Source organism: Halorussus salinisoli (assembly GCA_005239435.1).
In the GTDB taxonomy this organism is placed as follows: domain Archaea; phylum Halobacteriota; class Halobacteria; order Halobacteriales; family Haladaptataceae; genus Halorussus; species Halorussus salinisoli.
The window spans coordinates 57,234-166,309 of record SZNP01000008.1 but is presented as its reverse complement, the minus strand read 5'-3'; the positions used below and the strand labels follow the sequence as shown (position 1 = coordinate 166,309).

The following is a 109,076-nucleotide window of genomic DNA, read 5'->3' as shown; positions in this document are numbered from 1 at the left end:
GGCGACGCCCGAGTCTGAGACCGACGCCGACTCGGACCTCGACGCGCCCTTCGGCGGCGACATGCTCGACTCCGAACCGTCCGAGGGCGGGCAGTTCGAGGACACCGAGTCCGTCGGTCCGGAGGACAGCGTCCGGAACGTCAACGACGCCGGGGAACTGGGAAGCTTCCCCGAGGTCTACGACGAAGACGACCCGGAAGACGGCGACGAGGAAGACAGTTCCTTCGGCGACTTCGAGGCCGCCTTCGACGACACCGACGAGGAGGACGAGACATGAGCCACGGGAGCGCCACCTCCCCAGAGCGCTCGGCCGACTCGCTGGCCGACGCGTTCTACCCCCTATTCGACTACCTGTTCGACGAGGACGGCGACTTCGTAGACGACGTAGAGACCAAACTCGCCGAGGCGAGGATGCCCGACACGGTGGAACTCTACCTCTCGCGGGGGTTGGCGGTCGGCGTCCTCTCGGGGGTGGTCCTCTGGTTGCTCGGTCTGCTCGTCGGCTACGTCCTGTTCGTGACCGGTCTCGTGGAGGTCGGCGTCCTCATCGGACTGCCGGTACCGAACGAACAGACCGCCCAGTTGATCAACGCGCTCAAGATTCCGGCGCTCGTCGTGGTCAGCGGCTTCGTCTTCGGGGCAATCGGGTTCGGAATCGGATTCGGCGTCATCGTCGGGATACCCTACATGCGGGCCAGCGAGCGCGAGCGAGAGATAAACATGCTCCTGCCCGACGCCATCTCGTTCATGTACGCCCTCTCCATCGGGGGGCTGAACCAACTCGAAATTCTGGAAGCGATGGCGAAGGCCGACGACACCTACGGCGAGGTGTCCCGGGAGTTCCAGTCCATCGTCCAGGAGACCGAGTACTTCGACACCGACTACCGGACTGCCATCCGGAAGCGGTCGCTGGAGACGCCGAGCGACGAGTTGGGTCAGTTTCTGACCGACATGCTCTCTATCGTCAACTCCGGCGGAGACATGAGCGACTTCCTGGACGACAAGAAGGACAAGCACATGCGGACCGCCAAGCAGCAACAGGAGATGACGCTCGAAACTCTCGAACTGTTCGGCGAGATGTACATGACCCTCTCGCTGTTTCCCCTCCTGCTCATCATCATCCTCGTCATCATGTCGATGCTCGGAGAGGCCAACGAATCGATGCTGTACGCGACGGTCTACGGCCTGATTCCGCTGACGGGCGTCGGCTTCCTCGTGCTGGTCTCGACCGTCAAGCAGGACGACCCCGGCGACGGCTACCTCAACCCCTCGGACGGCGGCGACCGCCTCGAAGCGACGACCGGCGCGGGCCTGCTCCACCTCGGTCTCGTCGAGAAGTACGTCGGCGAGTTCTCCGTCTTCGACCGCATCAAGAGTCGAGAAGGCACCTACGAGACGGTGGCCTTGCTGAAGCAACCTCACGTCTTCTTCCGGGAACACCCCCTGTTCATCCTCGGACTGACGTTCCCGGCGTCGCTGGTGCTGGTCGGTAACGCGGTCTGGAGTGGTGCGGCCCCACGGAGCTTTCAGGAGATGGTCGCCCGACCGATTTGGGGGACGTTCCTCTACGTCTACGTCCCGGTGTACGTCAACTTCCTGCCGCTGGCCATCTTCCACACGTGGAACGTCCGGTCGCGGCAGGCGGTCATCAGCAAACTCTCGGACAACCTGCGAAAGCTCTCGTCGGCGAACGACACCGGCCTGACTCTGCTCGAATCCGTCCGGACCGTCGCCGACACCTCCACCGGAAAGCTAGCCGACGAGTTCGACGTGATTCACGCCAAGGTCGAGTACGGCATGAGCCTGAAGGCCGCGCTCATCGAGTTCAACAACCGGTACCACATCCCGCGACTCGCCCGGACCGTCAAACTGGTCTCGAAGGCCCAGGAGGCCTCCAGCCAGATTACGGCGGTCCTCTCGACGGCGGCGCAGGCCAGCGAGAACCAGGACGACATCGCCCGCGAGCGCAAGTCCCGGTCGCGGATGCAGGTCGTCATCATCATCATGACCTACCTCACCCTGCTCGCGGTGATGGCCATCCTGAAGGTGAAGTTCCTCGACGTGATGGCCGGACTCGCCGGGCAGGCCTCCTCGGGCGGCGGGGCCGGGTCGGCGCAGTTCGGCGGCGGTGTCGACACCAATCTCCTGTCGATGCTGTTCTTCCACGCCGTGACCCTGCAAGCCATCCTCTCGGGCTTCATCGCGGGCTACATCCGCGACGCCTCGCTGCTGTCGGGCGTGAAGTTCGCCGTGATACTGCCGACCGTCGCACTCCTGACCTTCGCGTTCATCTAACCATGTCGGAACGAATCGACTCCACGGACGCGCGAGCCCAGACCAGCATCGACTTCGTGGTCGGGATGAGCGTCTTCCTGCTGACGGTGGCGTTCGTCGTCGCGTTCCTCCCCGGCGTGTTCGAGCCGTTCACCGACGGCGGCGAGGGCGAGGTGCTGGCGAGCGACCGGACGGCGACCCTGCTCTCCGAGCAGTTGCTCGCCGAACCGGCGAAGCCGGGCGCGTTGAACGCCACCTGTACCGCCGAGTTCTTCTCGGAGACCGACGACGGAACGATAGACGCCTGTCGGTTCGACGCCGACGCGTCGAACCTCGAATCCGCGCTCGGAGTCGGCCCGACGACGGCGGTCAACGTCACCATCGAGGAGAACGGAACCGTTCGCTCTACCCGCGGCGTCACCCTCGAAGCGGGGCCGACGCCGCCGGAGTCCGAGAGCGTGGTCGTCTCCCGCCGAGTCGTCCTCCTCGGCGGTGAAGAGAGCGACCTCTACGTGAGGGTGTGGTAGCGTGAGCGACGACAGTTCTCGCGGACAGGTTCACACGCTGGAGGCGTTCACGGCCGCCCTGCTGGTGGTCTCGGGCGTTCTGTTCGCGCTTCAGACCACCGCGGTGACGCCGCTGACCGCCAGTACGTCGAACCAGCACATCGAGAACCAACACCGGACCGCGGCCGCCGACCTGCTGGCGACCGCGGCCGAGAACCGAACGCTCCGGCCAGCAGTTACGTTCTGGGACCCCGCGGAGGGTTCGTTCGACGACGCGACGGGACGGGGGTTCTACGCGAACGGCGGGCCGCCCAACGCCTTCGGGAGCGCGCTGAACCAGACGTTCGGGAACCTCTCGTCTACCGGGCGGCGCATCGCGTACAACGTCTACGTCCGGTATCGAACGCCCGGGAACTCGACCCGGCGACAGACCATGGTGTACATGGGGTCGCCGAGCGACAACGCCGCGGCGGCGACCCGAACCGTCGCGCTGTACGACGACACGCCACTGTCGGCCGGGGATGGAAACGTCTCGTCGGCGAACTTCTACGCGCCCGACGCCGCGCAGAACGCGTCGCTGTACAACGTCATGGAGGTGCGAATCGTCGTATGGCAGATGTGAGACCCGACCGCGGACGACCCGCAGGAGACGACCGCGGGCGGTCCGCAGACGACGGACGACGCGACCGCGGCCAGCTCATCCTCGTGACTGGGCTCGCCATCGCGGTGATGCTGGTCGCACTGGTACTGCTGTTGAACACGGTCATCTACACCCAGAACCTCGCTACTCGGGGTGCGGAAGTCGACGACACCGCGGCCATCACGTACCAACAGGAGGTCGTCGATAGCGTCGGCGGTGTCGTGGACGCCGAGAACCGGGAGGGGTACGACGACCGCTCGAAGGTCGAAGAGAACGTCACCGCGGCCATCGACCGACTCGACGGCCTGAGCGCGCGCTATCACGCCGAAGAGGGTACCGTCGCGCGGGTCGAGACCGACACGCTCGCGCTGACCGAGGGGACCCTCCTCTACCAGACCAACGCCTCGCGCAACTTCACGAGCGACGGGGAGTCGGACGACTGGGAACTCGCCGAAGACGTGACGAACGCGCGGCACGTCCGGTTCACCGTCTCGGGCGAGAACCTCTCGGACGGCAGGCCCGGGTCGTTCCACGTTCGACTAGTCGGCGACGACGGGACGAACTGGCGGGTCTACCTCTACAACGACACCGACGACGACGTCGCCGTCGCGGTCCAGAACGGAACCGACACCCCCGAACTCGCGTGTACGACCAGCGGACCTGAGGCGACCGTGGATCTCACGCGAGGAACGCTGAACGGGTCGGCGTGTCCGAAACTCGTCTGGGCGACCGACCTCGACTCACCCTACCGAGTCGAGTTCCAGAACGCCGACGAGGCCATCGGCACCTACGAACTGACCGCCGACGAGTCGGGTGGCGCGACCGACGTGGAGACCGGGAACTTCGCCGGAGCGAACGCCGAGGAGTCACCGCGAGCTGTCCCGGCCGTCTACGCCGCCGAGTTCGACCTTCACTTCGAGACGCCGGACCTCACGTTCCACACGACGGTTCGAGTCGCGCGAGGTGAGCCAGAATGACGCGAAGACGATTCGGAAGCGACGAGCGCGGCGTCTCGGTCACGGTCAACTACGCGCTCAACCTCGTCGTGGCGACCCTGCTCATCGGCGGCGTGCTGACCGCGACCGGTGGGATGGTTGACGACCGCCGGGAGTCGGCGGTCCGGACCGAACTGTCGGTCGTCGGCGAGCGAATCGCCACCGACCTGATGGCCGCCGATAGACTGGCCGACGCCGGGCAGGGCGACGAGACGGTAGTCGTCTCGGTGGCGGCCCCGGAGCGAGTCGGAGGTACGCGCTACGACGTGCGGATAGACGCCACGGACTCGGACTCGACCGTCGTCCTCCAATCGAACACGCCCGAGGTGACGGTCCGTGTCGGGTTCCACAACATCACCGCGGTCGAATCGGCCACGGTCCGTGGCGGCGACCTCCGAATCGAGTTGAACACCGCGCCGACGCCCGACCGACTGGAGGTGACGAGCGCGTGACGGGTGACGAACGCGTGACGGGCGGCCAGCGCACGGCGGGGAGCAAACGCCTGCTGGACCGTCGCGGAGTCAGCGAGACTATCGGTTTCGTGTTCGTGTTCGCGCTCGTGACGGCCTCGGTCGGCGTGGTCTACACCACCGGCATCGGCGGACTGGACGACGCTCGCGAGGACGAGCAACTCACCAACGCGGTCCGGGCGTTCGACGTGCTGGCCGACAACGTTGAGGACGTGACCAGCGAGGGCGCGCCGAGCAGAGCGACCGAACTCAAACTCTCGGGCGCGTCTCTCGGGTTCGCCGACCCGGTGGAAATCGTGGTGCAGGTCAACGACACCGACAGCGACGCTAACCTGACCTACGCGCGGACCACCCGGCCGCTGGTCTACGACGCTCCGTCCGGACAGGTGGTGTACTCGGTAGGTGCGACGTTCCGAGTGGACGACGGGAACGCCGCGATGCGTAACGAACCCGGACTAATCGTGGACGACCGCCAGTCGGTCGTCCCGCTGGTCGTCACCTACCCCAGGACCGATTCGGGCGGCGTCGGCGGGAGTTCCACGGTGCTGGTGGTCGCCTACCGCCAGTCCGTGGGTCTCGGCGGCCAGTTCGATACTGGCCCCGACGCCGCAGACGAGGCCCGAGTCAACGTCACGGTGAACTCGCCGCGCGCGGCGGCGTGGGGCCGCTACTTCGAGTCGAAGGGGTTGACGCCTCCGGACTCGGACCCGTCGGCGGCCGACCCGAGCGACGGCACAGTGACCTACCAGTTCTACACCGACAGATTGCTCCTGCCGGAGTCGCTCGTGGAGTTCCAGTTCTCGGGTTGAGTCGCTTTCCGTTCTGGTACTCTCGCTATCGGTCGTCTTTATGTCGGAAGGCGCTAACGGTCGTTTTCCACTTCGGCGCGCGCTGGCGTCATCGCACCGTCGGCGAAGTTGCTCGGACGACGCGGGTTGTCTTCCGGTGGCTGGGGGTTGCAGTGAGGTGAGGACCGCAAACGGTTGGGGAGGCGTGAGGCGCACAGTCGCGGTGCGGTTGCTGTGCGATTGGCTCGAGCCTGTAGCTAGCTACCTCGGGGGTTCCTACCGTCTGCGATGCGATATTGACGGTTGTGCGTGGAAGCGACGGAAATAGAGCGTAGCTAGCTACTCCTTGAACCAAGAGTACCGCACCACGACAGCCACCTCCCTCACTTCGTTCGGTCGTCCTTCTCACAGTTGGCGGACCCTCGTGGTCCGCCAACCCGGGCCGAATTGGAACGGTGACTTCGGCTTTCGCCGACCGCCCCCACAATTACATCTACACGGGAAACATTCCCATATATTTTTTAGAACCTCACGTATAATTTCTTAACAACCAGACGGTTGTGTGAGAGGACTTCAGACGCTCGTGATGTTCACGCGGGCGACGCTGACGTGGAGGTACGTGAGGCGCGGGACGTTGTTCGCCGCGCCGACGACGGGGTCTACCGATTTGAGGGCTTGGTCGAAGTGAATCGACCCGCCCGATTGCAGGAGCGTGTTGCCGCCGCCGACGACGCCGCCGTAGAGTTCCGACTGGGAGTGGATCGTAATCGATCCCGAATTGGTGTCGGTGCCCGGTGCGTAGATAAGGCCGACGAACTCGGCGTGATTGTCGAGTTCCACGTCGAGACCCGGCCCGGCGTAGACCCGTAGTGATGGCGAGACGTGGGTGCTCGTGTCCCCGACGGACGAGTCCGAGAGGTGGAACTTCGACCCGCTGGTGTAGATTTTCACCATCCCGGCCTCGGGGTCGGCCAGTTCGACGTTCACGCTATCCCAGACGATGTCGTCGTCCACGACGAGCGTGACGTCCCCGCCGGTGTTGTCGAATCGCAGCGTCTGCGACGAGTCGAGGTCGTCGTTCGAGACGTAGTAAGCGCCCGTGGGGAGCGTGAGCGTCGATTCCGAGTCGTTCCACGTGTCCGTACTCTCGTTGATGGCCGTCACCCCGCCGTTCTGGTTGTTCGAGGGGTCGCTGTACGTCGCCACTTTCCCCGTCACCATGTCGCCGATAGGACTGATGTCCGGGGCCGTGCCGTTGTTGGCTTGCCATCCGTCGACCGCGCTACAGTCGCTTCCCGGCGCGCCACCGTTGCAGTTGACCGTCCCACCGTAGGAGAGGTTACCGTGGATGGTGACGCCGCCGCCGAAGTTCACGGTGCCGCCGCCGGTCTGGAGGTCGCCGTAGATTTCGGCACCGCCGGACAGTTCCACGCTCCCCTTCGTAACGATGGTCCCCTCGTCGGAGGCCCCTCTCCCGCCGTATCCACCGTCGGAGGAATTGTAGCTGTCAGTGAACGACGACCCGCCAGCGCCCTTGATGGTCATCTGGTCGGGCGTGGTTCCGGCCAGCGCGTTGGTGACGTTTCTTGTCCGAGTGGGGACGACCAGCGTGATGGTGACGCGGTCGCGGGAGTGGTCGTACGTGACCGACCCGCCGGTTCGTTGCTCGAAGAACCGACCCCACGCCTCGTAGTAGTCGCTCCGGACAGTGACGTTCACCTCGCCGTTCGTGAGCGGGTTCCGGAAGTCGGGGTTGCTCTTCTTGGGGAACTTCGCTTCGGTCCCGCCGTCGCCGGTCACTCGGACCCGGCCATCGAGCGACTTGCTCCCATTGACCGTGACGAGCGGTAGCGTGAGCGTCGTCCCTCGGTAGTGGACCTCCGGCGGCGACACCATCGTACTCCCGTTGGCGGTTCGCTTCCAGACGCCGCCGCCCTGATACGCGATTCTGGTGTCTTCGTTCTGGTACGAAATTTCGCCGAGGGTCTGGTTCATCACGACGTGTTCGGTCGTGCCGTCGGTCCGATTGACGACCCGGACTCGCATCCACCCGGTCCGATTCTCGGCGGTGGCGCTATCGACGCCGAGCGAGACGCTCTGGGTGGGCGACGACCCGATACCGACCAGACTCGCCTTCGAGTCGAGTTGGGTCATAGCGTGTTCGGCGCTGTCGATTTCGGACGACTGCTTCGAGTCGTTCAACGCCGACGATCCGAACGCCACGATGAGCCCGGTTCCCGTAATGGTGATAGCGAGCAGGAGAACGACGCCCAACACTTCCGACTGACCACGTGCGCGATTCGACTGGTGGCACCAGCCCCCACTTTGCCCCGAGCTCGGACTCCGCCAACCGGTCATATCTGCCTCATCGAACTATGGGGTTATAAACCAAGCCGCCACTTATCAGGAAAAATTCACTGGTGCTCTGACGGGTAGTTAGGAGTCGAGTCCCAATAGGCCCCGTCGTCTCGAATTCTTTACCATCGGAAAACCTATGTGCGACCCTCCCCGATAGGACATAGCAACTAAATGAGCATGTCGAGATACAACATCGACCCTGTGGAGATCGAATCTGAGTCGGAAAACGGTGACACCATCTCTACCTACATCTTCGACGTCAGTGACCACATGCTCGCCGGGGAGGTCTGTACCGGCCTCGCGCTCGCGCTCGCTGAAGTACTCGAACGAGACCCCGCACGGATAACGCCGCTAAGTTCAGTGGTAGACTGCGACGCGCTCCAACTCCTGTTCCACACGCGACGGTACGGCGACTTGCGCGACGAGGTGTCGGTGTCGTTCCCCTACGACGTGTACGAGGTCACGGTGCATTCGAGCGGCCGAGTCGTCGTTCAGGGGTAGCGAAGCGTCGGGAACCTCAGGGTGGGATTCCTGACGGTTCGGGGGGATTTCCTCGGGTTCTGCGACCGGCCGCGACGATAGGGTCACGTGGCCAGTCCACGCCGGAGCGAACGAGAGCGCGACCGCCAACAGTGATGTGTTCGGACCGCGTACCTCCGACAGATGCGGGAGCTTTTGGGTCCGACGTACCGTAATCTCGCCGCGCTCGCCGTCGTCGTGGCGCTACTCGGTGGCGCGTACTTCCTCGTCCCGCACCCGCTGGTGCAGTACGGCGCGTGGCTAGTCGCGTTCGCGGTGTGGATGGCGTGGTTCGTCGCCGTCGCGCGCGAGTGGATCTCGAAGGCCGACTTCTGACTCGAAGACCGACTGCTGACTGCGAGACGCTGTGAACCGGAGGGTTACCGAGAGAGGAGTTGACACTCACGATGAAATCCTTTAAAAGGGTGCGACACGTATTTAGGTTGTGAGTGAAGATTCTGGGCGACGGAACCTCCGCATGCCCGACGACACGGAACAGTTCGCTATCGTGACCGAGATGCTCGGCAAGAACCGCGTGCGCCTCCGCTGTAACGACGGCGAAGAGCGCATGGGTCGAATTCCGGGCCGAATGCGAAAGCGAATCTGGATTCGACGCGACGACATCGTGCTGTGCGAACCGTGGGACTGGCAGGACGAGAAGGCCGACATCGAGTGGCGCTACGACGGGTCCGCGCAGGACCAGCTTCGACGCGAAGGTCACATCAACGTCTAACGCGATTTCTGCGGCTTCGCATTTTCAGTAATCGAGCCGAGCGTCCGTCGGGAAAAGCACGTATCGTCAAAATGTCCTTCGTCGCGGTTACCACACGCGCTTTGAGGCTCAGTTACGAAGAACCTGAACGCCGGGCTGCCAGAGGAGATGGCAAGCGATAGGCTGGACATGAGTTCCGAGGTGCTTCGAGAACACTATAACGCGCAGATTGAGGAAAACAAGAGTTACAGCGTAGGTTCCTCAGCAACCTCTGAGACTTCAGTACAAACCTTCCGAAGGTTCTCTAGTTTTTCAGTACGGGGGTTATCTGCTTTGTCCACTAGATCGTCTACACTCATATCTCTCGGATTCTTTAATCCGGGCGGTGTTTGCCTGCCTGAAGTGGACTCGAAAGTATAGTAGAGTTCTACTCGGGCCGCGTCGTCTTTCTCATACAAGTCAGAGTTCTCATCGCGAAGTACGGCCAATTCGTCTTGTATTAGTGACAGAAATTCTCCCTCCTCTAAGTGGAGAGGAGGGTCTGACTCGGGAATCGTCAGACTTGGTCCATCAGGTTCAACTGTCGCATGAACTCTAAGGTACAGTGCCGGTCCGGGGCCGAAATTCCTCAGGCCGAAATCATAGCTATCGGAATCTGTAGAACTTTGAAAATCACGTCTGACCACGGGCGAATTCGTCCATACACCCTCTGAATCTCGCATACGATTGAACGCAATAAAGGCGTAGACAGCGGTGAAAATCGCTACTGCCGCAGAGAGTGGTGCTTGAAGGTAGACAAGCAGTCCTACTACCAAGACAGAACCAACTACGAAAATTTTGTTATAGATGTCGAAGAAAGCACGGACTTCCTCTACAATTTCTTCATACGATGGCATCTTCTATAGAGCAAGTGGTATGGGATTCAAATTAAACCTCCCCTTGGAAAGAAGTGTTTGTGTCCGATGAGATCGCGGGTCATTGAGAGGAATGATTAGTGTTACACCAACAAACTCTATTCACGGGACCGATGATCGGCGCGGGTACGACCGTCTCAAAGGATGCAAATGCCCTCGGACGCGCTTACCGCTTTCAGGTAGCAACTGGACTTGGCAAGGCCGAGGCTCGAAGAGTTAAGACTTCGCCGTGTGCCCATCTGGACTCACTGGATTTCTGAAAGAACAGCCATGGACTCGTCGGGATTTGAACCCGAGGCCTTCCCCGTGCCAGGGGGATGATCTACCGCTGATCTACGAGCCCTCGAACGCATTTCTTCGTTGGCCGGGGGTACTGATAAACCTCTCGGAATCCGACTACCATCGGGTCGGAGTGGCGTACCATCGGTCGATTGGGTGACCGTCTCGGAGTCCGACTATTGCAGAGGTAGCTCCAGAGTACAATGCTTAAATACCTACGCCCGATTTATATCGAGTACGGGAACAGCACAGCCGCAAATCTGACTCGCCACTCCGAGACGCTCTGCGTCTCGCTATTTCAGTGGCTCGGGATTGCGGACGTGCGCCGCGTCAGACCGACGCATTTGCACGCGACGCCTCTCTGCGTCAGCGACAAGCGGCCTGTGCAGTTCCAATCCGATAACAATGGCACGAATGCACACCCGCCGCCGCGGCTCGTCCGACTCGGACAAGCCCGTGGCAGACGAACCGCCGGAGTGGAGCGACGTAGACGAAGACGCTATCGAAGAGCGCGTGGTCGAACTGGCCGACCAGGGTCACACCCCGAGCCAGATCGGCCTGAAGCTGCGCGACGAGGGCGTGAAGGGCACGCCGGTTCCCGACGTGAAGCTGGCGACCGGCAAGAAGGTCACCGAGATTCTCGAAGAGAACGACGCCGACGGCGACCTGCCGGAAGACCTTCGCAACCTGCTGAAGCGGGCCGTCCGCCTGCGCGAGCACATGGACCAGAACCCGCAGGACGCCCAGAACAAGCGCGCCCTCCAGAACACCCAGTCGAAGGTTCGCCGCCTCGTGGACTACTACCGTGGCGACGAACTCGACGAAGACTTCAAGTACTCCTACGAAAACGCCAAGGAACTCCTCGAAGAGTAAATGTCCACCTCGGGTCGAACTGACGACGGGCCAGCCGATTCCGCCAGCGACGTGGCCGCCAGCCTCCGCGAGGCCGACTTCGTTCGAGTCCTCGCGCGGGCCGACGGCGACTGCCTCGCTGGCGCTGGCTTGCTCGCACGCGCGCTCGCCGACTCCGGCGTCCCCTATCAGATTCGAATCGGACGCTTCGGCGAGACGCTGGCTCCGCCGGAGAGCGACGAGTCGGCCGACGAGGACGGCGACCGCGACACCACGGTCGGCGTCGGCCTCGATTCCACGGCGGACGCCTCCGTCACGGGCGAGGCGACTCCCGCGAGCGTGACCGCGTTCGACGCGGCACAGGAACTCGGAGCGTCGCCCGACCCCGTGCTGGCGCTCGCGGGCGTCGTCGCCGCTGGCCGTCCGGCGGGCGCGGGCGAGAGCGCCCACGTCCTCGAACAGGCCCGCGACGCGGGTCTCGGCCGCCGAAACGGCGTCGGCGTTCCGACCGACGACCTCGCGGACGGTCTCGCGCACTCGACGCTCGCGCACGCGGAGTACTCCGGAGACACCGAAGCCGTGCAGGCCACGCTGGCCGAGCTCGGTCTCCCCGCCGAACTCGGCGGGGAGGACCACCGCACGGTGGCCTCCGAGTTCGCGCTGGCGGTCACCGGCGCGGACGCCGCGACCGACCGCGCCGCCGAAACCGTCGAGCGCGCGCTCCGACCCCACGCGATTCCGGGCGACGGAGCCGACGCGAATGCGCCCTTCGCCACAGTCGAGGGGTACGCCGACGTGCTGGAAGCCGTCGCGCGCGAGCGACCGGGCACGGGCGTCGCGCTGGCGCTCGGCCACGACGCGCGCGCCGACGCGCTCGACGCGTGGCGCGACCACGCCGCGCGTGCACACGAGGTCCTCCGCGAGGGGACGACGGGCCGGTACGACGGCCTGTTCGCGCTTCGGACCGACGAAGCCCCCGTCGAGACGGTTGCCCGTCTCCTGCGTGACTTCCGGTCGCCCGAACCCGTCGCGGTCGTCGTCTCCGAGGAGGAGGCGGCCGCGGCCGCAGTCGAGGCGTCGGGCGTCGGCGCGACGATGGACGAGGCCGCGCAGGCAGTCGGCGGGTCGGGCGGCGGCACGCCCGGCCGAGGCTACGCGAAGTTCGACCCCGAGACGGACGCCAAGGAGTTTCTCGCCGCGTTCAGGGAGGCCCGACCGTGACCGGTCGCCAGTCGCTCCCCGACGAGTCGGCCAGTCGCTCGGCGACGATTCGGACGCAGGTCGAAGACGCCGCGATTCTGGCGGCGTCGGTTCGACCCGACAACACGCCCGAAATCGACACGCGAGTCGAGCGCGATGCCCACGGCAACGAGAGGGTCGTCACGACCGTCGAACGCGAGACGACCGGCGGTCTCCGGACCACGATGGACGACTACGTCGTGAATCTCGCGGTGGCGCAGGACGTCGTACAGGCAGGCAAACGACACGCGAACGCAGACGACACAACCCAATCATGAGCGAACGATCAGTATCCAAGCAGAAGCAGGAAAAACGGTGGTACACCATCCACGCTCCCCAGCAGTTCGACCGTCAGGAGCTCGGTGGCACCCCCGCAGACGAACCGGACAAGGTCCTCGGCCGCAACGTCGAGACCACGCTAGGCGAACTGAAAGGCGACGCCAGCGAGAACAACACCAAGCTCACGTTCAAGATCAACGACGTGGGTAGCGACTCGGCCTACACCGAGTTCATCAAGCACGAACTCACCCGCGACTACCTGCGGAGCCTCGTGCGCCGCGGTGCCTCGAAGATCCAGGCGTACATCACGGTCCTGACGACCGACGACTACCGCGTCCAGATTCAGCCCGTCGCGTTCACGACCAAGGACGCCGACGCGAGCCAGGAGCAGGCCATCCGCCGGACGATGATCGACCTCGTCGAGGAAGCCGCCGAGGACCGGACCTTCGAGGACCTCATCGACAGCGTGGTCGAAGGTCGACTCTCCTCTGCTATCTACGGCGAGGCCAAGACCATCTACCCGCTCCGCCGCGTCGAGATTCAGAAGGCGACGCTGGAAGCCCGTCCCGAAGAGGTCGCTGCCGAGGAGGAGACCTCCGTGGACGTGGACGAAGAAGAAGTCGAAGTCTAATCGCGGACTTCCGAGTTCGACTCGATTTTTCTATTTCCCTCGCTCTCGGAGTCCTTACTCCGTCACGACGATTTTCCCGACCATCCCGCTCGGTTCGTGGGGGATGCAGAAGTAGTGGTACTCGCCCGGAATCTCGAAGGTTCGCTCGTAGTTTTCGCCCGCGTTGATTCGCCCCTCGAAGTCGCCCATCCAGCCGTCGCGGGCGGCCTGCTCGGATTCGAAGCCGCCCGAGGCGAAAAAGTCGGCCTCGTCGGGAATCTGGTCCTCGTATGCCGTGACGGTGTGGCGGCGGTTGCCGGTGTTCCGCCAGACGACCGTCTCGCCCGCTTGGACTTCGAACTCGGCGGGGCGGAAGAACGCCGACCCCATGCCGATGTCGTAGTCGGTTTCGTCGGCGCTCGCGCTTCCCCCGCGGAGGGCGCTACAGCCGGCGAGGCTCAGCGACGCGACGCCCGCGGCCCCGGCGAGGAACGTTCGGCGGTCCATGGCCGATTCTCGGGACCCGAGCGATTTAGGTCATGCGGAAGCCGACTCCCGGGGAGATCATCTGTCTATCGAGCGAGAGTCGGCTGGATATAAAGACGTATCAACGGCCGTCGCACACCCGACACGTATGGAACCGCGGTTCGTCGATCGGTTGGGCGTCGCCGACGCGGTGACGGTCGCCAACGCCGCAGTCGGCTTTCTCGCGGCCGCAGTCGCCACCATCGACACGGGACTGGCCGCCCAGTTGGTGTTGCTCGCGTCGGTCGCCGACGGACTCGACGGCGTGGTCGCCCGGAAACTGGGGAGCACCTCGGCGGGCGAGTATCTGGACTCGCTGGCCGACGTGGCCTCGTTCGGGGTCGCGCCAGCCATGCTGGTGTTCGTCGTCGCGCGCCAGCGGTGGGGCCTCGCCGACCCCTCGATGATGGCAGTCGCCGCCTTCTGCGTGCCAGCGATTTTCGTGGCGATGGCGGTCGTCAGACTCGGACTCTACACCGCCTACGACGTGGGGAACGGACACACCGAGGGCGTGCCGAGTACGCTCGCGGCGACGATTCTCGCGGCCGCCGTGCTCGCGGGCGTCGAAGACGCCGCGGTCCTGCTCGCGGCCGCGGCCGTCTTCGCCTACTTGATGGTGACTCGCGTGACCTACCCCGACCTCTTCGCACGGGACGCGCTGGCGATGGGCGGCGTGCAGGCGCTTGCTATTCTCGCGCCCGCGGCGTTCGGGCGGGTCTTCCCCCTCCTTCTGCTCGTGGCCGCGCTGGCGTACCTCCTGCTCGGCCCGCGATACTACTGGCGCGACGCCGAGTGCGACCTCGACGGACGAGAGGTGGGCGCGCGCGAGGTGGAAGGGAAACGCTCTTGAGGTGTACGCACCGACTTTTGACCATATGAGTCCGGTAAGCCTTGCGGGGTGGGACGAATGAGCGACGAAGGCGACGAGACGGAAACCGAGACCGAGGAGGCCGAAGCCGAGGAGGCCGAAACCGAGGAAACGGCGGTCGAGGAGACGCTCTCCGAGGAAGAGATAGAGGCGGAACTGGACGCGGCCGAGGAGGAACTCGACGACGCCGAGACCGAAGCTGACCTCGACGAGGTGGAGGCTCACCTCGACGAAATCGAGGGTCACGTCGAAGCCGCCGACCTCCCCGAGCCCGAAGACGACGACGAGGAGAGTCCCCGCGAGCAGTTCGAGGACCGCCTCTCGGACCTCCGGAGCGACCTCGAAGCGGCCCGCGGCCCCTACGCAGAGGACGTCGTGGAGGACGTGACCGACGCCGGGACCACCGTCGAAGAGACCGAGTGGACCGACACCGGCCGAGAGGAACTGGCCGACGTGGTCGACGCGTTCGTGACCGACGTCGAGGAGATTCTCGACACCAGCGTCGGGGTGACGGTCTCGCCCGAAATCGACGACCTCACGTCCGCGCTCGAAGAGACCGCGGTCGTCATCGGCGAGGCAGGACTCGACCCCGACGACGACGCCGAGACCATCGCCGAACTGGAGGACGCGGCCGCAGAGCTACAGACGGGCGTCGAAGACGCCGAAGAGTGGGACGACCTCGAAACCCGCGAGCAGTTGCAGGTACAGGGCTTCTACGACGTGCTCGACCACCGCAAGGACTACCCGCCCGAGTGGCACGCGCTGAAGGTCTGGGAGAAGCGCGGCCGCGCCGACATGGTATTGCTCGGACTGGACAACTTCCAGTCGAACTTCATGGAGGAACACTGCCTGGAGGCGCTCGAACGCATGGGCCACCCCGACTCGCTCGACGCGATGAAAGAGCGCGCCCAGCGTCGGGACAAGCCAGCCATCCGCACTATCGGGAAAATCGGCGACGAGGACGGACTCGACGCAGTTCTCGACTACGTGGATTCGGACCCCGGTCTCGCCAAGCCCGCGCTGAAGGCCGTCGGCGAAATCGGTAGCGAAGAGGCGACCCAGGACGTGGCCGACCAACTCGCGGCCGACGACGCTTCGGTCCGGAGTCAGGCCGCCCGGGCGCTCGGTCTCATCGGCGACACGCGAGCCATCGACCCGCTCACGGACCTGCTCGAAGACGACGAAGCCGACGAGGTCCGGGCCAGCGCGGCGTGGGCGCTCAACCAAATCGGCACCGAGCGCGCGCTCGAAGCGGTCCGGCCCCACGCCGACGACCGGGCGTATCTCGTTCAGGCCGAAGCCGAAAAAGCCGTCGAGAGCGGTCCCGAAACCCCGGCGTAAGCGGCGATTACTCCGTTTCCAGTATTACGACGACCAAGAAGCGGTCGTTTCAGTACGACATTACCGATTCGATTCCCGAATTACCCACACCATAACAAAGCCACAGCTTTTCCTCGTAATACGTACGCGAAATATGGCGTACGAAACGCAAACGGTCGGGCTCTGTCCGAACTGCGGCGAATCGATCACTCGCGACTACCTCCTCATCGAGTACGAGTCCGACGGCCGCCCCGCTCGCTTCGCGGAGTGTCCCGACTGTCGGGACGTGGTTCACCCGTCAGCCGAGTAACACGGCGAGGAACTGTACCGCGAACGATACGATGAGGAGAAACGCTCCGATGCGGCCGATCCACGTGTGTTCGGTCACTTCCATCGGGGAGATATCTACGCTGTAGTCGTTGTACTCCTCGCTGTACTCGACGTAACTCGGCAGTTGGAAGAACTCGAAGAAGACCAACGCAGCGCCGAGCGCGCCGACCGCGTTTCCCGAGAGTTCCAGTGCCAGCACCAGGTCCACCATAGTCACACCGCCGAACCTATCGAGCAAAAAGCCACCGGTCCCCGAGGGTTTAAGTCCGAAAGCGGGACCAACCCTGCTCGTGTCGCACTCGACGACTACCCCCGGACTCTCCGCGTCCGCCGTCGCGCCGGTACTCGTCGCCGCCGTTCTACTCGCGGTCGTCGCGCCAGCGACCGTTCCGGCGGCGGTCGCAGCGAACGCGACGGCCAACGACGCCGCGTCTACGTCGGACGCGCCCGAAATCGTCGCCCTCTACCCGAACCCCGTGGTCGACGGCGACGCCGGGGAGTTCGTCGTCCTCCGGGTTCCCACACCGACGAACCTCTCGAACTGGTCGCTCGCCGACGGTGAATCGACGGTGTCGCTACCGAACGCGACCGTCTCGGGCCGAGTCGCGCTCTCGACCGACCCCCGAGTCGCCCGGAATCTGACCGACGTTCGCGTCCTCGCGCTCTCGGGCGACCTCTCACTGGCGAACGCCGGCGAGACGGTTCGCTTGGTCGGGAGCAACGCTACCGCGAGTACGGTCGAGACCGGTGTAAACGCCACCGTCACCGCGAGCGTGACCTACGAGAACGCTCCGGAAGGCGAACGCTTGCATCGCGTCCAGGCGACCGGTCGGCGGCCCGGACGCGATGCAAACGGCTCCGGGAGCGATGTAAACGGTCCCGGGCGCGAGTCAGACTGGCGGTGGACCCCGCTCGGTGCGACCGACTTCGAAGTCGCCCGGACCGGTCCTACCGAGGTCCGCGCGTTCGTCCTTCCGGACGCGCACGCGGTCCCTCTCGAAACCCTCCGGCGGGCCGAGAGTCGCGTTCTGCTCGCGGGTTACACGTTCGCCTCGGTGCGAGTCGCCGACGCGCTCGCGGCCGCGGCCCGCCGCGGCGTCGAAGTCCGAGTTCTCGTCGACGGCGCGCCGGTCGGTGGGCTTCCCCGCCGGGAAGCCAAACTCCTCGACTCGCTGGTCGCCCGCGGTGTCGAGGTCCGGGTCCTCGGCGGGGAGCGCGCCCGGTACGACTTCCACCACGCGAAGTACGCCGTCGCCGACGACCGGGCGCTCGTGCTGACCGAGAACTGGAAGCCGTCGGGAACGGGCGGCCACTCGAACCGCGGATGGGGCGCAGTCGTCCGGAACGAGACGGCCGTGAATCGCCTCGCCGAACTCTTCGAAGCCGACGCCGGGTGGCGCGGCGCGACGGCGTGGTCCGAGTTTCGGCACGGCCGGAGTTTCGACCCCGCGGACGATGCGCCGGCGAACGACTCGTACCCCTCCGAGGTCGCGTCGAGAAATGTAAACGTTTCTTCGAGCAGTCTTCTGATTGCCCCCGACAACGCAGAGGATGCTCTACTATCGGTGCTCGACTCCGCCGACGAGTCGATTCGAGTCCAGCAGGTCGCCATCGGCGGACGGCGGACCGGTCTCCTGCGCGCGACCCTCCGGGCCGCGCGCCGCGGCGTCGAGGTCGAAATTCTGCTGAGCAGCGCGTGGTACGTCGAGGAGGACAACCGGAAACTGGTCGAGTGGTTGAACGACCGGGCGGAGTCGGAAGGACTCGCGCTCGAAGCCCGAATGGCGAACCCCCGCGGACGCTACGAGAAGATTCACGCGAAGGGCGTGGTCGTGGACGACGAGACCGCGGTGGTCGGGAGCCTCAACTGGAACAACCACTCTGCACGCGAGAATCGGGAGGTCGTAGTCGTATTACGCGGCGAGGAGGTGGGCGGGTATTACGCCGAGGCGTTCGATAGCGATTGGGACGCGAGCGCGGGCGGTCCGGGCGGCGGTCGGGTTCCGGTCGGTCTACTCGTGGCCGTCGCCGTCGGGGCAGTCGTCGCAATCCTGTACGCAAAACGGGAGGTGGCGTTCGAGAACTGAACGAACTGGCTCAGTCGTTCTGTTCGTGACCGACGGTCGTACTCTGCAACGCCTCGTCTATCTCGGCGTCGGCCATCTTCTCGACCAGCGCGTCCAGCACTTCCTCGCGCATGCCGGGGACGAACTTGATGGACCCGACGACGAGGTGGCCGCCGCCCGAGACGCCGCCGCCGACGACCTCCTCGTTGAGTTCCGATACCATCTCGGGGATGTCGAGACGCACGCCATCGCTTCGGAGGACCGCGAAGTCCGGGCCGTAGCCGATGGTGATTACGGGTTCGCCGGTCTGCTGGACCTTCCGGTCGTGGATTTCGCCCGTGGTCTTGCCCGGTGCGGGGTACGTGAACCGATGGGCGTGGTTCTCTACGTCGATGCGGTAGAGGTTGGCGTCGCTGTCGAGGCGCTCGTGTTCGACGTGGGGCATGGCCGCGTCGAGTTGGTCCTCGACCTCCGACTCGGCGGTCTCGGCGAGGAAGTTCACGAGTTCGCGGTGGCGCTCGTCGCCGTCCTGGTTGCCCACGTTCAGCACGTCGTTGATGAGGTTGCGTCCCGCGTCGTACTTCAGCCAGTGGGCCTCGTAGTCGAGGGCCTCGCCGATGGACCGGAGGAACGACTCCTCGTATCCCTCGGACTCGGCGAGTTCGACGTAGTCGGTCATGGCGTCGGCCTTCGACCGGTCACAGAGACCCGCGACCGCGGGGACGTGGCGGAGTTCCTCGGTGATGTCGGGCCATATCATCCGCGCCAACTCGACGCACATCATCCCGGTCGTGATGCGGTAGTCCTCGTCGTAGAGGTACGGATTGACGTGAGCGTCGACGTAGGGTTCGACCGCCTCCGGGTCGGGATGGTGGTGGTCCACGACCACGACGGGGATGTCGTAGTGCGCGAGGTTCTTGTACGCGGGCACGTCCTCGGCGGTACTCCCGTTGTCGAGCATCAGCAGTAGCGGGAGTTTCTGGCCGTGGCGGGCCTGGTCCTCGAGCGCGAAGTTGAGGTCGCGGGTCACGTCCTCCATCTCGTAGAACGGGGCCTTGCTCGGCAGGCGCTTGAACAGGTGGCGCTTGGCCTCGGGGTCCTGGTGAGTCTCCTGGATGAACCGCTCCAGCGCGTACTGGACCGGAATCGAGGCGCACATCCCGTCGCCGTCGGCGTGGTGGCGCACGCGAATCGGCCGACTTTCGAGGACGGTCCGACGGAGTTGCTTGGCGACCTCCTGCAGGTCGGGGAACATCTGCGTCAGGGCGGGCCACTCCACGAGCGGTTCGACCTCGTGGGGTTCGGCGCGCTCCTCGAGTGCCGTGGCGAGGCGTTCGCGCACGTTCTCGGCGTCGCCGTCGGTCAGCACGTCGAGCGAATCGACTTCGACTTGCAGGGCGTTGTCGCGCTCGTCGACCTGCCCGGTGACGCGAATCACGTCGTCGATTTCGACCTCGGGGTAGGCGCGGACGCCCGCCTCCTCGAAGGCCGCGCAGGGGATGACGCCCGTCTCGTCGCTCACGTGGAAGATGGTCGGGCCGCCGGTCTGCTTGATCTGGACGACTTCGCCTTCGAGGTGGACGGTCTCGCCCACCGCGTCCGAGAGTTCGCCAGCGTCGGCGATGTCGTAGTCGTGACCGACCTCGACGGTCTCGTAGTCCTCGATTTCGGCCGGTTCGAAACTCAGGTCGCCGTTCTCCCGAATCTCGGTCAGTTTTACCACGAGGTCGTCGTCGACTTCGTAGCTTCCGTCGTAGTTCGACTCGTGAGCGAGTCCGGAGACCGAGTCCGAGAGATCCACGAACACCCCGTAGTCGACCACGCCGTTGACCGTGGCGTGGTAGTAGTTGCCCTCTTCGACGTCTTCGAGGGTACAGTCCGGGTCGAGGTCGTAGACTACGGCCTCGCCGGAGTCATCAGTAGATGTCATTCTTGTCCGTGGATTCGGTTCGGCCGCTTTTAACTCATGCGATGCCGATTCTTCGTCTTCGAAGAATCGTTCGAGAGAGCGGTTCTCTCCCGTAACTGCGCGAATCGAGGATTCACGAGGTCGGCGGGAGAGAAACTCCCGCTCGATATCGAAAGTCGACTATTTTCGGACCACAACGCAGGGAGTGAAGCGATTCGTAGACGTCAACGAACCACAGAAAGTGGGATACTCGCGAGTCGACTGGGAAGCCCCTGCCGCAACGAAGCGAGCCGTTAGGCGAGCACAGTAGGCCGGGGTAGTTCACGGGTTTGCAACTGGTTCGTATCGGCGGGGCCGCCACAGACCGTCACCCGAGTTACTGCTCTGCTCGCCAGTCCGCACGCAGTAGTCCGTAGCAGTGCATGTCGTGATACTCCCCACGGAACCAGGATGCCTCTCGGAGCGTCCCCTCGCGTTCGAATCCGAGCGATTCCAGCAGACCTATCGAGGCGTCGTTGAAACTGCCGACCTGCACGCTCAACCGCCTGATATTTCGGTCCTCGAAGGCGTACTCGACCATCGTTTCCGCGGCGTCGGACCCGTACCCCTGCCCGTGACGTTCGGGCGCGAACCAGTAGGCGAGTTCTGCGTCCCGCGAGCGGGACGTTTCGTTCGGCCCGTACTGAGACCCGGTCAGCGTGACGACGCCCAATGGCTCGCCGTCGTCGCACGCCAGACAGTGTACGCCGTCCTCACCCGAGAGGACGCTCTCGAAGAACTCCTCGCACTGCCCGTAGTTGGTCGGGTCGATGTCGAGTGCGGGCCGCCACACGCGAGCGTCGTTCATGCACCGCTGGATGAACTCGATGTCCTCGGTTTCCGGCGGTCGAAGCGTCACCTCGTCGCCCTCCAGAAAGACGGGTCCTGGCATACCGACCGATACAGAAGTAGACAACTTATGTATTCTTGAAACACGGGAACGAGTCGCATCTGAACTCCGCCCGACCGCGCAGGCCCGTTCCGACGAGGCGACGAGCTCCGGTGAGAGCCTCTCGGAAACTGCCGATTTCCGTAGCCGTCGCCGCGGGCGCCGAACGAGACTCCGCTGAGCGGTTCGCAACCTTTAGAACGCGCCCGCCCGGAGATTTCACCATGCGGTTGTTCCGGTCGAGCGAAATTCTCGGTATCGCCGAGGACGCCCTCCAGTTCGCACTCGCGGCCTCGGAGGACGCCCACCCGCACGAGTACATGGGCTTCCTCCGCGGCGAGGACGCCCGCTCTCTGGGACTCGAACGCGACGGAACGGTCATCACCGACGTGTTGGTCATCCCCGGCACCGAGTCGAACAGCGTGAGCGCCACGGTCAAGACCAGCCAGATTCCCAACGACTTCAACTCGGTCGGGTCGGTCCACTCCCACCCGAACGGTGTTCTGAAGCCGAGCAAGGAGGACCTGGCCACCTTCGGCAGGGGGAAGGTCCACGTCATCATCGGCTACCCATACGACGACGAGGACTGGCAGGCGTTCGACCGGGAGGGAGTGCCTCGGGAGTTGGACGTCCTCGACGTGTCGCTCCCGGAGGGTGAATCGTTCTTCGACTTCACGCAGGCAGACATCGACGCCGAATTAGACTACGACTTCGACGAGGACACAGAATGACGCACGTCATCGCACAGGGAACCTTCGACCTTCTCCACCCCGGACACGTCCACTACCTCCGAGACGCGAAAGCGATGGGCGACCGACTCACGGTCATCGTCGCTCGGAGGGAGAACGTCACGCACAAGGAACCGCCGATTCTGCCGAACCGCCAGCGCCGGGACGTGGTCGCCGCCGTCGACGCGGTGGACGACGCCCGGGTGGGCCACCCCGAGGACATCTTCGCGCCCATCGAGGAACTGGAACCGGACGTCATCGCGCTCGGTCACGACCAGCATCACGACGAGGCCGCCATCGAGGACGAACTCGCCCGGCGCGCCATCGACTGCGAGGTCCGGCGAGCGAGTCCACGCGAACCCGAATACGCCGGCGAACTGCTCTCTACGGGTCGGATTATCGACCGGATTCTGGAAGAACGCAGGTAGAAGAACGGCTTCAGTTCTACGGATTTACAGCGAGTCCCAGGCCTTCAGCGCCCTCGGCAGCGAACTCACGTCGGCAATCCAGCGCGCGGCGGTGGCCTTCTTGAGGAACCTCGCGGGGTAGGAGTTGAACGTCCGAATCGGAATCATGTCGACGTCGTGGGCGACTGCGGTCTCGCCGACCGAGACCAGCGTCCCCTTGTCGTCGTAGGTCCACGTCTTCAGCGGTTGGTCGTTGATGGCGCGAGCGATGTTCTGACCGGCGACCTCTGCGGCCTGCCACGCGGCCTGTGCGGTCGGCGGCGCGGGGTCGTCGCCCTGGTCGACGATGGCCGAGTCGCCGATTGCGAAGACGTGTTCGTCGCTGGTCTGGAAGTCCGACTCGCAGGTGACGCGGTTGTGTTCGTTGTCGAGGTTACAGTCGTCGAGTGCGTCCTGCCCGGTGATGCCGCCGGTCCAGACGAACACGTCGTAGTCGAGGGGGTCGCCCTCGTCGAACTCGATGGCGTCCTCGGTGGCCTCGGTGATCGGGTCGTCGGTTAGGATTTCCACGTCGGCCTCTTCGAGGTGCCGTCGGACCGTCCCCTGAAGTTCGGAGTCCTGTCCGGGCATGATCTCTTCGAGGGCCTCCACGAGGTAGATGTCGATGGGCGCGCGGTGTTCGTCGCGGAACTCCGCGACCTCGCCCGCGCTCTGGATTCCCGACAGGCCGGCACCGCCGATGACGACCTGTGCCGGGTCGTTGCGCGAGGCCTGGGAGGCGGCCTGCTTGACCTGCTCGTGAATCTCGCGGGCGTCGTCGAGTCCCTTGAGCGTCAGCGCGTTCTCCTCCATGCCGGGGATGCCGTAGTAGGCGGTCTGGCTCCCGAGCGCGACCAGCAGGTAGTCGTAGTCGACCGGTTCGTCACCGTCGAGTTCGACGGTCTGGTCGTCGGTATCGACGGCCTCGACTCGCGCCTGCACGAAGTCGGTGCTCGGCGAGGCGATGTCGCCGACCGGAATCGTGATGTCGTCCTCGACGCTCGGGTCGCGGATGACTCGGTGGGCCTCGTGAAGAACGAGGTGGTAGTTGTGCTCCGAAATCCACGTCAACTCGGCGTCCGCGTGCTCTAACTCGTCTTCCAGTCGCTGAACCGCGCCTGCACCGGCGTAACCCGCGCCGAGCACGACGACCTTCTCAGTCATATCGGAACCTCCGGAGTCCTTGGATACAAAGGCTTTGAAAGCGACGGACGGGCGAGTGAGACTCTCTATCACGGTTCGTGACGGAGGTCGAACACTATCGAGCCGAGCGAAGGAATCTCGATTTCGGGACGTACCGGGACTACGGACGGGTCCCGAGACAGCGCCGGCAGAAAGAGCGAGAGCTAGTGTTCGGGGTCCTCGGCGGGGGCTTCCATCGACTCGAGTTTCAGGATGAGGATGTTGTTGGTGTCGTCTTTCCCGTCTACCGTCCCTTCGACGACGAGTTTCGATAGCGGCGTGGGTCCGACGCGAATCGCGTCGCCCTCGTGGAAGTCGCGGACCGACCCGCGGACGTGAATCTCGGCGCGGCAGAGTTCGGGATGGTGAACGCTGGCGAGATCGATCTCCTCGACGTTCGCTTCCTCGACTTCTTCCCCCTCGTGAAACAGCGGGACGTGGGCCTCCTGGTCCATGTCCTGCACGCCGAGGGCGTCGAAGGCGTTGGCGGTCGGCTTGTACCCACCTTTCGGGCCGGGGACGCCTTCGACCAGTTGCAGGGCCTTCAGGCTCTGCATCTGGTTCCGAATCGTTCCGGGGTTGCGGTCGACTTCCTCGGCGATGTCCTCCCCCTTGACTGCGTCTTCGGTCTCCCGATGGAGGTCTACGAGCGCGCGAAGAATCTTTTCCTGACTGGCGGTCAGTTCGATTGTAGACATTGCTCAATCTTTGGCAATAGATTGCCTTAAATGCGACGAACCGGACGGAAGCGCGAATTGAATCCACGGTTCGGTCCGGGCACAGTTAACGGTCTCGCATCCGAGCGATGGAACGACAGCGATTTGACGGTGGCGGGGATGGTTTCGACCATGCAAGGAAAGCGCGTGCTGGTAACCGGTGGTGCAGGCTTCATCGGGTCGAATCTGGCGAACCACCTCGCCGAAGACAACGACGTCGTCGCGGTGGACGACCTGTATCTCGGCACGCCCGAGAACTTGGACGATTCGGTCGAGTTCCACGACGTGAGCGTCGTCGAAGACGACCTGCCGACCGAAGACGTGGACGTACTCTTCCACCTCGCGGCGCTGTCCTCGTACCCGATGCACGAGGAGGACCCGGCCAAGGGCGCACGAGTCAACGTCGAGGGCTTCGTCAACACGGTCGAGCAGGTCCGCGAAGACGGGTGTGACACCGTGGTCTACGCCTCCACTTCCTCGATTTACGGCGACCGAACCGAACCCTCGCCCGAGGACATGGACGTGACGGCTCGAACCGGCTACGAGGCCTCGAAGCTGGCCCGCGAACGCTACGGCGAGTACTTCGCGTACCACTACGACATGAATATGGCCGGGATGCGATTCTTCAGCGTCTACGAGGGCTTCGGCGGAGCGGAGGAGCACAAAGACGAGTACGCCAACCTCATCGCCCAGTTCGCCGACGACCTCGCCAACGGAGACGCGCCGGTCATCTACGGCGACGGCACCCAGACGCGCGACTTCACCCACGTCTCGGACGTCGCCCGCGGACTCGAACTCGCGGCCGACCACGAACTCACCGGCATCTACAACCTCGGAACGGGCGAATCCTACAGCCTCAACACGCTGGTCGAGCGCCTGAACGACGAACTCGGCACCGACATCGAACCCGAGTACGTCGAGAACCCCATCCCGGAGAAGGTCTACGTCCACGACACGATGGCCGACTCCACGAAGATGCGCGAGGAAACCGGCTGGGAACCCCAGATCAGCTTCGAGGAAGGACTGAAGCGGGTCTGCTCGCACTACGAGTAGCCTCGCGTCCGGTCTCGAACTCGCGACTCTCGCGCCGTCCGAAAATCAGGCCTTCTTTACACCGGGCTTTCGAAGCGTCTCTCATGACCCGACAGGTGCGAATAATCGGCGTCCCGATGGACCTCGGCGCGGACCGACGCGGCGTGGACATGGGGTCGTCTACCATCCGATACGCCGGTCTGGCGGACGAACTCGAAGCCCTCGGCGTCGAAACGACCGACGCGGGCGACTTGCCGGTCCCGCGGGCCGAGGAGCGAGACCCGGAGACCGAGCAGCCCACTCAGGGGTCGGCCAAGTTCCTGCGCGAGACCTCGGAAGTGTGTACGAACCTCGCCGACGAAGTGGCCGACACGCTCGACGCGGGCCAGTTCCCGCTGGTGCTCGGCGGCGACCACTCCATCGCCATCGGAACCGTGACGGGCGCGGCCCGCGACGCCGACCTCGGCGTCATCTGGTTCGACGCGCACGGCGACTTCAACACGCCGACGACCTCGCCGTCGGGCAACGTCCACGGGATGCCGCTGGCGGCGCTCCTCGGCATCGGCGACTTCGCCGACACCGAGTGGGCCAACGCTCCGAACCTCCGCGAGGAGAACGTCGCAATCGTCGGTCTTCGGAGTCTGGACGACGCCGAGCGCGAGGCGATTCGAGAGAGCGACGTGACCGCCTACACCATGTCCGACATCGACGAGCGCGGCGTCAAGCCCGTCGTGGAGGACGCGCTGGACGTGGCGACCGACGGCACCGACGGCATCCACGTCAGCCTCGACATGGACTGGCTCGACCCCAAGGTCGCGCCGGGCGTCGGGACGCCGGTCCGGGGCGGCGTCAACTACCGGGAGGCCCACTCCGCGCTGGAGACGGTCGCCGAACGCGACGAGGCCGAGGGAATCCTGCGGACGCTCGAAGTCGTGGAAGTCAACGCGATTCTGGACGAACACAACGAGACCGCGGAGTTGGCGACCGAACTGGCCGCGAGTGGACTCGGAAAGCGCATCCTCTAACCGGACACTCGGTTGCTCGCCTTCGACGACGCTGCGTAGTCCTGTATTGCTTAAAGACAGTAAATTATTTCCTTTAGAAGTTCCTTCACTTGTTTAAGAACCATATATTTGGTTATCCCGGTAACTCACGTCGGGAACAGGCCCCGTGAAAATCGTGCTCGGTGTTCGCGAAACTCCGTTTCGGTGTACTACGCCGACCGACTCGCAGTTTGCATGCTGCGGTACGCCAGCACCGCGCCGACCACGAACACGATAACTGCGACGTAGATAGGACCGAGATGCGTCACCCAGTCGTGGGCGAAGAAGTCGAAGTAGTGCATCGGGAGCGCGATGGCGAGCGACACGACGGGAACGGCGACTGCAGTCGCCCACGCCCACAGTTGGCCACTCCGAACGCCGTACCAGGCGAGTGCCACGACGCCGATGCCAGCCCCGATGAGCAGTCCGGAGACGGCGACGTGGAGATGGCTGATGTAGTGTAGCATCTCCGGATTGCTCGCGGCGAGGTCGGCTCGGGTGACGCCACCGATGGTACTGACGCCCAACTCGAAGCCCGACCCGAAGAACGTCCGATAGAGGAACACTACCCCGTAGCCGACGAACCCCAATCCGGCGACGGCCATCAGGACCGCGCCGTTGCGGAGACCGGTACTCGCCTCGAACGTTTCGCGTTGGCCGACCACGGCTTTCGCCACCATAGTTAATCAACTATGATGAAGGTCACCGGTCAGCATAACGGTTCTGGATACCGTCCGTACGGGGTCGTTCAACGGTAAACGCCAGTCTCGGCGAGAGTAAGCGAATCGACACACCCAAGTCACCTCCCCGAGCCATCACGTCACGTGACCTACTACGACGCCATCCTCTTCGACAACGACGGCGTGCTGGTCGAACCCCCGGCCGACGAGACCCTGCGTCGGGCGGCCGAATCGGCCTTCCGAGCTGTGGGGGTCGATTCGCCCGACGACGAACACGTCGCCGACGTGTTGCGCGGCGTCACGCCCGAGAGTCTGGAGGCAGTCTGTCGGCCCTACGGTCTCGACCCGGAGACGTTCTGGCTCGCGCGTGACCGCCACGCCTCGGAGGCCCAACTCGCCGAGTTCCGCGAGGGCAAACGCGGGCGCTACGACGACGTGTCCGCCATCGAGAGCCTCGCCCACGACTTCGGTATCGTGAGTTCCAACCAGCACGCGACCATCGAGTTCGTCCTCGACTTCTGTGAGTTCGCCGACTGGGTCGACACCTACTACGGCCGCGAACTGGGCGTCGAGAGCTTGGACCGCAAGAAGCCCGATCCGCACTTCCTCGAACGCGCAATGGCCGACCTCGGTGCCGACTCGGCGCTCTACGTCGGCGACAGCGAGAGCGACGTGGAGGCGGCCCGGCGCGCGGGACTCGACTCGGCGTTCGTCCGGCGCGACCACTGTGCGGGCGTCGAGCTATCGGTCGAACCGGACTACGAAGTCACTGACCTGCACGAAGTCGCGAAAATAGCGAACGGCGGGTAGTTACTCGGCGCTCTCGGCGGGTTCGGCTCCCTCGTCGGGTTCCGCGCTTTCCGCGGACTCGTCGGGGGTTTCGGCGGACAGCACGTCCACGCTCGCCACGCTGTCGTCGGCTTCGAGTTCCATCACTTTCACGCCCATGGTGTTTCGGCCGACCTCGGAGATGTCGGCCGCCCGGATGCGCATAATCTGACCGTCCTCGCTCATGATAACGAGGTCGTCGTCCGGGTCGACGGCCTTGACCGACGTGACGCCTCCGTTCCGGTCGCCGGTCTTGATGTCGACCAGACCGTAGCCGTACCGCGACTGCTTTCGGTACTCGGGAAGCAGCGTCCGTTTGCCGTACCCTCGTTCGGTGACGGTCAACAGCGCTCGGTCGTCGTCGTTCGTCGCCGTGACCATCCCCGCGACCGCGTCGTCGTCGCGCAACTTGACCCCGTTGACTCCTTTGGTTCGCCGACCGGTCGCGGTGACCTCCGACTCGTCGAACCGAATCGCCATCCCGTTCCGAGTGGCGATGAGCAGGTCGGTCGTCCCGTCCGTCACCTTCACGTCCACGAGCTCGTCACCCTCCTCCAGTTTGGCGGCGATGATGCCGGTCGAGAGGATGTTGTCGAAGTCGCTAGCGACCGTCCGGTTGACCATCCCTCGGCGCGTGACCATCGCCAGATACTCGTCGTCCTCGAAGTCGTCGGTGTTGACGACCGCGGTAATCTCCTCGCCGTCGTCAAGGTCGAGCAGGTTGATGGCCGACTTGCCCCGGGCGGTCCGGGACATCTCGGGGATCTCGTAGGTCTTCAGGCGATAGACCTGCCCCTGGTTCGTGAAACAGAGCAGGTAGTCGTGGGTGTTGGCCCGGAACACCTTCGACACCCGGTCGCCCTCCTTGATGTCGCCGCCGATGATGCCCTTGCCGCCGCGGTTCTGAGCGTCGAACTGGGAGACGGGCATCCGCTTGACGTAGTCCTGTTCGGTGACGACCACGACCACGTCCTCCTCGGCGATGAGGTCTTCGCGGGTCACTTCGTCGGTGTTCTCGATGAAACTCGTCCGGCGGTCGTCGCCGTACTCGTCTTTGACCTCCAGTAGCTCCTCCTTGATGACCGAGAGGAGTTCGGATTCGTCGCCGAGGATGGTCTCGAGGCGTTCGATGCGGGTCTCGACCTCCTCGTATTCGGCTTCGATTTCGGCGGTCTCCATCGAAGTGAGACTCCCCAACTGCATCCGGACGATGTGGTCGACCTGCTCGTCCGAGAAGTCGTAGGCGTCCTGCAGATCGGCCTTGGCCTCGTCGCGGTCCTGGGCCTCCTGGATGATGTCCACCACGTCGTCGGCGTTTTCGAGCGCCGTGAGTCGGCCTTCGAGGATGTGAGCGCGGTCTTCGGCCTCGTCGAGTTCGTGCTGACTCCGGCGCCGGACGACCTCCTTCCGGTGGTCGAGATAGTGTTCGAGCGTCTCCTTTAGCGACAGCACCTTGGGTTCGCCGTCCACCAGTGCGAGGTTGATGACGCCGAAGGTCTTCTCGAGGTAGCCTTCGAGGAGTTGGTTCTTGACGACCTCGGTCATCGCGTTCTGCTTGAGTTCGACAACGACTCGGATGCCGTCGCGGTCGGACTCGTCGCGGAGGTCGCGGATTCCTTCGAGCGACCCGTCGTTGACCGCGTCGGCTATCTTCTCTATCATCCGGGCCTTGTTGGTCTGGAACGGGAGTTCAGTGATGACGATGCGGTCGCTCCCCGTCTCGCGCTCCTCGACCTCGAACTCCGCTCGCATCCGGATTCGGCCCCGCCCCGTCTTGTACGCGGCGTGGACCGCGTTCCGACCGACGATGTTCGCGCCGGTCGGGAAGTCCGGTCCCTTGACGTGTTCCATCAGGTCCTCGACGGTCGCGTCGGGGTTCTCGATGAGTTCGACGGTCGCGTCGACGACCTCGCCGAGGTTGTGCGGCGGGATGTTCGTGGACATGCCGACCGCGATGCCCGACGAACCGTTCACCAGCAGGTTCGGGAAGGCCGACGGCAGCACCTCCGGTTCCTGTAAGCGGTCGTCGTAGTTCGACTGCCAGTCGACGGTGTCCATGTCGATGTCGGACAGCAACTCCTCGGCGATGGGAGCCATTCGGGCCTCCGTGTACCGCATTGCGGCGGCGGGGTCACCGTCGATGGACCCGAAGTTCCCCTGTCCGTCCACGAGGGGGTACCGCATCGAGAAGTCCTGTGCCATCCGGACCAGCGCGTCGTAGATGGACTTGTCGCCGTGCGGGTGGAAGTCACCCATGGTGTCGCCGACGATGTTCGAGGACTTGCGGTGGCTCGCACCGCTGGTGATGCCCGACCGGTGCATCGCGTAGAGGATGCGCCGGTGGACGGGTTTCAACCCGTCGCGCACGTCCGGCAGCGCACGTCCCGCGATGACCGACATCGCGTAGTCGATGTAGCTCTGTTCCATCTCGTCCTCGACGCGGACGTTCCGTACTCGCTCTGCGACCTCGTCGGGGAGGTCGGGTGTGTCCGTACTCATATCAGATGTCAACCCAGTCAGCTTCGCTGGCGTGTTCTTTGATGAACTGTTTTCGCGGTTCGACGGCATCGCCCATCAGCACGGAGAACATCTTGTCCGCCGCGGCGGCGTCCTCGATGGTGACCTGCTTCAGGATGCGGTTCTCGGGATTCATCGTGGTCTCCCACAGCTGTTCGGGGTTCATCTCTCCGAGACCCTTGAACCGCTGGACCTGCGTGGGGTTGCCGTCACACTCCTCTTCGATGATGCGTTCGCGCTCCTCCTCGGTCATGGCGTCGTAGGTCTCGCCGCGGTAGCGAATCCGGTACAGCGGCGGTTGGGCCGCGTAGACGTAGCCCGCTTCCAGCAGGGGCTTCATGTACCGGTACAGGAGCGTCAGATAGAGCGTCCGGATGTGGGCTCCGTCCACGTCCGCGTCCGTCATGATGATTATCTTGTGGTAACGGGCGTCCTCTATCTCGAACTCGTCGCCGATGCCCGTGCCGAGTGCGGTGATGAAGTGACGAATCTTGTCGTTCTCCAGCACGCGGTCGAGTCGGTGCTTTTCGACGTTCAGCACCTTGCCGAACAGCGGAAGGATGGCCTGAAACTCGCGGTCGCGGGCTTGCTTCGCGCTTCCACCCGCCGAGTCGCCCTCGACCACGAACAGTTCCGACTTGGTCGGGTCGCGCGACTGGCAGTCCGCGAGTTTGCCGGGGAGCGCAGTCGATTCCAGCGCGTTCTTCCGGCGGGTCAGTTCCTCGGCCTTCTTCGCGGCCTTCCGGGCCTTCGCGGCCTCGGCGGCCTTCGAGACGATGGCCTCGGCGGTCTGGGGGTTCTCCTCGAAGTAGGTCGAGAGCCCCTCGTGAATCGCCGACTCCACGATGCCTCTGACCTCGCTGTTGCCGAGCTTGGTCTTGGTCTGGCCCTCGAACTGCGGGTCGGGGTGTTTGACCGAGATGACTGCGGTCAGACCTTCGCGCACGTCTTCGCCCTTGAGGTTCTCGTCCAAGTCGCCCAAGAGGTTGTTCTCGTTGGCGTAGTCGTTGACGAACCTGGTGAGGGCGGTCTTGAACCCGGTGAGGTGGGTGCCGCCTTCGCGGGTGTTGATGTTGTTGGCGAAGGCGTGAATCGACCCCTGGAGTTCGTCGGTGGCCTGCATCGCCACCTCGACCTGGATGTTCTGGTCTTCGTCCTCGAAGTAGATGACCTCCTGATGGAGCGGCGTCTTGGTCTCGTTGAGATACTCGACGAACTCCCGAATGCCACCCTCGTACTCGAACGTGTCGGACTTTCCGTCCTCGCCGCGCAGGTCCGACAGCGAGATACCTACGCCGGAGTTGAGGAAGGCCAGTTCGCGCAGGCGACTCTCGAGCGTCGAGTAGGCGAACTCGGTGGTCTCGAAGATGTCGCTGTCGGGCCAGAACCGAATCTCGCTGCCCGTCCCTTCGTCGGGTTCGAGGTCTCGAACCCGCTCCAACGAGGTGGCGGGTTCGCCCTGCTCGAACTCCTGATGCCAGAGTGCGCCGTCGCGCTTGACCTCGACTTCGAGGCGTTCCGAGAGGGCGTTGACGACGCTGACGCCGACGCCGTGGAGGCCGCCGGAGACCTGATACGACTTGTTGTCGAACTTCCCGCCAGCGTGGAGGACGGTCAGAATGACTTCGACTGCGGGCTTGTCGTACTCCTCGTGGGTGTCCACGGGGATGCCACGCCCGTCGTCCGAGATGGCGACCGACCCGTCGTCGTGAATACTCACATCAATCGAGTCACAGTAACCGGCGAGGGCCTCGTCGATAGAATTGTCAACGACTTCGAACACGAGGTGGTGTAACCCTCGTGCGTCGGTAGAACCGATATACATCGCCGGGCGTTTCCGAACTGCCTGTAAGCCTTCGAGAACCTGGATTTGCCCGGCCCCGTATTCGCTTTCCTGACTCATAAAACCTGATTCAGGGTAGCAGTTCCTTCCTGATAAATCCCTCGCACGCGCGCGCATGAAAAGAATGTCAAAAATACGAGAGGGCGGGAAGGATCGTGATAATCAGTCGCCGGTCACGTCCACTTGGTCGAGATTTCCCACCTCCTCGATAGAGATGCCACCGGTCAGTTCGCGGTAGGGGTACGGCATGTCGACGCCGCGGGCGTCGAACCGCTCTTTGACGCCCTTCACGTGGTCGGAGAGGACTTGCTTGAACTTCCCGCGGCCGGGGTCCGCTATCCAGATTCTGGATTCGAGTCCGACGTAGGAGTCGGCGAGTTCGGCGGTCCGGACCGACGGTTCGGGGTCGTTCAGGACTTCGGGAATGGACCGGGCGTCTTCGAGGATGACGTCGGCGGCCTCGTCGATGTCGTCGTCGTACCCGATGCCGAAGACGAACTGGAGGCGGAGACGATCGTTCGCCATCGCGTTCTTGACCGCGTTGTTGGCGAGTTCTGAGTTCGGAACCGTGACGACCTCGTTGTTGAACGTCTCGACCTTCGTCACTCGGAGGTCTATCTCCCGGACCACGCCCGTCGTGTCGTCCCACTCTATCCAGTCGTCGACCTCGAAGGGCTTGTCCTTGAGGATGAACACCCCGGCGACGAAGTTGGCCACGATGTCCTGGGCCGCGAATCCGAGCGCCAGCGCCAGCGCACCGCTTAGCGTGGCGAACGCCGCCAGAAAACTCCCGAACCCCGCGACCGTGAAGGCGACCGCGATGGCGACGAAGAAGGCCAGCGCACCCGCAGTCGTGGTCGCCAACTGGACCACCGTCCGGTCGAACCCGCGGACCGACAACGACCGCCGGACGAGTTTCACCAACAGGTATCGCCCGACGAAGTAGACCACCGCGAAGGCGACGACGAATGCGACCACGTCCCAGAGCAGGTCGCCGAACTGGGCCAGAAACTCCGGGAGGGAGGTCGGCCAGTCGAGTTGCTGTAGCGGTATCATGCTCGTACCAGTTCGTCGACATTCTATAAAGGAGTTTGGACCGAAACGACCAGTTACGGCAGAGAGCCCCGCGGAACGTGGGAGTCCTCTCGATTAGGCCCGGTCGCTTCCCGGCGAGGCCAGATCGCTCGACCGGACCCCCACGGCCGGAGAGTCGCACGTCCGCCGATCGTTCCCCGAACGATTATGACGGTGACAGTCGTGACCTTCGACGGAAACGATGGGGGAGACACGACGAGAGTTCTTACGAGCAACGGGTGTGAGTGCGGTTGGACTGACCGGAGCAGTCGCCACTAGCGCGGCCCAGTCCGGGGGGGTCGGCCTGCTCCTGAACTGGAAACCGAACGGGCTTCACGTCCCGTACTACGCCGCGAAGGCGAGGGGGTACTACGACGAACAGGGCGTGAACCTCGCCGGAATCGAGAGCGGCCAGGGGTCGGACTTCGCGGCCAAGCAGGTCGGGCTCGGCAACACGGAGTTCGCCGTCACGAGCGCCGACCAGATGCTCAACGTCAACACGCGAGGCCTCTCGCCGCGGTCGGTCGGGGTCGTGATGCAGAAGAGTCCGGTCGTGGTGTTCACCACCCGCGAGACCTTCGGCGGCGAACTGACCAGCGCCGACCAACTCGCGGGCAAGACGGTCGGCACCGGACCCGGCATGGTCCGGGTTCTCACGAAACTCCTGCTGGAGGAGAAGGGCGTCCTCTCGGACGTGGAACTCGTGGACACCGGGTTCGACACGGTACAGCAGTTGCTCGGCGGCGAAGTCGACGCCGCGGGCGGGGTCTTCGCCGACGCAGTAGTCGCGCGACGGGAGGCCGGGTCGGTCTCGTCGATTCCGGTCGCCGAGACGATTCCTTCCTACGGCCACGTCGTGGGCACGAATCCGGACTTCGCCGACCGAAATCCCGAGACGGTCCGGGGCTTCCTGAACGCGACCGCCCGCGGCGCGGCGTGGGCGACCGACAACCCCGGCCGGGCCACCGAGATGCTGGTCGAGGCGAATCCGGCCCTCTCCGAGACCGCCGACACCCAGCGGGCCAAGTGGGTCGAGATGGCCAGCCAGTACGTCCTCTCCCGGACGGTTCGCCAGCAGGGATGGGGCTGGAGCGAGGCGCGACCGTGGGAGACGACGTACCGGGCTCTGCGTGACGCCGACCTCCTCGGCGGCGAGACCGACCCCTCGTCGGTCTGGACCAACGAGTATCTCGACACGGACTACCAGTACGTCGGACGGTACGCCGAGACCGTCTCGCCGCCCGAGACGGCGACTTCCGGCGGAACCGCTTCCGGCGAAACCACTTCCGGGACCACCTCCGACAGTCGGAACTGATGACCTCCGACTCGTCGGGGTCCGAGTCGCGCACGCCCGCCTCCGAGTCGCAGGCATCTGACTCGCCCGCGTCCGGCCCGCCCCCGCAGGCGTCCGACGCGGGCGGGCCGCGTTCGGCCGCGAGTGCGTCGCGCTCGGTCGCGTCCCGCGCGTCTGCGCTCGCCGCGCGAGTCGGTCCGCCGGTCGTCGTGGCCGCCCTCGCGCTGGTCGCGTGGTGGTGGGCCGCCCGGACCGCCGCGGTCCCCGACGTAATCTTCCCGAGTCCGGCAGACGTCGCCGCGTCGCTCGCCGACCACTGGCCCGCGCTCGTCGGGGCCGCGGGAGTCACGGCGCTCACGGCGGGCCTCGGAATCGTCGGTGGCGCGCTCGTCGGCGCGGCGCTCGCGGTGGCGATGTCGGCCTCCGAGACGACTCGGGCGGTGGTCCGGCCCTACGTGGTCGCGCTCCGGGTCGTCCCAGTCGTCGCGGTCGCGCCACTTCTCTTCCGGTGGTTCGGCGACGGCGTGCCCGCCCGCGCCCTGCTCGCGGCCGCGCTGGCCGTCTTCCCGGTGACGATAGCGACCTATCAGGGACTGGCCGCGACGCCCGACGAGTATCTCGCGCTGGCGCGCTCGGTCGGCGCGTCGTCCGCGGCGCAGTACCTCCGTGTGCGACTCCCGGCCGCGGCCCCGCAGGCGTTCGCGGGGCTGAAGATAGCGGCCGCCGCGGGCGTCGTCGGTGCGGTGGTCGCGGAGTTCCTCACCCTGAAGGCCGGAATCGGCTACCGGGTCTTCCGGGCCTCCACGCGACTCCAGACCGCCCGGATGGTGGCCGCGCTGGGCGTGCTGGCGGTGTTGGGCGTCGGGTTCTACCTCACTCCCACGTTGGTCGAACGTCGGGTGGAGTGGAACTAGCGCCACGAAACCCAGTTTTCGACCGCCGCGACCGCTCCGTACACCGCCATCCCCTCGGCGAAGAGGACGACCACGGCCGCCAGCACCGCGTCGGTCTGGACGTTCTCCGACCCGACGAGGACCAGATAGCCGAGTCCCGCGTCGGTCAGAATCCACTCGGCGACCACCGCGCCGACCACCGCGAGCGCGGCCGACTGCTTCAGTCCCGCGAAGACCGAGGGGAGCGCGGCCGGAATCCTGACGAAGAGGAACGCGCGGAGGGGACCGGCCTCGACCGACCGGAGCAGGTCGAGATACTCGTCGGGCGTCTCCCGGAGACCGGACGCCGAACTCACGAACGTCGGGAAGAAGGCCACGAGCGCGACGAACGCGAGGGCGGTCCCCGCGCCGGTCCCGAGGTAGACCAACAGGAGCGGCGCGACCGCGATTTTCGGCAGGACGCGCGCCGTGACGAGGTAGGGCGAGAGCGCGCGCCGGAGGACGGTCGAGTGGACGACCACCGCGGCCGCGCCGAATCCGGCGAGGACGCCCGCGGTCCCGCCCGCGAGAATCGTTCGGAGCGTCGTCGCCGCGTTCCAGGCGTAGAGACCCGGCCGACCCGCGAGTCGGGCGGCGACTGCGGCGGGCGTCGGGAGCAGATACGCCGGAACGCCGAACAGGACGACCACCGACCACCACGCGAGGATTCCGACGACCAGCGCGGCCGCCGGGAGCGAGAGATTGGCTGCCGGGATTCGGTCTGCGTGGCTCATGGTCGGTCGCGGGTCATCGCAGTTCGTACCCCTCGTGGAGCGCGGTCCGGACGCGCGCGACCTGCTCCTGGAACGCCGTAGTGCCGTACACCGACTCGTCGCGCGGGCGGGGCAGTTCCACGTCGAAGACGCCCGCTATCTCCCCGGGTTGGTCGCTCATCACGACGCACCTGTCGGCGAGGAAGACGGCCTCGGGGACGCTGTGAGTGACGAACACGACCGTCTTGCGCTGGTCGCGCCAGACCCGCCGGACCTCGACGCCCATCTCCTCGCGGGTGAGTTCGTCGAGTTCGCCGAAGGGTTCGTCCATCAGCAGGACCGACGCCCCGAGGTGGAGCGCCCGCGCGATGGCGACCCGCTGGGCCATCCCGCCCGAGAGTTCGGCGGGCCGGGCGTCCTCGAACCCCGCGAGACCGACGGTAGCGAGCAGTTCGCGCGCCCGTTCACGGTCGGGCGACTTCCCCACCATCTTCCGGAGGAAGACGACGTTTTCGAGCGCCGACTTCCACGGCAAGAGCGCGTGCTGTTGGAAGACGAACCCGAACTCGCCCGCCCGTCGCGCGCGCTCCGGCGGGGAGCCACCGACCCGGACGGTGCCCGCGGTCGGGTCCTGTAGCCCGCCGACCGTCCGGAGCAGGGTGGTCTTCCCGCACCCCGAGGGACCGATGACCGTGACGAACTCGCCCTCGCTCACTCGGAGGTCCACGTCCGCCACGGCCCGAACCTCCTCGAAGTCCACGGTCACGCCGTCCAATCGAATCGCGGTCTCGCTCCGTTGGCTCCGCTCGCGCCCCGATTCGTCCGTCGCTCGCGCACCGGTTTTGTCTCCCCCCATCGAGTTCGTGGAACGTAACGACCCCGAGCCATAGGTGATTTACGCCCGCGACGACGTCGCTACCGCCGCCAGCACGCCGACCGTTCCGAGCGCGAGTCCCCCGAGCGATTGGAGCCACGTGTGCGCGCCGAGAACCGGTCTGTTGAGGACCATCACCGTCGGAATCGAGAGCAACGGCCAGAACCGCCGGTCCGAGAGCGCGAGCAACAGCGTCGGGACGAGCGTGAACGTGACGTGTCCGGAGACGTTCCAGACCGGTGCGACGAGCGCGTACGGGACCGCCGTCAGGGAGACGGCGACTCCCGCAGTGCTGACGGTCGCTCCCCACGAGTTCGCCGACCAGACGTACCACAGGAGCGCGCCGCCGACGAGCAACGAGACAGCAGTCACCAGATTGATTCGCCAGTCGGACCCGGCGGTGAGCCGCGTTACTGGCGGTTTGCGAACGAGCAGGTAGACCGCCAGCGGGACGACCGCGACGAGTTCGACGCCGAGCAGGGTGCCGATTCTGACCACGAGACTTCGGACGTGGGTACGGTCGGTCGCCCACTCGCGGTAGACGAGCAGGAGTAGCGTGACGGCGAGAACTACGCCCGGATGGAAGAGGTACTGATAGATGCGCATGAACTCCCGGAGAAGGCTCATCGGTTCGGCGTACGTCGCGCTCCGTCAACTATCTGATGGGGGTCCTCCGTGATGGGGTGGTTCCGGGCCCCTACTCCTCTCACGTCTTTAAAATAGAGATGCGAATCAGAAACCGTCCCAGTCTGACGGTTCTCGGACGAAGATTTATAAATAGACTGGCGAAGCGAGTTTACGTGAACCGGCCCAAGACGGGATGCATGCCTTCTGCACTATTCGTGGTCAGCGAAGAGGGGTACTGGGGAGAAGAGTGCGTCGAGCCGCTTCAGACGCTCGACGATGCGGGGTTCGACGTGACGGTCGCCACGCCGAGCGGGTCGCCGCCGGTCATCGACCCGACTTCGACCGACCCGGACGCTCAGTTCGTAGACGAGGAGACCGCCGAGCGGGTGAAACAGGCGCACGAGAACGACGAGCGCCTGAACGACCCGACGCCGATCGCGAAGACCGACGCCAGCGACTACGACGCCGTCGTGTTCCCCGGCGGCCACGGTACGGAGTGGGACGTGAACCAGGACAAACACGCCCGCCAACTCCTCCGCGAGGCAGTCGAAGGGGACGACGGCAAGGCGATGGTCGTCTGCCACGCGGTCGCACTGCTGGCGTTCGCAGAAGGGGAAGACGGCGAACCCATCGCCGCGGGTCGAGACGTGACGGGGTTCCCGAACGAGTGGGACGAGGCCATCGTGGACGAAAACGACGTGTTGCCCGACGGCCGGAAGATGCCCTACTGGGTCGAAGACGAGGTGAAAGCCGCGGGCGGTAACTGGGACGCCGAAGTCGATTCGGACGTGAGCGTGAAAGTGGACGGCGACCTCGTGACGGCACGAGGTCCGGCGTCCTCCCGCGAGGGCGCGACGACGCTACTGGACGAACTCGGCGTCGAAACCTCGGCCTGAACTCGACGTTTTCGAGTTACCCGCGGTCGCGTTTCGAGCTAACCACGACTGCGCATCGGTCAACCGGTACTGATTCTAATCACCCACGAGTGCGTTCCAGTTCGCGGCTCGGCGACGCCAGCACGTCGAGGCCCGGACTGTAGTAGCAGATCGGGTCGACCTCGGGACGGGCGAACCCGTCGGCGCGGAACAACGTGTTCTCCGCGATTTCGGCGGTCGCGTGGTAGAGCGACCATCGGTCGTGGCGGATGTCGGCGTAGCGAATCGCGCCGTTTTGGCCCTCTGTGTAGAATCGGTAGCGCTCGGTCAGGAACTCGGCCAGCGACCCGCGCTCGGCCCGGAACTCCTCGCCGGTCGGGCCATACGTCGCCGCGAATCGGACCGGCCGCGCGCCGGGGTGGCGTCGGCGACTCTCGAATCGGACGGTGTCGCCGTCGGCCGAGCAGTCGATGTCGGCGTAGTAGTACGGTAGGGCGTGGAGCAGGCGTGCGCCGAGGACGCTCGCCAGTCCGACGCCCGGTAGTCCGTCGGCGTCGAGGCTGAAGAAGTAGACGCCGGACTCGCCCTCCGTGCTGACGTACGTCCGGAGGTTGAGTTCCGGGAGGCGAACGCCGAGGCCGGACGGTACCCAGCGCGGGCGCACGTCCACGTTGACGTACGGGACGACCGAGAGCCACGCCCGCCCGTCGTAGGTGTCCACCGACAGCGCGTCCGGAATCCGGGGTTCGACCTCCTCGGGCGCGACCGGCCAGTTGGCGAACAGGAGGTGTCGCCACCCCATGTGGAGCGTGAGCATCGTCTACAACTCATCGGGAGTCGGGGTTTCGGTGGTCTCTACCGCAGTGTAGGCGATCCAGCTAACGGTCGCCGCGACCGTCGCGGCGACGAGACCTGCTCGGACGCCGGTCCGTCGGTCACGTATCGCCGACCCCACGAGATACGCGACGGCGAAGGAACTGACCCAACTCAGGACGGTGCTCAGAAGTCTGCTCATACCGGTTTCTTCGGTGGGAACCGGCAAAAGGGTCGGTATCGGTCGTCGGGACGACTCCGTGGGTATAGCTCTCGGTGTTCGCCGTGGTAGTCTGGAAAGTCTAACGCGAGTACGTAACTGAGACACAACTTACTATGCCTAAAGCCTACAGAGACAAATCTAATACGAATATAAAAGTTGCTCTATTCGTTCACTCTTCGAGTTCCGCGAGCGCAGGTTCGAACTCCCGGAAGCCGAAGTAGGTGATGAGGACCGCGCCGAGGCCCGTCACCACGAGGAGGCCGCGAATCGCGGTGCCGAGGAGCGGAACACGGCCGAGGAGGTTCGTCCCGACGACGAACGCCGCGACGCCCGCGGCCGACGCGAGGTCCGGCCGGTCGATGGGGAGCGCCTTGCCGACCAGATATCCGTAGACGACGTAGGCGTAAGCGACCGTGAGCAGGCCGAGCGCGAGTCCGAAGATACTGACCGGAACGAGAATCAGCGTGAACGCCATGAAGACGAACAACGCGAGGGCGGTCACGCCGGTGAACGCGCCGACGACGCCGCTGACGACCGAGTGGTGAACCACCGAATCGCCGACGTTGCCCAAGAGCGCTGGCCGGCGGCGGGCGAGCGCGCCGCCCGCGAGTGCGAGGACGAGCGCCTGCAACGCGAGAAAGCCGAACTGGGTCGCTGGCGAGCGTTCCTGCTGGACGAACTCGACTGTCGAGCGCGTTCCGACCGTCGCACCCGCCGCGACGGAGGTCTCGCCGGCGATGGTCTGCAACTCCCCGGTGACGGAACCGCCGTCGCCGACCGAGACGTTCCCCGCGAGTTGCGTCACCTCGCCGTCGATTTCGCCAGCGACGTGCAGGTCTCCGCCGACGACGTAGACGACGCCGGAGACGCTCTCGTTGGCAGGAACCGTGACGGTTCCACCGCCCACGACCAGCGCGTCCGGGAGGTCCGCGACTTCCCGGTCGCCGTCGAAGACGACCTCCATCTGCTCGACGTGCTGTCCGCTCGCGGTCATCAGCAACACCACGACCACCAGTAAGGGCAGGACTTCGACGGGGTCGGCCATTAGATTCCCCCCTCGGCCCGCGCGACGGCGAGCAGTCGTCTGAGATACAGCGCCACGACGAGACCGCAGAACAGCAACAGCGCCAGCGCGTTCACCACGTTGAGATGCGACAGCAGCGTCAACTCGACGGTCTCGAAGTAGAGTGCAACGGCGGTGCTGAGGAACGTCGCCAACCACCCCGCGAGACCGACGCCGATTGCGGTGTGGGTTCCGACGGTCTTCGGCGTCGAGAGGTCGGGCCAGAGCGCGAAGTTGAGGGTGGTGTAGAAACTCACCGCCACCGCGTAGACTGCCGAATTTATCGGCGAGGAGGCCCCGCGAGCGAGACCGGGGAACCACGCTGTCATCCGTACGTCGGTCGTGTAGAACAGGTGTGTCAGCGAGAACAGGCCGAACACCCACAGGAACAGCCAGTTCCGGTCGAAGTTGGTGTAGAGGACGCCCGCCACGAGCGCACCGAGGACGTGGACGACCCCCAGAGCGAGGTGGTCCGAAAACGCCGGAGACTGCCACGCGCTCTGGACGAACGTCGGGGTCTCGACGATGCGGAGAAAGCCCAGACTGTCCACGAAGAACACCCCGAACATCAGGGCGACCGGTCCCCAGAACGCGAAACTCCGGGTCCGGACCGTCGCGCGACGACAGAACCGACCGACGCCGAACGTCTCGTGCTGGTCGGCGAGTCGAGCGACGAGGCGATTCGCCGGACCGACGCGTCCGGAGGCCAGCACCCCGAGAACCACCAGTCCGGGCAACATCGCCGCGACCATCACCGCGCTGAACGTCTCGACGCGCCAGTCGAGCGGATAGACGTTGGCCGCGAAGTACGCGACGGCCGTTATCGCCGCCGCGACGTAGCCGCGGTCCTCGACCGGTACGAAATCGATGGTCAGTCCGAACGAGACCGGAATCCCGACCCCGAGCGCGACCGACGCGACGAGTATCCACGTACCGAACGCCGGACCGGTCCGGACGGCCGGCGCGACCAGCGTCAGCAGGAACTGGACCGCAACCACGCCGAAGAGCATGCGGAACTTGACGAGCAGGTCGGTACTCCACCCGCGGCGGTCCATCGTCACCCCGGTCACGACGGCCACGCCGAACGTCAGCAGAGCGAGCGCCGCCATCCACGCCGATACCTGCGCTTCGGTCAGTCCGACGAGTCGAGTTCCGAGGTCGAGCAGTCCCAACTGGACGAACGTGACGTTGTAGTAGTACCCCGCCGCCAGCAGGGTGACGAACAGGACGTAGCCCAGAACCGTCGTCCACTCGCGCTCGCGGAGGAAGCCGAAGAGTCGCATTCGTTCTAGAAATCGGCGGTTTCGGCCTTCAAACCCTCGCTCGGCGCGGGCCGCGACGCTCGGTCGGCGAGGGTCGAGCCTCGCCTATTTCCTATAGCAATATAAGATTTGTTCACGGTCTTTACTTTCGCTTCGCCACCGAGAAGCCTTTAACATCCACGCGGCTACGAGATACCACAGAATGCCATCTATCCAGTCGACGCTCGGCGAGGAGGAGGGGATCGCCGAAGAGTTGGCCGAGAGCCAGCGTCAGATCTCCATCGCCGAGTTCTTCGAGAAGAACAAGCACATGCTCGGGTTCGACAGCGGAGCCCGAGGATTGGTGACGGCTGTGAAGGAGGCTGTGGACAACGCGCTCGACGCGACGGAGGAGGCTGGCATCCTCCCCGACATCTACGTCGAAATCGACGATACGGGCGACTACTACACCCTCATCGTCGAGGACAACGGACCTGGAATCACCAAAGAGCAGGTCCCCAAGGTGTTCGGGAAACTCCTCTACGGTTCCCGTTTCCACGCCAGAGAGCAGTCGCGCGGTCAGCAGGGTATCGGGATTTCGGCGGCGGTCCTCTACTCTCAACTCACCTCCGGCAAGCCCGCCAGAGTCACCAGTCGAACGAAAGGCAGCGCGGAGGCCGAGTACTTCGAGCTAATCATCGACACCGACGAGAACGAGCCGGAAATCAAGAACTCGGGGACGACGTCGTGGGACCGGACACACGGGACCCGAATCGAGTTGGAGATGGAGGCCAACATGCGCGCTCGCTCACAGTTGATAAAGTACATGAAACACACAGCGGTCGTCAACCCCCACGCTCGGCTCACCTTCAAGGAACCGAGTATGGACGAACCCCAGCAGTTCGAGCGCGCGACCGACGAACTGCCCTCAGAGACCGAGGAGATTCGCCCCCATCCGCACGGCGTCGAACTCGGTACGGTCCTGAAGATGCTGGCGGCGACCGACTCCCACAGCGTCTCGGGATTCGTCCAGGAGGAGTTCACCCGAGTCGGTCGCAAGACCGCCGACTCCATCCTCGACAACTTCCGAGACCGCCACTTCGGACGGGAAGCCGCGTGGCAACCGCCACAGCAGCACGAGAAGTCGGACCTCGCCCGCGCGGTCGCAAACGCGGTCTCGAACAAGAGCGCGGACGCGACCGCCGAATTCGGAGACCGGGTGGCCGAGGCCGTCCTCGGCCGAAATCGACTCTCTCACCACGAACTGGCCGAAGTCGTAACCGAGACCGCGGAAGCAGTCGGCGACGACCACGGCGAGACGTTCGGCGACACGGTTCAGGAGAACGCGGTCGAAGCCGCGTGGGAGCGACTCACCGACGACAGGTCGAGCGACCTCTACCAGCTCGTGGACAAGGCGACCAGCACTCGGAAGGACGACGAGACTATCCACGGTCTGGCCGAGCGCCTCGCGACGCGGTTCGAGAAGGGCCGCGACCGCGACCGTGCGACCCACGACGAACTCCAGGAGTACGTGAACCGTGCGGCCGAACTCACCGAGGAGCACGACGACGCCACCATCGGCGACACGGCCCGCGAGAACGTCGTGATGGAGGTCTGGAACACGATGACGACGGTCCCCGACGCGGTGCCGAAGACCCGGGAGTTCGTGGACGACCGCGACATGGCGAGCGACCTGCTGGAGGCGATGAAGGAGACCGACATCATCTCCCCACCGACCAACTGCCTGTCTCCCATCACCGACGAACTCGTGGAGGCCGGACTCAAGAAGGAGTTCGACGCCGACTTCTACGCCGCCTCGACCCGCGACGCCGACGTTCACGGCGGCGACCCCTTCATCGTGGAGGCCGGAATCGCCTACGGCGGCGAGTTGGAAGAGGACGGGCAGGCCGACGTGCTCCGGTTCGCCAACCGAGTTCCGCTGGTCTACCAGCGCGGGGCCTGTGCGACGACCGACGTGGTGAAGTCCATCGGCTGGCGCAACTACAACCTCAGTCAACCGGGCGGTTCGGGCATCCCGACCGGCCCGGCGGTCATCATGGTCCACGTCGCCTCGACCAACGTCCCGTTCACCAGCGAGAGCAAGGACGCGGTGGCCAACGTCCCCGAAATCGAGGACGAGATCGAGTTGGCGATTCGGGAGGCCGCCCGCGAACTGAAGTCGTATCTCAACAAGCGCAAATCGCTCCAGAAGCGCAAGAAGAAGCAGAACGTCATCGCCTCGATTCTGCCGGAGATGGCCGAGAAACTTGCCGACGTGACCGACCAGAGCGAACCGCAGTACGAGGACGCGCTGGCTCGCATCATGAACAACGTGCTGGTCGAGCGCGAAGTCGAGGACGGCAAAGTTCGGTTAGTCGTGGAGAACAACTCCAGCACGAACGAGGAACTGGAAATCACCGACATCGTGAGCGCGGAGCCACGGAACCTCTCGAACGGCGCGACCGCCGTGGACATGGACGGCGAGTGGTTCGTCAAGTGGTCGCCGACCGTCGAGAGCGGCGACGAGGCCGCGCTGGAGTACGAAGTCGAAGGCGATGCATCGTTCGACGTTAGCGTCGAAGGAATCGAGGACCCCAAACTCACAGTCAACCAATGAGCGCAGACAACGAAGCCAAAGCCCAAGAGAAACTCATCGACCTCGCCGCGGAGTTCTACGACCAGTTCGAGCGGGGGGAAATCCCCGAAATGTCGGTCCCCACCCGGACCAAGAGCAACATCGTCTTCGACGAGGACGAGGACGTGTGGGTGTACGGCGACCGCGAGAGCACCCGGAGCGCCAACAGCGTCCGCGGCGCTCGTAAACTCCTGAAGGCTATATACACTATCGACTTCCTCTCCGAGCAGTTGGAGGAGGACCGCTCTTCGACCCTGCGTGAGCTCTACTACCTCAGCGAGAGCTGGGACGTGGAGGAAGCGCAGTTCTCCTCGCAGGACGAGTCGAACCAGTTGGTCGAGGACCTGGAAATCGTCTCGGAGGTCACGCGCGAGGACTTCCACATGCGCCCCGAGGAGTCGGGCGCGACCATCATGGGACCCCTGCACCTCCGCGAACAGACCCGGCGCGGCGAGCGCGAAATCCACTGCCAGAAGGACGTGGGCGAGGGCGGTTACCAGATTCCGAACAACCCCGACACCATCGAGTTCCTCGGCCACGACGCCGACTTCGTGCTCTGCGTGGAGACCGGTGGTATGCGCGACCGACTGGTCGAGAACGGGTTCGACGAGGATTACAACGCCATCGTCGTTCACCTCAAGGGTCAGCCCGCGCGGGCGACCCGGCGCATCACCAAGCGCCTCCACGACGAACTGGACCTGCCGGTCACGGTGTTCGCCGACGGTGACCCGTGGTCGTACCGCATCTTCAGTTCGGTCGCCTACGGGTCCATCAAGTCGGCCCACCTCAGCGAGTACCTCGCCACGCCGGAGGCCCAGTACATCGGCATCCAACCCGAGGACATCGTGGAGTACGACCTGCCGACCGACCCCCTGAGCGACTCGGACATCAACGCCCTCGAAAGCGAGTTGGAGGACCCGCGCTTCCAGACCGACTACTGGGAGGAGCAGATCGAGATTCAACTCGACATCGAGAAGAAGTCCGAACAGCAGTCGCTGGCGTCTCACGGGCTGGACTTCGTGACGGAAACGTATCTGCCGGAGCGTCTGACCGAAATGGGCGTGCTGTAGCTCAGGCGAACTCCCGACTCTTCTCGCGGTCGTCGATTCGCTCCCCGACGAAGGGATTTCCGTTCGCGCACGCTCGACAGTAGCTGTTCTCGCCCTCGTTCAGCGTCTCGACCGGAAAGCCAGCGACGTAGCGACGCTCGGCGAAGGTCCGGCGCACGCCGGTTTCGACCGGGCGCGAGCAGGCCGAGCAGGGCGTGTTCGGTGCCTCGACGACTCTCTCGTCGGTCGTGCGGCGGCGGCCGAACGTCGAGAGCGACTCGAAACCGGGGACGAACTGGGCGCTGAACGCCACCGAGGCGGTTGCCGCGAGCAGGAACGCGACCGCGACGCCGGTCGAAACGAGCGACGACGTGACCCCGAGGAGTAGCACGCCGGTAAGTGCCAAGCAGAATCCGAACGCGAGACCGGCGGCGACGGCGACCGCCGACCGCCAGTTCCACCCGGTCGAGCGGCCGTGATTCGACGGGTGGCGTTCGGTCCCGTCGGCCCGAAGTTCGACCCGTTCCGCACCGGCCGAGTAGCTGTACCACGCGTAGAGCAGGTTTCCGACGCCGCCGGTGACCGCGAACAGGAGTACGTGCATTCCGACCGAGCCGATTCCCCGGTTCACCATGACGACGCGGTCACCGTAGTCGCGTTTCACGTCCCAGCCCTCGACCGCGAGGTCCTCGACGCGGCGGCGGAGGTCGGCCCGCCGGGTCGAAGCGGTCGCTCCGGTGGCTGTGGCCGCCCCCTCCTTCGAGACGGTCGCTTCGTCGCTTACGGCGGTCCCGCACTGCGCGCAGAAGGCGTCGCCCGGCGACAGCGATGCGCCGCACTGCGTGCAGAAGTTCGGAGTGGTGCGAGAACTCACGTTCCGATTTGTTCGGGGCGGAAGAAGTGAGTTGTGCTACATTTCCGAGAGACGGCCCGGGAACCGAATGCCGGAGTCGTCGTGGAGACGGACGCTGGGCAGGAAGCGACGGCGGTCATCACCAGCAACTCGGTAGACGGACTCGGCATCGAAGAGGGCGACGAGGTGAACGCGGTCGTCGAAGCGACCGAGGTGACGATAGAGAACGAGGCGTGACCGAACGGGTCCTCACTCCTCTCGAACCACGAATCCAGCATCGACTCGACCGCCTCGTCCTGCGAGCGGACGTGTTCGCGCTCGGGGTCGCTCCGGAGCTCCAGCGGTCGGAGGTCGCCGACCGCGACCCGGCGGGCGTCGAGTTTCGCGGCCGCGGCGACCTTCTGGTCGTCCAGCGCGAAGGCTCGGCCGGACTTGCCGCGACCGCCCCGAGCGACGAGCGTTCGGGCGTCTTCGAGCGCATCGATGCCTTTGACGGTCCAGCAGGCGTGCCAGCATCGGAACTCGAGAGTGCCGCCGTAGTCGCCGATTTCGGTCGGTGCGAGACCGCCTCGCATCGCCGCTCCCCAGACCTAGCGATTCGACCACGACGTATCGGTCGTCGTCGCTCCCGCAGGCCGCACAGACGGAGGGTTCGTCGGCGTAGGGCCAGTCGTCGGGAGCGTCTTCCATGCTCGAAATTTGATGGTGAGGCGACAAATACGTGTCGCCAGTCGGACCGTTCGGAGCGCACGCTGTCCGAGGCCGAACCGTTTAGGCCCGCCCGGACCAACCTTCGGCCATGACGATTCGACACGACGGACTGCTCGCGGAGTGGCTCGGCTACGCTGGCCTGCGCCTCGAATCGCCCGACGGAACCGTGGTCTACGTGGACCCCGGCCGGTACGGTACGCTCACGGGGGAGTGGCGGCCGGACTCGCCCGACGCGGGCCATCCCGAAGCGCGGGAATACCGGCCCGAAGACGGCGATTTGGTCCTCGTGACTCACGACCACCACTACGACTCGGACGGCATCCGGCGCGTGGCGGGAGACGAAGCCACGCTGGTCGTCTACGAGGCGGTCTACCCGCCGAAGATCGACCGGGACGTCGAGGACGTAGACGACCTGCCCTACGAAGTCGTCCGGGTCGGCGAGGAGGACGACCGACTGTTCGGCGACGTCATCGTCCGGTCGGTGCCGGGGTACAACGAACCCGACGGTCCGCACACCGATTCGAGCGGCGAACCGTTCCACCCCGAGGGGTTCGGCGTCGGCTACCACCTCACGCTTCCGGGCCGGGAAGCCGAGGACGTGACCGTCTTCTGGCCGGGCGACTCCGACGCGCTGGCGGGCCACGGGGAACTCGACGTGTCGCTGTTCTGTCCGCCAATCGGCGGGTCGTTCACGATGGACCGCCACGAGGCCGCCGCCCTCGCCGAGGAGATGGGTCCCGACCTCGTGCTGCCGATTCACTACAACACCTTCGAGGCGCTGGAGACCGACTCGGGCGCGTTCGCCGCCGACGTGGCGAAGCGCGGGGTTCCGGTCGTGTTGGACGAGCGCGAGTAGTCGGTCAACCCACAACGCCCGTTTTGTGGAGGACGAACGGCATCAGTAGGCCCTGCACGACCGTCCCCAGTACCGCGATACCGAACACCATCACCCTGAGGTCGTGCCTGAAGGGGACGTTCTCCGGGAGGCTCAGGACGAGCGCGACCGGAACCACGGTGTGGAGACCGCCCCAGACCATGACGTGCTGGTAGGAGTAGGGGACGCCCTCGTCGGTCGTCGCGTTCAGCGCGCCGACGACCGCGTAGACGGCGATAGCGCGGACGACGACGACCAGCACCGCCGCCAGCGCCACGAGACCGAGCGAGCGAGTCAGCGCCGCGGGTCGGACCTGCGCGCCGACGAGGACGTAGATGAGCGTCGAGACGAGGAAGGCGGCGGTGTCCCAGACCGAACGCACGAACTCGGCTTCCTCGGGTCGCGCGGTGAACGACTCACCGGCCATCCCCATCGACAGGCCGGTTCCGACGGTGGCGAGGATGCCACTGACGCCGAGAACGTGGCCGCCAGCAGAAAGCTCCCGTAGGCGAGGACGGCGGTGAACAGGACCGTCACCATATCGTCGGTGACGTACTCGGTCGCTCGGTAGCCGAGGTAGCCCGTGACGACGCCGACCACGAGTCCGCCCACGCCGACGACGACGAACTCGGTACCGAGTTCGACCACCGTGGCGACACTCAGTAGCTGGTCGACGCGCCTGCCCGGCGCGGCCCGAACCAGCTCGAAGAACACGCCGAACACGACCACCGCCACCCCGTCGTTGAACAGACTCTCGGCGTCCACGATGACCGACAGTCGCTCGGGCGCGCCCAACTCCTCGAACAGCGAGAGGACGGCCGCGGGGTCGGTCGGGAGGATCATCGCGGCGAACAGCAACGCGACGACCGGCGGGAAGTCGAAGGCCGTGACCCCGACTGCACCGAGGAGAACGACCGAAACCGGCAACCCGACCACGACCAGCACGACCGGCACGAGGAGATTCTCCCGGAGTTTCTGGTGGTCCAGTTCGACGGCCCCTCGGAAGAGGAGAGTCGGCAGGAGTACCGTCACGATTACGTCGTGCGAGAGGACGAGCGGCGGTTGGACGCCGAGCAAGGAGACGCCGAGTCCGGCGAGGACGAGTACCACCGAGTAGGAAACGTCGGTCACGCCCGAGACGAGCAGGCGAACGACGAACGCGAGCGCGAAAACGCCGAGTATGGTCGCCAGTTCGGTTGCGAGACTCACTATGTTTGAACACGTTTCCCAGCAAAGGGTAAGTGATTGCGGCCAATCCCCGGTAGGAGTTGGTGTTACGCCGCTCGTTCCACTATTCTTTTCACGTCGGCCGACACATATCAGCGTATGAACTGGAACGCTCTGATAGACCCCATCGCGCGCTACAGCCTCCTCGCCGCACTCGCCACCGTGGGCGCGGCGTATCTGGTCTACAGTTCGGGTCTCACCCTCCTGCTTCTGGCGGGGTCGGGAGTCATCCTCGTCGTCCTCGGCGCGGGCGAGGCCGGGGCCGCGCCCGCCTCGGGGTTCGGGCAGGCCGAAGACAGCAATCAGGGCGGCCTGACCGAAGGGATGGACATGATTCCGGGGTCGGGGTCGAGTTCCGACTACTCGCTTCGAGCGAAACTGCTCTTCTACGGCCTCGGTCTCGTCGTCTGGAACGTCGTCGGACTCGCGGTGCTTCTCCAGTAGGGTCGAGACGGCGCTTTCGCGCCGTCCCGTCGGCGTCAGTCTTCGTCCGGGCGAAACGCCCGGAGCGTGTCGCGCTTGGTCGGTCGGCGTTCGACCTCGGTGAAGCCGCGCTCGGTGAAGATGCGGTTCCAGTTCCGGTAGTAGAGCGGGAACTCCTCGTTGACGTAGTTGACGCCGCGCCGCGCCGCCTGCTCGCTGTCGGCCTCGTCGCGGTCCCCGTCCCCGTCGCGGTCCTCGTTCTCGACGGTGACGAGCAGGTCGTCGGTAATCCGAGTCAGTTCGCCGAAGACCGCCTCGTCGTCGGGGTGGATGTGCTGGAGCGTCTCGACCGAGAAGACGGCGTCGAAGCTGTCGTCCTCGAACTCGGCGACGACGTTCTCGATGGCGTCGCCGTAGAAGGTTCCGGCGTCGGCGAGGTCCGGGTAGGCGTCGTCCATCACGTCGAAGGCCTCGTCGTTGATTTCGACGCCGTGGAGGTCGCCGTAGCCGTGTTCGTGGAGGTAGGCGAGGTGGCGGCCCGAACTACACCCCAGTTCGAGGACGGCCGCGTCCGGTCCGACGAACGAGTCGAGCAGTTCCAGAATCAGGTCGCTCGTCTCGTCCGGGCCGTAGTAGGCGTAGTAGCTCGGCGAGTACTCCCCCGACCGCTCGGCCCACTCCTTACGAACGTCGTTAGAATCCACTGGTATCGAAACGGAACGTGGCCGTAAAACCCCACCGGCTTCGGGACGGCCCGAGAACCAGCGGTTCCGCCCGAACGACGACCGACCGCGACCCCCGACTTTTTCCGACTCGCTCGACAATTTTAGAGGCACATGGCCGCCTCGCCGCTGGTCTCGATACTCGTCTTTCTGGTCGGCATCGGGGTCGTCGTCTGGAGCGTCGAGGAGTTCGTCGAACACGTCGCGGAGGCCGCGGTGGGACTCGGGGTCTCCACGTTCCTGCTCACCGTCGCGCTCGCCGGAACCGACCTCGAAAACGCGGTCCTCGGCGTGGCGGCCGCGGCGGGCGACCTTCCGGACGTGGCGGTCGGCACCGTGTTCGGCGAAGCCCTGTTCATTCTCGGCGCGGCGGTCGGTATAGCGGGCGTGGTGGCTCCCTTCGAGGAGTCGACGCCGCGGGAGTACCTCGCTCTCACGGCCGTCTCGCCCGCCTTGCTCTTCGTTCTGGGCGCTGACGGCCGACTCTCGCGGACCGACGGCGTGCTGTTGCTCGTGGCGTTCGTCCCGCTCGTCTGGGCGATTTACCGGTGGGAAGCCGAGCGGACGACCCGGTATCTCGACGCCGAGGACGTACGAGAGGTCCGGGAGAAAGCGACCGAGGACGAGGGACAGGGCGAAGACGGGGAGGCGGACGAGGACGAGGCCGCGGGTAAGGACGGGGCGGGCGAGGACGAGGCCGTGGGTAAGGACGGGGCGGGCGAGGAGACGGACGAAGACGACGAGCGCGGGCTGGTCGAACTCGGCGTCGTCCTCCTCACCGTGGTCGGGATGACGGCCGGGTCGGAGTTGGCGGTGATGGGTGCCCGCGACATCTTGGACGCCTTCGGACTCGTGGGTCTCGCGTTCGGCGCGACCGTGATGAGTTTCGTCGCCAGTCTGGAGGAGATTCTGCTGACGGTCGAACCCGTCCGCGAGGGTCGCCCGGAGGTCGGCATCGGCAACGTCGTCGGGAGTACGCTCTTCTTCGTCACCGCAAACGCTGGCATCATCGCGATGGTTCACCCGCTCGGTCTCTCGAACGCGGTCTTCGCGGTCCACTGGCCGTTCTTCCTCGTGGCGCTCGCGCTGGTGATGGCCTTTCTCCTCCGGGGGAAAGTCGGCCGCCCGGAAGGCGGCCTGTTGCTCGCGGTGTACGCGGCCTACTGGGTGTCGAACTACGCGCTGTAGCCGCGGCATAGCTCTCTGGATATAGGTATAGAATATATTTACCGTTCTAAGATAATTATATATAGGTTGTAAATAAATAATTTTATTTCTCAGGCGCGCTCGGACGAGCCGACGGATTCGACCGAAATCCCCCGGTCGCGGAACACCGCTTTGGCCTCCTCGAACTCGCTCTCGCCGTAGGAGAGCAACCCGGAGGGCATCATGACGTAGCGGCGCTGAACCTCGCCGCCGCGCCAGTAACGGACCACGAACCGCGGCCGTGTCAGCCAGTCGTCGCCCTCGACCGCCGCGACCGACTCCACGTCGTGGAGCGGGATTCGGTCGGCCGACCCGACGCCGTGGCGGCGGTTGACCGCCCGTCCGACTACGACGAGTGCGACCACGACCCCCACGCCGACCGCCAGCGCGGTCCAGTCGCCGCGGCCGACGACTTGGACGCTGGCGGCGACGAGCGCGGCGTAGACGACGAGGTAGGCCGCGAGGAGGGGCTTGTTCCCCTCCCAGTAGCGTTTGGCCTGACTCAAGAGTCCCGACTCCACCCGGAGTTCGTCGTCGGTCAGCACGCATCGGCCACGCTTGGTCCGGAAACTGGCCACGCGTGTTCTGTCAACTCTGAGTACGGAATAGCTTGGTGTTGATATTGTAGTTCTGACTTTTCGGTCGTGTCGGAGAGGAGCCGTGAGAACGGAAGAAGCTAGCTACTCCTCGAACCACGGAGTCTCAGCAACTGCACCGCCTCGCACCACTCATCACCGCAACCGCAGGCCTCACGTATCCCCAGCCTCCTCGTTCGCTCGGTTCACTCGTCCACCGTCAGAGGCACACTCCGACGAGTCTTCAGTCACTTCGCTCCTGAAGACACCGGAGGACAAACAACGTCCTCCGAACCTGCGGTCACGTCCGTTCCTGAAGACCCCGGCAGACAAACGGCGTCTTCCGAGCCTGCACTCGCGTTCGCTCGCGCAGACCTCGCGCGGTGGGCGCGACCTCGACACCGCGAGGTCGCGCCCGTACGCGCCGAACTGGAGGAAAGAATAGCTGAAGGAGTGGGAAACGTCGAGCGAGAAGCAAAAGCGGTCGAACTCACTGCTCGTCGGCCAGTCGCTCCACGCGCGCCAGCGAGTCGGCGTCCTCCGGGTCCTTGTCGTCGCGGACCCCGAGGAATCGCGGGAACCGGAGGGCGTAGCCCGACGAGTAGGTCGGCGACTCCTGAATCTCCTCGTAGCCCACCTCGAAGACGACCTCCGGCGATATTTCGACCGCCTGGCCGTCCTGCGTCCGGACGTGTGGCTCTAGCAGTTCGGTCAGGTCCGCGAGTTCCTCGTCGGTGATGCCCGTGGCGACCTTGCCGAGGGTCTCGAATCCGCCGTCGCCGCCCGACTCGTCGGCGCGCGCCGACAGCAGGAAGGTCCCGAGGAAACTCGCCCGGCGGCCCTCGCCCCACTCCGCGCCCGTGACCACGAGGTCCAGCGTCTCCACGTCCGGCTTGCGCTTGAGCCAGTTCTTCCCCCGGCGGCCGGGCGAGTAGGTCGAACTCGGGCGCTTGAGCATGATGCCCTCGTGACCCGCCTCCAGCGCCTCGGCTTCGATGGCCGCGATTTCCTCGGGGTCGTCGGTGATCCAGAGGTCGGACACGCCGGAGTCGAGGACCGCCTCCAGTCGGTCGTGGCGCTCCGTGAGTGGTGCCCGGAGCAGGTCCGTCCCGTCGGCGTGGAGGCAGTCGAACGCGAACAGGTCCAACTCCACCTCCTCTCGGGCCTGCGCCACGTCGTGCTTCCGACGGAACCGCCGGAGGACCTCCTGAAACGGTAGCGGGTCGCCGTCCTCGGTGGCGACCACCTCGCCGTCGAGAATCGCGGGCACGTCGAGGTGTTCCTCGACGTGTTCCACGACTTCGGGGAGCGCGTCGGTCACGTCCTCCATGTTCCGCGAGAAGACAGCGACCTCGCGGTCGGCGGCAGGTTCGGTTCCGCCCGCCCACTCGAGACCCTCGGGGTCGTGGTGAATCTGGACGCGGGCCCCGTCGTACTTCCACTCCACGGCGGCCTCGTCCCAGTCGTCGAGCGCGTCGCTCACGGCCCCGGCCTGCGCGAGCATCGCCTGCACCGGACGGCCCAGTTCGAGGTCCATCGCCTCGAGTCCGTCCTCGCCCTCCTCGCGCGCCACGCGGGCGACCTCGCCGTAGTCGTTCGACACCTGAAGCGCGCGCTCGACCGATTCGACCGACACGTCGAACGCCTGCGCCGTGGCGTCCCGAACCGTGCCCTCGCCGACGCCGATACGCATCTCCGAGAGGACGAGTCGGGCGAGATATCGGGCTTCGTCGCTGCTCGCCCGGTTGAACAGTCCGAACAGGATGTCTATCTTCTTGTCCTGACTCCCCGACCCCTGGGCCTCGGCGAGCGCGTCGAGTTCCTCGGCGACTTCCGCGACCGTGAGGTCGTTCGCTCCGTCACCTCCGCCACTGCCACTCCCGCCACCGCCGGTGAAGGCTCCGAGACCCTGCTGGCCGCCGAAGTCGTAGCTCGCGGCCACCTCGCCGATGTCGCCTACGTCGGCGAGTCGGGCCTCCACGTCGTCGGCCGAGACGTTGGTCCCGGCGGCCCGCGCGACGGCCTCGTAGCAGTAACTCGGCCCGATGTCGAGGGTTCGGGACGACCACGCCGGGAAGACGCGGCCCTGCACGAACCGGGACAAGACGGGGAGGTCGTCGTTGGCGTTCTCGAACAACGTCGTTACTCGCGCCGCGATGTCGGTGTCGGCGCTCAACGCTTCGATTTCGGCGGCCGTGTCGGCGAACTCCCCGAACTCCATCGGGCGAGAGTAGTTACCGTCTGAATTTAAAAACCCCGACTCTCTCCGCGAGCGTCCGTCCCGTCGTAGCAGTGCTGGCGTTCTCGGTCTACTGGAGAATAGTACAGAGAATGGTGGAACACGTCGAGAGGATGGCGAACGTCGGGAGAGCTAACTACTCCTCGAGCCACGGAAGACCGCAATCGCACAGCACTGCCCCGCACAGCACCGCGAGAGCCTCACGCCACCCCATCCTCGGCGGCCGCATCCACGACCGCCGTCGGAGGTTCGCGCCGACGTGCCTGCACTCGCTTCGCTCGCGCCGAGGTGGTAACCCAGCGAAGCACGATACAGTTCTGACGGCCCGATAGTTCTCTCGGGGCAACACTTTTCGCGCCGGAGTGAGCCAGTCTGGAACGATGCCCTCCACCGACCCGACGCCCGACGATTCCTCGACGCCGCCCGACTCGCGGTCGTTCGGAACCCGACTCGCGGTCGGTTGGGAACGCGCGATGGGGAACCTCGCGCTGGCGCTGGTTCCGCTGCTGTCCAGTCTGCTCGCGTCAGACAACGTCCGGCGAGTTCGCTCTGCCGAGGGGTACAACTTCGGCGTGGCGTTCCGATTTCCCTCGGCGCTCCCCGACCTCTGGACGTTCGTGAGCCTCCCGGGTCGGGAACCCGGGGTCCACGTCTCGTCGACGCTCTGGCTCCTGCCCGTCCTGATTCCGGTGCAGGCCGCGCTCGTCGCCGGCCTGCTCGGGAGCGTCCGCGAACTCCTCCGGACCGGCCAGTACGACTTCGCGGCGAACGTCCGCCGGTACTTCCTGCCGGTGGTCGTCTTCGTGGCACTCGTCCGACTCGTCGGTTTCGGGGCCGTCACCGTCACGGCGGTCGCTCCGCCACTGGGTCTCCTGTTCGTCCTCGGATTCCTCCTGCTGTCGTATCTCTTCTACGCGACACCCTACCTGGTCGTGGTCGCCGACGCCTCGGTGGCGGAGGCGCTGGCTCGGAGTTACGACTGGGCGCTCGCGGGCGGTCCGTACTTCGCCTACGGTGCGGGCTACCTGGTGTTCGTCGTCGCAATCTCGCTCGTCGCCTCCGCCTTCGTCGTCAATCTGGGCGCGGTCGGCGTCCTCGTCGGCGCGGTGACGTCGGCACCGATTGCGCTCGCGCTGACCTTCGCCACGACCGAGTTCGTCGCGGACGTGGACGGCGCCGAGACGAGTTCTCCCTCGGAAATCCGCCGGGAGGGACGATAGATGCTGGCAGTCCGCCTGCTCCACGTCCTCGGCATGGCGCTCGTCCTCGGCGGCGCGACCCTGACGTGGTGGCTGTTCCGGCAGGACGCCGCGTCGGATTCGGCCGCGGTCAGAACTGCCGTGGCCTACGAGCGCGGTTTCTGGGCCGCGATCGGCGTCCTCGTGATGACCGGCGTCGGCAACCTCGGGAGCCTCGCACCCTACGTCCCTACCGTAGAGACGCGCTGGGGGACGGTTTTCGCGGCGAAGCTACTCCTGGTGCTGACCGTGCTAGCGCTCTCGCTGGTCCGGACGCTCGTCGTCCACCGGTATCGCCGGGCCGAGGCGACCGAAGGGTCGGGTCAGGAGACGGACACCCTCCGAGTCGCCTACGGCGCGACCGCGCTCTCGCTCGCGACGGTGGTCGCACTGGCGGAGGTGCTGGCGCATGGGTGAGAACTCGGCTTCGCTCTGGCGTGGCGGCGACGACTCCCTCGTCGTCTGGGCGCTCGCGTCGTTCCACACCGCCACGCTGGTCGCGGTTCTCGTCACGGCCTTCTACCTCGCCGGAACCCTCGGCGACCTGCTCGGCGGTCTCGACACGCTCTTCGGTCTCGGTCTCTACCTCGTCCTCTGGGCGGGAACGTGGTGGACCACCCGGCGCGTCCTCCGTGCGGTGGCCGACGCCACCTCCGAGACGGACACCGCCTCCGAGACTGGTACTTCGGCACTCGCCGTCGTCGGAGTCGGCGGGAAGTGGGGCGGCGTGAACGGCGTCCTCTTCTTCTGGGTGCTGTTCGTCGGTTTCGTCGCTCTGAACGCGTCTCTCGAAATCGACGCCGTCGCGTTCCTGTTCGTCGCCGGGGGAATCGGGACGCTCCTCGCGCTGGGGATCGGTGCCATCGTCGGCGTGGTGTTCGCCGTCCTCGACCTCGCGCTGTTCCGGGCCGCGAGAGGTCTCGCGCCCGCACCCGCATCTGCGCCCGAGTCCGCGCCGGAGGCGGAGCGAGAGGAATCGGACGAGACGGTGTGACAACCGCTGGCCCGTGGATTCAAGGGAACTCCGTGTGACGTACCGCGTATGCCCGAGTCCGACCTCGCGGAGCAGGTCGAAGACGTGCTTTCGGTCGACCCCGACGAGTTCCAATCGCAGGTCGAAGCGGACGCCGAGGTCATCGTCGAGGAAGTCGACGAGGGAACCTTCGACAACCCGCAGGCCATCATCGGCTTCGAGTACGAGTTCTACGCGGTCGACGCCGAGACGGCCGCACTGAAGCGTGTTCCCCGGCGACTCCTCGAACTCATCGGCTTCGAGAAGGAGTTGGGACTCCACAACGCCGAGATGTCTACCAGTCCCCAACCGCTGAACCCCCACGGGTTGGCGGCGCAGGAGGCCGAGGTGAAAGCCCGCCTCTCGGCCGCCGAGGACCGAACCGGAGCGGAGGGGATGCGACTGGTCAGCGACGCCATGTGGACCATTCCGCCCGAGGGCGAGACCGCCCGGGAGTATCTGACCGGGAGCGTCGAGGACCGCGGGGTCCGAATCGCCTCGAACATGAGCGACTCGGTCCGCTACCACGCGATGGCCAACTCCGACGCGCAGGCCGGGATGAAACTGGAGGCCCCTCACGTGGACCTCGAAGCCGACACGGTGATGCCCGAGAGCCTCATCACCTCGATCCAACCCCACTATCAGGTGCCCCACGCCCGCGACCTGCCGACCTACTTCCAGTACGCGATTCGCATCGCCGGTCCCCTGCTCGCGCTCGGAGTCAACTCCCCGTTCTTCCCGCCGGACCTCTACGCCGACGACGCCGACCCAGACGAGATTCTGACCGACGGTTGGGACGAGAACCGAATCAGCGTCTTCGAGACGGTACTCAACCGAGACGGCGACGACTCCGACAAGGTGCGATTCCCGCGCGACGTGGCGAGCGTCGAGGAGGCCGTCGAGCGAATCGCCGCCGACCGCACCATCGTTCCGATGCCGGTCGAGACCAGCGACCGATTCGACGACGAGTTCGCCCACTTCAGGCTCAAACACGGCACCTACTGGCGGTGGGTCCGGCCGGTGTTCGGCGGGGCCACTCGGTCGTCGGCCAACGCCCGCATCGAGTTCCGGCCCATCTCGGCCCAGCCCACGGTCCGGGACTCCATCGCGTTTCAGGCCGCGTTCGCCGGACTCGTCGAGTCGATGTTCCGGCGCGAACACCCGGTCCGACAACTCGACTGGGTGGTCGCCAAGGACAACTTCTACGACGCGATGGCCGAGGGTCTCGACGCCGACCTCTACTGGATCACGAACGGCGGCGAGGAGACCACCGACCACGAGGCGGTGTACGAGGACATCTTCGCCCACGCGAAGGACGGACTCCAGTCGCGGGGCCTCAGCGACGAGGAAGCCGCCAAGTACCTCTACCCGCTCCGTCAGCGCGCCCGCCACCGGCTGACTCCGGCGAGTTGGAAGCGCGAGCGCGTTCGAGAGCGATTGGCCGACGGTGCGGACTTCGAGGAGGCGGTGTACGGGATGCAGAACGAGTACATCGAGATGCAGAGCGAGACGCTCATCGACGGGACGTTCGCGGATTGGGTGGGTCGCGGAGACACCGAGATGACCCGCGAGGAGTGAGAGCCGTCGGTCTCACGTCCGACGTGTCACACATCACCGCGAGCGACGACCGCAGAAAAAGGCCGTATCGGTTTACAGCGCTTCGTCGTAGTCTTCGTAGTCCGAAATCTCGACGCCTTCCTCGTCGATTTCGGCGAGCCACATACCGTTACCGGAGGCGGTGTCGCGTTCGACCGCGCTCTTGAGCGCGCGGATGGCGACTTCGCGGGCCTCGTCCTGGCTGAGGTCCTCGTGGTAGTCCTGTTCGAGGACACCGAGCGCGAACTGGGACCCGGACCCGGAGACGCTGTAGGTCTCCTCGGTCACGCCGCCGAGCGCGTCGTAGGAGTAGATGTGACCGCCTTCGGAGTCCACGCCGCCGAGGACCGGGACCGTGATGAGGAAACCGCCCGAGCGCAGGAGGTTGCTCGTCAGGGTCGAGAGCGCTTCCATGCTCATGTCCTCGCCGCGGCGAGTCTCGTAGAGGTTGTTCTCGACTTCGAGCGTTCGGATGAGCGACTGGGCCGCCGAGACCGACCCCGAGATGGTGAGTGCGCCCGTCGGGTGGACCGCTTCGACCTTCTTGGCCGTCTTCGAGGAGACCATGTGGCCGAGGCTCGCTCGCTGGTCGGTGACCATCACGACGCCGTCGGCCGTCGTCAGACCGATGGTCGTGGTTCCGGTCTTCAGCTCCTGAATGTCCTCGGCGTCGACCGAGCGATTCGGGAGCGAACCGAGTTCCGGCTCGTACGGGTTCGTGTCGTCGGCTTCGAGACGCGCGGTGTTCTGGGAGAAGTCTGAACCGTGCATTGGGCTACGCATTGGCTGTTTGTAGTTCGCCAGTACTGATAAAACCCACTCTTCGGGCGAATGGGGGACGGCGTCCGAGTTCCGGCCGGAATTGCTGGAGCCGCGGCTCTTCGGTGGATTCGCGGCCGAAAAACTGCGCGCTTACCTCGTCGTGTCGTAGGCCTGCTCGAGTCGGCTTACGACTCGGTGGGCGGGGAGCGTGACGCCGACTTGTCTGGTTGCGATCGCGAGTGGCAGTAGCAGGATGCTAGCTGCGACGCTTAGCTGATACAGGGCGAACAGGGTCGCACGGTGAATCCGGGTGGGCATCGGAGTTCGTACCTCGACCGAGGGTCGGCCAACTGGGTATAAAAGGATTATTGAAAGATATATTCCATAATGAACTATATTTGAGTTTCAGGTGGCCGCCCTCTTGCGATTCAAATTTGCTTGAGTTATGTCCAAAAGGGACGGGATACCGACCCGCGCGGACGTAGGCACCGGCTTGGCGACACCGGGTGTACGCATAACTTATGAGAATTATCCGGTTTACGTGCGCGGTCGGCGCGCGGTTCCGGCCGCGTCGCGGCGGCGTTCACTCCCAAACCGAAAGACACGAAACATCACGGCACGACCCTCGGGTATGAGCAACTATCTCGTTGCGATGGAGGCGGCATGGTTGGTGCGCGACGTAGAGGACATCGACGACGCCATCGGCGTCGCGGTCAGCGAGGCCGGAAAGCGACTGAACGACCAGGAGATGGACTACGTGGAGGTCGAAGTCGGCGCGACCGGGTGTCCGGCCTGCGGCGAACCGTTCGACTCGGCGTTCATCGCGGCCGGGACCGCGCTGGTGGGCCTACTCCTCGAAATGAAGGTGTTCAACGCCGACAGCGAGGAACACGCCCAGCGCATCGCCAAGAGCGAAATCGGCGGCGCGCTCCGGGACGTTCCCCTCGAAGTCGTGGAGACCATCGAGTACGAGGAAGACGAAGAGATCGAACTCGGCGGCGACGAGTAGACAGTTAGCCGGGGAGCGACCGCACTTCCGGGTTCGGCGCGGGTCGGTGTTCGGAGACGCGACGACAGACCGGCCGACCACTATCGGGTGGGGCTTTCTACCTCGTCTTCTCGGAGTCGGTCTTTCTTCCGACCTCTCGACACCACCCCGGCGCGTAGTCCGAAGCTTTATCTATAACCCGTAGTTATCCGAGAATATGGAACTACCGACGCCCCAAGACATCCGGGAACGCCGGACCGAACTCGGCCTGACTCAGAGCGAGTTGGCCGACCGCGCGGGCGTCTCCCAGCCTCTCATCGCGCGAATCGAGGGCGGTGACGTGGACCCTCGGCTCTCGACGCTCCGGCACATCGTGGACGCGCTGGAAGAGTCCGAAGGCGACATCGTCCGCGCAGGCGACCTGATGCACGAGAACGTGGTCAGCGTCGGTCCCGACGACTCGGTGAGCCGAGCCGTCTCGAAGATGCAGGAGGAGGGCTTCTCGCAGATGCCCGTCATCGAAGACGGCGTGCCGGTCGGCTCTATCAGCTTCGAGGACCTGATGAGCGTCGGCGAGGACGCCCGCGACCAGCCGGTCTCGGAGTTCATGGGCGAGAGCTTCCCCACCAAGTCGCGCAACGCTACGCTCGACGAACTCAGCACCGACCTCGGCCACAACAAGGCGGTCGTCGTCACCGAGCGCGGAAGCACGGTAGGGATCATCACGGAAGCCGACATCGCGGCGCGGTTGTCGTAGCCACCGTTTCGCGCGGTCCCGTCTCCCGGCAAAAGTCAGCGTCGAAACACCAACAATTATCGTACCGGCAACTGCACTTGAGACCATGACGGACTTCTCCGAGCGAGTCGAGCAGGTGTCGATTAGCGGTATCCGCGAAGTGTTCGAGGCGGCGGGCGAGGACGCCATCAACCTAGGTCTCGGGCAACCCGACTTCCCGACGCCGGAACACGCCCGGCAGGCCGCAGTCGAGGCCATCGAGGAGGGGAAGGCCGACGCCTACACCTCCAACAAGGGAACGCGCGAACTCCGGGAGGCCATCAGCGCGAAGCACGACCGGGACAACGGCTTTTCGGTCCCGCCGGAGAACCTCGTCGCCACCGCGGGCGGGAGCGAGGCGCTCCACCTCGCCATCGAGGCCCACGTGGACGCGGGCGAGGAGGTCGTCTTCCCCGACCCGGGATTCGTCTCCTACGACGCACTGACCCACATCGCTGGCGGAACGCCAAAACCGGTCGCCCTCCGCGAGGACCTGACCTTGGACCCCGCGGCGGTCGAGGAGGCCATCACGGACGACACCGCTGCGTTCATCGTCAACAGCCCCGCCAATCCGACCGGCGCGGTCCAGAGCGAGGAGGACGTGCGGGAGTTCGCCCGCATCGCCGACGAACACGACGTCCTCTGTATCTCCGACGAGGTGTACGAACACATCGTCTTCGACGGCGAGCATCGCTCGCCGATGACCTACGCCGAGTCGGACAACGTGGTCGTCGTCAACGCCTGCTCGAAGACCTACTCGATGACCGGGTGGCGACTCGGATGGGTCGCCGGAAGCGAGCGCCGCATCGAGCGCATGCTCCGGGTCCACCAGTACGTGCAAGCCTGCGCCTCCGCTCCGGCGCAGTTCGCCGCCGAAGCCGCCCTCTCCGGCCCGCAGGACCCCGTAGACGAGATGGTCGCCGCCTTCGAGGAGCGCCGCGACGTCCTGCTCGACGGCTTCTCGGACATGGGTCTCGACTGCCCGACGCCGAAGGGCGCGTTCTACGCCATGCCGAAGGTGCCCGACGGGTGGGTGGACGAGGTGCTGGACCGCGGCGTCGTCGTCGTCCCCGGCGAGGCGTTCGGCGACCACGGTGAGGGCTACGCCCGCATCTCCTACGCGACCGACATGGGGACGCTGAAGGAGGCCATCGAGGTCATGCGCGAGGCGACGAACGCGACGCTGTAAACGGCCGGGTCTTCTCGTCGCGCCCCCGGCGAGCGCGACGCCCGCGGGCGTCACGTCCGAGCGACGACGTTTGGGATACCGAACGACGTTTGGTCGATGAGCGTTCCCCCCTCACCGTGCGCAATCAAATAGAGATATAATAGGAATACTTAGACAAGTCTAAGACCGCTATAGGAGCCTCAAGACATCTATCAGTGACCCCGACAGATTCGAACGACGGGTTTATGTCACCTGTGAGTCGTCAACGAACGTGAAGTCGAACGCGCTAGCGCGGATGTCGTTCGTCGCCGGGCTGGGAGTCATCGCGCTCGCGGTCGAGTTCCATCTCGACGCGACGGGGTCGAACTGCGACGGGTGCGCACCGTTCCACCCGCTGTTCGTCCTCGCGCCGCTGGTGGCGGGCGCGGCGCTGACGCTCGGAGGCTACGCACTCTGGCGTCGGTAGCGGAGTATTTTCGCGCTTCGGTGATGAATCGCGCCTGAGATTTTATGCGTCTCGCTCCCGTCTACTGGCACCATGCCCATCTCGCGCCGGGAGTCCGGCGTCGTTCCCGCGGCCCGCGCGCTCGCGTCGCAGGTCCACCCCGTGTTCATGCTCCCGCCGGTCGCCTGCTCGCTGTTCGGCGGCGTGTTGGCGGGCGCGTTCGCTCCGCTGGCGGGTCTCACCCACACGACGGCCATCTTCGCGGCGGTCTACACCGCCCACGTCAAGGACGGCTACGTCGATTTCTACGTCCGGGACGAGGACGACGACCATCCGCTGTCCGAGTGGGGGTGTAAGGCCGCGCTCGCCGGTTCGACCGCGCTGTTCTTCGTCTGCCTGCTCGCGCTCTGGGTCGTCGCCGGAGTCGGCGCGGCCCTGCTGACCCTTCCGACGTGGCTGGTCGCCTACCACCACGCTCCCCAACTCGACACCAATCCAGTGACCGCGACGACCGGCTACCCGCTCGGCATCGCGCTCGCCATCCTCGGCGGCTACTACGTGCAAGCCGGGACGCTGACCGCGGTGCCTGTCGCGTTCGCCGCCGTGTTCCTCGTCCTGCTCTCGGGCGTGAAGGTCATCGACGACGCCCAGGACTTCGACTACGACAGGTCCATCCAGAAGCACACCGTCGCGGTCACGGTCGGCCCGGGGCGAGCTAGGATCGCGGCCTACGCGCTGATGGCGACCGCACTCCTGCTCGTGGTCGCGTTCGCCACCCTCGCGGTGTTCCCGCCGAGCAGCGTCGCCGCCGTCGCCGGGTTCGGGGTCGTCGCCGGAGTCGCCCGCAGGGCCGACCCGGAACTGGCGACGATGTTGCTGGTCCGTGGGTCGTACGTCTTCCTGGCGTTCCTGCTGGTGGCGGTGTGGTTCCGGCCGCTGGGATGACGACGGCGATACTGTGAGGAAACTAACGTTTTACGGACCGGCGAAGAGCCGTAATCCGGCCCCGTAGGTGGGAAACGCCGGCCTGCGTCTGTGCAATTCGAGTTACGACGAGTTAGATTCAACTTAGCCGCCGAGTAGTCGCTCGTTCAGTGTCTAAACGATAGGGCCCTTTCTTTCCCGATTCGATAGTGGTGACCGACGAGGTGCCTCGATGACTCGAAAGATAACACTCGTAGCAGTAGTGGCGATGCTCGCCATGGGAACGTCGGCGGCGCTGGCGCTAGGTGCTAGCCCGCAGGCGACGACAGACGTGGCCGCGGAACAGGAGACGACCACGGCGATGCAGACGACCACGGTGGCCGAGCCCGCGAACGTCACCTTCGAGAATCAGACCTCGAACGGTACCGTCGTCGTAGTCGAGGAGGTCGTCGTTCCCGAAGGAGGCTTCGTCGTGATTCACGAGGCCGAGGGCGCTGCCCAGACGACGACCGAGATAGGGACGGAAACCGAGGTGGAGACCGAGATGGGTACCGAGACCACCGTCGCGGCCGGAGCGGAGACCCAGCGGTACACGGCCGGTGCGGTCCTCGGAAACTCGACGTACCTCGAACCCGGCGTCCACGAGAACGTGACGGTCGAACTCGACGAACCGCTCGAAGAGAGTCAGGTTCTGATCGCGATGCCCCATCAGGACACGAACGACAACCAGCAGTACGAGTTCCCCGAGGCCGACGACCCCTACACGATGGATGGGCAGGCCGTCACCGACTGGGCGAACGTGACCGTCGAAGAGGACGCGGGCGAGACGACCACCGTCGAGGGAGACGAGACCACGACCGAGGAGACGTAGTCGCCGAGAGTCGATTCGACAGAGCTGTTCCAATTTCTTTGGGTTCGGTTCCACGACTGCAGAGGTCTACCGACCACGGAGTCCGGAACTCATCGGTCGGCGAACGCCTGACACCGTTCGACCCACTTTTCTTCGAAGTCCTCGTGGTTCACGACTCGTCCCGCGAGGTCCGCAATCTCGGTGACGCCCTCCTCGTCGCACCACCGCACGCACGCTCGGTAGACGTCCATCGGCAGGTCGTCGGTGTCCCGAACGACCCGGAGTTCGTCGGCACCCGAGAGCGAAGCGACGAACGCGCGAGTGTGACCGTCGGTCAGCGTCCAGTCGCCGCCGATTCGCCGGACCGGAAGGGGGTCGTAGTTGGGGTTCGCGAAGTCGAACCACTGGGTCACGAACGAGAGTTTCAACCCGTTCAGGTAGAGTTGACTCGGTTGCGGGGCGTCGATAGGGACCGAGAAGACTTCGGAGTCGTCTGGCGGAGGGTCAGACACGCGGTCAGCGACCGCATCAGCGTCGGTCATGTCGATACTTCGAACGCCTCAAGATTTAATCGTTTGTCGCGCACACGTTCGGTATGGCAACCGAGGGACGCGAGCGCGAGACGATACCGCCCGACGCCGACCGCTCCTGGACTCACGAGCAAGCAGTCGTCGGCGACCTGCGCCTCCACTACGTCGCGGCGGGCGACGAGGACGACCCGCTGGTGATTCTCCTGCACGGATTTCCGGAGTTCTGGTACTCGTGGCGCGAACAGATTCCCGCGCTGGCCGACGCGGGCTACCGAGTCGTCGCGCCCGACATGCGGGGGTACAACCGCTCGGAGAAACCCCACGGCGTCGAGAGCTACCGGATGGACGAGTTGGTCGGCGACGTGACCGGGCTAATCGAACACTTCGGCCGGGAGCAAGCCCACGTCGTCGGCCACGACTGGGGCGGCGTGATAGCGTGGGAAGTCGGGATTCGTCACCCCGAACTGGTCGAGCGACTCGCCGTCCTCAACGCGCCGCATCCGGCCGCTTTCCGGCGGGAACTCACGCGCAACCCCGACCAGTGGCGACGGTCGTGGTACATGCTCTGGTTTCAGATGCCGACGCTTCCGGAGACGTTCCTCGGCGCGCGGAACGCCGCCAAGGTCGGGGAACTGCTCGCCGAGTCCGCGAACCCCGGCACCTTCGACGAGAACGACCTGCGTCGCTACCGCGAGGCCGCCTCCCGGCCGGGCGCTCTCGCCTCGGCCATCGGCTACTACCGGGCGCTCTTCCGCGAGAATCTGGTTCGAGAGCTTCGAAGCCTGGTCGGCAGGGAGGACCGCCAGCGCCGGGTTCGCGTGCCGACCCTGCTGATTTGGGGCGAGCGGGACCCCGCGCTGGGCGTGGAACTGACCGGAGGACTGGAGCAGTGGGTGCCGGACCTGCGCGTCGAACGACTGCCCGACGCGACCCACTGGGTTCAAAACGACAGGCCGGAGAAGGTGAACGAACTCCTGGTGGAGTTCCTCCGAGAGTGACTCACTCCCGGCGTTCCTGGGGCAGCCGAACGATTTCCTCGGGGTTCTGGAAGGCGTAGAGGACGATGGAGCCCTCTAGACGCTGATTTTTCAGGGTTTTTCGGGCGGCACCCCTGTCCATCTCGCCGATAATCTCGACCGCCGTCAGCAGGTCGTCTTGCGTGACGCCCAGGTCGCTCCGGTCGAGTTCGACGGCTTCGGGCGCTTTCACGCTCTCCAGCATCACATTCACGTACTCCGAGAGGTCGGTGGTGTCGGCGAGTCGTTCGTGCCACGAGACGGGGTAGATACTGAGGTTTCCGTCGATTCGGTAGAGGCGGTCGCCGGGTTGCCACGTCCGGGCGTCGGTGAGTCGGTCGTCGAGCGAGGTCTCGAATCGGTCCCGGTCGTACTCCAACTCCTCGGCGTAGGCTTCCACGAGGTCGCGGGGGACGCCGGGACCCTCGACGGGATGATGGCGCTCGAGGTACTGGACGAGTTCCCGGGCGGTGAAGAAATCGTCGTGGTGGGACAACTCGTCCGCGAGGTCTGTGTCGACGGATACCATGGTCTCTGTGCGGCAGCGAAGTGGAAAAACGCCGCGTAAGATTACTGAGAGTCGGTAGCTGGAGGGAAGATACGGGTCGAGCGGGGAGTGTAGCCGCGGTTACTTCGCCGTGCTGACGACTTTCACCACGTCGCCCTCGTCCAACTCGTAGTCGTCGCTGATGTCTCGGTTGGTCTTCCCGTTGACCGCGTGGAGGTAGCCGTCACCGATGTCGCTGTGGACCGCGTACGCGAGGTCCTTCGGCGTCGAACCGCGGGGGAGGAGGAAGGCGTCGGGCAGGACGTTCCCCTTCGCGTCGGTCCACTTGGTCTCGTTCTGGACCGGGTAAGCCGTGATCTGGTCCAACAGGTCGTAGACCGCTGTGTTCAGGGCTTGCTGGACGCCCGTGCCGCCCCACTCGTGCATGACCTCTCGAATCTTTTCGAGTCCGGCCTGCTGGTCGTCGCTCGGGTCGCCGACCACCTCGAAGTCGTCGTCGCCGGGGTCGTAGTCGATGGCTCCGGCCTGCTCGGCCTGTCGCAGCGCCAACTCGCCCTCCGCGGTCGCCGGAATCACGGGCTTGCCGGTCTCCTTCAGGCGTTCGATGTTCTCCGGGGGAGCCACGTCGGCCTTGTTCGCCACGAGGATGATGGGTTTGGTCCGGGCGCGCACGTCGCGGGCGAGCGCCTCGCGGTGGTCGTCGGTCCACTGGATGGGGTCGTCGGGGTAGTCCAACTCGCGGAGGCTGGCGGCCACGTCGGCCTCGGTCGCGCCGAACCCGGTCAGCATGTCGGCCAAGGCGTCGTCGATGTCGAAGTCGGGCGACCGAGACTTGCGCTCGACGCTCTCCCAGTTGCGCTCGACGATGCTCGCCAGCCACTGGTCCATCTCCTCCTCGATGAAGTCCACCTCCTCGACCGGGTCGTAGGTGCCGATTTCGACGGGTTCGCCCTCCTCGTTGGTGCCCCCGGAGGCGTCCACGACGTTGACGATCGCGTCGGCGTTGGTCAACTCGTCCAGAAACTGGTTGCCGAGGCCGCGGCCCTCGTGCGCGCCGGGGACGAGTCCGGCCACGTCGAGGAGTTCGATGGGGACGTATCGCTTGCCGTCGTGGCAGTTCTCGTCGCCGCACCGCTCGTCGCGTTCGAGACAGGGACAGTCGGTGCGTACGTGACTCACGCCGCGATTGGCGTCGATGGTCGTGAACGGGTAGTTGGCCACGTCCACGTCGGCCATCGTCGCGGCCTTGTAGAAGGTGGACTTGCCCGCGTTGGGTTTGCCCGCCAGCGCGATGGAAATCATGCGAGAGACTACCGGCGTTTGGGGGAATTGCTTTTCGATTCTGTAGGTTCGGGTTTTCCGTCCCCACGTCCGGTCGATACGAACTGGAGTCGTGTCAGGAACGTCTATAGAGGCTACGGAGAGGTAGGTTTCGAAAGCCCCACACGGTCGCTGGCCCGCGACCGCGTGACCCCTTCACCCGGCGTTCTCGGTTCCACCGGGTGCTACCTGCCGGACGGTCTACCAGCCGTTCGATAGCTGGAAGCAGGTACGAGAGGAAATCCTAAATATATGTTTAGAAAAGAAATGTAATTTCTTACCACGTGTAGAATTGTATTTCGACTCCCGGCGCGCGCTGGCGCGACCCGCGGTTTGGGTCGCGCCACGGCGCGCGAGGGACGAGTGAACGACCGGAGGGAGTGAACGAGGAGGGTGGGGAGGCGTGAGGCCCGCGGTGACGGAGGGGTGACGGTGGGGTGACGGTGCGGTGATGGTGCGGTGACGGTGGGGTGCCGTGCGGTAACTCCTTTGCTCACGGAGTAACTACCTTCTCACCACCTTCCACTCGTTCCGGACCGGCCCACGGGATACCGTCCCTTCTCGGCGGCCACAAGACGCTACACGAATCCCGTCGTAGCGCCTGTAGCCATGACGGCAGTTAAAATCGTCAAGATCACCGGCACGTCCGAGGAATCGTGGCAGACGGCCGCCGAAGAAGCCTTCCGAGAGGCCAACAAGACCATCGACGATATCTCCGGAATCGAAGTCGAGGACTGGACTGCGCAGGTCGAGAACGACGAAATCACCGAGTATCGCGCGACCGTCGAGGTCGCGTTCCCGGTACACAGCGAGTAGGCCGGACCACGGGCGAGCGAGACCGACGCAGAACGGGAGGAAACCGACCGAGAAACGGATTTTTGCAGTCGGACCTCGTTTCGCTACAACTCCACCGCCATCATCACTTCGTCCACGTACTCGTCGTCTATCTTGTAGTGGTTCTCGCGGACCGCCTCGGTCTCCCAGCCGTGTTCTTTCAGGAACTCGATGGCGTACTCGTTGGTCGAGGGCGCGCTCTGGTAGACCTTCTCGTAGCCGTTCGTGGCCGCCCACTCCAGGCCGCGTTCGAGCAGGTGGCTCCCGATGCCGAGGCCCTGATAGTTGTCGAGAACGCCCACGGTCAACTCCGCGGTGTGGGACAACTTGTCGAGCTCCGGTGCGTAGAGGTGGACCCACCCGACCACGTCGTCGTCCACGGTGGCGACGAAGAACATTCGGGACTCGATTTCGTTGTGCCGGAGCAGCGCCTCGTCGTGGTCGATTTCGTCGGCTACGCTCTCGGCGACGATGTAGCTTCCCTGTTCGGCGACCCGGCGAATCGCGCCGACGATGCCCGAGAGGTCCTCCTGTCGCGCTGGCCGGATGGTGAACTCCACGCCCTCGGTCTCGTACTCCTCGGCCGCGCCCTCTTCGAAGGACGCCCGCAACTTCCCGTCGTGCTCCTCCAGATAGCCGTCGCGTTTCAGGATGGCGACGTGGTGGCGGAACCCGCCGGGGTCCACGTGCAACCGGTCGCGGGTCTCCTCGGCGTCTACCTCGCCGTGACTCTCGACGTACTCGTAGATGCGTTTCCGGTCTTCGTGTTCGAACTCCAGCGTTTCCGAGAACTTCATGTTCAATGATAACACACTCCGAGGTCACTTAATCTTTTCTCGCGTTCGGACGGGGTGTTTTTACTGTACTCACTGCAACGCTGCCCGTTTCGATGTGGAGCGCAGTTTGGAAAACTCCCAATCGTTCGCTACGAACCGTCACAGAAACTACGAGGCAAACGGGCAGAAGGCCCTCGCCGGTCGCGGTCACACTCGTTTCGCTCGCGTGACCGCGACCGGGCGGCCCCTTTCAGTCCCGCCCAAGTCGGTCAGTCGGCGAGGCGGAACCCGTGGTCTGGTCGGCCTGTCGTTCGCCTATCGACTGCGACTGCTCGACCGCCACGCGACTCCCGACTCCCTGTCCGGAACGCCGGTCAGCAGTTGCGCCGTCGTGACCACGTCGCGGGTCTCGACGACGCCCTCCGCGACCTCCCGGACCGTAAACTCGGCCTCTACTTCGCGGCCGTGACACCGTGCGTACAGTTCCAACCAGTCGTTCATCGCCTGTTCCAGTCCGTCCATCTCCTCGGCGTCGAGTGGCACGTACTCGCCGGTCCTGGCCTCGACGTACACCGCGACCACTTCGCCGACGCCGTCCCGGAGGTAGCCCACGGCACGCTCGTCGTCTGGCGGGTCGGCGGGCGGGTCGAACGCCCGACGGTCGGCCCGGGCGCGCTCGGCGAGGGCGGCGATTCGGTCGCGGTAGTCGCTCATGGTGTCGCAAGCGTCCTCAGCCTTCCTTGTACTCGACGCCCTTGCCGCCGCGAGGATGTTCCCAGTCGGTATCGGCGACCACCGCGCAGGTTCCACACTCGACGCAGGGCTGGGTGTCGAGGCTTACGCGCTTCTGTTCGCTCCCGTTGGTCTTGACCGTCTCCTCGCGGTAGCACCCGCCGCCGAAGTCCCTCGCGCTGACCGGACAGGCGTAGACGGCCGCGCCGCTGGCCTCGACCGAGGCGTCCCGTAACTCGATGTGGGGGTTGCCCACGTCGGTGTCGTAGGTCAGGTCGCCGATGCGCGCGGCGAGGTCCTTCGGTTCGAAGTCGGCCTCGCCCGAGACGCGCTCGCCCAGTTCCTCGGCGATGACGGTCGGCAGCGTGACGTAGGGCGTCCGGGTGTCGGGCACGATTTGCGAGAGGGTCGGCGACGAGTAGAGTCGCTCCAGCGTCCCGCCGAACAGCGAGACTGCGGTTCGGCCGACCGACGAGGTGAGGAGCGAGTCGGTCAGATTCGCCACCGAATCGCGCTCGCCGAGCGCGCTGGCGACCCGATACCCCTTGGGTCTGAGTTTGCCCATGACGCCCTCGTCGCGGAGCTTTCGCTCGTAGAGGTCACCCGCCTGGTCCGGTTCACCGCGTAACTTCGCCTCCGCGAACGCCTCGCCCGCGAGTGCGCCCGCGCTCACGGCGTGGTTCATCCCCTTGATGATTGGGCCCTGGGCCTGCATCTGCCCGGCGGCGTCGCCGACGACGAGGAGGCGACCCTCGTGTGGCGACCGAAGCGCGGCCTTCTTCGAGTCGGGTACCAGTTTCGCGCTGTACTCCACTTCGTCGTAGTGGCCTTCGAGCCAGTCGGCGAGCAGTGGATGGGTGAGCAGGTTGTCGAGCAACTGGTGGGGTTCGGCCTCCTGTTCCACGATGCTGTCGAGGTGGAAGACCGACCCGATGGACAGCGAATCCTCGTTCGTGTAGACGAACCCGCCGCCGCGAACGTCCTCGAACAGGTCGCCCGAGAAGAGGTGGGCCGCGCCCTCGTCCTCGCCGACGCCGAACCGCTCGGCGATGACGTCCTCGGGCACGTCCACGACGGCTTTGACGCCCTGGAACCACTCGTCGGGGTCCTCCCAGTCCATCAGGCCCGCGTCGCGGGCCAGCTCGGAGTTCACGCCGTCGGCGGCCACGACGAGATCGGCCCGAATCGGGTCGAGTTCGTCGCAGGTCACGCCGGCGATTTCGCCGTCCTCCCGGAGCAGGCCGTTCACTCGCACGTCGGTCAGGAGACCGCCGCCGGTCTCGCTGGCCATCTCGTGGACGCGGTCGGCCATCCACGAGTCCATCTTCCGGCGCAGCACCGCGTCGGACCACTCGGTGTCGTGTTCGTGGAGGTCGGTGATGTCGAAGGTCTTGACCTTCTCTCCCGCGACGTTGTGGAGGTAGTAGTCGGTCACCGGTCGTTCGGTGGCTTCCTCTCGGAAGTCGGGGAACAGTCCGTCGATGGTGTACGGGGCGGACTCCTCGGCGTAGATGAGTCCGCCCGTCACGTTCTTCGACCCGGCTTCGACCCCGCGTTCGAGTACGAGGGTCTCCACGTCGTTTCGCGCCAGTACCGCCGCCGCCGCGGCCCCGCCGGGACCGGCCCCGACGACGACCGCCTCGTAGTGTTCGTAGTCGTCAGTCATCGCTTGCCTCCGCTTTCATCGTCAGTTCGCCCTCCTCGATGGACTCGACGAGGCGGGGAAGCACCTCGAACAGGTCGCCCTCGATGAAGTAGTCGCTGAAGTCCCGAATCCGGGCGTCCGGGTCGGTGTTGATGGCGACGATGGTGTCCGACTCGTCCATCCCGACCTTGTGCTGGACCGCGCCCGAGATTCCGGCCGCGATGTAGAGGTCGGGGGCGACCTCTTGGCCGGTCTCGCCGATCTGGCGCTCCTCGGCCACGTAGTCGGCGACGTGGCCGTCCACGTCGTAGGAGGCCGTGACCACGCCGCGCGAGAGTCCGAACGCGGCGTCGTCGAAGGCGTCCACGAGGTCCAATCCGAGTTCGATGCCCTTCGTCGGGTCGTCGCCGATGCCGCGGCCGAGGGCCACGACGACCTCGTGACCCGTGAGGTCCACACCCTCGTCGAGGCGGTCGAACTCGGTCACGTCGACCCGGAACCAGTCGTCTTCGAGTTCGAGGTCGTGTTCGACGACCTCTCCCTCGCGGTCGTAGTCGGGTTCGATGGGGTCGAAACTGCCGGGAATCACCGAACAGCCCTGCGGGTGGAACTCCCGGCCGGGGTTGTCGAGACAGAGGATGGTGGAGTACTCGAAGCCCGAGAAGTCCGGGCGCTTCATGTGCAGGACGCGCTCGAACTCCACCTTCTCGCCGGGTTCGCCGGTCTTGACCGGGTTCGAGACGAGTTCCTCCTCGATAGTCAGTCCCGAGCAGTCGCTGGCCAACCCGGAGTCGAGTTCGCCCTGCACCTGCGCCGAGAGGTCCCGGCCGTTGTTGGTCGCCGGGAAGAGGAAGTAGCGGGGCTTGTCGTAGTCGCGCCACTCCGCGGTGGGTTCCGTGCCGGGGTCGCCGGTTTCCCAGTTCGGTGGTTCCGCCCCGCCGCGGGCCATGTCCGCGACGATTTCGGTGTAGGGCTTGTGGCGGAATCGTTCGAGTCGGTCGTCCTCGTGGTAGATGGCCACGTCCGAGCCGTACGCCACTACGTCGTCGGCGAGGTCGGTGATCCCCTCGTCGCCGACGAGGACGCCGACGACGCGCTCGTCTTCGTACTCGTCGTTGTAGGCGTCCATCAGTTCACGGGCCTTGCCGAGCATCTCCTTGGACACGTCGAGGAGTTCGCCGCCCTGGGTCTCGCAGTAGACCCACATGTCGCGGTAGTCGCCGTTCTTCAGCGCCCGGACGTGCTTCTTGTCGCGGGTCTGGTTCTCGACCTCGTAGGTGACTTCCGCCTCGTCGCCCTCGGTCTCCGTTTCGCCCTCGTCGCTACCGCCGGCGGTTTCGGGCGCGTCGGTGCCGCCTTCGTCCGCGTACTCCTCCTCGTGGTCGGTGTCGGCGGGCCCGCCTTCCGTCTCCTCCTCCAGCTCGTCGATCCGGCGCTGGATGGCCTCTCTGGCGGTCTTACGGTCGTCGCCCTCCCGCTCGGCGGCCAGCACGGCGTCGAGGTCCGAGGGGTTCTCGACAGCCGCGAGCTTTTCTTTCAGTTCGTCTACCGTGTACTCGCTCGGGTCGAGGTCCACGTCGGCGTTCTCGTCGGCCACGGTCAGTCACCTCCCGCGAGTGGCCGCATCGTTTCGAGGACCTGCTCCATCCCCGCCTCGTCGTCGGGTTCGACCATCGTCGCCTCGCGCTCGGAGGGAGCCTTCGGAATCGGGTCCACGCCCGAGACGATGGTCGGCGACCCGTCGAGTCCGATGAAGTCGGGGTCGAGGTCGAGCTCCTCGGCGCTCCACGACGTGAGGTGGTCCTCGTAGTTCTCGACGCGGTCCTCGGTCTCGCTCCTGAGTCGCTTGTGGCGGAGTCGATGCTCGGCCCGCCGATACGAGGGTTCGAACTCGGGGTCGGTCACGACGAACGCGGGCAGGGGAGCCTCGACGGTCTCTATCTCGTCCACGTCGCCCTCCACGAGTCGCTTCGCGCGAAGTCGGCCTTCCTCCTCGTCGACCTCCAGCGAGATGACGTGAGTCACGATGGGCCGGTCGAGACACCAACTGGTCTGCGGGCCGGTCTGGCCCGTCTCGCCGTCCGCGGTCTTGAACCCCGCGAAGACGATGTCGGGGTCGCCGTCGATGTTCTCGATGCCCGCCGAGAGCGTGATGGAGGTGGACCACGTGTCGGCCGCGGCCATCTCCCGGTCCGACAGCAGGTAGAGGTCGTCGGCGTAGACGCTCATCGCCTCCTCCAGCACGCTCTCGTAGCCGGGCGGTCCCATGCTCATCACGCTGACCCGACCGCCCTGCTTTACTTTCGTCTGGAGGGCGGCCTGTAGCGCGAACTCGTCGTTGGGGTTCATCACCGTAGGGGTCGCACCGCGTTCGAGGTGGCCGTCCTCGTCGAACGACACCTGTCCCTCACGGAAGTCGGGGACGCCCTTCGTCAACACTACCGAGTGCATCGATACCACCTGCCATGTCTGAACCTCTCTCCCATGTTTCGTGAGTCCTTTCAGGCTCAATGTTTATTACATTATCCCCGATAGCGACCAGTGGCGGTCGGAGCGCGGAGACGCATCGACAGACGAGGAACGGCTAAAGATATATTCGAAGCTACGAAGTAATCGAAAACGATTCTTAGAGCAACGTGTATATTGTCGAGGGTCGGACGTCAATTCGGACGCGGAACTACTCGTCGCTCTCGAAGTCGAACTCGCTCTCGTCGGTGGGTTCGGTGTCGGACTCGGCTTCGGTGTCGCCGGTCTCGTCGGCGTCACGCCCGGCGGTCTCGTCGGTGTCCTCGCTCTCGCCGGTGTCTTCGTCAGTTCCGACGTCGGTTCCGTCTGCCCCGTCATCGTCGTCGGTTCGGGCGGACTCGTCGTCTTCGGAACTCTCGCTCTCGCCGGACTCGTCGCTCTCCTTGTCGCCGTGGAATCGCTTCCGGCCACCGTCGCCGTCGGCGGCGATTCGCTCGTGGGTCCCGCCCTGCACCATCGACATCTCGCCGCTCGCGCGCATCGTCCCGTCCACGACCGCGCCGTCGTGGAAGTGGAGGTCCTCGCAGGAGACGTCGCCGCGAATCTCCACGTCGTCGGCGAGATCGACTGTCCCGCTCCGGGTGGTCACGTCGCCGTGGATGACCGTGCCCTCGTCGACCGAGATGTCGCCGCGGGCACGGAGACTACCGAACACGTCGTTTCGCTCGCCGACCTCGATGGACTCGGCACGTATGTTGCCGTGGAGACGGCAGTCGTCTCCGATGGTTGCGGGCGTCGAGACTCGCCACGAGTCGTCGCTGACGTGCCCGTTTCGGGGGACGACGACGGGGTCGGCCTCGACCTCTTCGTTTTCGAGCAGTTCGGAGACGACCTCTTCGGCGGCCTCCTCCTCGCCGATGCGGAGGAGTTGCTGGAGGTAGACGAAGACGAACACGATGGTCGGCATCGGGTTCCGGATGACGATCCATCCGTTGGCCTCGAACCCCTCCTCTATGTCCACGTCGTCGCCGATGTCGAGGTCGCCACTGACCATCAGGCGACCGCCGATGTGGACGCGTTCGCCGAGGTAGGCGTCGCGGCCGACGAGTACGTTGTCCTGTACGTCCGACCACATGTCGAGGCGACAGTCGGCCTCGGCCTCGATGTGGCCGTCGAACTGCACGCGCTCGCCCGCGATGACGTTGTGGCCGCGGATGCCGAACTCGACCGTACTCTGTCCCCCGACGATGACGTCGCCGTCGGTCACGAGGTCGTGCTCCTCGACGGTCGTTCCGTCCGGAATCGCTAACTCGTCCAACGGGTCCGAACCAAGCGGCACATCGGTAGCTTTCGATTCAAACCTAATAAACTTCCGTCAGACAACTCCCGGAAAACGAACACGCTTCGGAGAACTTCTGATGGGTTTTTAAATGGCGCGGTCAAACGCGGGGGTATGACGACGCTCGCGTTCGACGAGGACGGCGTGGACGTGGTGTACGAGGGGACGGAGTTCCGGCTCTCGAAGGACCTCATCGAGGGAGCGACCGGCAAGTCCTACTTCGACGTGACCGACCACGAAGTACTTCGCATCGTGGAGAAAGACCCCGCCCTCTCGGGCGAGGCACGGCGTATCGGCGACATCATATAGACTTCGCCGCCGCGGATAGGGCGACGCCGCCACCTCGACGGAGGGCGTCCTCGACGCCTTCAGATAGGACTAAGGGCCACCGCCGCCTCGCTTCGAGCATGAACCTGCCCGCCGACTTCGACCATCCCTCGTGGCTGACCGCGTTCGGAACGCTCGCCGGATACGGCGCGATTCTGCTGGCGATGTTCGTCGTGCTGTTCCTTCTGCCCTACGCGGTCTTCGTGGCGCTCGGGTGACGGTAGTTTCATTGCTCGGGCCGACCACGGCCCGCCGAGGACCGTCGTGTCGGCCACACGATATCTCCGAATAGCTAAGCGGGTCGACGTCGCCGCTCTGGCCGGGAATGGGAGTGAACGACCGAAAGCGGTGGGCGACCAGGACCACGACCGACCACGACGAGATACGGAGGTGGGTCGAGACCAGAGACGCCGACCCCGCGCACGTCGCGAGAACGGGCGACGAGGACCTCGGCGTCCTTCGCATCGACTTTCCGGAGGCCGAACCCGACGAGAATCTCGAACCCCTCGCGTGGGACGACTTTTTCGAGAAGTTCGACGCCGCAAACCTCGCGTTCCGGTATCAGGAGGCGAAAGAGAACGGGGAGGAGAGCTGCTTCTGCCGGTTTATCGCCCGCGAGGAGACGGGCGTGACCGAAGTACCGGACGCCGACGTGACCGCAGTCGCAGTCGGAACGGCCCCGGTAGCGGCCGATACCGACCGAGAAGCGGACGCCGACTCGGAACCCAGCGTCGAATCGATGCCCGACGCCGATTCGAAACCCGACGCCGAACAGGGTCTCGATGCCGACCCGGAATCCGAAACGGACCCCGACACCGACCCGGCCCGCGGTTCGACGGCGGTGGGCGTCCCCGACGAAGTGCTGGGTCGGCGGCGTGTCGTACCGAGGTTGACTGCCGGACTAGTCGTGGACGAGATTCACGAGGACGCCCGGGGGTACGACCACTGGAACAAGAACGACGAGTACCTCGCGTTCCGCTACGAGGGCGACGAACCGCTGGACCTGACGGGGTGGACCGTCGAGAACGCCGACGGGACTACCTACGAGTTCCCCGCGGGGTTCCTCCTCGAACCGAACCGGCCGGTGACGCTCCACACCGGGTCGGGCGAGGACACCGACCGACACCTCTACTGGGGGTCGCCGCGGGCCGTCTGGAAGAACACGGGCGACGTGGTGACGGTCCGAAACGACGAGGACCGGCGCGTGATTCGGGTGTCGTACTGAGGCGGGCGCTCGCAACAGAACTGCTATCTTCTGGACAAATTTGCCGTCGGCTGTTCGACCGATAGAGCTAAAACCAAAAGCTGAAAGACTCTAACGAGATGTTATCACGAGACACACAGCGACCGTGGAGGGACTGGTCGTGAGCGCGCTCGACATCGTCCGGCGCGTCAGTGACGTTGCCAATCGATACTTCGTCGTCTGGGTACTGGTGTTCTCGGGAGTCGCGCTCGCGGCACCGTCGGCGTTCACGTGGATAGCGCCCTACATCACGCCGCTTCTCGGCATCATCATGCTCGGGATGGGGCTGACGCTCCAACCCGACGACTTCCGGCGGTTGGTCGAACAACCCCGCGACGTCGCCATCGGCGCGGTGACGCAGTGGCTGGTCATGCCCGTGGCGGCGTACGCGCTCACGGTAGCGCTGTCGCTCCCGACCGAACTCGCCATCGGCGTCGTCCTCGTCGGGGCCGCGCCCGGCGGCACCGCCTCGAACGTGATGACCTACCTCGGGAAGGGCGACGTGGCGCTCTCGGTAGCCATCACCACCGTCACGACGCTCGCCGCGCCGATAGTCATGCCCGCGTGGGTGGTCTTCCTCGCCGGCGAGCAGTTGAACGTCACGTTCGCACAGATGTTCACCAGCATCGTGCAGGTGGTTCTGGTCCCGGTCGTCGCGGGATTCGCGCTCCGGTACGTCCTCGACCGGAAGGCGCCGAACGTCGCCGAGGCCGGTCTCGACGTGTTCCCGGCGGTCAGCGTCATCGCCATCGTCGCCATCGTCGCGGCCGTGGTCGGCCTGAGTAAGGGAACCATCCTGACCGCGGGCGCGGCGGCCGCGGTGGCAGTCGTCGCGCACAACGGCATCGGTCTCGGCACCGGCTACGGCGTGGGCCGACTCACCGGCATGTCGGAGGACCGCGCTCGAACCTGCGCGTTCGAGGTCGGCCTCCAGAACAGCGGACTGGCCGTGGCGCTCGCCACCTCCTTCTTCTCGCCCGCCGCGGCGCTTCCGCCCGCGCTGTTCAGCGTCTGGCACAACGTGACCGGGCCCGCGCTGGCCTCCTACTTCTCGCGGAACGAAGCGTCCGCGTCCGACGACGGAGGCGCGGCGGTCTCGGCCGACGACTGACTCGCGGCGGTCGAGAACTCTCTCGGACTCTGCGGTTTCAGAAAAGCGAACGAAAGCGAAAATCGACGAGGAGTCGCGCGTCCCGAGCGTTCAGGCGAACGTCTTCGAGATCTCTTCCTCTTCGTCCTCGGACTCAATTTTGGCCTTGGCGTTCTCGAAGTCCTCCATCGTGATCTCGGTCCGGTCGTCGCGGATGGCGAACATCCCTGCCTCGGTACAGACGGCCTTGATGTCCGCGCCGGAGGCGTCCTCGGCGTTCCGGGCGAGTTTGTCGAAGTCCACGTCGTCGCTGACGTTCATGTCCCGCGTGTGGATGCGGAAGATCTTCTCGCGGCCTTCGAGGTTCGGCTTGGGCACCTCGATGAGGCGGTCGAACCGGCCGGGACGCAGGATGGCGCGGTCGAGCATGTCGAAGCGGTTGGTCGCGGCGATGATTCGAATATCGCCGCGGTCCTCGAAGCCGTCCATCTCGGAGAGCAACTGCATCATCGTGCGCTGGACTTCGGCGTCGCCGGAGGTCTTCGAGTCGGTGCGCTTGGCCGCGATGGCGTCGATTTCGTCGATGAAGAGGACGGCGGGTTCGTGCTGGCGGGCGACCTCGAAGAGGTCACGGACCAGTTTCGCGCCCTCGCCGATGAACTTGTGAACCAGTTCCGACCCGGCCATCTTGATGAAGGTGGCGTCGGTCTGGTTGGCGACGGCCTTGGCGAGCATCGTCTTGCCGGTCCCGGGTGGACCGTAGAGCAGGACGCCGCTCGGCGGGTCGATGCCGACCTCGCCGAACATCTCGGGGTTCTCGAGGGGCATCTCGACCGTTTCGCGCACTTCGTTCATCTGCTCTTCGAGGCCGCCGATGTCCTCGTAGGTCACGCTGGGACTCTCCTCGACCTGCATGACCCGAGCGCGAACGTCGGTCTCGTTCTCCAGCGTCTTCACGATAGAAAGCGAGTTGTTGACGGCGACGCGGTCGTCGGGTTCGAGGTCCTCACGCATCTCGTCGGTGACCTCGGTGACGGCTTCCTGATTGTTGCCGTGCTGTTTGATAATGACGCCGTCGTCGGTGAGTTCCTGTACGGTGGCGACGAACAGCGGCGACTGCTTGAGTTTCTTGTTCTCGTGCGTTAGACGTTCTAGCTTCTGCTGGTACTTGTTGTTCTCCGCGTTCGCATCCAGAAGCTTGTCACGCATCTCCTCATTTTGCGACTCCAGAACCTCCAACCGCTCTTGAAGGGCTTCGATTTTGTCCTGCTGGGACGCGCTCTCCTCATCGTATGGGAGGTCGACGTCTTCCACAGTATCGGTCATCACGACGGTCTAGGTTCCTCCCTCATAAGAGGCTTCGGGTGGGGTGTGACGTGTGTCATACAACAACACTATTTCCGGTCAGGGAGGCCGCCGCGCCGAACCAGTGAAATACTTCACAGTAATATATTAGAAAGGGAAATATTATTATGCTGTATCCAAAAGTGAGGGTATAGCATGAGTGCGTCAGAAACTGCTCGACCAGAGGAGAGTCGCCTGACGGGGGAGAACGCGACCGAGGCCATCCGCGACCTCCCGCCGAGCGCCAAACTCGTCGCCAAGGTACTGGAGTACAACGACACGATGACCCAGAGTCAGATCGCCGAGGAATCGCTGCTGCCCGACCGCACGGTCCGGTACGCCCTGAGTCGGCTAGACGACGAAGGCATCGTCGATTCGCGGTTCTCCTTCTCGGACGCTCGGAAGCGTCTCTACACGCTCGACCTCGACTAAGCCCTCTCGGGGAGTTCCCCGTGGGGCGAAGATTCGCGGCCTTCTGCTTCTTCAACTTTTCGGCTTGCGCTGTACCATTCGTCAGCAAAAAGCACGTCGGGTCCGAGTCTGGTGGCCGTCTACTGGTCGCGCCAGCGTGAAGCGCCGTTCCAGACGACGGACCAGTCGGCCGGACTCGGGAGACCACATCCGGTCAGGGCGACGAGTGCCACGGTCACAACGTCGTCGCCGGTCGTGACGGGATTGGGAAGAACGCCAGCCACGACCAGTCCGAGCGGGAGGGCCAACGCGAGCGGGAGGAGCGCGGCCACACGGACCATCCAGTCGGGCGTGGTCGGTCGGAGGTGAGTGACTTCGACCCTGACGAGACCACTGCTGAAGGCGTGCTGGAGCGTTGCCCAAGTGGTTCGCGACGTAGGCTCCTCGGCCGGGAGAACGGTGACGGTGTAGCTCGCGTCGGTGAGATGCAGGGGGACGACGTGGAGGAGTTCGTGGACGCAAACGCCGACAGCGAGGGTGGCGAGCAGGACGAGACCGAGCGTGAGCCAGTGGATGGCGAGGCCGAGCGATTCGAAGGCGGGCGTGAACGAGTGGAGGGCGGGAAGGGGCCAGTGGAGGGAAGCGTGCATCGGCGTTGACGGCGGTGTTCATCGAAGGAACTCAACTGTTACGAAATCGGCCGAGACTTGCCAACACCCACCAAGTGGCGGTCCGAATGGACGACTTCGCGGCCGAAGTTTTGAGGAACGCCGAGACCGACTTTCGGAACGTCGTGACGACTGACCAACTCCAGCCGAACGACCTCGAAGAGGGACGTCACGTCCGCGTCGAGTGGTCGCCGCGGGGCGGTCGCGGCCCCGGCGACGACGCGGAAGGCGAAGTCACTCGCGTCTGGCGGCCGGACGACGACGTGCAGGAGTTCACGGTCGAACTCGGCGACGACGCCATCAACGTCTACACCGACTACCGAAACCCCGTGGTCGAACGCGTCGAGGGGGGACGGGACGACGGCGACGACCCCGAGACCGAGACGGTGGGTCGCCTCGACCGAATCGTGACCTCGGAATAGCGTCGGCAGGGACCGGAAATCGTCCGTCTCTTTACTGCTCTGTCGGGAAGTCGGAGGAGGTAGTTGTTGCTCGTCTTGGAGGATTGGCAGAGAAGCTAGTTACTTCTCGATGGGTACGGGTCGCGCGCGGAGTCCTCGGTGCGCTCGGCGCGGTTCGGGTGACGGCTATCCACACGCATTTTACCTCCCGACGCGTACACGAACCCATGAACGCCGACGACGTAGCCGAACTCATCGAGCAGAACCTCGAAGACGCCGACGCGACAGTCACCCACCCTCGCGGTCCCGAGGACGAGGACCACCTCGCCGCCACCGTCGTCTCGCCCGGGTTCGAGGGCGAGACGCTCGTCGACCAGCACGAGATGGTCTACGACGCGCTAGGCGACCACATGACTGAGGACATCCACGCGCTGGAACTCAAGACCTACACGCCCGAGGAGTACGCGGAGCACGAGGAGTAGCGCGGTCGGATCGACGACCACGAAGTAGTACGTGGTGACCCGAGAGACCAAGGGTCCGGGCCGACGTAACGCAACTATGGAACACCGAACGACCGACTCCCCCAACACAGTTCATGCCAACGTTCGTTGAGGAGATTCAGACCGTCGAGGACGGTAACGCCACAGAGTTCAGCCGACGGCTGGCCGACCGAATCGAGACCCTCGGGAAGGCGCTGGACCTGCTCGAAGCGTGGACCGAGGCGAGTCGGGAGACGCGCACCGAACTCTCCTCCAAGTACGATACGGCCAAGACTCTCGCCAGAAACGAGATTCAGGGTGCGAACGACGACGCCGACGCGGATGGTCTTCCACCCGAGGAGTTACTCGACCACCCCGCGGTGAACGACCAGACGAAACAGCGACTCCGCGAATACAGCACCAAACTCTTCGTTTACCTGGACGAAGAGCAGTCCTACGGCGAGGCGCGCACGGAACTGGCCCGGGCGCTCGACGCCGAACTCGACCTCTACAAGCACCTCCTGTCGGAACTCGAAACCGGTGAAACGGGCGTGGAAGACGCCCAACAGGCGATAGCGAGATTCGCGCGCGACGAGACGCTCGGGCCGCCGAACCGGACCGCCGCCGACGTACTCCTCGAATCGGCGGTCGACGCCGAGGAGTGACGGGAAAACCCCGGTCCGAGACCGCCAGCGGTCGGTCCCTGACCCTCGGTCGTTCAGAAGTTCGGCCGTGCGACTTCGGTCCGCTCTAACTCGCGGTTGTGCAGCGCCTCGCCCGTGTCGCGGTCGAAGACGTGGATGGCCTCCTCCGGAATTTTGGCGACGACTTCCTGACCGCTCTCGACGTTTCGCATGCCCGAGACGGTAGCGACGAACGTCTCGGTCGCTTCGCCGGAGGCGTCCACTGCATCGGCGCTCTCGAACCGGAGATAGACGTTGTTCTCGTCGCCCATCGGTTCGACCACGTCTACGGTCGTCCGGAAGTCGTGGGGACCGTCACCCTCCGCGGCGAGTTCGATGTCCTCCGGCCGGATGCCGAGGACGAGTCGGTCGTGGCCCTCCACGTCGGCCAGCGTCTCTTCGGAGAGTGCGTACTCGAACTCGTCGGCGACGAGGGTATCGTCCCTCAAGTCCGCGTCGAAGAAGTTCATCGAGGGGTCGCCGATGAACCCCGCCACGAAGACGTTCCGCGGTTCGTGGTAACACTCCAGCGGCGTCCCGACCTGCTGGAGTTCGCCGTCGTTGAGGATGGCGATGCGGTCGCCCATCGTCATCGCCTCGGTCTGGTCGTGGGTGACGTACATCGTCGTCACGTCCAAGTCCTCCTGGAGGCGCTGGAGTTCGGTCCGCATCTGGGAGCGGAGTTTGGCGTCGAGATTCGAGAGGGGTTCGTCCATCAGGAACACTTCGGGGTCGCGGACGATGGCCCGGCCGAGCGCGACTCGCTGTTGCTGACCGCCCGACAGCTCGCCGGGCTTGCGGTCGAGCAGGTCGGCGATACCCATCATCTCGGCCGTCTCCTCGACCCGGGCGGAGATTTCGTCGTCGGGCATGTCGGTCGACTCCTCCAACCCGAAACTCATGTTCTCGCGCACGGTCATGTGAGGGTAGAGCGCGTACGACTGGAACACCATCGCTATGTCCCGCGCCGTCGGCGGTTCGTCGGTGATGGAGTGGCCACCGAGGCGAACGTCGCCCTGCGAGACCGTCTCCAGTCCGGCGACCATCCGTAGCGTGGTGGACTTGCCACACCCCGAGGGGCCGACCAGCACGAGGAACTCGCCGTCTTCGATTTCGACGGTGGCGTCGTCTACCGCGACGATGCGGTCGCCGTCGTCGTCGAACCACTTCGTAACCCCGTCTAACGTCAGTTCTGCCATCGGTCTGTCCTCCGTCGTAGATTGGTGTAAGGATGTGTCACGTACATTGTTATCACGTTTCTCCAGCGACTCCTTTCGCGAACTGTTCGCCGAACAGCACGTACACCAGCAGGGTGGGCAGAGCCGCGACGAACGCGCCCGCCATCTGGGTGTTGAACGACTCCACGATACCGCCCGTGAGGCTGTTGAGCGCGATGGTCACGGGCGCGGCCGCCCCGCCGCCGGACGGCAGGATGACCAGCGCGAACAGCAGGTCGTTCCAAATCTGAGTGAACTGGTAGATGAGCGTCACAGCGAACATCGGCTTCGACAGCGGCAGGACGATGTTCCGGTAGATGCTGAACACGCTCGCGCCGTCGAGTCGGGCGGCCTCGACCATCTCGTCCGAGAACGACTGGTAGTACGCCCGGAACAGCAGGAACGTGATGGGAATCCCGTACGCGACGTGGGTCACGACGAGGTTGACGATGCTCGCGTAATGCTCGTGCATCAGCGGCAGACTCCAGAGGAACGACAGGAGTTCCTGTGTGTTCACGATGGCGTACAGTCGCGAGAGAGGCACCAGCACCGCCTGATACGGGATGAAGATGCCCGCGACGAACAGCGCGACGATGGGCATCTGGTACTTCCAGTCGATGGTCGTCAGCCCGTAGGCCGCGATGGACCCGAGAGTCGCCGACAGGACGGTTCCCGGAATCGCTAGCAGGAGGCTGTTTATCAGCGCGCCGGACATCGCGTCGAACGCGATCTGCCACGGTTCGAACGTGAACCCGCCGAAGATGGGCGGGAAGAACGGGACGGTTCGGTTGAACGCCTCGGTCGTCTTGAAGGCGGTCATCAGCCCCGCTTCCAGCGGCGCGAGGTAGAAGCCGACGAGACCGGCGAGGACGGCGTAGAGCGCCACCCGCCTGCGGTCAGCGTCTCGGACTGCTCGTTCGATTCGCTCTCTGCGCGTGTGGTCTTCGGGAGTCGGAGTGGCTGGCGGACTACTCATAGTTCACCTCGGCGATACTCGCTGTAGAGGTACGGCGTGACCACTGCCAGCGCCATGGCGAACAGCACGATGGCGATGGCAGAGCCGTAGGCCCAGTTGTTCGACCCGAACGCCTCGCGGAACATCATCGTAGCGAGGATGTCGGCGGCCGGACCGGGGTTGTTGCCGAACATCACGTAGAGGAAGTCGAAGGCCTTCAGCGCGAACACCATCAGCACCACCGCGGCGCTCATGGTCGAGGCGCGAAGTTGGGGCAGGATGACCCGCCAGTACATCTTCGCGGTACTCGCGCCGTCCACCTTCGCGGCCTCGTAGTGAGAGGTCGGAATCGCACGGAGACCCGCGAGATAGACCACCATCGCGTACCCGGAGAACTGCCAGATGAGCGCGAAGACGACCGCCGCCAGTTTGGTGTCGGGATTCGATATCCACTGGAACGTCAGGAACTCCAGTCCCAACTGGCGGAGTGTGACGTTTATCATCCCGATTTCGGGGTTATACATCCACGCCCAGAACTTCGCGGTCACGACGAACGACAGGCTCATCGGTAGGAGGTAGACGGTTCGGAGGGTGTTCTCGAACCGAATCTCCTGGTCTACCAGGATGGCCAACAGCAGGCCGAACAGAAGGCAGACCGTGGTGAACGCCACCAACAGGACCAGCGTGTTCTGGGCCGCGGTCCAGAACGTCGGGTCCGAGAACGCCTCGCGGTACATCTCGAAGTCGAACTCCGAAATCGCGTACTCCGGCAGAATCAGCCCCTCGAAGTCGGTCAACGAGATGACGAGGTTCCACCCGATGGCTCCGTAGACGAAGAATCCCATCAGCAGGAACGGCGGCAACCAGAACGGTATCGACTGTACGAAGTCGCTCGACAGGAGCGACTTCCCCGTCCCCGTTTTGGACTCTGTCGGTTCGCCGGTGACGGTCGTTCCGCCGTCCGAGCGAAGCTCCCTGCTATCTCCACCTTCTCCGGGGGTTAGCCGTCGGAGTACGTCTCTGAGTCGTTTCATGTCAAAAAGGAATAATCAGCGCCGCGTTTAGTCGAACGCCTGATTCAACTGCTTGTAGGTCTTGTCGACGTTCCAACCCGAGACGAACGTGGACATCGCTTCGCCGAAGTTGTTCTTGGCTTCCGGCGGGATGGCGAGTCCGTGCTGGATGGACTTGACCTGCGCGTCGGAGTTGGCGAAGTCGTCCATCTGTCGGCTGAGGAACGGTCCGAACTCGTCCTTGGGCACGTCAGTCCGCGGCGGGATGGACCCCTTCTTGGGGTTGAATCGCTCCTGGGCGTCCACGGAGCCACAGTACTGGAGGAACTTCGTGGTAGCCTCGGACGAGGGGTTGTTCTTCGGGAAGGGGAACGAGTCCATGTTGAGCGCGTAGATGCCCTCCGTACCGGGGAACGGCACCTGACCCCAGTCGGACTCGAACTCGAAGCCGTCCTGTCCGCGGTACATGCCCGCGGCCCAGTCGCCCTGATGGAAGAAGGCGGCCTCGCCGTTGATGACCTTCTTGTTCGCCTCGGTCCACGAGATGGACCCGGCGTCGTCGTTGAAGTACTCCTTGTACTCCTTGACGATGCCGAGCGAGTCCTTGATGGCTTCCTCGTTCTCGGAGACCTTCCCCTCGGTGAAGGCGACGTAGGTCTCCTCGCCGTACTCGCCGAGCAGGACCTGCGCCCATAGCTGTGCCGTGGACCACGCGGACTTGGTCTGGTTAGCCATACCGACCGCGTCGGTGTTGTTCTCGACCTTCTTCAGCGCCGCCACGAGGTCGCTGGGCTTGGAGATGGACGAGGGGTCCACTCCCGCCTCTTCGACGACCGCCGTGTTGTAGAAGAGGTTGTTGAGTCGGTGGATGTTGATGGGGACCGTGACGAATTTGCCGCCGGGTTTGGCGGCGTCCTTCGGTCCCTGGAGGTAGGCGTCCTTCATGCCGTTTTCCGACCAGACCGAGTCGCCGATGTCTTTCAGTTTGTCGGCGTCGACGAACGGCTGGAGGTGCGCGCCGGGCCACGCCTGCCACGAACTCGGCGGGTCGTTGTTCAATACTCGCTTCTTGATGACGGTCTTGAGGTTTTCGCCCGCGCCGCCGGGTACCGGATTCTGGTTGACCTCGATGTCGGGGTACTCCTGCTTGAAGCCCTCGAACAGCGCGGTTACGGCCTTGTTGCCGTCGCCACCGGTCCACCAGTGCTGGACCTCCAGTTTGTTGTACTCGGTCGAGGAATCGTCCTCGTTCGTCTCGTCGCCGCTCGTCTCGCCTGCTTCCGTCGTCCCTTCGTCTTCGGTCGTCGTCTCGTCGCCGTCACCGCCGCCACCCATACAACCGGCCAGTCCGGTTACGCCGATAGTACCCGCACCGGCCGCTTTGATGTAATCGCGCCGAGAGACGTCGGAACCTTCGTTGGCATCTGTCATACTGTAGACCTAGCAAATGACATTCGCCACCAGCCACTTAAACGTTATTGAAATTAATGCAAGACCGAGTAAATTGTGAGTCGATATCACACACCCGTGACGGAGACTTCGTGGCTTTCGATTTGCGCACTTACCAGAATTCCGAACGAAAAATGTATATCGAGAGCTATCAGAATCTACTCGGCGGTCGAAGCGAACTCGAAACCTCGTAACTTCAGTCAATCACCTGTCTTTTTCTCGCGGATCGCTTTCGTAACAACTGGTAATAGTTTTCTCTCCGACACGATGTCGCTCGAAACTCAGCAGTTCGAGTCCGCAGTGGCGTTCGTAATTTCTACTTGCTCACGGGCAGCAACTGGACCCACCGAGAGCGAGTGCGCACGATATTTATCTGCGGGGGGTGGACCTTCGAACGTATGAGCGACGACGAGGACTACCGGACAGAGGAGGACAGTCTCGGAGAGATGCAGGTACCGGCCGACGCCTACTGGGGCGCACAGACCCAACGCGCGCTCCAGAACTTCCCCGTCTCTGGCATCACCTTCGGCCGGCGGTTCGTGCGCGCGCTCGGCGTCGTCAAGAAGTCCGCCGCGGAGGCCAACCGCGACCTCGAACTGATTCCCGAGGACAAGGCCGACGCCATCGTGGAGGCCGCCGACGAGGTCATCGAGGGCCGCCACGACGACCAGTTCCCCGTGGACGTGTTCCAGACCGGTTCCGGCACCTCCACGAACATGAACGCCAACGAGGTCATCGCCAACCGCGCGACCGAAATCTACGGCGGCGAAGTCGGCACGCGCGAAATTCACCCCAACGACCACGTCAACTTCGGCCAGTCCAGCAACGACGTGATTCCGACCGCGATGCACGTCGCCTCGCTCGAAGCCGTCGAGAAGGACCTCCTGCCCGCGCTCGACCAGTTGCGCGAGGCGCTCGAAGCCAAAGAGGAGGAGTTCGACGGCGTGGTCAAGACCGGCCGGACCCACTTGCAGGACGCCACGCCGGTCCGCCTCGGACAGGAGTTCGGCGGCTACCGCACGCAGGTCGAGAAGGGGCTCGCCCGCCTCGACCGGATTCGAGACCACCTCTCGGAGTTGGCGCTCGGTGGCACCGCGGTCGGCACAGGCCTCAACACCCACCCCGACTTCCCGGAGAAGGCCGCCGAGTACATCTCCGAGGAGACCGGCGTCGAGTTCCGCGAGGCCGACAACCACTTCGAGGCACAGGCCGCCCACGACGCCATGTCCGAGGCCCACGGCGCGCTCCGGACCATCGCGGGGTCGCTCAACAAGATAGCGAACGACCTCCGACTCCTGGCCTCCGGTCCCCGAAACGGACTCGGCGAACTCGAACAGCCGGAGAACCAGCCCGGGAGTTCCATCATGCCCGGTAAGATAAACCCGGTCGTCGCCGAGGCGGTCAATCAGGTCCACAAACAGGTCGTGGGCAACGACGCCGCCGTGAGCGCGGGCGCGGCCGAGGGCCAACTCGACCTCAACCTCTACAAACCCGTTCTCGCCCACAACTTCCTCCAGTCCGCGGAGATGCTGGCCAACGCCAGCGAAGTCTTCGGCGAGAAGTTCGTCCGGAAACTGGAGGCCAACGAGGAACACTGCGAGGAGCAGGTCGAGCAGAGCATGGCGCTCGCCACGGCACTCAACCCCCACATCGGCTACGACAAGGCCAGCGACGCCGCCAAGACCGCCCTGAAGGAGGGCAAGACAGTCAAGCAGGTCGTCGTGGAGAAGGGCTACCTCAGCGAGGAAGAGGCCGAGGAGGTCATCGACCCCGAGAAGATGACCCACCGCGGCATCCTCGGTAGCGACGACTGAAACCGACGCAACCGCGTCGATCACCTCGTTTTCCACGCATCGAAACAGCCGCGGCCAGCGAAATCGGGCTCGGTGCCACAGACTACCGAGGATACCCTCGGTGCCAGCAACCACGGAGGGTGCGCTCGACTCGAATCAGTTCTCCACCTCCAACTCCGACGACTCCCGAGACGGCTGTCCCGAAAACGCCCGACACTCGTTTCAGGCAGGCTACCGTACGACTACTCTATGTCCGACCGAGACAAAGCGAACTTCAAGATGACCCGAAACGAGGCCCGAGTCGTCATCGCCGCGCTGTCCGACGAGGAGATGACCGCCTCGAACGACCGCGGGGTGCGCCTTCAGAACGTCCAAGACCACCTCGCGGCCGAGTTCGACTTCGACGAACACCGCGGCGTCGAGAAGGGCGAGATGGCGGCGGGAGACGACTCGGGGTGGCTCGACAACGACGCCATCTTCGGCGGCAACGACCCCGACGACACCGAGAGAATCGAACTCTCCCAGGCCGAGGCCAACGCCGTGACCGACGCGCTCGCCAGCTTCGAGTTGGGCGAGAGCCACGAGAACGCCGGGACCGCAGCGAACGTGCGCGAGCGAATCCAGAACGCCTTCGAGTCGTGAAAACTAGACCGGAATCGCGGCCGTAATCGCGCCAGCGACGGTTCCGACGGCGGTTTCCCACACCGAGAAACCGGTGAAGATGGCCAGCGCGGTGTCCAGGCCGAAGAAGAGGAACAGCGCCGCACCGGCGTAGTGGGCCTTCCGCACGTCGAACCGATGGGAGAACTTGTGGAAGAAGAAGGCGTTGGCCATGCTGACCGGGATGATGGCCAACATCTCGCCCGCCCAGATGGCCGGGGTCGCGCCGTACTGGGCCGCCAGTCCGATGGTGACCAGTTGGGTCTTGTCGCCGAACTCCCCGGCCGCCATCATGGCGAAGATGGGGAGAAAGCCACCGAAGGCGTCGGGGACCCTGCGGCCGAGTACCGACACGTCGAGGTCGCCGGTCTCCGTGACGCCGCCGTCCGTCTCGGCGGGCACCTCGCCCGCTTCGGGGGCCGACCGGTAGAGCAGGACCGCGAAGACGAGGAAGAGGACCGCGGTAAACGCGTCGAGGTAGGTCGGCGGCAGTGCGCCCTTCAGCGCGCTCCCGAACCAGATTTCGAGCGCGGTCCACCCTGCGAACGCGCTCCCGGCCGCGGCGACGACGACCCACGGGTTGTAGCGAGTCGAGAGTCCGGCGATGATAAACTGGACTTTCTCGCCGGGGAGGACCGCCAGTTGCGCAGTGAACGCGACGACGAGGATTTCGAACCAACCGGTCATCCGGACGACACCTCTGCTGGAGGGTCGGGCGGAAGTCCGCCCGGAGCGACCGCGGTTTCGGAGAGCATCGTTGCACCAGTTTAGATTCGTCTAAACTAAAAAAGTTGTTTTCCTAAATCGGGGGCGTCGAGACAGGCCGCTCTCGGTACGGAGTACCGAATCCGGCTACTTTCGAGCGAGAGCTACCGGTTCCGGTTCCTCTCGGACGACGGCTCCTAACTCCGACCGCTTTCGAGTTACCGATTCCGACTGCTTTCGAGGTAGAGATGGCCGAGCGCGAGACCGAACAGGGGGTAGGTCGCGGCCCCGACGAGCGCAGTCGCCGCAGTTCCAACCACGCTGTACGGTCCGCCGACCATGCCGGAGACGACGGTGGACGCGCCGCCGACGCCGAGGTAGACCAGACCGACGCCGAAGATCTTCGTGACCGTGCCGCCGGCGACCCGCCAACTCGTCGTCAGACTGCCGACCGGCCCGGTCCCGTCGATGACGCAGGCCGGAAACGCCACCACGAGGCGGTGGAAGAGGTAGACGCCCGGCAGGACCAACGCGGCGAGTCCGGCGGCAACTATCGGAACCAACAGGAGCGCCGTCCCGACCAGCGCGGGGGTTCGCCTGACGGCCGTCACGACCCGCGTGCGGAGCGATCGAGTGCGTTCGGCCACGGCGTCGGCCGCGGTCAGGTAGAACACGCCTCCGGCGACGACGGTGACGACCATCTGGAGGAGGTAGGTGGGCAGAACCCAGTCGGCGACCTCCGGGGACGTGGACGGGTCGGGCCACGAGACGCCGGTCGCGGCCACGACTGCCGGGAGGTTCGCCGCGAGCGCGACCCCGATTAGACTCCGGTGGTCCCGCAGGACGACCAGCGACCACCGGAGCGTGTCCACCACGTCGAGTCGCCGGACGTGAACTCGAGGTCTCCGGGCAGTTCGACTCTCGGACTCGGCGTCGGCGGTTTCGTCTGCGTCGGCGGGCAGACCGACGTCGCCAATCGGGTCGGCGTGTGGCGTGGCGTCGTCGCTCGCTTCGGCGTGGCCGCTCGCCTCGTCCCCTCCGCGTCCGCGCCCGGTGTCTCTGCGGTGGTCGGCCACGCGCTGGTGTTCGCAAACGGTCGATATAAATTTCGGGGAGGGAAGGAGAACGAGTCGGGAGCGACGACCGGTTTGGTGGAGAACTCGGGTAGTTTCGACGTTATCTCGACGGTTCTCCGCTCCCGATTCCTCCCCGGGCGACGCGCTCACGTGCCGACCAATCAACCGCGGACGTGCTCTGCTCGGCTAACTACGGGGGCTTTCGACACCTCCTCCGCTCCTGTCGTTCCGTCCCACGTCCGTCTCGTAGCGTCTCCGACGCTCTAGTCGCGATGGGAAAATGCATACAGTACTAATAACAATATATTCATTGTCTTAATATTCAGATACATTTCCGAACGTCGAACGGTCGAACCCGACGCCCGAAACGAACTATCCGAGACGAGCTGACAGACCCGGACGCAGACGGGGGAACTTATCGGCCGTGAGGCAGTTCCTTCACGCATGGAAGTGTTGAATCCGCGCGTCCGTCTCGTCTGGGGCGTCGGTGCGGTCGTGACTGCGTTGATAGTCGGTGTCGTCGCGACGGTAGTGGACCGGTTCGTCCTCGGCATCGGTCTCTGGGTCGGTCTCGCCGTCGCCGCCGCGGCGCTCGTCCTCGGCGTCGTCCTGGCGGTTCTCAGGTATCGCGCCTGGCGGTTCGAGGTGCGCGACGACGATGTGTACCTCGAACGCGGCGTCCTGACGCGAGTGAACACCGTCGTCCCGTTCGTCCGCGTCCAGCACGTCGACACCCAGCGCGGCCCGGTCGAGCGCACGCTCGGACTGGCGAGCGTGGTGGTCTACACCGCCGGGTCGCGCGGCGCGGACGTGACGATTCCGGGGTTGACGCCCGACCGGGCCGACGACCTACAGGAGCAACTCCGTCGCCTCGCCATCGAGAGCGAGCGCGAGTCCGACGCGGTATGAAACTCCACCCGCTCTCGATTCCTTACCGGGCGCTCTCCCGCGGCGCGAGCGTCGGCTTCATGCTGTTCTTCGTCGGCCAGTCGCTGTCGGGGACCGACGTGGTGCCGTTTCCGCTCGCCGGACCGGCGCTGGTCGCGCTCGCGGCCCTCGGAGTCGTCGCCGCCGGACTCTGGCAGGTCGCCTACTACCGGCGGTTCGAGTACCGACTCACCGACGACGGCCTCGAAATCACGTCGGGCGTCGTCTCCCGGCGGAACCGCGAGATTCCCCTCGGCCGGGTCCAGAACGTGGACATCTCGCGCAACGTGGTCCAGCGCGCGCTCGGGGTCGCGGTCCTCGACCTCGAGACGGCGGGCGGCGGCGGAACCGAAGCCAGTCTCCGGTACGTCGGCTACGACGAGGCCAAGCGCCTCCAGCGCGAGATTCAGCGCCTCAAGCGCGGCGCGAGCGAGACGGACGCGGAAGAGACCGACGCAGACGAAGACCGCGAGGAACTCCTCTTCGAACTCCGAACCGGGGAACTCGCCCTGCTCAGCGCGCTCCAGTTCGACTTCCGCTATCTCTCGCTGCTGGCGTTCGGTCCCGCGGCGTTCCCGTTCGTGCCAGGGGTCGCGGAACTCGCGTTCGTCGGCGGAATCGTACTGGTGACGTTCCTCGTCGGCGCGCTCTGGATACTCAGCGCCGCCGTCACGTTCACGCGCTACTACGGCTTTCGCCTGGCGCAGGTCGGCGACGAACTCCGGTACGAACGCGGACTGCTCCAGCGATACGACGGGTCGATTCCGCTCGAAAAGGTCCAGACCCTCACGCTCGACGCCAACGTCCTGATGCGGAGGTTCGGTTACGCCACCCTCGCGGTCGAGACCGCGGGCTACGGGCCGGGACAGGCACCCTCCGGCGGGTCGGAGGCCGCCGTCCCGATGGCGACCCGCGAGCGCGTGCTTCGCCTCGCCCGCGAGGTGGAAGCGTTCGAACTGCCGGAGTTCTCCCGGCCGCCCAAGCGTGCACGGACTCGATACGCGATTCGGTTCGCGCTCGGCGTCGGCGCGCTGGTCGGCGCGCTGTGGGTCCTCTGGCAGGTCACGGGCCGACCCGTGGTCTGGTACGCGCCACTGCTCCCGGTCGGGTTCGTCCTCCTCGCGCCGGTCGCGGCCCACCTCAAGTGGCGAAATCGGGGCTACGCCGCGGGCGAAGACCACGTCTTCACCCGGAACGGCTTCTGGACCCGGACGACCAAGGTGGTGCCGTACTACCGGATCCAGACCGTGATTCAGAGCCAGACCGTCTTCCAGCGCCGCCGGAGTCTGGCGAGCGTCGTGATAGACACCGCGAGTTCGGCGGGCGGCGTGGCCGCGGCGGTGGACCTGGATTCGGAGACGGCGGCGGAGTTGCGAGAGTTCGTCGGCGAGAAGTTGCAGGAGAGCCTGACGGAACGGCGAGGAGAGACGGACCTGCGCTCGGACCTCGACCGGGACTCCTCTCGCCGAGACTGAACGGTTTTTTACCCTTCGCGGTCCGAGTGGCGAGTAATGACCGAACACGACTACGAGGACCTCGGCCTCGTCGCGGGGCTGGAGATTCACCAGCAACTCGACACCGAGACCAAACTGTTCTGCAACTGTCCGACCGAACTCCGGGAACCCGAGGAGGCCGAACGCGAGTTCACGCGGTTCCTCCACCCGACCAAGAGCGAACTGGGCGAACTCGACGAGGCGGCGCTCGAAGAGAGCCGAGTAGACCGCGAGTTCGAGTACCTCGCCTACGACACGACCTGTCTCGTCGAGGAGGACGACGAACCGCCGCACCGACTCGACGCCGAAGCCCAGGAGGTCGTCCTCGAAATCGCTCAACTCCTCGACATGGACGTGGTAGATCAGGCCCACGTCATGCGGAAGATCGTCGTCGACGGGTCGAACACCTCGGGGTTCCAGCGCTCGACCCTGATGGCCTCCGACGGCGAGATCTCGACCAGTCGGGGCGCGGTCGGTATCGAGGACCTGATGCTCGAAGAGGAGTCGGCCCAGCGCGTCGAAGAGCGCGACGACGGCGTTCTCTACAGCCTCGACCGTCTCGGCATCCCGCTGGTGGAAATCGGTACCAAGCCCGACATCCGGTCGCCCGAGCAGGCCCGCGAGGCCGCAGAGACCATCGGGATGCTCCTGCGCTCGACCGGCAAGGTCAAGCGCGGCCTCGGCACCATCCGCCAGGACGTGAACATCTCCATCGCGGAGGGCGCGCGCGTCGAGGTCAAGGGCGTCCAGAGCCTCGACGACATCGACGACCTCGTAGAGAACGAGGTCCACCGGCAGGTTCGACTGCTCGAACTCCGCGACGAACTCCGCGAGCGCGACGCCGAAGTCGGCGACGTAGTGGACGTGACCGACACCTTCGCCGACACCGACTCGGGCGTCATCGCCTCGGCGCTCGAGTCCGGCGGCAAGGTCACGGCGGTCCCCCTGTTCGGCTTCGACGGACTCGTCGGCGCGGAGATTCAACCCGACCGCAGACTCGGCACGGAACTGTCCGACCACGCCAAGCGCCACGGCGCGGGCGGCATCTTCCACACCGACGAACTCCCGGCCTACGGCGTGACCGACGAAGAGGTCGCGGCCCTGCGCGAAGCAGTCGGCGCGAGCGAGCAGGACGCAGTGGCAATCGTCGCCGCCGACCCCGAGACCGCCGACCTCGCCATCGAGGCGGCCGCCGAGCGCGCCGAGACGGCCCTCGAAGGAGTGCCCGAGGAGACCCGCGGCGCGAACGAGGACGGCACCACCCGGTATCTCCGACCGCTCCCCGGCGCGGCCCGGATGTACCCCGAGACCGACGTGCCGCCGGTCGACCCCGACCCCGCTGAGGTCGAGACGCCCGAACTCCTGACCGAGAAGGTCGAACGCTACCAGAACGAGTACGGTCTCGACGCGGGTCTCGCCGAGCAGGTCGCGTACGGCGAGCGCATGCCCCTGTTCGAGCGCGCGGTCGAGTCGGGCGCGGACGCCACGCTCGCGGCCCAGACCGTCGAGAGTACGGTCACGGAACTCCGGCGCGACGACGTGCCCGTCGAGAATCTGGACGACGACCACTTCCTCGGGACGCTCGAACTGGTCGCCGAGGGCGAGACGGCGAAGGGGAACGTCGGCGAGGTGCTGACCGCGCTGGCCGAGAACCCGGACCTGACCGCCGCCGAAGCGGTCGAGCAGGAGGGCCTCGGGAGCGCGGCCGAGGACGAGGTTCGCGGGGCCGTGGTCGAAGTAGTCGAACGCAACGAGGGACAGGTCGAGGAGCAGGGAATGCAGGCGTTCTCCGGACTGATGGGCGAGGCGATGGGCGCGCTCGGCGGCAAGGCCGACGGTGACCTCGTGAGCGAGATTCTGCGCGAGGAGATTCGAAAACGCGCGTAGCGTCGTGAAAACGGCCACGACTCGTCGTCCAGTTGCTCGACCGACTCCCGGATGCCCTCGATTCGCTCGGCCAACCTGGCGTCGGGGACTGCAGTTTCTACGTTACGATACGGGGAAGTGGTCGGACTCGTCGCTCCGAAGGGTATCACGCGTGAGAACGCACGTGGCGAACCCGTTCGGTGGGTTTTCACGTAGTCGAACCGGTTCGGCTAGCGACGTGGCCGTGCCGTCCTCAGGGCCACGCGTACCTGCGGACGCCCGAGACGAACTCGCGGGAGACGGCCGACCACCGAGGGTCGCTGACTCGTTGGGAGAGCCTGTAGGCCACCCAGACCAGCAGGACCGCGAACACCGCGTCGGTCACCCAGTGGACCCCGAGATACAGCGTCGAGAGGACGATGGCGACCGCAAGGGCCGCCGCGGTGTAGGCGTACCGGGCGTCGGACTTCCGGGCGTAGAGCGCCGCCAGCACCGACAGACCGGTGTGGAGGCTCGGAAACGCCTTGACGAGGGTGTCGGTCGAGAAGATGCCGTACTGGATGGCCGGGCTGAGTTCGTACATCAAGGGCTCGACCGTCGAGAGGTACAGCGACGACACCTTCACCGGGAACAGGAGGAAGAACGGCACCGCGCAGACGACCACGATGATGTACGCCAGCGCGTAGCGGCGGGCCTCCTCCTCGTCGTGGGCCTTCAACTTGAAGTACGTGAACAGCACGATGAACGGGAATCCGACGAGGTAGACGCCGGTCGCCAACACGGTGAGCGGGACGACCGTGACCGCCTGAAACGCCACGACCGTCGCGCCCTCCACGGCGTATATCGCGCCGGTGAACGTTCTGGCGACGTGGAAGTGGAGCGCCAGCGTGTTCACGATCTCCGTGACGACCCACGCGGCCCCGAGATACTTCCAGTCGGTCTTCAGGAACTCCACGACGAGGGTTCGGAATCGCTCGTCCGGGAGGAAGAGTCGCTTGCCCACGAGCAGGGCCGCGATGCTCGGAACGGCGACGAGGAGGGTGAACTGCGTACCGAGCGGGAGGGAGGCAAACATAGTCGTCGGTAGTTACGCACCAATCGGATAAAATATTTGACTATCTGTACGCGGACCGCGAGTAAGCCGGGTCGTGCGACCGAGTAACACCGATGGAACCGTCACTGCTCTCTTCGAAAACGTATCGCGGGCGACGGGGAAAACCGTTCGGGCGGAAGCCCCGGTCGTCGGCGGGAAAGCCAGTTTAGCTATCGTCGTCGGCGTGATAGATGGCCCGGCGGAGGACCCCGCGCAAGGTCCGAACCTCCCTGCCGGTCGGGTGCGCGCGGCCGAGGAGTCGGCGGGCGAGTCGCAGCGTCTTGGCTCGCTTCTCCTCGGGATGGTCGATAGCGGCCAAGAACTCGGCGAAGTGGTCGTAGAACCCCTCGATTTCGGCCTCGTCGGCGCGTTCGCGCTCCACGTCGGGGAGTTGCGTCTCGTCGAGCGTGAGGTCCCGGAGTTCGTAGAGGGTGACGGTCGCGGCCTGTCCCAGATTCAGCGACGAGTAGTCGGCGCTGGCGGGAATCGAACACACCTGGTCCACGCGGGCCATCTCGTCGTTGGTCAGGCCGTTGTCCTCCCGGCCGAAGATGAGGCAGGTGTCGGCGTCCACGTCGCGGAGGCTATCGGCCAACTCGTCGGGCGTCTGGAACGGGAATCGGCGGTGCTTGCGGGCGTCCTCGTTGGTCGTCGCGGTCAGGCCGACGGTGTGGTAGTTCTCCACGAGGTGGTCGAACGTCACCTCGTCGTAGTTCGGGAGGACGTCCTCACGGGCCTGTCCGGCGAAGCCGTAGGCCTCGCTGTCCCGGCCGAACTCCGGCGGGTTCACGAGTTTGAGGTCGTGCATGCCGAAGTTCTTCATCGCTCGCGCGATGGTTCCGATGTTGCCGGGGGTCTTCGGTTCCACGATGGCGACTGCTGGCGGATTCATGACGACGGGTAGTCCCGACCCAGGTCGAGGTCGTCGAAGTCGGCGGCGTCCTCGCCGTTCTCACTTTCGTCGGCGTCCTCGGTTGCGCTGGCGTCCTCGCTCTCGTCGCCGTCTATGTCCATGTTCCGGAGGTCGATTCGCTCCTGTTCCTCGTCGGGGAGGTCGACGTTCAGTTCGTCTTGGTCGGGTTCGGGCGGTTCCGGGACGTCGTCGGGGTCGGTATCGACGTGTTCGACGCCGCCGTACCCGTCGGGCGCGCGGCCGCCGTCCACGAACCACTCGTGGAACTCGTCCTGTAGCACCTGCTGGCCCTTGAACTGGTCGCCGCCCTCCTCGGTGAACCAGTAGAGGAAGTCGGGTTCGTGGTCGTCGCAGAGGACCACCTCGGCGAGCGGTTCGCCGTAGACGACGTCCGCGACGTTGCACTCGTGAATCTCCTCGTCGCCGTGGATGAGCCAACACGCGTCGCACGGCGCGTTGACCAGCGCCTGCAGGCGAATCAGCCGCTTTCTGGGGTCCTCCGGAATATCGTCCATCGGCCGGAAGTCCCCGTCCTCGGTGAACACCTCGTCCTCGTCGAACCGCCAGCCGCGAAGCCCGATGCTGACTTTGGCCATTTGCTCGGTAGGTTCGGGTTCGTTGGTGAAAAAGAGCGCGTTCTCCTCGTACTCTTTACGCGTCTCGTCGGTTCCTCGGATTTCGGTGGTTCGAGTCTCGTGACTATCGGACTGTCCGTCTGGTGGACTTCGGAACCGGCGCGTGCCGGCGCGACCTCGCGGTTCGAGGTCGTGCCAACCGCGTGGGGTCGTCGGGAACGGACGTGACCGACGGCTCGGAAGTCGCAGCCCGCGCAGCGAAGCGAACAGGACCGTCTTCCGGTGGACGAGCATCGCAAGGAGCGTAGCGACTGAGAAGCGCAGTCGGTTGGGGAGGCGTGAGGCTGTCGCGGTGCGGAGGCGGTCTTCATAGGTTCAAGGAGTAGCTATCTTCTCCGATACGACGAACGAAGCAAGGGGGAGACGACGAGGTCAGTCGAGGAAGCTAACTACTCCTTGAGCCGAGGAACTACCGCACAACACCGCCTCCGCACCGCGACCGCGGACCTCACGCCTCCCCAGCCTCCTCGTTCGCTCCTTTCAGTCGCTCACTCGTCCCTCGCGCGGTTGGCGCGACCACTTCGGGTCGCGCCAGCACGCGCCGACCGCAGGAGGAAGGTATCTATTTCCCTAGACAATAAAATCAATCGGTAAGGAATCTCATTAGCACCTCAGAAAACGGAAAACCCTAGTCGCCGAACGCGGCTTCACCCCCGGCGGCGTGTCCAGTGCGATGTCCGAACAGGGCGGTACGACTGACCTGCACGAAGAGAGAGTTGCCGAACCGTTGCCTACCTTTTCGGGGACCGAACCGCCCAGCGGTCCCGAGGTCGGCCCACGGACGAGTCGTAGCACCTCGGCGTCGAATAGTCCGACTTTTTATCCGGGAGTCGCTTGGACCCTACATGCAGAACGTCACCGCCGCGGGGCTGGGCATCGGCGACGACTACCCGCCGCGGATAATGGGCGTGCTGAACGTCAGCGAGGAGTCGCCCTACGACCCGAGCGTCTACGACGACCCGGGCGAGGCGGCCGAGTACGTCGATTCCGAACTCCTCGGAGAGGGCGCGGACATCGTGGACGTGGGGCTGGAATCCGCGAACAAGCGGTTCGAGGTCCTCTCGGCCGAGGAGGAACTCGCCCGCCTCGACACCGCCATCGAGGCCATCGAGAGCGTCTCGGGCGACGCCGTCTTCTCCATCGAGACCCGATACGCGGAAGTCGCCGACGAGGCCCTCGCGCGCGGGTTCGACATGGTGAACGACATCTGCGGGTTCGCCGACCCCCGGATGCCCGACGTGTGCCGCGAGTACGACGCCGCGGTCGTGAAGATGGCGAGTCCGCCCGACCTCGAACGTCCCGGCGCGATAGAGCACGTGGACGACATCTACGACGCCCTGAAGCGCGAGGGGCTGACGGACAAGACCATCGTGGACCCCGCGTTCGGCGGCTGGTCGGAGGCCAAGACGCTCGCCGACGACCGCGAGACCTTCCACCGACTCCGGGAGTTCCGCGGTCTCGGCCAGCCGATTCTGGTCTCCATCAACCGGAAGAACTTCCTGCGTGAACTCGCCGACCGAACCACCGAGGAGGCCCTGCCGGTCTCGCTGGCGGCCACCTCGATGGCGGTCGAACGCGGCGCGCACGTCGTCCGGACCCACGACGTGGCCGAGACCGCCGACGCCGCGAAAATCGGCGCGGCGTTCGCCCGCGACCGACTGGTCGAGGACGTCGAGGGCGTCGCCGTCGAGGAACTCGACGTGACCGACGCCCGGGAGACCGCCCGTCACCTCGAACGTCTCGGGGGCGACTCCGACTGGGCCGACGAGGCGACGACTCGCGTCTTCGAGCTCTCGGGACTCTCCGACGCCGAGCGCGGGACCCTCGGCGCGGCCGCGGCCGACGCCGGAGTCGTTTTCACGACCGGCACCGCGGGCGACCTGCTCGCGGGGACGCCCGCCGCGCTCGCCCGCCTGCGTTCCACCGCAGGCGAGGCCGGCGACCGACTCGCCGGAGTGTTCGATGTCGTCAGTAACCCGGAACGTTAAGAGAAAACTTATGCCGGGGGAGCAAGAAACCGGTCTTGGGAAGCTGGAAGGGCGCTCGCGGGTAGGGGTACTTGCCAGCGAACTTCCGGCTCAGACGGTTCTATCATGAACTACGAAACGTGGAGACCCATCTACGAGCGAATCCTGAACGACTTCGGCTTCGACCGTGAGGCCGACGAGCGCGGCCGCGACGTACTGGCCGAACTGACTCGTCCGTTCGACCTCGCGCGCTTCGACGTGGCCGACCGGACGGTCGCCATCGCGGGCGCTGGCCCCTCGCTGACCGACGCCGACCAACTCGACCGTGCCCGCGATGCCGACGCCGTGTTCGCGGCCTCGACCGCCGCCGACGAACTCCGAGACGAGGGCGTCGGCGTGGACTGCATGGTCACGGACCTCGACAAGAATCCCGACACCGCGCGCCGCCTCACCGAAAGCGGAACTCCGGTCGTGGCCCACGCGCACGGCGACAACGTCCCGGCGGTCCGCGAGTGGGTCCCCCGATTCGACGCCGAGAGCGTGCTGGCGACCACCCAGGCCCGGCCGGTGGCCCACGTCCGAAACTTCGGCGGCTTCACCGACGGCGACCGGGCGGCGTTCCTCGCCGACCACCTCGGCGCGGCCGGACTCCGGTTCGTCGGCTGGGACTTCGACGACCCCGACGTGGACGAGACGAAGGCCCGGAAGTTGGAGTGGGCCGAGCGACTACTCCGCTGGTTGGAGAGTCGCCGCGGCGAGGAGTTCGACGTGCTGGACGGTCGCCGCGAGGGAATCGACGTGAGCGGGTTTCCACGGTAGCCGCCGGTCCATCCCAAAAAAGTTATACTGTACCCTTGAAAGACGGTGAACGAGAGCCGATCGAGAGGACAATGGACGAGAAGCTAACAGACGACCACGACGCGTTTCGCCAGATGGCCAGCGAGTTCCCGGTTCGGACCGGCATCTTCACTTTCGGACTGCCGGTGTTCGCACTGCTACAGGTACTCAACGGTTACGTTCACGAGAGTTCGTTCGTTTCTATCGGTCTCTTCGCGCTCCTCGTGGTGGCGTTCTCGGTAAAGCTCACCCAGTATCAAATCGCGGTCTATCGCCGAGAGAAAGTCACTCGGTAGCGCGGACCGAACGACCTGAAGAACGGCGAGACGATCTTACGCTCCGTCTCGCACGACCTTCGTCTCGCTCAGCCTTCGTGTCCCATCTGCCGGGCTTCGCGTTGCTGGTCGCGCGCCGAGTACGCGCTGAATGCACCCACGCCGAGCGCGAGGAGACCGACGACGATGTCGTTCCAGAACGCGAGGTCGTTGACGGCCTCGGTCGTTCCGGCGTCGGCACCGAACATGAACGGTGCCGCGACGAGCCACAGACCGACCAGCGCGGCGATTGCGGCGGCACCGACACTTCCCACCTCGTCACTGCCCCGGCGAGAGTAGTTGTACGCACCGACGGCGAGCAGGAGGGCACCGGCGACGATGTCGTTCCAGAACTGTGACGCGACGATGTCGAACAGGAACGCTTGAGCGAGCATCCACAGTCCGAGCAGAGCGATGATCGCCGAAAGCCACTTGCCCCGCTCGTTCGGGTTCGGGCTAACGTCGCTTCGGACCTCACTGTCCGTGTCGTACTCGGCGTCCGTTTCGCGGTTGCTCATCTTTTTCCCCCGCCAGTGGTTGGGTCGTCGGCCCAAAGACTCTGCTGGCTTCCACTGCAAGCACTAACTCGAACCGTGGGTGTCGGGGTCCAGGAACGGCTGTCCCGGCAACTTCCCGATTTTCGATGGCAGCGCACGTCTCGGTAGCGAACCGGACCAGTCGGCATTCGTTCGACTCCGGGCGGACGCGAAACCCTCCAGTGGTCGTTTATACCAGTGTCTCGTCTACCCGGGAGAGTTGAACTAGTGAATGAGCGTCTTGGCCGAACTGACCGTGCCAGCGAGCGAGTTCGTGCTAGCCGATACGCTGACGACTGCGCCGGGGATGCGAATCGAAATCAAGCGCGTCGTCGCGGGAACTCAACACGTGACTCCGTACTTCTGGGCCTCTGGCGGGGATTTCGAGACGTTCGAGCAGGGCCTCCGAGACGACCCGACGGTCCAGGACATCCTGACGCTGGAAGAGCAAGACGACGACGAGCGGTTCTATCGGGTCACGTGGGAGTCGGGGAAAGCGAGTCTCCTGTCGGCCGCCTCGGACGCGAAGGCGACGATTCTGGAAGCAGTGAGCGACGAGGAATCGTGGGAACTCAAAGTCCTCTTCCCGAGTCAGGACGCGCTCTCGGAGTTCCACGACTACTGCGTGTCGAACGACTTCTCGTTCCAACTCGACCGCGTGTATCGGGCGGAGAATCCCCAGGAGAGGGCCGAGTACGGCGTTACGGACGAACAACAGGAGGCACTGGTAGCGGCGTACGACGCGGGTTACTTCGGCGTGCCCCGCGAGACGACGCTGACCGAACTGGCCGACCGACTCGACATATCGCGCAACGCCCTGTCCGCCCGCCTCCGGCGGGGCCAGCGAAATCTCCTCTCCAACACGCTCGTCCACGACGAGTGACCTGCTCGGGCGAGCGCTCCGCGATAATACATAAAACTGTGGTAGTGCTACCACCCGGAGCCTTTGGGGAGTACGTGATAATCAGTAGTGTCCGCTCTGGTGTTACGATGAACTCGGAAGAACGAACGACTAGCGCTGATGCAGAGTCAGCCAACGACCCTGCAGCCGTCTGCGAGCCGAATAGCCACGAAACGACGACCGAAGCCGTCGTGCGGGCGCTGAGTTCGGTTTCGACGACTCCCAAAACCGAGATGGAGCCGATATACGCGGCAGTAGACCCGGACGCGCTCAACTCCCTCTTCGGCCCGCGCGAGAACGGTACGCCGCCAGAGTTCGGGGGTCACGTCGGCTTCGACCACGCCTCGCATCACGTCCGCGTCGAGAGCGACGGAACCGTACTCGTCTACTAACCGAGGTGACGAACGAGCGGCCTTCTGTTCGACGGTGACTTCTGCGACGAGACGGTCCGAACGACGACTGCCGAGGTACTGAAAGAACGGGGAGCGGCCCACCTCGACGAATCCCACTACAGCGAGCTAAATGCGGAGCTCACCGAAATTTACGGGGGGAGTCCCGTCGAGGCGACTATGGATACGTCTTCCCGGTCGGCGTCGACGAAGTGGCCGGGTTCGACTGCTGGTAGTGTGGCCGCGACGACTTCCGGACGTTCGTCCAGCGGTACCTGTACTATGAGATAGAATCCGTGTAGGGTCGTCTCAGGGTTCCAGCACGACCTTCCCCACGGTCTCTCGATTTTCGATGGCGGCGTGGGCGTCGGCGGCGTCTTCGAGGTCGAAACGCTGGCCCACGACGACCTCCAGGTCTCCGTCAGCGAGCATCTGCTGGAGTTCGGGCACCGACTGGAGGATGCGCTGTGGGTTCCGCTGGAGCGAGTTCCCGAGGTGGAAGCCAATCACGGACTTGTTCTCGAACAGGAGTCGCGTGGTGTCGACCTCGCCGGGTTCGCCGCTGGCCGCGCCGTAGGCCACCACGCGCCCGAAGTGCGAGAGTACGTCGAGGCTCCGTGCGAACGTCTCACCGCCCACGCCGTCGAGGACGAGGTCCACGCCTTCCTCGTCGGTTTCCTCCGCGACGACCTCGCGGAAGTCCTCCTCCACGTAGTTGATGGGGTGGTCGCAGCCGAGCCGCTCGGCGAGTTCGAGTTTCTCGTCGGTGCTGGCGGTGCCGAACACCTCCGCGCCCGCCGCGCTGGCGAGTTGGACCGCCGCGGTGCCGACCCCGCCCGCCGCGGCGTGAATCAGAACTCGCTCGCCCGCTTCGAGTCCACCCCACTCGTGGAGGACCGCGTGGGCGGTCAGGAACTGGACCGGGAACCCGGCTGCCTCGGCGAACGACATCGCTTCGGGCACCTCGAACAGCGAGTCGGCGTCGGCTAGCGCGTACTCGGCGTACCCGCCTCGGCCGGTCATGGCGACGACTCGGCTCCCCTCCTCGCGCTCGACCCCCTCTCCTGCGGCGTCGACGGTACCCGCGACCTCCATCCCCGGCACGTAGGTCGGTTCGGGGCCGCCGACGTAGTTGCCCTGGCGTTGCATGACGTCGGCGAAGTTGACCCCCGCGGCCTCGACTTCGATGCGGACCTCGCCCGGCCCCGGGTCCGGTTTCTCCGCGTCGGTCACGTCCAGTACGCCACTGTCGCCGAATTCGGTAACTTGGACCGTTCGCATGGGTTCGCCTTCGGTTCCGACGCGGATAAACTTCCGTGCCGTGGTCAGTTTTCCGATTCGACGCTGACGATGACGAGTCCTCCGACACCGGCGGGACGAGGCTACTGCGAGCGGTTCGAATCGCCCGAGTGGCCCGACTGGACCGCCAGCACTCGGCCGCGAATCCGGGAAACCACGTGTGCCACTACGAGTATCTGTACGCCGATGCCAGCGGCCAACAACCCCCAGTTCCACGCCGGGTCGCCGGGGGTCATCAGTCCGAGCGCGAACGCACGTTCCGAGGCCGGCCAGAGAGGTTCCACCGGATTGTCCGCGACGGGTATCATCAGTATATCTGCGAAGAGGTGGCTTCCGAGGCCCGCGAGCGCGCCTCCGGCCCCGAGCGCGAACGCCGCGCGAGGGCGGAACGCGGGTACACCGTCGATGCGCCGGGCGAGCCACGAGACGTTAGCCGAGACGAACGCGAGCGCGAGTCCGACGACGAGACTCGCCGAGAGCGCGAACAGGACGGTGTGGGGCCCGCCGTGGTGGTGCGAGAAGGGGATCTTGCCGTCCACGTCGGGGAGGAGCGCGGTAGCGAGCGCTAACACGACGACCGGCAGATACCGGCGCTTTCGGTCGAGTAGCAACGCGATGGGCGCGACGAACAACGAGGCCATCCCCACGTGACCCAGCGGAAACATGTAGGCGCTACGGTGTGAGCGCCAATAAGCACGCTGGCACTCAGTCTCGGCCTTCGACTACGACGGTCCGCTCGCGGTTCGGACCGCACTCGGCCGTCACCGTCAATGCGTCACTTGGTATCGTGATTCCGGCAAGTCTCTTAACCGTCTGACCACTACGGTCTTCCTCCCGAAACAGAAGATGTGGACCTCGAAACTTCGCTCCTACTCCGACCTCGGTTTGTTCGTCGGCCTCGCGGCAGTCTGGGGAACGGCCTACTTAGCGATTCAAGTCGGACTCCGAAGTGTCCCGCCGGTGACGCTCGCGGCACTCCGGTACGACGTTGCGGGACTGCTGTTGCTCGGCGCGACCGGCGTGGCCGCGGTTCGACGGGGCAGTCGCTGGCGGCCCCGAACCACCGAGGAGTGGAAACTCGTCGGCGTCGGCGGCCTGCTCGTGGTCGGGGTTCACTTCGCGCTTCTGTTCGCCGGCCAGCGATACGTCTCCGGCGGCGTGGCGTCGGTCGTGATGAGTCTCAACCCCGTTCTGACGCCGGTGTTCGCGCTGGCACTGCTCCCCGACGAGCGACCGGACGCCCGAGAGATGTTGGGAGTACTGCTCGGACTCGTAGGCGTCGGAATCGTCGCTCGGCCGGACCCCTCCGGCGGTCGAACCGCCATCGGGGTCGGACTCCTGTTCCTCTCAGCGGCGAGTTTCGCGCTGGGGTCGGTGCTGACTCGGCGCTACGAGTCGAATCTCTCGCTCGTGTCCGCGCAGGCGTGGACGATGGTCATCGGCGCTGTCGTGCTCGACCTGCTGGTGGTCGTCCTTCCCGGCGAGTCGTTCGGCGCTGCGGACGTGACCCCGGCCGCGCTCGCCGCACTCGCGTACCTCTCGGTAATCGCCAGTATCGGCGGCTTCATCGCGTACTTCCGACTGCTCGACCGGTTCGGCCCGAACGAGGCGACGCTAGTCAGCTACGCGGTTCCGATGTTCGCCGCGCTGAGCGAGTGGCTCGTCCTGGGAGCGGTGGTGTCGGCGACGACCGTCGTCGGGTTCGGGGTCATCCTCTGCGGGTTCGTCGCGGTCAAATCGCGGGCGATTCGGCGGGCCGCGACGCCGACTCCCGACAGGCCCACGGCGGAGTTACAGACCTCCGGCGGCGGCGCAGTAACGGTCCGAGGCAACGTCTACTACCGCGACGTCGAGTAGCTACTCGTCGGCGCTCAGCCGTTTTCCGCCGATGTAGAGTCGTTCGGGGTCGGGCCGCCCCTCGGCGAACGGTTCGCGGTACTCCATCAGTTGAAAGAGGACGCCCGTCGGATTCCGCGGCGAGACGAACGCCTCGGACCACTCGTCGTAGTCGGTCCGGTCCACGACCCGGATTCTCTCGGATTCGAGCGCCGCGCTCGCGGCGTCCATGTCGGCGACTTCGAGCGTGACGTGGTGCATCCCCGGCCCGTTCGCCGCGAGGAAGTCGGTCAGGAAGGACTCTTCGTCCCCGACGGGTTCGACGAGTTCGACCCGCGAGGCGTCTCCGAGCAGGTAGTAGGCCCACCGGAACGCACCCGTGGGGTCTTCCTCGTGGACCATCTTTTCGGCTCCGAGCAGTTCCAGCAGGGGTTCGGCGTCGGCGACTGAGTGGACAGCGATGCCGACGTGGTCCACGCGGATTTCGGGCATTTCTGGGGGTTCGGGCATGGATTCTGTGTGCAACTCGCGGAAGAATAGGTTTTGGGTAGGTTCTGGGATTAATCGACCTTGGTTAACTTTGTATTTGTTTAGCAAATATCTACATTTCTTAGAAGTGAGTGAAAAGACGTTTGGAGGCGGTTCCACGAGGGTGAACCAGAGAGTCGATTTCGTCTTCTGAAGCCCCGCCCGGTCGCGTTCACCACACCCTATCGATCGATTCACCGGGCGCTTTCTGGCGGTTGGTCCGTCGAGTGCTTTCGCGTGGTCTGCAGCACCGAGCTTACGCCCGTCGTCTGTCCCGCCGAGCGCACGCCGGACGGCGGCTCGCGGGCCGCCGCCCGGCTGAAATCCCGCGAAAATCAGGCGTCGGGCGCGAGCGCGTCGATGGTCGCCTCCAGTTCGTCCTGTTCCGCGCCGCGAGGGAACGAGACGGCCACGCGGTCAACGCCGTCGATGTCCTCGAACTTCCGGAGTTCCTCGCGGGCCTCGTCTGGCGTGCCGACCGCGCCGAGGTCGGTGAGCAGGTCGTCGCCGATGGCCTCGAGCGCGGCCTCTTGGTCGCCGCTCCCCCACGCCGTGGCGACCGCCTCGGCGGTCTCCTCGTAGCCCTGCCGGGAGAGGGCGTCCCGGTAGAAGGTGCCCATCGCACCGACGTAGAACGCGAGATGCTGGCGGGCGAGTTGGCGGGCGCGTTCGCCGTCCTCCGAGACCGCGCAGGTCAGCGAGAGCATCACCTGCACGTCGTCGGGGTCGCGGTCGCCCAACTCGGCACCGCGCCGGAGGTCTTCGAGTCGGTCCCGAACCCCGTCGGGCGTGAGCATCAGGGCGTGCCAACCGTCGGCGAAGCGCCCGGCGAGTTCGACCGACTTCGGACCCATTCCCGCGGCGTCTATCGGTACGGGGGTCTCGGGCGGGTCGCACCGGAGGCGGAACCCGCCCACGGTGAACACGTCGCCCGCGTAGTTGACGGTCTCGCCCGAGAGGACCTGCCGGACGATATCGACGTACTCGCGGGTCCGCCGGAGCGGTTGCTCGAAGCTCTGGCCGTGCCAGCCCTCGACGACCGCGGGACCGGAGGGACCGATGCCGAGGCGCATCCGGCCCTCCGAGAGTTCCTGCAGGGTGGCGGCGGTCTGGCCCACGAGCGCCGGGGACCGCGAGTAGACGTTGAGGATGGACGGACCGATGCCGATTTCGTCGGTGCGCTCGGCGATGGCCGAGAGGACTGTCGCGGCGTCCCGACCCCACGTCTCGGGGAGCCACGCCCGGCGGTAGCCTCGATTCTCGGCCAGTTGGGCGAGCGAGACGATGTCGGCGATGGACGGTCGGGCCGCGACCGGCAGATGGACGGTTCGGTCGGTCATGGACGAGACGACGGAACCGCCCAACATAGTTCCCATGCCAACTGTCGGAACCGGGAACGAGGTTTATCGAGCGTTAGGTTTGCCCGCGCGTCACACGTCGGGCGACTCCATCACGTCGGGCACGCCCGCCGCAGTAACCGTCTCGCCCACGACGAACGAGGCGGCGTCGCTGGCGAGGAACCGGGCAACGTCGGCGATCTCCTCGCTGACCCCGACCCGGCGCTCGACCGACTCGCGGTCCACGTCGTCGGCCGAGATGCCCATCTGACTGGCGAGACCGGGCGTGGCGACGAACCCCGGCGCGATGCAGTTGACCCGGACGCCGTCGCTCGCCCACTCGAAGGCGAGCGTCGAGGTGAGGTTGACCACCGCGGCCTTGGCCGCGCCGTAGTGACTCATGTAGGGCGCACCCTGCTGGCCCGCCACGCTGGCGACGTTGACGACGCTCCCGCCGCCGTCCTTCAGGTATTCCTCGGCGGCCTGTGTGCAGTTGTAGGTGCCCCCGAGGTTGATGTCGAGAATCATCTGCCACCCGTTGGGGCTGATGTCCTCGAAGTTGGCCATGAAACTCGCTCCGGCGTTGTTGACTAACACGTCGAGGCCGCCGAACTCCTCGACGGTCGCCTCGACCAGCGCCTCGACCGCGTCGCGGTCGGTCACGTCGCACTCCACGGCGAGCGCGCTCCCCTCCCGGTCGCTCTCCTCGATGCCCTCGGCTACCGGGTCCACGTTCTCCTGCTCGCGCGAGCAGACGACCACGTCCGCGCCGTCGGCCGCGAACTCCTCAGCGATTGCCCGTCCGATGCCGGAACTCGCGCCCGTGACGACGGCGGTCCGCCCGGCGACCGAGAAGCGGTCGGTCTGGTCGGTCATCGCATCGCCTCCCGTTGCGTGACAGTCTCTGTCATCGGTATCGCGTACAGTCCGATTCCTGATAAGGGTACGCAGAACTGCTATCACTCCTCGAGAACGTTTGTCAATCGCTACCGAACGCTCGATAGGTCGTCGAGTAACCAGATACGGTTACAAATCCCTCAATCGTGCCGGGTTTCGGTTTCTCAATAAACCTAAGTCGATTACGTCCGTGGTCGTCTACGTATGGAGTTCCCGGTCGGTGACGTGGCG

At 65.2% G+C, this 109,076-nt stretch carries 115 protein-coding genes, 1 tRNA gene and 1 pseudogene (2 of these 117 cut by a window edge); 63 read left to right on the top strand and 54 right to left on the bottom strand.

Annotated elements, in window-relative coordinates; genetic code table 11:
* The 7 genes in view from E2484_RS26205 to E2484_RS20885 are tightly spaced (at most 2 nt apart) and all read left to right on the top strand, a layout consistent with a single transcriptional unit that may run on beyond the window.
* Positions 1–277, top strand: partial view of an ATPase, T2SS/T4P/T4SS family gene (locus E2484_RS26205; protein WP_394347936.1) — the 3' portion only. The gene continues 3,590 nt to the left of window position 1, outside the view; only the last 277 of its 3,867 coding nucleotides appear in the window; its start codon lies off the left edge, out of view; it ends in the stop codon at positions 275–277.
* On the top strand, positions 274–2,295 hold the full coding sequence (locus E2484_RS20910; RefSeq protein WP_137287131.1) for a type II secretion system F family protein: 2,022 nt from the start codon (positions 274–276) through the stop codon (positions 2,293–2,295). Before E2484_RS26205 ends, E2484_RS20910 begins: the two co-directional genes overlap by 4 nt.
* 2 nt (positions 2,296–2,297) lie before the next feature.
* Complete coding sequence (locus E2484_RS20905) at positions 2,298–2,801, top strand: DUF7287 family protein (protein ID WP_137287130.1); 504 nt, start codon at positions 2,298–2,300, stop codon at positions 2,799–2,801.
* A gap of 1 nt (position 2,802) precedes the next feature.
* Complete coding sequence (locus E2484_RS20900; RefSeq protein ID WP_137287129.1) at positions 2,803–3,402, top strand: DUF7288 family protein; 600 nt, start codon at positions 2,803–2,805, stop codon at positions 3,400–3,402.
* Positions 3,390–4,397 carry a DUF7261 family protein gene (locus tag E2484_RS20895; RefSeq protein WP_137287128.1) on the top strand — a complete coding sequence of 336 codons (1,008 nt, stop codon included), beginning with the start codon at positions 3,390–3,392 and terminating at the stop codon, positions 4,395–4,397. Before E2484_RS20900 ends, E2484_RS20895 begins: the two co-directional genes overlap by 13 nt.
* On the top strand, positions 4,394–4,867 hold the full coding sequence (locus E2484_RS20890) for a DUF7266 family protein (protein ID WP_137287127.1): 474 nt from the start codon (positions 4,394–4,396) through the stop codon (positions 4,865–4,867). The genes E2484_RS20895 and E2484_RS20890 overlap by 4 nt, the downstream gene beginning before the upstream one ends.
* On the top strand, positions 4,864–5,694 hold the full coding sequence (locus E2484_RS20885; protein WP_137287126.1) for a DUF7289 family protein: 831 nt from the start codon (positions 4,864–4,866) through the stop codon (positions 5,692–5,694). The genes E2484_RS20890 and E2484_RS20885 overlap by 4 nt, the downstream gene beginning before the upstream one ends.
* 552 nt (positions 5,695–6,246) lie before the next feature.
* On the opposite strand, the gene E2484_RS20880 is transcribed toward E2484_RS20885, so the two are convergent.
* Entirely contained in the window at positions 6,247–8,031 is a 1,785-nt protein-coding gene (locus E2484_RS20880; RefSeq protein ID WP_137287125.1) for a DUF7289 family protein, read from the bottom strand.
* A 171-nt stretch (positions 8,032–8,202) separates the two neighbouring features.
* Here E2484_RS20880 and E2484_RS20875 point away from each other — a divergent pair, with 171 nt between their 5' ends.
* From E2484_RS20875 to eif1A, 3 genes are all read left to right on the top strand, one after another.
* Positions 8,203–8,532: a HalOD1 output domain-containing protein gene (locus E2484_RS20875; protein WP_321112857.1), complete on the top strand. Its 330-nt coding sequence runs from the start codon at positions 8,203–8,205 to the stop codon at positions 8,530–8,532.
* Positions 8,533–8,694: 162 nt separating this feature from the next.
* Entirely contained in the window at positions 8,695–8,886 is a 192-nt protein-coding gene (locus E2484_RS20870) for a hypothetical protein (protein ID WP_137287124.1), read from the top strand.
* A 109-nt stretch (positions 8,887–8,995) separates the two neighbouring features.
* Positions 8,996–9,283: a translation initiation factor eIF-1A gene (eif1A, locus tag E2484_RS20865; protein WP_137287123.1), complete on the top strand. Its 288-nt coding sequence runs from the start codon at positions 8,996–8,998 to the stop codon at positions 9,281–9,283.
* Between the two features lie 224 nt (positions 9,284–9,507).
* On the opposite strand, the gene E2484_RS20860 is transcribed toward eif1A, so the two are convergent.
* Together E2484_RS20860 and E2484_RS20855 are read right to left on the bottom strand one after the other, a co-directional pair.
* A complete protein-coding gene (locus E2484_RS20860) occupies positions 9,508–10,158 on the bottom strand; it encodes a hypothetical protein (RefSeq protein WP_137287122.1) in 651 nt (216 codons plus the stop codon).
* Between the two features lie 289 nt (positions 10,159–10,447).
* Positions 10,448–10,519 (bottom strand) — tRNA-Ala (locus E2484_RS20855).
* A 341-nt stretch (positions 10,520–10,860) separates the two neighbouring features.
* Between E2484_RS20855 and E2484_RS20850 the strand changes: the two genes are divergently transcribed.
* The 4 genes from E2484_RS20850 to E2484_RS20835 are packed head-to-tail and all read left to right on the top strand — an operon-like array spanning position 10,861 to position 13,456.
* Complete coding sequence (locus tag E2484_RS20850; protein WP_137287121.1) at positions 10,861–11,328, top strand: 30S ribosomal protein S15; 468 nt, start codon at positions 10,861–10,863, stop codon at positions 11,326–11,328.
* Positions 11,329–12,528: an exonuclease RecJ gene (locus E2484_RS20845; protein WP_137287120.1), complete on the top strand. Its 1,200-nt coding sequence runs from the start codon at positions 11,329–11,331 to the stop codon at positions 12,526–12,528. It begins immediately after the preceding gene.
* Positions 12,525–12,824, top strand: coding sequence for a KEOPS complex subunit Pcc1 (locus tag E2484_RS20840; protein ID WP_137287119.1), 300 nt, complete (start codon positions 12,525–12,527; stop codon positions 12,822–12,824). Before E2484_RS20845 ends, E2484_RS20840 begins: the two co-directional genes overlap by 4 nt.
* On the top strand, positions 12,821–13,456 hold the full coding sequence (locus E2484_RS20835) for a 30S ribosomal protein S3ae (protein ID WP_137287118.1): 636 nt from the start codon (positions 12,821–12,823) through the stop codon (positions 13,454–13,456). The genes E2484_RS20840 and E2484_RS20835 overlap by 4 nt, the downstream gene beginning before the upstream one ends.
* A 54-nt stretch (positions 13,457–13,510) precedes the next feature.
* Here the strand turns inward: E2484_RS20835 and E2484_RS20830 are convergent, their stop codons facing one another.
* On the bottom strand, positions 13,511–13,942 hold the full coding sequence (locus E2484_RS20830) for a plastocyanin/azurin family copper-binding protein (RefSeq protein ID WP_137287117.1): 432 nt from the start codon (positions 13,940–13,942) through the stop codon (positions 13,511–13,513).
* 127 nt (positions 13,943–14,069) lie between these two features.
* Between E2484_RS20830 and E2484_RS20825 the strand changes: the two genes are divergently transcribed.
* The 3 genes from E2484_RS20825 to E2484_RS25275 all read left to right on the top strand — a co-directional run bounded on the left by E2484_RS20825 (position 14,070) and on the right by E2484_RS25275 (position 16,458).
* A complete protein-coding gene (locus tag E2484_RS20825; RefSeq protein WP_137287116.1) occupies positions 14,070–14,810 on the top strand; it encodes a protein sorting system archaetidylserine synthase in 741 nt (246 codons plus the stop codon).
* 57 nt (positions 14,811–14,867) lie between these two features.
* Complete coding sequence (locus E2484_RS20820; RefSeq protein ID WP_137287115.1) at positions 14,868–16,169, top strand: HEAT repeat domain-containing protein; 1,302 nt, start codon at positions 14,868–14,870, stop codon at positions 16,167–16,169.
* A gap of 133 nt (positions 16,170–16,302) precedes the next feature.
* Positions 16,303–16,458, top strand: a complete 156-nt coding sequence (locus E2484_RS25275) for a DUF7837 family putative zinc-binding protein (protein ID WP_170977447.1) — start codon at positions 16,303–16,305, stop codon at positions 16,456–16,458.
* Here E2484_RS25275 and E2484_RS20815 read toward each other — a convergent pair.
* Positions 16,447–16,689: a hypothetical protein gene (locus tag E2484_RS20815; RefSeq protein ID WP_137287114.1), complete on the bottom strand. Its 243-nt coding sequence runs from the start codon at positions 16,687–16,689 to the stop codon at positions 16,447–16,449. The genes E2484_RS25275 and E2484_RS20815 overlap by 12 nt on opposite strands.
* Before the next feature lie 79 nt (positions 16,690–16,768).
* Here E2484_RS20815 and E2484_RS20810 point away from each other — a divergent pair, with 79 nt between their 5' ends.
* On the top strand, positions 16,769–18,565 hold the full coding sequence (locus tag E2484_RS20810) for a phospholipase D-like domain-containing protein (protein WP_137287113.1): 1,797 nt from the start codon (positions 16,769–16,771) through the stop codon (positions 18,563–18,565).
* 10 nt (positions 18,566–18,575) lie between these two features.
* Here E2484_RS20810 and E2484_RS20805 read toward each other — a convergent pair whose 3' ends face one another.
* Positions 18,576–20,474: a DHH family phosphoesterase gene (locus tag E2484_RS20805; protein WP_137287112.1), complete on the bottom strand. Its 1,899-nt coding sequence runs from the start codon at positions 20,472–20,474 to the stop codon at positions 18,576–18,578.
* 355 nt (positions 20,475–20,829) lie between these two features.
* Entirely contained in the window at positions 20,830–21,384 is a 555-nt protein-coding gene (locus E2484_RS20800; RefSeq protein ID WP_137287111.1) for a GNAT family N-acetyltransferase, read from the bottom strand.
* Between the two features lie 221 nt (positions 21,385–21,605).
* Between E2484_RS20800 and E2484_RS20795 the strand changes: the two genes are divergently transcribed.
* Positions 21,606–22,112 carry a Mov34/MPN/PAD-1 family protein gene (locus E2484_RS20795; RefSeq protein ID WP_137287110.1) on the top strand — a complete coding sequence of 169 codons (507 nt, stop codon included), beginning with the start codon at positions 21,606–21,608 and terminating at the stop codon, positions 22,110–22,112.
* Complete coding sequence (locus E2484_RS20790) at positions 22,109–22,537, top strand: adenylyltransferase/cytidyltransferase family protein (protein ID WP_137287109.1); 429 nt, start codon at positions 22,109–22,111, stop codon at positions 22,535–22,537. Before E2484_RS20795 ends, E2484_RS20790 begins: the two co-directional genes overlap by 4 nt.
* A 24-nt stretch (positions 22,538–22,561) precedes the next feature.
* On the opposite strand, the gene E2484_RS20785 is transcribed toward E2484_RS20790, so the two are convergent.
* Both E2484_RS20785 and E2484_RS20780 read right to left on the bottom strand, forming a co-directional pair.
* Positions 22,562–23,719, bottom strand: a complete 1,158-nt coding sequence (locus tag E2484_RS20785) for an NAD(P)/FAD-dependent oxidoreductase (protein ID WP_137287108.1) — start codon at positions 23,717–23,719, stop codon at positions 22,562–22,564.
* A 182-nt stretch (positions 23,720–23,901) separates the two neighbouring features.
* The gene (locus E2484_RS20780) at positions 23,902–24,435 is read right to left on the bottom strand and encodes an Rrf2 family transcriptional regulator (protein ID WP_137287107.1); all 534 of its coding nucleotides are present in this window, start codon (positions 24,433–24,435) and stop codon (positions 23,902–23,904) included.
* Positions 24,436–24,585: 150 nt separating this feature from the next.
* Between E2484_RS20780 and E2484_RS20775 the strand changes: the two genes are divergently transcribed.
* The gene (locus E2484_RS20775) at positions 24,586–25,506 is read left to right on the top strand and encodes an NAD-dependent epimerase/dehydratase family protein (protein WP_137287106.1); all 921 of its coding nucleotides are present in this window, start codon (positions 24,586–24,588) and stop codon (positions 25,504–25,506) included.
* Between the two features lie 83 nt (positions 25,507–25,589).
* On the top strand, positions 25,590–26,510 hold the full coding sequence (rocF, locus tag E2484_RS20770) for an arginase (RefSeq protein WP_137287105.1): 921 nt from the start codon (positions 25,590–25,592) through the stop codon (positions 26,508–26,510).
* A gap of 188 nt (positions 26,511–26,698) precedes the next feature.
* Here the strand turns inward: rocF and E2484_RS20765 are convergent, their stop codons facing one another.
* A complete protein-coding gene (locus E2484_RS20765; protein WP_137287104.1) occupies positions 26,699–27,208 on the bottom strand; it encodes a hypothetical protein in 510 nt (169 codons plus the stop codon).
* 144 nt (positions 27,209–27,352) lie between these two features.
* Here E2484_RS20765 and E2484_RS20760 point away from each other — a divergent pair, with 144 nt between their 5' ends.
* On the top strand, positions 27,353–28,018 hold the full coding sequence (locus tag E2484_RS20760) for an HAD family hydrolase (protein ID WP_137287103.1): 666 nt from the start codon (positions 27,353–27,355) through the stop codon (positions 28,016–28,018).
* Here E2484_RS20760 and gyrA read toward each other — a convergent pair whose 3' ends face one another.
* The 3 genes from gyrA to E2484_RS20745 all read right to left on the bottom strand — a co-directional run bounded on the left by gyrA (position 28,019) and on the right by E2484_RS20745 (position 33,452).
* Entirely contained in the window at positions 28,019–30,535 is a 2,517-nt protein-coding gene (gyrA, locus tag E2484_RS20755) for a DNA gyrase subunit A (protein ID WP_137287102.1), read from the bottom strand.
* Between the two features lies 1 nt (position 30,536).
* Complete coding sequence (gene gyrB, locus E2484_RS20750; protein ID WP_137287101.1) at positions 30,537–32,456, bottom strand: DNA topoisomerase (ATP-hydrolyzing) subunit B; 1,920 nt, start codon at positions 32,454–32,456, stop codon at positions 30,537–30,539.
* Between the two features lie 102 nt (positions 32,457–32,558).
* On the bottom strand, positions 32,559–33,452 hold the full coding sequence (locus tag E2484_RS20745) for a mechanosensitive ion channel family protein (RefSeq protein ID WP_137287100.1): 894 nt from the start codon (positions 33,450–33,452) through the stop codon (positions 32,559–32,561).
* 259 nt (positions 33,453–33,711) lie between these two features.
* Here E2484_RS20745 and E2484_RS20740 point away from each other — a divergent pair, with 259 nt between their 5' ends.
* Together E2484_RS20740 and E2484_RS20735 are read left to right on the top strand one after the other, a co-directional pair.
* Positions 33,712–34,785 carry an ABC transporter substrate-binding protein gene (locus E2484_RS20740; protein ID WP_321112850.1) on the top strand — a complete coding sequence of 358 codons (1,074 nt, stop codon included), beginning with the start codon at positions 33,712–33,714 and terminating at the stop codon, positions 34,783–34,785.
* The gene (locus E2484_RS20735; protein WP_137287098.1) at positions 34,785–35,678 is read left to right on the top strand and encodes an ABC transporter permease; all 894 of its coding nucleotides are present in this window, start codon (positions 34,785–34,787) and stop codon (positions 35,676–35,678) included. The genes E2484_RS20740 and E2484_RS20735 overlap by 1 nt, the downstream gene beginning before the upstream one ends.
* Here the strand turns inward: E2484_RS20735 and E2484_RS20730 are convergent.
* The 3 genes from E2484_RS20730 to E2484_RS20720 are packed head-to-tail and all read right to left on the bottom strand — an operon-like array spanning position 35,675 to position 37,910.
* Complete coding sequence (locus E2484_RS20730) at positions 35,675–36,430, bottom strand: ABC transporter permease (RefSeq protein WP_137287097.1); 756 nt, start codon at positions 36,428–36,430, stop codon at positions 35,675–35,677. The two genes, E2484_RS20735 and E2484_RS20730, sit on opposite strands and share 4 nt — an antisense overlap.
* Positions 36,431–36,443: 13 nt before the next feature.
* A complete protein-coding gene (locus tag E2484_RS20725) occupies positions 36,444–37,265 on the bottom strand; it encodes an ABC transporter ATP-binding protein (protein WP_137287096.1) in 822 nt (273 codons plus the stop codon).
* A gap of 39 nt (positions 37,266–37,304) precedes the next feature.
* Positions 37,305–37,910, bottom strand: a complete 606-nt coding sequence (locus E2484_RS20720) for a phosphoesterase (protein ID WP_137287095.1) — start codon at positions 37,908–37,910, stop codon at positions 37,305–37,307.
* Between the two features lie 197 nt (positions 37,911–38,107).
* Between E2484_RS20720 and E2484_RS20715 the strand changes: the two genes are divergently transcribed.
* Positions 38,108–38,806 carry a type 1 glutamine amidotransferase domain-containing protein gene (locus tag E2484_RS20715; protein ID WP_137287094.1) on the top strand — a complete coding sequence of 233 codons (699 nt, stop codon included), beginning with the start codon at positions 38,108–38,110 and terminating at the stop codon, positions 38,804–38,806.
* A gap of 79 nt (positions 38,807–38,885) precedes the next feature.
* Here the strand turns inward: E2484_RS20715 and E2484_RS20710 are convergent, their stop codons facing one another.
* The 4 genes from E2484_RS20710 to E2484_RS20695 all read right to left on the bottom strand — a co-directional run bounded on the left by E2484_RS20710 (position 38,886) and on the right by E2484_RS20695 (position 42,167).
* Complete coding sequence (locus tag E2484_RS20710; protein ID WP_321112846.1) at positions 38,886–39,602, bottom strand: YqjF family protein; 717 nt, start codon at positions 39,600–39,602, stop codon at positions 38,886–38,888.
* A 3-nt stretch (positions 39,603–39,605) separates the two neighbouring features.
* Entirely contained in the window at positions 39,606–39,800 is a 195-nt protein-coding gene (locus E2484_RS20705) for a hypothetical protein (RefSeq protein WP_137287093.1), read from the bottom strand.
* A 190-nt stretch (positions 39,801–39,990) separates the two neighbouring features.
* Positions 39,991–40,866: a polymer-forming cytoskeletal protein gene (locus E2484_RS20700; RefSeq protein ID WP_137287092.1), complete on the bottom strand. Its 876-nt coding sequence runs from the start codon at positions 40,864–40,866 to the stop codon at positions 39,991–39,993.
* Complete coding sequence (locus E2484_RS20695; RefSeq protein ID WP_137287091.1) at positions 40,866–42,167, bottom strand: MFS transporter; 1,302 nt, start codon at positions 42,165–42,167, stop codon at positions 40,866–40,868. The genes E2484_RS20700 and E2484_RS20695 overlap by 1 nt, the downstream gene beginning before the upstream one ends.
* A gap of 181 nt (positions 42,168–42,348) precedes the next feature.
* On the opposite strand from E2484_RS20695, the gene E2484_RS20690 reads away from it, so the two are divergent.
* Both E2484_RS20690 and E2484_RS20685 read left to right on the top strand, forming a co-directional pair.
* The gene (locus E2484_RS20690) at positions 42,349–44,742 is read left to right on the top strand and encodes a DNA topoisomerase VI subunit B (protein ID WP_137287090.1); all 2,394 of its coding nucleotides are present in this window, start codon (positions 42,349–42,351) and stop codon (positions 44,740–44,742) included.
* A complete protein-coding gene (locus E2484_RS20685; protein WP_137287089.1) occupies positions 44,739–45,830 on the top strand; it encodes a DNA topoisomerase IV subunit A in 1,092 nt (363 codons plus the stop codon). The genes E2484_RS20690 and E2484_RS20685 overlap by 4 nt, the downstream gene beginning before the upstream one ends.
* A gap of 1 nt (position 45,831) precedes the next feature.
* On the opposite strand, the gene E2484_RS20680 is transcribed toward E2484_RS20685, so the two are convergent.
* Positions 45,832–46,683, bottom strand: a complete 852-nt coding sequence (locus E2484_RS20680) for a zinc ribbon domain-containing protein (RefSeq protein ID WP_137287088.1) — start codon at positions 46,681–46,683, stop codon at positions 45,832–45,834.
* Positions 46,680–47,237, bottom strand: coding sequence for a hypothetical protein (locus tag E2484_RS26335; protein WP_321112844.1), 558 nt, complete (start codon positions 47,235–47,237; stop codon positions 46,680–46,682). The genes E2484_RS20680 and E2484_RS26335 overlap by 4 nt, the downstream gene beginning before the upstream one ends.
* Before the next feature lie 224 nt (positions 47,238–47,461).
* Between E2484_RS26335 and E2484_RS20670 the strand changes: the two genes are divergently transcribed.
* Positions 47,462–48,229 (top strand): MBL fold metallo-hydrolase, encoded by a 768-nt coding sequence (locus E2484_RS20670; protein ID WP_137287086.1) that lies wholly within the window; start codon positions 47,462–47,464, stop codon positions 48,227–48,229.
* Positions 48,230–48,233: 4 nt separating this feature from the next.
* Here E2484_RS20670 and E2484_RS25825 read toward each other — a convergent pair whose 3' ends face one another.
* On the bottom strand, positions 48,234–48,674 hold the full coding sequence (locus tag E2484_RS25825; protein WP_394347935.1) for a cation:proton antiporter domain-containing protein: 441 nt from the start codon (positions 48,672–48,674) through the stop codon (positions 48,234–48,236).
* Between the two features lie 122 nt (positions 48,675–48,796).
* Positions 48,797–49,357 (bottom strand): annotated as a pseudogene (locus E2484_RS25820) (cation:proton antiporter domain-containing protein); the annotation flags it as partial.
* Between the two features lie 216 nt (positions 49,358–49,573).
* Here E2484_RS25820 and E2484_RS20660 point away from each other — a divergent pair.
* Entirely contained in the window at positions 49,574–49,918 is a 345-nt protein-coding gene (locus E2484_RS20660; protein ID WP_137287085.1) for a hypothetical protein, read from the top strand.
* Between the two features lie 35 nt (positions 49,919–49,953).
* On the opposite strand, the gene E2484_RS20655 is transcribed toward E2484_RS20660, so the two are convergent.
* Entirely contained in the window at positions 49,954–50,601 is a 648-nt protein-coding gene (locus E2484_RS20655) for a class I SAM-dependent methyltransferase (protein ID WP_137287084.1), read from the bottom strand.
* 132 nt (positions 50,602–50,733) lie between these two features.
* On the opposite strand from E2484_RS20655, the gene E2484_RS20650 reads away from it, so the two are divergent.
* A complete protein-coding gene (locus E2484_RS20650; RefSeq protein WP_137287083.1) occupies positions 50,734–51,807 on the top strand; it encodes a sodium:calcium antiporter in 1,074 nt (357 codons plus the stop codon).
* A gap of 89 nt (positions 51,808–51,896) precedes the next feature.
* Here the strand turns inward: E2484_RS20650 and E2484_RS20645 are convergent, their stop codons facing one another.
* Together E2484_RS20645 and ligA are read right to left on the bottom strand one after the other, a co-directional pair.
* Positions 51,897–52,403: a hypothetical protein gene (locus E2484_RS20645; protein ID WP_137287082.1), complete on the bottom strand. Its 507-nt coding sequence runs from the start codon at positions 52,401–52,403 to the stop codon at positions 51,897–51,899.
* 487 nt (positions 52,404–52,890) lie between these two features.
* A complete protein-coding gene (gene ligA / locus E2484_RS20640; protein ID WP_137287081.1) occupies positions 52,891–54,621 on the bottom strand; it encodes an ATP-dependent DNA ligase LigA in 1,731 nt (576 codons plus the stop codon).
* Positions 54,622–55,019: 398 nt separating this feature from the next.
* On the opposite strand from ligA, the gene E2484_RS20635 reads away from it, so the two are divergent.
* Genes E2484_RS20635 through E2484_RS20620 form a run of 4 tightly spaced genes read left to right on the top strand, consistent with a single transcriptional unit; the run spans position 55,020 to position 58,467 of the window.
* Positions 55,020–55,859: a hypothetical protein gene (locus E2484_RS20635; protein WP_137287080.1), complete on the top strand. Its 840-nt coding sequence runs from the start codon at positions 55,020–55,022 to the stop codon at positions 55,857–55,859.
* Entirely contained in the window at positions 55,860–56,294 is a 435-nt protein-coding gene (locus E2484_RS20630; protein WP_137287079.1) for a CopD family protein, read from the top strand. It begins immediately after the preceding gene.
* Positions 56,287–56,871 (top strand): hypothetical protein, encoded by a 585-nt coding sequence (locus E2484_RS20625; RefSeq protein WP_137287078.1) that lies wholly within the window; start codon positions 56,287–56,289, stop codon positions 56,869–56,871. Before E2484_RS20630 ends, E2484_RS20625 begins: the two co-directional genes overlap by 8 nt.
* 48 nt (positions 56,872–56,919) lie before the next feature.
* Positions 56,920–58,467, top strand: coding sequence for a hypothetical protein (locus E2484_RS20620; protein ID WP_137287077.1), 1,548 nt, complete (start codon positions 56,920–56,922; stop codon positions 58,465–58,467).
* Between the two features lie 72 nt (positions 58,468–58,539).
* Here the strand turns inward: E2484_RS20620 and psmB are convergent, their stop codons facing one another.
* Complete coding sequence (gene psmB / locus E2484_RS20615) at positions 58,540–59,268, bottom strand: archaeal proteasome endopeptidase complex subunit beta (RefSeq protein ID WP_137287076.1); 729 nt, start codon at positions 59,266–59,268, stop codon at positions 58,540–58,542.
* Positions 59,269–59,878: 610 nt separating this feature from the next.
* On the opposite strand from psmB, the gene E2484_RS20610 reads away from it, so the two are divergent.
* From E2484_RS20610 to E2484_RS20585, 6 genes are all read left to right on the top strand, one after another.
* Positions 59,879–60,256, top strand: coding sequence for a DUF555 domain-containing protein (locus tag E2484_RS20610; protein ID WP_137287075.1), 378 nt, complete (start codon positions 59,879–59,881; stop codon positions 60,254–60,256).
* A 196-nt stretch (positions 60,257–60,452) separates the two neighbouring features.
* Positions 60,453–60,992, top strand: a complete 540-nt coding sequence (locus tag E2484_RS20605; protein WP_137287074.1) for a CBS domain-containing protein — start codon at positions 60,453–60,455, stop codon at positions 60,990–60,992.
* 85 nt (positions 60,993–61,077) lie between these two features.
* Positions 61,078–62,199 carry a pyridoxal phosphate-dependent aminotransferase gene (locus E2484_RS20600; RefSeq protein ID WP_137287073.1) on the top strand — a complete coding sequence of 374 codons (1,122 nt, stop codon included), beginning with the start codon at positions 61,078–61,080 and terminating at the stop codon, positions 62,197–62,199.
* Positions 62,200–62,449: 250 nt separating this feature from the next.
* Positions 62,450–62,644: a hypothetical protein gene (locus E2484_RS20595; RefSeq protein WP_137287072.1), complete on the top strand. Its 195-nt coding sequence runs from the start codon at positions 62,450–62,452 to the stop codon at positions 62,642–62,644.
* Positions 62,645–62,716: 72 nt separating this feature from the next.
* Positions 62,717–63,568: a UbiA family prenyltransferase gene (locus E2484_RS20590; protein ID WP_137287071.1), complete on the top strand. Its 852-nt coding sequence runs from the start codon at positions 62,717–62,719 to the stop codon at positions 63,566–63,568.
* A gap of 211 nt (positions 63,569–63,779) precedes the next feature.
* Entirely contained in the window at positions 63,780–64,418 is a 639-nt protein-coding gene (locus E2484_RS20585; RefSeq protein WP_137287070.1) for a DUF7282 domain-containing protein, read from the top strand.
* An 89-nt stretch (positions 64,419–64,507) separates the two neighbouring features.
* Here E2484_RS20585 and E2484_RS20580 read toward each other — a convergent pair whose 3' ends face one another.
* Entirely contained in the window at positions 64,508–64,939 is a 432-nt protein-coding gene (locus E2484_RS20580) for a hypothetical protein (protein WP_321112836.1), read from the bottom strand.
* 53 nt (positions 64,940–64,992) lie between these two features.
* On the opposite strand from E2484_RS20580, the gene E2484_RS20575 reads away from it, so the two are divergent.
* On the top strand, positions 64,993–65,925 hold the full coding sequence (locus E2484_RS20575) for an alpha/beta fold hydrolase (RefSeq protein WP_137287069.1): 933 nt from the start codon (positions 64,993–64,995) through the stop codon (positions 65,923–65,925).
* A 1-nt stretch (position 65,926) separates the two neighbouring features.
* Here the strand turns inward: E2484_RS20575 and E2484_RS20570 are convergent, their stop codons facing one another.
* Positions 65,927–66,472 (bottom strand): hypothetical protein, encoded by a 546-nt coding sequence (locus E2484_RS20570; RefSeq protein ID WP_137287068.1) that lies wholly within the window; start codon positions 66,470–66,472, stop codon positions 65,927–65,929.
* Between the two features lie 99 nt (positions 66,473–66,571).
* The gene (locus tag E2484_RS20565; protein WP_137287067.1) at positions 66,572–67,753 is read right to left on the bottom strand and encodes a redox-regulated ATPase YchF; all 1,182 of its coding nucleotides are present in this window, start codon (positions 67,751–67,753) and stop codon (positions 66,572–66,574) included.
* 627 nt (positions 67,754–68,380) lie between these two features.
* Here E2484_RS20565 and E2484_RS20560 point away from each other — a divergent pair.
* Complete coding sequence (locus tag E2484_RS20560) at positions 68,381–68,587, top strand: dodecin family protein (RefSeq protein WP_137287066.1); 207 nt, start codon at positions 68,381–68,383, stop codon at positions 68,585–68,587.
* Between the two features lie 83 nt (positions 68,588–68,670).
* Here the strand turns inward: E2484_RS20560 and E2484_RS20555 are convergent, their stop codons facing one another.
* From E2484_RS20555 to E2484_RS20530, 6 genes are all read right to left on the bottom strand, one after another.
* Entirely contained in the window at positions 68,671–69,402 is a 732-nt protein-coding gene (locus E2484_RS20555; RefSeq protein WP_137287065.1) for a GNAT family N-acetyltransferase, read from the bottom strand.
* 294 nt (positions 69,403–69,696) lie between these two features.
* Positions 69,697–70,095, bottom strand: coding sequence for a hypothetical protein (locus E2484_RS20550; RefSeq protein ID WP_137287064.1), 399 nt, complete (start codon positions 70,093–70,095; stop codon positions 69,697–69,699).
* A 16-nt stretch (positions 70,096–70,111) separates the two neighbouring features.
* Positions 70,112–71,779, bottom strand: a complete 1,668-nt coding sequence (locus E2484_RS20545) for an FAD-dependent monooxygenase (protein WP_137287063.1) — start codon at positions 71,777–71,779, stop codon at positions 70,112–70,114.
* On the bottom strand, positions 71,772–73,334 hold the full coding sequence (locus E2484_RS20540; RefSeq protein WP_137287188.1) for an electron transfer flavoprotein subunit alpha/FixB family protein: 1,563 nt from the start codon (positions 73,332–73,334) through the stop codon (positions 71,772–71,774). The genes E2484_RS20545 and E2484_RS20540 overlap by 8 nt, the downstream gene beginning before the upstream one ends.
* Positions 73,335–73,357: 23 nt before the next feature.
* On the bottom strand, positions 73,358–74,209 hold the full coding sequence (locus tag E2484_RS20535) for an electron transfer flavoprotein subunit beta/FixA family protein (RefSeq protein WP_137287062.1): 852 nt from the start codon (positions 74,207–74,209) through the stop codon (positions 73,358–73,360).
* A 226-nt stretch (positions 74,210–74,435) separates the two neighbouring features.
* On the bottom strand, positions 74,436–75,563 hold the full coding sequence (locus tag E2484_RS20530) for a polymer-forming cytoskeletal protein (RefSeq protein ID WP_137287061.1): 1,128 nt from the start codon (positions 75,561–75,563) through the stop codon (positions 74,436–74,438).
* A 114-nt stretch (positions 75,564–75,677) separates the two neighbouring features.
* On the opposite strand from E2484_RS20530, the gene E2484_RS20525 reads away from it, so the two are divergent.
* The 4 genes from E2484_RS20525 to E2484_RS20515 all read left to right on the top strand — a co-directional run bounded on the left by E2484_RS20525 (position 75,678) and on the right by E2484_RS20515 (position 78,244).
* Complete coding sequence (locus E2484_RS20525) at positions 75,678–75,872, top strand: DUF5800 family protein (RefSeq protein ID WP_137287060.1); 195 nt, start codon at positions 75,678–75,680, stop codon at positions 75,870–75,872.
* Between the two features lie 98 nt (positions 75,873–75,970).
* Complete coding sequence (locus tag E2484_RS25270; RefSeq protein ID WP_170977446.1) at positions 75,971–76,108, top strand: hypothetical protein; 138 nt, start codon at positions 75,971–75,973, stop codon at positions 76,106–76,108.
* A gap of 107 nt (positions 76,109–76,215) precedes the next feature.
* Positions 76,216–77,115, top strand: a complete 900-nt coding sequence (locus tag E2484_RS20520; RefSeq protein WP_137287059.1) for a lamin tail domain-containing protein — start codon at positions 76,216–76,218, stop codon at positions 77,113–77,115.
* Between the two features lie 139 nt (positions 77,116–77,254).
* Positions 77,255–78,244: a bile acid:sodium symporter family protein gene (locus tag E2484_RS20515; protein ID WP_137287187.1), complete on the top strand. Its 990-nt coding sequence runs from the start codon at positions 77,255–77,257 to the stop codon at positions 78,242–78,244.
* A gap of 90 nt (positions 78,245–78,334) precedes the next feature.
* Here E2484_RS20515 and pan1 read toward each other — a convergent pair whose 3' ends face one another.
* Entirely contained in the window at positions 78,335–79,549 is a 1,215-nt protein-coding gene (gene pan1 / locus E2484_RS20510; protein WP_137287058.1) for a proteasome-activating nucleotidase Pan1, read from the bottom strand.
* Positions 79,550–79,723: 174 nt separating this feature from the next.
* Between pan1 and E2484_RS20505 the strand changes: the two genes are divergently transcribed.
* Positions 79,724–79,999, top strand: coding sequence for a MarR family transcriptional regulator (locus E2484_RS20505; RefSeq protein ID WP_137287057.1), 276 nt, complete (start codon positions 79,724–79,726; stop codon positions 79,997–79,999).
* Positions 80,000–80,118: 119 nt separating this feature from the next.
* On the opposite strand, the gene E2484_RS20500 is transcribed toward E2484_RS20505, so the two are convergent.
* Entirely contained in the window at positions 80,119–80,628 is a 510-nt protein-coding gene (locus E2484_RS20500; RefSeq protein WP_137287056.1) for a hypothetical protein, read from the bottom strand.
* 86 nt (positions 80,629–80,714) lie between these two features.
* Here E2484_RS20500 and E2484_RS20495 point away from each other — a divergent pair, with 86 nt between their 5' ends.
* From E2484_RS20495 to E2484_RS20485, 3 genes are all read left to right on the top strand, one after another.
* The gene (locus E2484_RS20495) at positions 80,715–81,068 is read left to right on the top strand and encodes a hypothetical protein (protein WP_321112832.1); all 354 of its coding nucleotides are present in this window, start codon (positions 80,715–80,717) and stop codon (positions 81,066–81,068) included.
* A 206-nt stretch (positions 81,069–81,274) separates the two neighbouring features.
* Positions 81,275–81,529 (top strand): BolA family protein, encoded by a 255-nt coding sequence (locus tag E2484_RS20490; RefSeq protein ID WP_137287055.1) that lies wholly within the window; start codon positions 81,275–81,277, stop codon positions 81,527–81,529.
* Between the two features lie 113 nt (positions 81,530–81,642).
* Positions 81,643–82,191: a hypothetical protein gene (locus E2484_RS20485; protein ID WP_137287054.1), complete on the top strand. Its 549-nt coding sequence runs from the start codon at positions 81,643–81,645 to the stop codon at positions 82,189–82,191.
* A gap of 53 nt (positions 82,192–82,244) precedes the next feature.
* On the opposite strand, the gene E2484_RS20480 is transcribed toward E2484_RS20485, so the two are convergent.
* The 4 genes from E2484_RS20480 to E2484_RS20465 are packed head-to-tail and all read right to left on the bottom strand — an operon-like array spanning position 82,245 to position 86,825.
* Positions 82,245–83,408: an ABC transporter ATP-binding protein gene (locus tag E2484_RS20480; RefSeq protein WP_137287053.1), complete on the bottom strand. Its 1,164-nt coding sequence runs from the start codon at positions 83,406–83,408 to the stop codon at positions 82,245–82,247.
* A 52-nt stretch (positions 83,409–83,460) separates the two neighbouring features.
* On the bottom strand, positions 83,461–84,402 hold the full coding sequence (locus E2484_RS20475) for a carbohydrate ABC transporter permease (protein WP_137287052.1): 942 nt from the start codon (positions 84,400–84,402) through the stop codon (positions 83,461–83,463).
* Positions 84,399–85,415 (bottom strand): carbohydrate ABC transporter permease, encoded by a 1,017-nt coding sequence (locus E2484_RS20470; protein WP_137287051.1) that lies wholly within the window; start codon positions 85,413–85,415, stop codon positions 84,399–84,401. Before E2484_RS20470 ends, E2484_RS20475 begins: the two co-directional genes overlap by 4 nt.
* Positions 85,416–85,442: 27 nt before the next feature.
* Complete coding sequence (locus E2484_RS20465) at positions 85,443–86,825, bottom strand: ABC transporter substrate-binding protein (RefSeq protein ID WP_137287050.1); 1,383 nt, start codon at positions 86,823–86,825, stop codon at positions 85,443–85,445.
* 416 nt (positions 86,826–87,241) lie between these two features.
* On the opposite strand from E2484_RS20465, the gene E2484_RS20460 reads away from it, so the two are divergent.
* Together E2484_RS20460 and E2484_RS20455 are read left to right on the top strand one after the other, a co-directional pair.
* Positions 87,242–88,657, top strand: coding sequence for a class II fumarate hydratase (locus tag E2484_RS20460; RefSeq protein ID WP_137287049.1), 1,416 nt, complete (start codon positions 87,242–87,244; stop codon positions 88,655–88,657).
* 228 nt (positions 88,658–88,885) lie between these two features.
* On the top strand, positions 88,886–89,278 hold the full coding sequence (locus tag E2484_RS20455) for a hypothetical protein (RefSeq protein ID WP_137287048.1): 393 nt from the start codon (positions 88,886–88,888) through the stop codon (positions 89,276–89,278).
* 3 nt (positions 89,279–89,281) lie between these two features.
* On the opposite strand, the gene E2484_RS20450 is transcribed toward E2484_RS20455, so the two are convergent.
* Both E2484_RS20450 and E2484_RS20445 read right to left on the bottom strand, forming a co-directional pair.
* The gene (locus E2484_RS20450) at positions 89,282–89,983 is read right to left on the bottom strand and encodes a TMEM165/GDT1 family protein (RefSeq protein WP_137287047.1); all 702 of its coding nucleotides are present in this window, start codon (positions 89,981–89,983) and stop codon (positions 89,282–89,284) included.
* Positions 89,984–90,219: 236 nt separating this feature from the next.
* Positions 90,220–91,077: a hypothetical protein gene (locus E2484_RS20445; RefSeq protein ID WP_137287046.1), complete on the bottom strand. Its 858-nt coding sequence runs from the start codon at positions 91,075–91,077 to the stop codon at positions 90,220–90,222.
* Positions 91,078–91,521: 444 nt separating this feature from the next.
* Between E2484_RS20445 and E2484_RS20440 the strand changes: the two genes are divergently transcribed.
* From E2484_RS20440 to gatE, 3 genes are read left to right on the top strand one after another with little or no spacing between them, the layout of a single operon-like run.
* Positions 91,522–91,986: a PH domain-containing protein gene (locus E2484_RS20440; protein WP_137287045.1), complete on the top strand. Its 465-nt coding sequence runs from the start codon at positions 91,522–91,524 to the stop codon at positions 91,984–91,986.
* Complete coding sequence (locus E2484_RS20435; protein ID WP_137287044.1) at positions 91,983–93,479, top strand: PH domain-containing protein; 1,497 nt, start codon at positions 91,983–91,985, stop codon at positions 93,477–93,479. Before E2484_RS20440 ends, E2484_RS20435 begins: the two co-directional genes overlap by 4 nt.
* Positions 93,480–93,515: 36 nt before the next feature.
* Positions 93,516–95,384 (top strand): Glu-tRNA(Gln) amidotransferase subunit GatE, encoded by a 1,869-nt coding sequence (gatE, locus tag E2484_RS20430; RefSeq protein WP_137287043.1) that lies wholly within the window; start codon positions 93,516–93,518, stop codon positions 95,382–95,384.
* A gap of 232 nt (positions 95,385–95,616) precedes the next feature.
* On the opposite strand, the gene E2484_RS20425 is transcribed toward gatE, so the two are convergent.
* The 3 genes from E2484_RS20425 to E2484_RS20415 all read right to left on the bottom strand — a co-directional run bounded on the left by E2484_RS20425 (position 95,617) and on the right by E2484_RS20415 (position 97,965).
* On the bottom strand, positions 95,617–96,438 hold the full coding sequence (locus E2484_RS20425) for a phosphatase PAP2 family protein (RefSeq protein ID WP_137287042.1): 822 nt from the start codon (positions 96,436–96,438) through the stop codon (positions 95,617–95,619).
* 184 nt (positions 96,439–96,622) lie between these two features.
* The gene (locus E2484_RS20420) at positions 96,623–97,348 is read right to left on the bottom strand and encodes an RNA methyltransferase (protein ID WP_137287041.1); all 726 of its coding nucleotides are present in this window, start codon (positions 97,346–97,348) and stop codon (positions 96,623–96,625) included.
* Positions 97,345–97,965 (bottom strand): hypothetical protein, encoded by a 621-nt coding sequence (locus tag E2484_RS20415; protein ID WP_137287040.1) that lies wholly within the window; start codon positions 97,963–97,965, stop codon positions 97,345–97,347. The genes E2484_RS20420 and E2484_RS20415 overlap by 4 nt, the downstream gene beginning before the upstream one ends.
* A gap of 884 nt (positions 97,966–98,849) precedes the next feature.
* On the opposite strand from E2484_RS20415, the gene folP reads away from it, so the two are divergent.
* From folP to E2484_RS20400, 3 genes are all read left to right on the top strand, one after another.
* Positions 98,850–99,992: a dihydropteroate synthase gene (gene folP, locus E2484_RS20410; protein WP_137287039.1), complete on the top strand. Its 1,143-nt coding sequence runs from the start codon at positions 98,850–98,852 to the stop codon at positions 99,990–99,992.
* Positions 99,993–100,097: 105 nt separating this feature from the next.
* Positions 100,098–100,790, top strand: coding sequence for a 6-hydroxymethylpterin diphosphokinase MptE-like protein (locus E2484_RS20405; protein ID WP_137287038.1), 693 nt, complete (start codon positions 100,098–100,100; stop codon positions 100,788–100,790).
* 71 nt (positions 100,791–100,861) lie between these two features.
* Positions 100,862–101,104 carry a hypothetical protein gene (locus E2484_RS20400; protein ID WP_137287037.1) on the top strand — a complete coding sequence of 81 codons (243 nt, stop codon included), beginning with the start codon at positions 100,862–100,864 and terminating at the stop codon, positions 101,102–101,104.
* A gap of 68 nt (positions 101,105–101,172) precedes the next feature.
* On the opposite strand, the gene E2484_RS20395 is transcribed toward E2484_RS20400, so the two are convergent.
* The gene (locus tag E2484_RS20395; RefSeq protein WP_137287036.1) at positions 101,173–101,640 is read right to left on the bottom strand and encodes an SPW repeat domain-containing protein; all 468 of its coding nucleotides are present in this window, start codon (positions 101,638–101,640) and stop codon (positions 101,173–101,175) included.
* 250 nt (positions 101,641–101,890) lie between these two features.
* Here E2484_RS20395 and E2484_RS20390 point away from each other — a divergent pair, with 250 nt between their 5' ends.
* Entirely contained in the window at positions 101,891–102,541 is a 651-nt protein-coding gene (locus E2484_RS20390; RefSeq protein WP_137287035.1) for a helix-turn-helix domain-containing protein, read from the top strand.
* Positions 102,542–102,648: 107 nt separating this feature from the next.
* Positions 102,649–102,951, top strand: coding sequence for a HalOD1 output domain-containing protein (locus E2484_RS20385; RefSeq protein ID WP_137287034.1), 303 nt, complete (start codon positions 102,649–102,651; stop codon positions 102,949–102,951).
* 306 nt (positions 102,952–103,257) lie between these two features.
* On the opposite strand, the gene E2484_RS20380 is transcribed toward E2484_RS20385, so the two are convergent.
* Together E2484_RS20380 and E2484_RS20375 are read right to left on the bottom strand one after the other, a co-directional pair.
* The gene (locus tag E2484_RS20380) at positions 103,258–104,229 is read right to left on the bottom strand and encodes a quinone oxidoreductase family protein (protein WP_137287033.1); all 972 of its coding nucleotides are present in this window, start codon (positions 104,227–104,229) and stop codon (positions 103,258–103,260) included.
* Positions 104,230–104,330: 101 nt separating this feature from the next.
* Positions 104,331–104,912, bottom strand: coding sequence for a metal-dependent hydrolase (locus E2484_RS20375; RefSeq protein WP_137287032.1), 582 nt, complete (start codon positions 104,910–104,912; stop codon positions 104,331–104,333).
* A 181-nt stretch (positions 104,913–105,093) separates the two neighbouring features.
* Between E2484_RS20375 and E2484_RS20370 the strand changes: the two genes are divergently transcribed.
* Positions 105,094–106,104, top strand: coding sequence for a DMT family transporter (locus tag E2484_RS20370; protein WP_137287031.1), 1,011 nt, complete (start codon positions 105,094–105,096; stop codon positions 106,102–106,104).
* Here the strand turns inward: E2484_RS20370 and E2484_RS20365 are convergent, their stop codons facing one another.
* From E2484_RS20365 to E2484_RS20355, 3 genes are all read right to left on the bottom strand, one after another.
* Positions 106,105–106,593, bottom strand: a complete 489-nt coding sequence (locus E2484_RS20365) for a VOC family protein (protein WP_321112822.1) — start codon at positions 106,591–106,593, stop codon at positions 106,105–106,107.
* 353 nt (positions 106,594–106,946) lie between these two features.
* Positions 106,947–107,951, bottom strand: coding sequence for a TIGR04024 family LLM class F420-dependent oxidoreductase (locus tag E2484_RS20360; RefSeq protein ID WP_137287030.1), 1,005 nt, complete (start codon positions 107,949–107,951; stop codon positions 106,947–106,949).
* 90 nt (positions 107,952–108,041) lie between these two features.
* Positions 108,042–108,824, bottom strand: coding sequence for an SDR family NAD(P)-dependent oxidoreductase (locus E2484_RS20355; protein WP_137287029.1), 783 nt, complete (start codon positions 108,822–108,824; stop codon positions 108,042–108,044).
* Between the two features lie 225 nt (positions 108,825–109,049).
* On the opposite strand from E2484_RS20355, the gene E2484_RS20350 reads away from it, so the two are divergent.
* On the top strand, positions 109,050–109,076 hold the 5' portion of the coding sequence (locus tag E2484_RS20350; RefSeq protein ID WP_137287028.1) for a putative sulfate/molybdate transporter. The gene runs 1,113 nt beyond the window's last position; only the first 27 of its 1,140 coding nucleotides appear in the window; its start codon is at positions 109,050–109,052; its stop codon lies beyond the right edge, outside the window.

Excerpts from the sequence above, each read along its gene's own strand:
- E2484_RS20910 (WP_137287131.1), top strand. The coding sequence starts at position 274 with ATGAGCCACGGGAGCGCCACCTCCCCAGAGCGCTCGGCCGACTCGCTG.
- E2484_RS20905 (WP_137287130.1), top strand. The coding sequence starts at position 2,298 with ATGTCGGAACGAATCGACTCCACGGACGCGCGAGCCCAGACCAGCATC.
- E2484_RS20895 (WP_137287128.1), top strand. The coding sequence starts at position 3,390 with ATGGCAGATGTGAGACCCGACCGCGGACGACCCGCAGGAGACGACCGC.
- E2484_RS20890 (WP_137287127.1), top strand. The coding sequence starts at position 4,394 with ATGACGCGAAGACGATTCGGAAGCGACGAGCGCGGCGTCTCGGTCACG.
- E2484_RS20880 (WP_137287125.1), bottom strand. The coding sequence starts at position 8,031 with ATGACCGGTTGGCGGAGTCCGAGCTCGGGGCAAAGTGGGGGCTGGTGC.
- E2484_RS20875 (WP_321112857.1), top strand. The coding sequence starts at position 8,203 with ATGAGCATGTCGAGATACAACATCGACCCTGTGGAGATCGAATCTGAG.
- E2484_RS20870 (WP_137287124.1), top strand. The coding sequence starts at position 8,695 with ATGCGGGAGCTTTTGGGTCCGACGTACCGTAATCTCGCCGCGCTCGCC.
- E2484_RS20860 (WP_137287122.1), bottom strand. The coding sequence starts at position 10,158 with ATGCCATCGTATGAAGAAATTGTAGAGGAAGTCCGTGCTTTCTTCGAC.
- E2484_RS20850 (WP_137287121.1), top strand. The coding sequence starts at position 10,861 with ATGGCACGAATGCACACCCGCCGCCGCGGCTCGTCCGACTCGGACAAG.
- E2484_RS20845 (WP_137287120.1), top strand. The coding sequence starts at position 11,329 with ATGTCCACCTCGGGTCGAACTGACGACGGGCCAGCCGATTCCGCCAGC.
- E2484_RS20835 (WP_137287118.1), top strand. The coding sequence starts at position 12,821 with ATGAGCGAACGATCAGTATCCAAGCAGAAGCAGGAAAAACGGTGGTAC.
- E2484_RS20830 (WP_137287117.1), bottom strand. The coding sequence starts at position 13,942 with ATGGACCGCCGAACGTTCCTCGCCGGGGCCGCGGGCGTCGCGTCGCTG.
- E2484_RS20825 (WP_137287116.1), top strand. The coding sequence starts at position 14,070 with ATGGAACCGCGGTTCGTCGATCGGTTGGGCGTCGCCGACGCGGTGACG.
- E2484_RS20820 (WP_137287115.1), top strand. The coding sequence starts at position 14,868 with ATGAGCGACGAAGGCGACGAGACGGAAACCGAGACCGAGGAGGCCGAA.
- E2484_RS25275 (WP_170977447.1), top strand. The coding sequence starts at position 16,303 with ATGGCGTACGAAACGCAAACGGTCGGGCTCTGTCCGAACTGCGGCGAA.
- E2484_RS20815 (WP_137287114.1), bottom strand. The coding sequence starts at position 16,689 with ATGGTGGACCTGGTGCTGGCACTGGAACTCTCGGGAAACGCGGTCGGC.
- E2484_RS20805 (WP_137287112.1), bottom strand. The coding sequence starts at position 20,474 with ATGACATCTACTGATGACTCCGGCGAGGCCGTAGTCTACGACCTCGAC.
- E2484_RS20800 (WP_137287111.1), bottom strand. The coding sequence starts at position 21,384 with ATGCCAGGACCCGTCTTTCTGGAGGGCGACGAGGTGACGCTTCGACCG.
- E2484_RS20795 (WP_137287110.1), top strand. The coding sequence starts at position 21,606 with ATGCGGTTGTTCCGGTCGAGCGAAATTCTCGGTATCGCCGAGGACGCC.
- E2484_RS20790 (WP_137287109.1), top strand. The coding sequence starts at position 22,109 with ATGACGCACGTCATCGCACAGGGAACCTTCGACCTTCTCCACCCCGGA.
- E2484_RS20785 (WP_137287108.1), bottom strand. The coding sequence starts at position 23,719 with ATGACTGAGAAGGTCGTCGTGCTCGGCGCGGGTTACGCCGGTGCAGGC.
- E2484_RS20780 (WP_137287107.1), bottom strand. The coding sequence starts at position 24,435 with ATGTCTACAATCGAACTGACCGCCAGTCAGGAAAAGATTCTTCGCGCG.
- E2484_RS20775 (WP_137287106.1), top strand. The coding sequence starts at position 24,586 with ATGCAAGGAAAGCGCGTGCTGGTAACCGGTGGTGCAGGCTTCATCGGG.
- rocF (WP_137287105.1), top strand. The coding sequence starts at position 25,590 with ATGACCCGACAGGTGCGAATAATCGGCGTCCCGATGGACCTCGGCGCG.
- E2484_RS20765 (WP_137287104.1), bottom strand. The coding sequence starts at position 27,208 with ATGGTGGCGAAAGCCGTGGTCGGCCAACGCGAAACGTTCGAGGCGAGT.
- gyrA (WP_137287102.1), bottom strand. The coding sequence starts at position 30,535 with ATGAGTACGGACACACCCGACCTCCCCGACGAGGTCGCAGAGCGAGTA.
- gyrB (WP_137287101.1), bottom strand. The coding sequence starts at position 32,456 with ATGAGTCAGGAAAGCGAATACGGGGCCGGGCAAATCCAGGTTCTCGAA.
- E2484_RS20745 (WP_137287100.1), bottom strand. The coding sequence starts at position 33,452 with ATGATACCGCTACAGCAACTCGACTGGCCGACCTCCCTCCCGGAGTTT.
- E2484_RS20735 (WP_137287098.1), top strand. The coding sequence starts at position 34,785 with ATGACCTCCGACTCGTCGGGGTCCGAGTCGCGCACGCCCGCCTCCGAG.
- E2484_RS20730 (WP_137287097.1), bottom strand. The coding sequence starts at position 36,430 with ATGAGCCACGCAGACCGAATCCCGGCAGCCAATCTCTCGCTCCCGGCG.
- E2484_RS20725 (WP_137287096.1), bottom strand. The coding sequence starts at position 37,265 with ATGGGGGGAGACAAAACCGGTGCGCGAGCGACGGACGAATCGGGGCGC.
- E2484_RS20720 (WP_137287095.1), bottom strand. The coding sequence starts at position 37,910 with ATGAGCCTTCTCCGGGAGTTCATGCGCATCTATCAGTACCTCTTCCAT.
- E2484_RS20715 (WP_137287094.1), top strand. The coding sequence starts at position 38,108 with ATGCCTTCTGCACTATTCGTGGTCAGCGAAGAGGGGTACTGGGGAGAA.
- E2484_RS20710 (WP_321112846.1), bottom strand. The coding sequence starts at position 39,602 with ATGCTCACGCTCCACATGGGGTGGCGACACCTCCTGTTCGCCAACTGG.
- E2484_RS20705 (WP_137287093.1), bottom strand. The coding sequence starts at position 39,800 with ATGAGCAGACTTCTGAGCACCGTCCTGAGTTGGGTCAGTTCCTTCGCC.
- E2484_RS20700 (WP_137287092.1), bottom strand. The coding sequence starts at position 40,866 with ATGGCCGACCCCGTCGAAGTCCTGCCCTTACTGGTGGTCGTGGTGTTG.
- E2484_RS20695 (WP_137287091.1), bottom strand. The coding sequence starts at position 42,167 with ATGCGACTCTTCGGCTTCCTCCGCGAGCGCGAGTGGACGACGGTTCTG.
- E2484_RS20690 (WP_137287090.1), top strand. The coding sequence starts at position 42,349 with ATGCCATCTATCCAGTCGACGCTCGGCGAGGAGGAGGGGATCGCCGAA.
- E2484_RS20685 (WP_137287089.1), top strand. The coding sequence starts at position 44,739 with ATGAGCGCAGACAACGAAGCCAAAGCCCAAGAGAAACTCATCGACCTC.
- E2484_RS26335 (WP_321112844.1), bottom strand. The coding sequence starts at position 47,237 with ATGCGAGGCGGTCTCGCACCGACCGAAATCGGCGACTACGGCGGCACT.
- E2484_RS20670 (WP_137287086.1), top strand. The coding sequence starts at position 47,462 with ATGACGATTCGACACGACGGACTGCTCGCGGAGTGGCTCGGCTACGCT.
- E2484_RS25825 (WP_394347935.1), bottom strand. The coding sequence starts at position 48,674 with ATGGCCGGTGAGTCGTTCACCGCGCGACCCGAGGAAGCCGAGTTCGTG.
- E2484_RS20660 (WP_137287085.1), top strand. The coding sequence starts at position 49,574 with ATGAACTGGAACGCTCTGATAGACCCCATCGCGCGCTACAGCCTCCTC.
- E2484_RS20650 (WP_137287083.1), top strand. The coding sequence starts at position 50,734 with ATGGCCGCCTCGCCGCTGGTCTCGATACTCGTCTTTCTGGTCGGCATC.
- ligA (WP_137287081.1), bottom strand. The coding sequence starts at position 54,621 with ATGGAGTTCGGGGAGTTCGCCGACACGGCCGCCGAAATCGAAGCGTTG.
- E2484_RS20635 (WP_137287080.1), top strand. The coding sequence starts at position 55,020 with ATGCCCTCCACCGACCCGACGCCCGACGATTCCTCGACGCCGCCCGAC.
- E2484_RS20630 (WP_137287079.1), top strand. The coding sequence starts at position 55,860 with ATGCTGGCAGTCCGCCTGCTCCACGTCCTCGGCATGGCGCTCGTCCTC.
- E2484_RS20625 (WP_137287078.1), top strand. The coding sequence starts at position 56,287 with ATGGGTGAGAACTCGGCTTCGCTCTGGCGTGGCGGCGACGACTCCCTC.
- E2484_RS20620 (WP_137287077.1), top strand. The coding sequence starts at position 56,920 with ATGCCCGAGTCCGACCTCGCGGAGCAGGTCGAAGACGTGCTTTCGGTC.
- psmB (WP_137287076.1), bottom strand. The coding sequence starts at position 59,268 with ATGCGTAGCCCAATGCACGGTTCAGACTTCTCCCAGAACACCGCGCGT.
- E2484_RS20610 (WP_137287075.1), top strand. The coding sequence starts at position 59,879 with ATGAGCAACTATCTCGTTGCGATGGAGGCGGCATGGTTGGTGCGCGAC.
- E2484_RS20605 (WP_137287074.1), top strand. The coding sequence starts at position 60,453 with ATGGAACTACCGACGCCCCAAGACATCCGGGAACGCCGGACCGAACTC.
- E2484_RS20600 (WP_137287073.1), top strand. The coding sequence starts at position 61,078 with ATGACGGACTTCTCCGAGCGAGTCGAGCAGGTGTCGATTAGCGGTATC.
- E2484_RS20590 (WP_137287071.1), top strand. The coding sequence starts at position 62,717 with ATGCCCATCTCGCGCCGGGAGTCCGGCGTCGTTCCCGCGGCCCGCGCG.
- E2484_RS20585 (WP_137287070.1), top strand. The coding sequence starts at position 63,780 with ATGACTCGAAAGATAACACTCGTAGCAGTAGTGGCGATGCTCGCCATG.
- E2484_RS20580 (WP_321112836.1), bottom strand. The coding sequence starts at position 64,939 with ATGACCGACGCTGATGCGGTCGCTGACCGCGTGTCTGACCCTCCGCCA.
- E2484_RS20575 (WP_137287069.1), top strand. The coding sequence starts at position 64,993 with ATGGCAACCGAGGGACGCGAGCGCGAGACGATACCGCCCGACGCCGAC.
- E2484_RS20570 (WP_137287068.1), bottom strand. The coding sequence starts at position 66,472 with ATGGTATCCGTCGACACAGACCTCGCGGACGAGTTGTCCCACCACGAC.
- E2484_RS20565 (WP_137287067.1), bottom strand. The coding sequence starts at position 67,753 with ATGATTTCCATCGCGCTGGCGGGCAAACCCAACGCGGGCAAGTCCACC.
- E2484_RS20560 (WP_137287066.1), top strand. The coding sequence starts at position 68,381 with ATGACGGCAGTTAAAATCGTCAAGATCACCGGCACGTCCGAGGAATCG.
- E2484_RS20555 (WP_137287065.1), bottom strand. The coding sequence starts at position 69,402 with ATGAAGTTCTCGGAAACGCTGGAGTTCGAACACGAAGACCGGAAACGC.
- E2484_RS20550 (WP_137287064.1), bottom strand. The coding sequence starts at position 70,095 with ATGAGCGACTACCGCGACCGAATCGCCGCCCTCGCCGAGCGCGCCCGG.
- E2484_RS20545 (WP_137287063.1), bottom strand. The coding sequence starts at position 71,779 with ATGACTGACGACTACGAACACTACGAGGCGGTCGTCGTCGGGGCCGGT.
- E2484_RS20535 (WP_137287062.1), bottom strand. The coding sequence starts at position 74,209 with ATGCACTCGGTAGTGTTGACGAAGGGCGTCCCCGACTTCCGTGAGGGA.
- E2484_RS20525 (WP_137287060.1), top strand. The coding sequence starts at position 75,678 with ATGACGACGCTCGCGTTCGACGAGGACGGCGTGGACGTGGTGTACGAG.
- E2484_RS25270 (WP_170977446.1), top strand. The coding sequence starts at position 75,971 with ATGAACCTGCCCGCCGACTTCGACCATCCCTCGTGGCTGACCGCGTTC.
- E2484_RS20520 (WP_137287059.1), top strand. The coding sequence starts at position 76,216 with ATGGGAGTGAACGACCGAAAGCGGTGGGCGACCAGGACCACGACCGAC.
- pan1 (WP_137287058.1), bottom strand. The coding sequence starts at position 79,549 with ATGACCGATACTGTGGAAGACGTCGACCTCCCATACGATGAGGAGAGC.
- E2484_RS20505 (WP_137287057.1), top strand. The coding sequence starts at position 79,724 with ATGAGTGCGTCAGAAACTGCTCGACCAGAGGAGAGTCGCCTGACGGGG.
- E2484_RS20500 (WP_137287056.1), bottom strand. The coding sequence starts at position 80,628 with ATGCACGCTTCCCTCCACTGGCCCCTTCCCGCCCTCCACTCGTTCACG.
- E2484_RS20495 (WP_321112832.1), top strand. The coding sequence starts at position 80,715 with ATGGACGACTTCGCGGCCGAAGTTTTGAGGAACGCCGAGACCGACTTT.
- E2484_RS20490 (WP_137287055.1), top strand. The coding sequence starts at position 81,275 with ATGAACGCCGACGACGTAGCCGAACTCATCGAGCAGAACCTCGAAGAC.
- E2484_RS20485 (WP_137287054.1), top strand. The coding sequence starts at position 81,643 with ATGCCAACGTTCGTTGAGGAGATTCAGACCGTCGAGGACGGTAACGCC.
- E2484_RS20480 (WP_137287053.1), bottom strand. The coding sequence starts at position 83,408 with ATGGCAGAACTGACGTTAGACGGGGTTACGAAGTGGTTCGACGACGAC.
- E2484_RS20475 (WP_137287052.1), bottom strand. The coding sequence starts at position 84,402 with ATGAGTAGTCCGCCAGCCACTCCGACTCCCGAAGACCACACGCGCAGA.
- E2484_RS20470 (WP_137287051.1), bottom strand. The coding sequence starts at position 85,415 with ATGAAACGACTCAGAGACGTACTCCGACGGCTAACCCCCGGAGAAGGT.
- E2484_RS20465 (WP_137287050.1), bottom strand. The coding sequence starts at position 86,825 with ATGACAGATGCCAACGAAGGTTCCGACGTCTCTCGGCGCGATTACATC.
- E2484_RS20460 (WP_137287049.1), top strand. The coding sequence starts at position 87,242 with ATGAGCGACGACGAGGACTACCGGACAGAGGAGGACAGTCTCGGAGAG.
- E2484_RS20455 (WP_137287048.1), top strand. The coding sequence starts at position 88,886 with ATGTCCGACCGAGACAAAGCGAACTTCAAGATGACCCGAAACGAGGCC.
- E2484_RS20450 (WP_137287047.1), bottom strand. The coding sequence starts at position 89,983 with ATGACCGGTTGGTTCGAAATCCTCGTCGTCGCGTTCACTGCGCAACTG.
- E2484_RS20440 (WP_137287045.1), top strand. The coding sequence starts at position 91,522 with ATGGAAGTGTTGAATCCGCGCGTCCGTCTCGTCTGGGGCGTCGGTGCG.
- E2484_RS20435 (WP_137287044.1), top strand. The coding sequence starts at position 91,983 with ATGAAACTCCACCCGCTCTCGATTCCTTACCGGGCGCTCTCCCGCGGC.
- gatE (WP_137287043.1), top strand. The coding sequence starts at position 93,516 with ATGACCGAACACGACTACGAGGACCTCGGCCTCGTCGCGGGGCTGGAG.
- E2484_RS20425 (WP_137287042.1), bottom strand. The coding sequence starts at position 96,438 with ATGTTTGCCTCCCTCCCGCTCGGTACGCAGTTCACCCTCCTCGTCGCC.
- E2484_RS20420 (WP_137287041.1), bottom strand. The coding sequence starts at position 97,348 with ATGAATCCGCCAGCAGTCGCCATCGTGGAACCGAAGACCCCCGGCAAC.
- E2484_RS20415 (WP_137287040.1), bottom strand. The coding sequence starts at position 97,965 with ATGGCCAAAGTCAGCATCGGGCTTCGCGGCTGGCGGTTCGACGAGGAC.
- folP (WP_137287039.1), top strand. The coding sequence starts at position 98,850 with ATGCAGAACGTCACCGCCGCGGGGCTGGGCATCGGCGACGACTACCCG.
- E2484_RS20405 (WP_137287038.1), top strand. The coding sequence starts at position 100,098 with ATGAACTACGAAACGTGGAGACCCATCTACGAGCGAATCCTGAACGAC.
- E2484_RS20400 (WP_137287037.1), top strand. The coding sequence starts at position 100,862 with ATGGACGAGAAGCTAACAGACGACCACGACGCGTTTCGCCAGATGGCC.
- E2484_RS20395 (WP_137287036.1), bottom strand. The coding sequence starts at position 101,640 with ATGAGCAACCGCGAAACGGACGCCGAGTACGACACGGACAGTGAGGTC.
- E2484_RS20390 (WP_137287035.1), top strand. The coding sequence starts at position 101,891 with ATGAGCGTCTTGGCCGAACTGACCGTGCCAGCGAGCGAGTTCGTGCTA.
- E2484_RS20385 (WP_137287034.1), top strand. The coding sequence starts at position 102,649 with ATGAACTCGGAAGAACGAACGACTAGCGCTGATGCAGAGTCAGCCAAC.
- E2484_RS20380 (WP_137287033.1), bottom strand. The coding sequence starts at position 104,229 with ATGCGAACGGTCCAAGTTACCGAATTCGGCGACAGTGGCGTACTGGAC.
- E2484_RS20375 (WP_137287032.1), bottom strand. The coding sequence starts at position 104,912 with ATGTTTCCGCTGGGTCACGTGGGGATGGCCTCGTTGTTCGTCGCGCCC.
- E2484_RS20370 (WP_137287031.1), top strand. The coding sequence starts at position 105,094 with ATGTGGACCTCGAAACTTCGCTCCTACTCCGACCTCGGTTTGTTCGTC.
- E2484_RS20365 (WP_321112822.1), bottom strand. The coding sequence starts at position 106,593 with ATGCCCGAACCCCCAGAAATGCCCGAAATCCGCGTGGACCACGTCGGC.
- E2484_RS20360 (WP_137287030.1), bottom strand. The coding sequence starts at position 107,951 with ATGACCGACCGAACCGTCCATCTGCCGGTCGCGGCCCGACCGTCCATC.
- E2484_RS20355 (WP_137287029.1), bottom strand. The coding sequence starts at position 108,824 with ATGACCGACCAGACCGACCGCTTCTCGGTCGCCGGGCGGACCGCCGTC.